Raw genomic sequence first — 114,721 nt, 5'->3', positions numbered from 1 at the left:
GCACCGCCGTAGGTTTTAGCCAGTACGGTGGTGATTGCAGCGGTCAGGGTAGTTTTACCGTGGTCAACGTGGCCGATGGTGCCGACGTTAACGTGCGGTTTTGTACGTTCAAATTTTTCTTTAGACACGGCTATATTCCTTACTATAGTGCTCTCCCCTATGGAGAGAGCACGGGACTTAGGTTTTAATCCTGTGGCTTATTTACCACGGGCTTCAATAACGGCCTGAGCAACGTTGTTCGGCGCATCGTCGTACTTCAGGAACTCCATGGAGTAAGAAGCACGGCCTTTGGTCAGAGAACGCAGCTGGGTTGCATATCCGAACATTTCAGACAGCGGAACTTCAGCATGGATAACAACGCCAGTGACGTTGGATTCCTGTCCACGAAGCATACCACGACGGCGGCTCAAGTCACCGATAACGTCACCGGTGTTCTCTTCCGGAGTCTCTACTTCAACCTTCATGATAGGCTCAAGCAGAACTGGTTTCGCTTTCTTAAAGCCATCTTTGAAGGCGATAGAAGCGGCCAGTTTAAACGCCAGCTCAGAGGAGTCAACGTCATGGTAAGAACCGAAGTGCAGACGCACGCCCAGATCAACAACCGGGTAACCAGCCAGTGGGCCGGATTTCAGCTGTTCCTGGATGCCTTTATCAACGGCCGGGATGTATTCGCCAGGAATTACACCACCTTTGATGTCGTTGATGAACTCGTAGCCTTTCGGGTTTGAACCCGGCTCCAGCGGGTACATGTCGATAACAACATGACCGTACTGACCGCGACCACCAGACTGCTTGGCGTGTTTACCTTCGATATCGGTAACTTTCGCGCGAATCGCTTCGCGGTAAGCAACCTGAGGTTTACCGACGTTCGCTTCAACGTTGAATTCACGCTTCATACGGTCAACGATGATGTCGAGGTGCAGTTCACCCATACCAGCGATAATAGTCTGGTTAGATTCTTCGTCAGTCCATACGCGGAAAGACGGGTCTTCTTTAGCCAGACGGCCCAGAGCCAGACCCATTTTTTCCTGGTCAGCTTTGGTTTTCGGTTCTACCGCGATGGAGATTACCGGCTCAGGGAATTCCATACGTTCCAGAATGATCGGGTGATCCGGGTCACACAGAGTGTCACCAGTGGTCACGTCTTTCAGACCGATTGCAGCAGCGATATCGCCCGCGCGAACTTCTTTGATCTCTTCACGTTTGTTGGCGTGCATCTGAACGATACGGCCAAAACGCTCACGTGCAGTTTTCACGGAGTTCAGGATGGTGTCACCGGAGTTAACCACACCAGAGTACACACGGAAGAAGGTCAGGTTACCCACGAACGGGTCAGTAGCGATTTTGAATGCCAGAGCAGCAAACGGCTCATCATCGCTAGCGTGACGCTCAGCCGGAGTATCTTTACCGTCGTCCAGAATACCGTTGATCGCAGGTACGTCGACTGGGGATGGCAGGTAATCAATTACCGCATCCAGCATCGCCTGAACACCTTTGTTCTTAAACGCAGAACCACAGGTTACCAGGATGATTTCGTTGTTCAGAACACGCTGACGCAGAGCTTTTTTGATCTCTTCTTCAGTCAGTTCTTCACCACCCAGGTATTTCTCCATCAGCTCTTCTGAAGCTTCTGCAGCGGACTCGATCAGGTTCTGGTGCCATTCGTCAGCCAGTTCCTGCATGTCAGCCGGGATATCTTCATAAGTGAAGGTTACGCCTGCATCTTCTTCGTTCCAGTTGATGGCTTTCATTTTCACCAGGTCAACAACACCGGTGAACGCTTCTTCAGCGCCAATCGCCAGCTGCAGCGGAACAGGGTTCGCGCCCAGACGGGTTTTGATCTGACCAACAACTTTCAGGAAGTTCGCACCCATACGGTCCATTTTGTTAACGAACGCAATGCGCGGAACTTTATATTTGTTTGCCTGACGCCATACGGTTTCAGACTGAGGCTGAACACCACCAACTGCGCAGTAAACCATTACTGCACCATCAAGCACACGCATGGAACGTTCTACTTCGATAGTGAAGTCAACGTGCCCCGGGGTGTCGATGATGTTTACGCGATGCGGTTCATACTGCTTAGCCATACCAGACCAGAATGCAGTAGTCGCTGCGGAGGTGATAGTAATACCACGCTCCTGCTCCTGCTCCATCCAGTCCATGGTGGCAGCGCCGTCATGAACTTCACCGATTTTATGGTTTACACCGGTGTAGAACAGAATACGTTCGGTAGTAGTGGTTTTACCGGCGTCGATGTGCGCACTGATACCGATGTTACGGTAGCGCGCGATGGGTGTTGTACGAGCCATTTGATTCCTCGTTTATCTTTTAGGCGTTCAATTTAAGTAGCCCAAAGCGGGCTGCTTACTAGAAGCGCCCGCCTGGTGACTAAAACTCCGAAGGGATTACCAACGGTAGTGTGCGAACGCCTTGTTGGCTTCTGCCATACGGTGAACGTCTTCACGTTTCTTAACTGCAGTACCTTTGTTTTCTGCAGCATCAGAAAGTTCGTTCGCCAGGCGCAGAGCCATGGATTTATCACCGCGTTTACGAGCAGCTTCAACGATCCAACGCATTGCCAGGGCATTACGACGGACCGGACGGACTTCAACTGGTACCTGATAAGTAGAACCACCAACGCGGCGAGACTTAACTTCGACAGTCGGGCGCACGTTTTCGAGAGCTACTTCGAAAGCTTCCAGTTCGTTTTTACCAGAACGCTGAGCCAGGGTCTCCAGCGCGCTGTATACGATAGTTTCGGCAGTAGATTTTTTACCATCTACCATCAGGATATTTACAAATTTAGCCAGCAGTTCTGATCCGAACTTCGGATCCGGCAGAATTTTACGCTGACCAATGACGCGACGACGTGGCATGGAAATACTCCGTTGTTAATTCAGGATTGTCCAAAACTCTAAGAGTTTAGTTTGACATTAATATAAAACGTTTGGCCTTACTTAACGGAGAACCATTAAGCCTTAGGACGTTTCACGCCATACTTGGAACGTGATTGCTTACGGTCTTTAACGCCGGAGCAGTCAAGCGCACCACGAACGGTGTGGTAACGAACACCCGGGAGGTCTTTTACACGACCGCCACGGATCAGGATCACGGAGTGCTCCTGCAGGTTGTGACCTTCACCACCGATGTAGGAAGTCACTTCAAAACCGTTAGTCAAACGAACACGGCAAACTTTACGCAGTGCGGAGTTCGGTTTTTTAGGGGTGGTAGTATATACACGAGTACATACGCCACGTTTCTGCGGGCATGCTTCCAGCGCAGGCACGTTGCTTTTTGCAACTTTGCGTGCACGTGGTTTGCGTACCAGCTGGTTAACTGTTGCCATTAAATAGCTCCTGGTTTTAGCTTTTGCTTCGTAAACACGTAATAAAACGACCTCATACAATATGAGGACGCAGAATTTTAGGTCGGTGTCGAAAAGGTGTCAAGAAATATACAACGATCCCGCAATTACCAGGACATCTGGTTGGGATGCTTCACCGTAAGTCTGACGAAGTCAGTATAGCTAACCCTGACGACACTGTCTGAAATTTGACCATCTAACCCGCGAGCTTTAATGTCTTCTTCCAGCACAGAGACCTTAATGGAGGCGTTTTGCAGACTTTCAAGGAAACGGCTTCCTTCTATTGCCGCCGTCACGCCATCCTGGAGCAATAAAAGTTCATCGTCTTTTTCAATCAGGCGAAGAAGAGAGGAGAAATCGGTAAGCCACGCGGAGCGGTGTAGTGTGTGCAGCATGAGAGTCTCAAAACCTTAAAATGACGTCATAGTTGCCTAGCTCACGGCGTAAATCTTCAGGTTCCAGCGCCGTGGCATCAACCACAAAATTAACACCCTGCTGAAGCCCCCGCTCACGTAATGAGGCGGCGCAAAGCCAACATTGATCGATATCGTACAACCCCAACAGCTTGAACGTTGCGATATAGTCTCGTGCCAGAACGACGTCCGGTTGTTGACCCTGGAGGATCTGGAAGACGCCATCGCCGATAAAAAACACGCCGAGATCTTCCGTGAGCGCAGATGTCGCCAGTAATGCATCTAACCCTTCACGGCCGGATGCGCTGCCGTGCGGCACGGTAGAAAAGACAAAAGCAACACGTTTCATTAAAACTGCACCACGCGATCGCAGGTCAAGGACGCCTCAGCCAGCGAACCCAGCCCGCTGAGATTAAAACCTGATTGTAAATTAGCACCTGCCAGTCCAAGCCGCTTTGCTTCAGCCTCATCAACAACACCACGACGCAACGCCGCTGCAACGCAGATATTCAGCGTCACGCCATATTGTTGATTCAGCTGTTGCCAGGCCCGTACCAGATCATACTCATCGCTGGCGGGCGAAGTCAGGAAGTTAGCGTTATACACACCTTCACGATAGAAAAAGACGCTGCATAACTCATGCCCTTCTTTAAGTAGCGCGTGGGCAAATTGCAACGCGCTACTCGCCTGCTGTGTGCCATAAGCAGGTCCCGTCACCATGATGGTAAAGCGCATTACTTGTCTTGCCCCTGGAAATCGCCGCTTTTGAACTGGCGAATATAGAGGTAGACCGTGTGCTTGGAGATATTCAACCGATCGGCGACCTGGTTAATCGCATCTTTAATATCGAAGATACCTTTCTCATACAGATTCAGGACAATCTGGCGGTTTTTCGCATTATTGGAAACATTACGATCGGCATTCACTTCTTCGATCGTGAATTCCAGCGTCTGGGTGACCAAATCTTCTACAGAAGAAGCAAAGTTCACGGCAGAACCCACTTCCGGGGTTTCCGGTGGGATAAAGGTATTCATTATCTGCGAGAATGGCACATCGAGGTTCATATTGATGCACAGCAGACCAATCACGCGATGCTCTCGGTTACGAATGGCAATCGTCACCGACTTCATCAAGACACCGCTTTTCGCGCGCGTGAAGTAACACTTCGACACGCTGCTATCCGCACCCGTCATATCATGCAGCATACGCAATGCAAGGTCGGTTATCGGTGAGCCAATTTTACGGCCCGTGTGTTCACCGTTCGCAATGCGGATAGCCGAGCATTTCAAATCCTGCAAAGAGTGCAATACGATTTCACAATGGGAACCAATGAGCATCGCCAACCCGTCCACTACCGCTTCATAGGATTTAAGGATATCGAAGTCAGTTTGATCGAAAGGACGTTGATCCAGTAAATCTAGCTCACTGGTTTCGTTGGTTAAAAGCGACCTGGACATGAAAAAAAGCACTCCTTTTCAGGAGCCTGTCGTTATGTTGTCAGGGCAGGCTCATCACTATTATAGGGGCATCTAAAGTAATACAGCGCACAAGGCGCTTTCCAGTATTAATTATATCCTGTCGATAATAAAAAACCGCCGCCCTGTGGGCGGCGGTTACTGTTCGCTTACTTTTTGCTGCTGTCTGCAGCTTTATCGGCCGGTGCAGCATCTGGCTGCGCCTCGGCTTTCGGTGCCGGTTTGATGTCTAACAGTTCAACATCAAATACCAGCGTAGAGTTGGCCGGAATACCCGGAACGCCGGTTTTGCCGTAAGCCAGATCCGGTGGGATAACCAGCTGAATTTTACCGCCTTTCTTGATATTTTTCAGGCCTTCGGTCCAGCCAGGGATAACACCATCAAGACGGAAAGAGAGCGGCTCGCCACGGGTGTAGGAGTTGTCAAACTCTTTACCATCAATCAGCGTACCTTTGTAGTTTACAACCACGGTATCGCTGTCTTTCGGCGCTGCGCCAGTACCTTCTTTCTCTACTTTGTAGATCAAGCCAGTGGAAGAGGTTTTAACGCCTTTCTCTTTAGCAAATTTCTCACGGTAAACTTTACCTTTGGCTTCATTGTCAGCCGCGTCTTTTTCCATTTTCGCCTGAGCGGAACTCTTCACACGCGCTTCAAACGCCTGCAGAGTTTGTTCGATTTCCTGGTCGGACAGTTTGCTCTTGTCAGCAAACGCATCCTGAACGCCAGCGATCAGCTGATCTTTATCCAGTTTGATGCCCAGCTTTTCCTGCTCTTTCAGGGAGTTTTCCATATAACGACCCAGGGACGCGCCCAGCGCGTAAGCGGCTTTTTGGTCGTCATTCTTGAATGCTGCTTTGCTGTCAGCAGTAGCGGCTGGTTTCGCAGCATCAGCAGCGAAGGTGATCGGGGCATGCAGAGCAACAGCCATTGTGGTCGCCAGCAGCGTTACTTTAAACAGTGATTTCATCCATCTCTCCAGGGCCGGGGCATCTCACCCCAGGGTTATCTAACATAAAAATGTACTATAAAGCGTTGCAGAACAAATCAACATACAGGCACGCCCTATTATCACCACTTTTCAGACTCTTTTTGTTTAAATTAGTTTCGTTGCTGAAGATTGAGTGCTGTGCAAACAGGCAAAGTTAAGTAGAATTCGCCGCAGTCCGCGATCTGCCGGAGAAAAAAGAAAGAGGTGAATCATGCAGGATACAACATTGGAAACTCGCCTGGCCGAGCTGGAAAGCCGCCTGGCATTTCAGGAAATCACCATTGAAGAGCTCAACGTGACGGTAACTGCGCATGAACTGGAAATGGCCAAACTACGCGATCATTTGCGTCTGCTGACTGAGAAGCTGAAAGCCACGCAGCCGTCCCACATCGCGTCTCAGTCCGAAGAGACCCCGCCGCCACATTATTAAGACGTAAAAAAAGCGGGAATATCCCGCTTTTTTTGTGCCCGATAGCGCGAACGCTTAGCAGGCCTACTCACATATACCCAAAGGATTTCAAATCACAGCAAGGCGGCAAGCTTGAGGAAGTCCCGGGAGCATAGATAACTATGTGACCGGGATTTGAAAGCGCAGCCAACACCGCTGTGGGTTGAAAGATGAAGGGTATTAGTGGCAACCGCAGCCGCCGCCGTTACCTTTACCGCCACCGCCGCAGCAGCCTTCGCCACCGTGCTCGTGACCATGGTCGTGGCCGTGACCACCGCAGCAACCATCGTGACCGTGGTCATGATCGTGGTCGTGACCGTGCGCGCCGTGAACGTGGCCATGAGCCAGTTCTTCTTCGGTCGCTTCGCGGATAGCAACAACTTCTACGTTGAATTTCAGGTTCTGGCCAGCCAGCATGTGGTTACCGTCAACCACAACGTGGTCGTCTTCCACTTCGGTAATTTCTACCGGTACTGGACCCTGGTCAGTTTCAGCCAGGAAACGCATGCCAACCTGCAGTTCGTCAACGCCCATGAAGACGTCTTTAGGAACGCGCTGCACCAGGTTTTCGTCGTACTGACCGTACGCGTCGTTTGCGCCAACAGCAACGTCGAATTTGTCGCCAACTTCATGACCGTCCAGCGCTGTTTCCAGGCCAGAAATCAGGGAACCGTGACCATGCAGGTAGTCCAGCGGTGCACTCACCGGAGACTCATCAACCAACACACCGTCTTCTGTACGTACCTGATAGGCCAGGCTGACCACCAGGTCCTTTGCTACTTTCATGATATCTCCTGAGCATGGAAAGAATAGTGGCGCAGATTGTAGCGGAATTCTGCACCCGTGTACCCTCTAGCTTAAAAAAAGCTGCGCCATATCGCTAGTCCGGATGAAAAATCCCGATCACTTGCTCTTCTTTGCGAACATGTTCGCGCGCCTCTTTATCGGCTTCCCGCATCTGATGACCACACTTAACACACTCAACAATATCGATATTATTTTCGCGCCACATCGCCAGCGAATCCTGTGCCTGGCAGGACGGACATTTTGCGCCTGCAATAAAACGTTTACGAATTGCCATGATTACCTCTACTCAAATTCATCCCAGCCATCCAGCTGACGTCGTTCTTGCTGCATCTCACGCTGGAAGATCTCCTCCAGTTCACGCCGGGCTTCCCTGGCTCGCGAGATTTGTACCGTGTCGGTATGTATGGGGATCAGTTCCCGCAACATGCGCATATCGAGCCGCCGAAAATGCAGCTGAGCACGCTGAGCCTGGTGCGGATGCATCCCCAACGTAACCAGCGTTTTACGCCCCAGCTCCAGCGCACTGGAGAACGTTTCGCGGGAAAACTGCGTCACACCAGCCTGTAATAACTCATGTGCCTCTACACGTCCGCGCGCTCGCGCAAGAATATGTAAATGCGGAAAGTACTGTTGGCAAAGTTCCACCAGTTTCATGGTGTCTTCGGGTTCATTACAAGTAATGACGATGGATTGTGCCGCTTCAGCCCCCGCGGAACGCAGCAGATCCACTTGGGTGGCATCACCGTAATAGACCTTATAGCCATATTTGCGCATCAAATTCACCGCGCTGATATCTCGCTCCAGGACGGTAATACGCATTTTATTGGCCATCAGTAAGCGACCAATGACCTGACCAAAACGCCCAAACCCCACGACAATGACCTGCGGTTTATCATCCTCCACCCAGGGTTTTTCATCTTCTTCATCCGAGCCGTTAAACTGGCGGGAGAGCCATTTATCAATCAGCTTCATCACCAGCGGCGTGGTCATCATCGACAACGTGACGGTCACCAGCAGTAGCGCCATTTGATCGCCCTGAAACAATCGTTGCGAGGATGCCGTTGAAAACAGCACGAAAGCGAATTCACCGCCCTGGCTTAACACGCCGGCAAACTGCATTCGTTCAGAGCTTCTCATGCCGTTCAGTCGTGCCAGCACATACAGCACCAGCATTTTTACGACCACCAGCACGATTACGCTCGCCGCTACCCACAGAATATGGGTATAGAGCACGCCGAGATTGAGCGACATGCCTACGGAGATGAAAAACAGTCCGAGCAACAAGCCTTTAAAAGGATCGATTGCCGTTTCCAGCTCATGGCGGTATTCGCTTTCCGCCAGCAGCACGCCCGCGATAAACGTTCCCAGCGCCATCGACAATCCCAGCGCATCCATAAATAGCGCGGAACCCAGTACCAACAGCAGCGTAGCGGCGGTGAACACTTCCCGCACGCCAGACCCCGCAATGAAGCGGAAAACAGGGCGCAGCAAATAGCGTCCGCCAATCAACATGCCGGCGAAAGCCAACACCTTCATGCCCACTTTGATCCAGTCAAAATGTTCATCGGCAGACCCCGCCAGCAATGGAACCAGCGCCAGTGCGGGGATCACTGCCAAATCCTGGAACAGCAGCACCGAAAAACCCAGTTGCCCGGATTCGCTACGGTTCATGCCTTTTTCACGCATCAACTGTAGCGCCATAGCGGTCGATGACATCGCCAGACCAATGCCGCCGACCACTGCCGCTTGCCAGGAGAACGCAGTGAGCATCAGCAAGCCAGCCAGCACCACTGCGCTCAGCATCACCTGCGCGGCACCGACACCAAAAATTGAACGCCGCAATTGCCATAACTTGGCCGGGTTAAGTTCCAGCCCAATGATGAACATCAAAAAGACGACGCCCAGTTCGGAAAAGTGCAGGATTTCATCCACATCGCTAATGAATCCTAATCCCCACGGGCCGATAGCGATCCCCGCCAGCAAGTACCCTAATACCGGGCCAATACCCAGCCGCGATGCCAGCGGCACCGCAGCTACCGCCGCGAAGAGGAACAACACTCCCGCTGTCAATAAATCAGAGCCTTCCATCAGCGGCCTCCCACAGGAATCGGATTCACCAGCCAGTCACCGTACGCTTTAGCATGACTGTCCAGCTCCTGCTTCGTTTGCCGCCTTGCCCAGTAAACAATGATTGGGCTCATCCAGTGCATGCGGCACATACCGGCCGTTAGCTCAAAAGGACGCAGTACATCGCTCATCGGATAACGGTTCAGCGCGTCATAACGGTACGCGCTTTCGGGTTCACCGGTGGTGATGACGCTTCGCCAGTACTTTCCCGCCAGTTGATTCCCTCCGGGACCGCTGGCAAATCCGCGGCTCAGTACGCGGTCAAACCACTCCTTTAATAGCGCCGGGCAGCTATAGGTGTAGAGAGGATGTTGAAAAACAATCACATCATGCTCACGCAGCAGCGCCTGCTCATGCGGAATGTCGATAAAAAAATCAGGATAGTGCGCGTAAAGATCGTGCACGGTAACATTACTGAGCTGCATGGCCGGTTTAAGCAGTACCCGGTTCGCGACCGAGTCCTGAGATTCCGGATGGGCATACAGCAGCAACACTTTCGCTGGCTGGAACATCATCCCCCTCCCGGTTTTGTCTTTTGTCTATTTTCGACGTTTTGGGCTACCATTGCGCCTCGGTGCGGCAAACGGCCCGCACATTACATTATCATAATGATAAATTAACATAGTCTGAACATACGGCGCCTTATGATTGTTTTCTCATCGTTACAAATTCGTCGCGGCGTGCGCGTCTTGCTGGACAATGCCACGGCCACCATTAATCCAGGGCAGAAAGTTGGTCTGGTGGGCAAAAATGGCTGCGGTAAATCTACTCTGCTGGCATTGCTGAAAAATGAAATCAGCGCTGACGCCGGAGGATTTACCTATCCGGGAAACTGGCAACTCGCCTGGGTGAATCAGGAAACGCCAGCATTGCCACAGCCCGCGCTGGAGTACGTGATTGACGGCGACCGCGAGTATCGTCAACTGGAAGCGCAGTTGAACGATGCCAACGAACGTAACGATGGACACGCTATTGCCACCGTCCATGGCAAGCTGGATGCCATTGACGCCTGGACCGTACGCTCACGCGCGGCAAGCCTGCTGCATGGCCTCGGCTTCTCCAATGAACAGCTTGAACGTCCGGTCAGCGATTTTTCCGGCGGCTGGCGTATGCGTCTTAACCTGGCCCAGGCGCTGATTTGCCGTTCAGACCTTCTGCTGCTTGATGAACCGACCAACCACCTCGATCTTGACGCAGTGATCTGGCTGGAAAGATGGCTGAAAAGCTATCAGGGTACGCTGATTTTGATTTCCCACGACCGCGATTTCCTCGATCCGGTAGTAGATAAAATTATTCATATCGAACAGCAAACCATGTTCGAGTACACCGGCAACTACAGCGCGTTTGAAATCCAGCGCGCCACCCGCCTCGCGCAGCAACAGGCGATGTACGAAAGTCAGCAGGAGCGCGTGGCGCATCTGCAAAGCTACATCGATCGTTTCCGCGCTAAAGCAACGAAAGCAAAACAGGCGCAGAGCCGTATCAAAATGCTGGAACGCATGGAGCTAATTGCCCCTGCGCATGTCGACAACCCGTTCCACTTCAGCTTCCGTCAACCGGAAAGCCTGCCAAACCCGCTCTTGAAGATGGAGAAGGTCAGCGCCGGCTATGGCGATCGCGTCATTCTCGATTCGATCAAACTGAATCTGGTGCCGGGTTCACGCATCGGCCTGCTCGGTCGTAACGGCGCGGGTAAATCAACCCTGATTAAGCTGCTGGCGGGCGAACTGGCCCCCATCAGCGGTGAAATCGGGCTCGCCAAGGGCATTAAACTGGGTTACTTCGCACAGCATCAGCTGGAGTTTTTACGTGCCGATGAATCGCCCATCCAGCACCTGGCGCGCATGGCGCCGCAGGAGCTGGAGCAGAAACTGCGCGACTACCTCGGCGGCTTCGGCTTCCAGGGCGATAAAGTCAGCGAACAGACCGCCCGCTTCTCCGGTGGTGAAAAAGCGCGTCTGGTGCTGGCACTGATCGTCTGGCAGCGCCCGAACCTGCTGCTGCTTGATGAACCGACTAACCACCTGGATTTGGATATGCGTCAGGCGCTGACCGAAGCGCTGATCGATTTCGAAGGCGCGCTGGTCGTGGTCTCGCACGACCGTCATCTGATTCGCTCCACGACCGACGACCTCTATCTGGTGCACGACAAGAAAGTCGAGCCGTTTGACGGCGATCTGGAAGATTATCAACAGTGGCTGAGCGATGTGCAGAAACAGGAAAACCAGAGCGACGAACCGGCGAAGGAGAGCGTGAACAGCGCCCAGGCGCGTAAGGATCAGAAGCGTCGCGAAGCTGAACTCCGCACTCTGACGCAGCCGCTGCGCAAAGAGATCGCCCGTCTGGAAAAAGAGATGGAGAAACTACAGGCACAGTTGGCGCAGGCGGAAGAAAAACTCGGTGATAGCGAACTGTACGATCAAAGTCGCAAAGCCGAACTCACGGCCTGTTTGCAGCAGCAGGCGAACGCAAAATCCGGGCTGGATGAGTGTGAAATGGCCTGGCTGGATGCGCAGGAACAGCTCGAACAGATGCTGGCCGACTAACTATAGGAAGACGATGATGAATCAGCTGACGACCAACGATATTACCTTCCGCAAGCTGAGCATCTTCATGACCTTTATGGAGAAGGGCAACATCGCCCGTACCGCCGAGGCGCTGAACATCAGCGGCGTTAGCGTTCACCGGGCGCTGCACACGCTGGAAGAGAACGTTCGTTGCCCGCTGTTCGTTCACAAAGGGCGTAATCTTATCGCCCAGCCCGCAGCGTGGACGTTGCTGGAATACTGCCAGGAAGTCACCCAACTGATGGAACGCGGGCTGGAAGAGACGCGCAAAACGGCGGGCGTAGGCCAGGGCCGCCTGCGGGTGGGCACGCTCTACTCGCTGACGCTGGAGACGGTGCCGCACCTGATTATGGGCATGAAACTGCGCCGCCCGGACCTGGAGCTGGATCTCACCATGGGATCCAACGAAGCGCTGCTGAAGATGCTGGAAGATGGCGTGCTGGACGCCATCCTCATCTCCATTTCAGAAAGCGAAATCGACCGCAACAGCCTCGAAGTGCTGCCCCTGTTCCACGACGATATCTACCTTGCCGCGCCGATGACCGCTGGGCTGGATACCACCGCGAAGGCGGACCTGCGTCACTATCGTAATGAGAAATTTGTCTCGCTGGCGGAAGGGTTTGCCACCTACGCCGGTTTTCAGGAAGCGTTTCATATCGCCGGATTTGAGCCGGAGATCGTCACGCGGGTGAACGACATCTTCTCCATGCTCAGTCTGGTACAGGCAGGAGTGGGTTTCTGTTTGATGCCGGGGCGAATGAAGAAAATGTATGAGAATACCGTGAAGCTGCAAAAGCTCGCCGAGCCGTATCAGATGCAGCAGCTTATCGCCATCGTCTTTGCCCGCAACCGCGAGCGCGACCCAAGCCTATTGGCGCTGGCCGCCGAAGGACGCATGTACGCCAGGACGCTGAACCAGAACGCCTGATTTGCCGGATGGCGACGCTCTGCGTCTTATCCGGCCTACAATCACAACGTAGCCCGAGCCGTAGGCCCGATAAGCGCAGCGCCATCGGGCCATCACATCACGCACGAAGGCGCTTTGCCAGATGCACAGCCACATCCATACCGCTGCGTTCCAGAGCGATAGACTCCCCTTCCCATGCAGCCTGACGCGTCAGGCAGGTCAGCACGCCACCGGGTGGCATTTCAATCGCCAGCCGCGCTTCACGTTCGTTAGCGGAGATAACCGCCTCCTGCCATCGCACCGTGCGCGCCATATTCATCGCCAGATCGTCGGCAATGCGTTCCGGCTGCCACAGCACGCGCCCGGTACTGCCGCTCAGATAGGCGTAGCGTGGACGGGAAAGCGTCACCTGGCTGAACGCCTCAACCAGCTTTTGCGCGGGCTCGGCCAGCAATTCACAATGCGATGGCACGCTCACCGCCAGGCGATGCGCTTTACTTGCCCCTTTTGCCATCGCGCGTTTTGCCACTTCGGCCATCGCTTCATCGGTACCGGCAATCACAATCTGTGTTTCCGCATTCAGGTTGGCGATGTAAGTACCGCTATCAGCTACCAGCGCTTCCACCTGATTGAGCGTCAGCCCCATAATGGCCGTCAGACCGTAACCATGTGGGTATGCTTGCTCCATTAAGTCACCGCGCAGCGCCACCAGCCGCAGCGCATCGCTGAATTCCAGCGCACCCGCGATAACCGCTGCCGGATAAGCGCCGATCGACAGCCCGCTGACGATATCCGGCGCTACGCCACGACGTTCCAGCTCACGCGCCCAGGCAACGCCAGCAATCAGCAGAGACAGTTGAACGGCTCGGGTATGTTTCAACGCTTCAGGGCTATCCAGCGTATCCACCTCGGCCCCCAGCACGTCACGCGCCTGGGTCAGCTCCGTCCCCGGAAGGTTTTGCAGCATCCCTGGGTGCTGCGTCCCCTGCCCCGGGAAGGTAAACAGAATTTTCATGACTCCTCCCTGCCCCACGGGTCGCGGACCAACTGCGGCCCCTGTGAGGTTTTTAACAGCGCTTTTCCATCGCGCAGCCACTCATTGAGGGCAAAGCCGCCGCGCGGGGTATCTACCTGGGTATCTGCCCGGCACAGCCCGCCCGCCAGCTGCAGCTGCCACTTCTCCAGCGCCTCACGGGAGAGCGGCTGCGGCGCGCGGATCAGCAGATCCAAATCGCTTGCCGCGTGGATAACCGGGATCCCGGTCGCCAGCGCATAGCCGGTACTCCCGGTAATACCCCACGTCCACGGCCACGCCTGCTGCGCCAATAACAAAGCCACCTGAACCGGTGGCTGAGAGATAAAGGGCGAACGCAGCAGCGACAGCGGATCCACCAGCGATTCCGGCGAGCAGACGCGAACGACCGCCTCCGCTTTTACCCAACCGGCGGCGCGCTGCTCGCGTTTCATCCCGCGGACACCCACGGGAATGCGCCCCTGCGCATCAACATCACGCCGCACCACTACCGGCAGGCCGCTATGCCAGACGGTATCCACCCAGGATTCCGTGACATCTTCAAGCGCGTCGCGCGCGTTCAGCCAGATTAAGTCGTGTGGGCGTAATGTTGTGCTCATGATTTAGATTCCTGAAGTCAGCGAGATAAACAGCGGCAGCGACAGGATACACAGTACCGAGCTCAACAGCAGCACGGCTTCTGCATCCGGCGACTGCACGCCAAAGCGGTTACCGAATACCACACCGAAGAAGCCCGCGGACAGCGCAATCATCAGGATAGCGGTAATCGCTACGGAGCCATGCAGGCCGAAAATCAGCACGATACCCCAGGCAATCGCCGGTTGAATCAACAGTTTAGCGATAGTTGAGGTGATCACCACGGTGTTGATCTGCAGTTTACGCGCAGAGAGGATCACACCAGTCAGGAACAGCGCCGCCGCAGTAGCAGACAGACCCAGCGGTTTAATGGCCGCCAGCACCAGCTCCGGCATTTTAATACCAATGGCAGAGAGGATAACCCCCAACAGCGGCCCCATCACGATCGGTTTTTTAATCGAACGCCACATCAGCACCGGCAGCATGGAGAGCGTAGAGCCGGAGTTACCGCCTTCCGCACGCGCTTTCTCACGTTCGAGGATCAGCAGGCAGAACGGCGTCATCAGCACAGAGCCGCAGGCGATGGAAACGGCAACGGACAGCGAGGTGGAAGAGGTTTCACCCAGCACGCTACCCAGAATCGGCAGACCCAGCGCGGCGTAGTTTGGCAGCGCAACGGTCAGGGTCAGCACGGCGGCATCCTGCGGTGATTTTTTGAAGAGTTTGGTCGCCATAAAGTAGATGGCGGCATAGGTAATCCACATTGCCAGCGTCAGCACCACAATCAGCGGCGACTGCGCAACGATGCCGGCCCACGGTGTTTGTACCGTGGCGCTAAACAGCGCGGCGGGTAACGCAAAGTCCATCACGAAGATATTGAGCAGGGAGACATTCTTGTTGTCCACCATTTTGGCCTTCCCGGCCCAGAATCCTAGCAGCATGATGACGAAAATCGGAGCAAGAGCATGAACAATTACGTAAGTCATATTTCACCTGTAATCTTAAAAGAAGTAGCACTGACGCGATGATTGTTATTTTTCAGATGCAGCGACCCACGCGGGTGCTGTCACTGCACCCACGGAGTCGTACATCCGGCAGGTCTCTTTTTTACTTACCAGCTTGCTCGCATGCGTTCGCGTACGAGGGCAGAGCTGCGGCGATTGTCAGCGCCCAGACGGCTTTTCAGCGTCGGGTCCTGACGCGCGTCGTTGATGGCCTGTTGCAGAGTGTTTTTCACCAGCGCCAGATCGCTAGCAGAAGGCGCGTCCGGATTGCTGATATCCAGCAGATTTTCCAGCAGCCCCAGGGTGGCGTAATTGCTGATGTCATACGCCATCGGCGGAATAGTTGCCGCCAGTTTTTCCAGCGCCTCAACGGTACGCAGGGTGATGCGCGCCGCGGACTCTTTGCCCATCGCGTGAATCAGTACGCCTTTATCGTTGAAGGCGATCAGGCGGTTTGCCTGGTAGCCGTGCGCCAGAAATGCCCCGGACATCGCTTTACCGACGATAAGGCCGATCACCGGGTGGCCTGCCAGACGCGCATTGGCATACGCCGCTGCGGCTCCGGCCAGCGCCTGGTGAATCCCAAAGCCCTCTTCACGACGACCGTAGGCCTGGCTCGGCACGTCAATCACCGCCACTATCGGGCGCTTCACGGCTTTATCGGCATCGGCGGCGATGGTTTCGCTTACCACTTTCGCCAGGGTCCAGCCTTCCAGCAGGCCCACTTCACCTTTAGTGGCGCGCGGGTAGTGGTTATGGGCATCCGGAACCACGGCGATAAAGCGCACGTTTTCACCCTTCAGCTCGCCGTCGGCAGCCTGGACGGACGGGCACAGCCCTGCAATACGTTTGGCACCTGGCGCCAGGGTTTCCAGCCATAATTCGCCACGGCTAATTACGTTACTCATCATTTCACCTCCCGGGCGAAGAGCGCATGAATCTGTTCGGTATCGGCCTGTTTACGCGTGTCGAAGTTGGTCAGGCGTTCGAGATACCAGTCGTAGTTATCGGTGCGATGTTTTGCCGGAACGCCTTTCGCCAGCGCCTCGTTCATGGCGGCTTTCACCGCGTTCACACCGTCGTTGACCAGTGCTTCTACCAGCCCACTTTGGTAGCGAACTTCACCACCGGTCATGCTCCAGATAAACGGACGGTCACGGGAGTCATACTCTTCAATCCCGGCTTCCTGTTCGATAACCTGCGGGCCGTTCAGGCCCAGACGCGCTTCACGGGTGACAATCAGATAGCTACACAGTGCGGCGGCGATAGACATCCCGCCGAAGCAGCCGACTGTCCCGGCGACAATGCCAACCACCGGGGTATAACGGCGCAGATCAACAATCGCCGCATGAATATCGGCAATCGCCGCCAGCCCCAGGTTGGCTTCCTGCAAACGCACGCCGCCGGTTTCCAGGCTCAGTACGGCCTGAGTCGGAATACCGTTGCGGTTATCTTCCGCCGCAAGCTCCAGCGCCGCCGCCATTTTGGCACCGGACACCTCGCCCATACTGCCGCCCTGGAACGCGCCTTCAATCGCTACAACAACGGCCGGTTTGCCGTTAATGGTGCCTTTCGCCACCACCATGCCGTCATCGGCCTGCGGGACGATGCCCTGCGCGCCGAGCCACGGGGACATCACGCCTTCAAACGGGTCGAGCAGTTCACGGTAGCTGCCTTCATCCAGCAGCGCATGTGCACGCTGACGTGCTTTTAATTCGATAAAACTGCGGTCATCACGCATAGCTCACCTCTTCAAAAACCTGTTCGATACGAATGCGCGCCACGCCCGGCGTCGCGCCGAAGTCATGGATGGTCAGTTGGCCTGCCGGCAGGCTGCTGACCGTCTGCAGACGGTTGAACAGCGCTTCCCAGCGGCGGGTGCTGTTATCGACAGAAGTGGTGATATCAATGGTTAACGTCTGGCCCTGGTCGGCGGTGAATAACACCTCCATATCCCCGGAGCCCACAACGCCTGCCAGCGCTTTGCCGCTTAAGGTGCGGCTGGCCGGTACGGTTAACGTAATGTGTTCCATAACATCCTCTTAATGCTTTAAATAGGGCGATTCGATGCGATCGAGAAACAGCGTGGCGGCCAGCAAATCGGCTGCCCCACCCGGCGAAGCGTTGAGCGCCAGCATCTGGCTATCGAGCGCCGCTAAGGCCGCCTGGCCTGCCGGATGAGCGCTACCCCCTGCGCTCAGCACGGCGCGGGCGCCGTCCTGCATAGCGTCCAGCCCCGCCATCCCGGCGCGCGACAGCACGCAGGTATCGGTCAGCGAGGTCATGATGGCCATCAGCGCATCAAGCCTGGCGTGCGTTTCGCTGCTGCCGTTAAGGCGGCTTAAACGAAGCTGCGGCAGCGCGCGCTGCATGATGTGCGGAAACGCCTGCTGCGCCTCTTCTCTGGCACCCGGCACCTGATAACGGTGGGTGGCGCGTAGCCCCTTGCTGAAGACCTTCGGCGCGGCGGCATCCGGCAGTTTTGCCAGCTCGGCGGCGGTCATCGCTACCTGCTGCGCACTGCCCACGCCGCCGTGCATCGCCACCGCGCTGACCAGCAGCCCCAGCGCCCAAATCGCGCCGCGGTGGGTATTCACGCCGTCGGTGGCGGCCATCATCTGTTTCTCACCTTCTCGGCCTAGTCGCCCTACGGTTTGTCTCAGCGCAATATCGGCTGGCCGCTGCCAGCTCTGTTGCGCAAGCGCCTGAAACGTGGGGGTCAGGCTGTGCGCGGAGCGCTCCATTAGCGCAAGCGATAAATCGTGGTGCGCGCCGTTCCCCCGACTGTCCACCAGACCGGGTTTCGGGCTTAATCGTGCTTCGTCAATCAGACACTGCGTGGCGGTTCGCGCCAGCCATTCGGCACCGCCTTCAACCTGAATCTGGGGCAGAAGTTTCATTACCAGCTCCGGAATTTCGCAGGTGGGTTGTAAAGACCGCCGGACCATTCCACCAGGTCAGCGACGCTACCGGCTGCCAGCAGCGAACGGGTGGCGTCAGTACGACGAATGCCCATATCTTCCGGGTAGACCACTTTGCCGCTCTGACGCAGCTCAGCAACGCGTTTCGCGTCAACGCCCAGACCGATATCGGTGATACCGGCAACCGCAGCGACCATCGCGCGGCGTTCTTCCAGATCTTTGGCGCGGTAGAGGTAGGCGATACCTTCTTCAGTCAGCACGTGGGTCACGTCGTCGCCGTAAATCATTACCGGTGCCAGCGGCATACCGGAGGCTTTCGCCACGTCTACCGCATCCAGTTTCTCAACGAAGGTTGGTTTCACACCGGCCTGGAAGGTTTCCACCATCTGCACGACCAGTTTTTTACCGCGCTGCATCGGATCTGGTTCGGTGATCATGTTCAGCCAGGCTGGGGTCGCGTGGCGACGACCGTGCGGATCGTGGCCCATGTTCGGCGCGCCGCCGAAGCCGGAGAGACGACCGCGGGTCACCGTGGAGGAGTTGGCGTAGCCATCAACCTGCAAGGTGGAGCCGATAAACATATCCACCGCGTACTGACCTGCCAGCTGGCAGAAGGCGCGGTTGGAACGCATGGAGCCGTCGGAACCGGTGAAGAAGATATCCGGACGGGCGCGGATGTACTCTTCCATCCCCAGCTCGCCGCCGAAGCAGTGCACGCTTTCTACCCAGCCGCTTTCAATCGCCGGGATCAGCGTCGGATGCGGGTTCAGGGTCCAGTGTTTACAGATTTTGCCCTTCAGCCCCAGCTGTTCGCCGTAGGTTGGCAGCAGCAGTTCAATCGCCGCGGTGTTGAAGCCGATACCGTGGTTCAGCGACTGCACCTGGTGTTCCGCGTAGATGCCTTTAATCGCCATCATCGCCATCAGGATGTGTTCCTGTTTGATCAAACGCGGGTCGCGGGTAAACAGTGGTTCGATAAAGAACGGCTTGTCGGCGACAACCACGTAGTCAATCCAGGACCCCGGAATATCCACGCGCGGGAGGTCGCATTCGTCATCCACCAGTTCGTTCACCTGCGCGATGACAATGCCATCGTGGAACGCGGCGGCTTCCACCAGCGCTGGCGTATCTTCGGTGCTCGGCCCGGTGTAGAGGTTGCCTTTACGGTCAGCCTTATAACCGGCAATCAGCGCCACGTTCGGGGCTAGGTCGACGTAAAGACGGGAGTAAAGTTCGATGTAAGTATGGATGGCGCCGATTTCCAGCTGACCATCTTCCAACAGCTGCGAGATACGCAGGCTCTGGGTGCCGGAGAAGGAGAAGTCCAGCTTGCGGGCGATGCCTTTTTCAAAGATATCCAGATGCTCGCTGCGCCCGACGCTTGGCATGATCATGTGCAGGTCATGCACAATCTGCGGGTTCACCTCAGCCAGCATACGGGACAAGAAATCTGCCTGCTTTTGGTTATTCCCTTCTAATACCACGCGGTCACCCGGCGCGATCAGTTTTTCCAGCATCGCGGTCAGGTCTGCGGTCGGTAGCACCTTACCCTGCACCGGAACGGAAGCCAGACGGCGCTGTTTTTCCGTGCGGCGGGTGTTCCAGACTCGTGCTGGCGTTTGCCCAGATAACATTATTAACCTCCTGATTCAGCTAATCATTTTGATTGCTTAACACTGGAAAGAGTGTGCACCCTGGTGAGAAAGTCATCAATTAAGCGTAGGAAAGAATCATTAGCTTGAGAGTAATAATTGAAGTAACCATTTGTGACGATGATCAATTTACGCCGGGAGGGAGGAGGAAGCGGGTAATGCTACCCGCTTGCGGGAAATTACCTGTGCGCCGCCAGACGCTGGCGGATATCGTCGAAATGCTGACGGTTAAACAGCTTGCCGTTGAGAAAACGAGTTTTCAGTTCCCCTTCCTGCTCTTGCTCCCAGGTCTGTTCGTCATGCAGGCATAAATCGCCTGCTTCATTCCTCGTCACACGCAGCAAACCACGGGCAGAGCGTTTTAAGCCATTATCGGTTTTCGGCTCTTTAAAGATCGTCCGCCCTTTACCGTCGACTTCTCCCCACGTAGCTTTCATCGCAAAACCGAAGGTGTCACGCGTGTTGTACTGATAGGTAAAAGAACCGACGCCAAACACCACATTTGAACTGGCAAAACCTTTCGCTTCCAGACGACGCAGGATCTCATTCGCCCGCTCAAGGGTGATGGAATCGCCATAAATCAGCCCCACATGTGGGTCGAGCACCTTGTAGCCTTTGGCGTTAACCGTGCCGCCAAATATCTCCCACAGCACCTCCACAGAGCCTTTCTCCTGTGCCGTACGATCGGCTCGGGTATCCTCATCCGCGCCAGTACCGCACAGGATCTCAACCGGGTTACCGCTGTCCGGGCGGAAAACCACCCGTCCCTCGCGCGCCAGAATGATGTTCTTCAGCTCGCGGGTGTACTCCGTCAGTACCTGCCAGTAATCCCACGTATCAGAGACAATCGACACAAATCCCTGCGGGTAGAGATCGGCAATCAGGCGGCGGAAGGTTTCAATCTCATGCTCACGCTCCCCCATACACATCACGCTGTGCTCGGTCGCCGGAATGCTGGCGCCGATAAAATAGGGCTCGCCGTCGGTGTAATAATCGCGGGCGTACAGCAGAGATGGAATACTGTCGGTCCCTTTAAAGCTCAACAAGTGGCCGCTGCCCGCCTGCATGGTGTCCTGCAATCCGGCCATACCGCGAAAGGAAAAGTCATGGCACTGGAAGTCCAGGTGCGTCAGGTCGCTACAGGTTTTCTGTGCCCAGCGCGCGCAGATTCTACGATAGTGATGAGCAATGGTGGCATTTGTTGACGCCTTCCACAGTTCTGCCGACAGCACGGTCTCCAGGTAATTCACCAACCAGAAAAACTCAGGTTGGGTATTGATGATAGTTAAAACGGGCACCGCCATCGGCACTTTGCTGCCTTCATCCAGCGCTTTGATGTGCAACGGCAGATAGCCCAACTGATGCAGGGCGCGGATATGATCAACCGCTACCGCATCTTTGCCGAGATAGCTGTCCATAACCTGTTTGTATTCCCTGACCACCTCGTCTTCCGAACGGGCAAAGAACGCCTCGTTAAACAGATCAACCAGAAACCACTGCAGAAAACCTTGCAGACCAAAAAACACCAGTTTGCCATCCACCAACGGCGAGGAGAAAAAGCGATCGCTGCGCGGGGTAAAGTTGGAATACACGCGGCTGGTTCCTTGCGGATACTGTACGCGGTGAGAAACTTTATAGCCGTCGATAGCCAGAATCGGGTTCATTTTCATAATCAGTATCTCCCTCAGGCGCGGTAAATCGCGTCAATGTCGATAAGCTCAAGCTGCGGATGTTCCAGCGTCGGGGCAGCGAAAGAGGTGGTGGTGTAGATGGCATCAATACCGTTCGCAAACAGCTGTTCGACGCCCTTAGAGAAAAGACCGTGGGTGACATACAGGCTGACGCTACGGGCACCTGCATCACGGAGTACCTGCGCAGAACCAATAAACGTACCGCCGGCATCACACAGGTCATCAACAATCAGCATATCCCTGCCCCTCACGTCTCCAGCCACTAAAGCAAATCCCGTCAGCTTGCCGCTTGCTACATCGCGCTTTTTGCTCAGGACGGCGTACTCCGCTACACCGACCGCTCTGGCAACGGCATCAATTTTCTTCAGTGCTCCGGCATCGGGGGCGACCAGCATTAGCGTTTTTTGCTGGAACTGGCGCTGCAAAGTCGCGCAGTGCAGCAGGCAAGTCTCTTGTGAAATCGCCACAAAATTATTGATAGCTGCCGCCGCCGCGTCGCTGTGCGGATCGAGCACCTTCACCTTATCGAATTGCAGCGTATTGAGCTGGCTGGCAAAGACTTTCAGCGCAAAGCTATCACCCGCCACCATATGGCGATCCTGACGTGCCCACGGCAACCAGGGAAGCTCGAGATGACTGACCAGTACATCCGTTTGATGGCGAACCGCCTCCACCAGTTGCGCCAACAGCATAAAGTCGTTCATGTCGCGCATTGCCGTCGCACGAATGCGCATCAGACGAGCAAAGGGAGGTAATACTTCAGTAACCTTCAACCAGACGGCGCCATCAGGAAAAACACCGTGCGTCATTCCGTAGTCCTGGTCGTCCAACGTTAGTGTCAGTTTTATGCTCATCACGCTCACCTTTAATTGTGTCCCTTAGACACAATTAATAATGTCCCTAAGACACATATTAAGCAAGCACAAAATGCATTTTTTTAGACCGCGGCATAATAGACTGATAAATAATAAGAAAAAACGAACCTTGCCCCCCGGTATTGGACTGGTACACTTGTGGGCGTTGCAAATCATCGTGAGTACTTTATGACCACCGAAGCCGACTACCTGAATCAATACGATGCCCGCCGCTTTCCCTCACCTCTGGTGACGGTCGATAGCGTGCTGTTTACCCTGCATCAACAGGCGCTGTGCGTATTACTGGTTGAACGTGCAAACCAGCCGCAAAAAGGGCGTTGGGGATTACCAGGTGGCTTCATTGATATCGAGCACGATGACTCCACTCGCGCCACAGCGCTACGCAAGCTCACTGAAAAAACAGGTGTTTTGCCTTCGTGGCTGGAACAACTGGATACCTTTTCCGGCCCGGATCGCGACCCGCGCGGCTGGAGTCTGACGGTTACCTGGTTTGCGCTAATCGCCTGGGTAGACTGTGCGCCGCACATAGCCAGCGTCAGCAATGCCTGTTGGGTCCCGGTTGATGAGCTGAAAAATTATTCACTCGCGTTCGACCACGGAGATATCATTACGGCGGCCCTGCATCGCTTACGGCAAAAAACGATGTACTCACTCCTGCCTGTATACTGCTTGCCGGAGACATTTACCCATGGGCAACTGCTCGAAGCCACCGAGGTGATCCTCGGTCAGTCGATCCAGCGTAAAAGTCTGATTCGCCGCTTTGAAGCGTCAGGAATGTTTGAAGATACCGGAGAAAGCGTAGCGACAGGGACGCGTAAAGCTCGCCTGTGGCGACGAAAGCCCGACGTCGATTTTCATCTTTTCTCGCGTAACCTGCTGACTGACTAGCGACAAAATCACATATTGGCTAACCCGCAAGCGCTGCGCGCGGTATAGTTATTCTTTCCGATTATTAATTGCTCTGGTGTTATGGTTGAAATCACGTCCACAGAAATGATCCCACCTACTGATGATTCGCGAGAATTCCGCCCGATGCGCGGTATCAGTAACCGCCATTTGCAGACAATGCTGCCGCGTTTAATTCGCCGCAAGGTGAAGTTCGACGCCCATTGGCAGCGTCTGGAATTACCCGACGGTGACTTTGTCGATCTGGCATGGAGTGAAGATCCGCAACAGGCGAAGCACAAACCGCGCCTGGTCGTTTTTCACGGTCTGGAAGGCAGTCTGAACAGCCCGTACGCACATGGCCTGATTGAAGCAGCGCAAAAGCGTGGCTGGCTGGGCGTGGTGATGCATTTTCGCGGCTGCAGCGGCGAGCCAAATCGTCTCAACCGTATTTATCATTCTGGTGAAACAGAAGATGGCACCTGGTTTTTACATTGGCTGGAGCGCGAGTTTGGTCGTGTGCCGACCGCGGCGGTAGGCTATTCACTCGGCGGGAACATGCTGGCCTGCCTGCTGGCCAAAGAAGGCAACGACATTCCCATTGATGCAGCGGTTATTGTCTCTGCGCCTTTCGTGCTGGAAGCCTGTAGCTACCATATGGAGAAGGGGTTCTCACGCGTCTACCAACGCTATCTGCTCAATCTGTTGAAAGCTAACGCCTCGCGTAAGCTACAGGCCTATCCGGGTTCGCTGCCGGTGAGTCTGACCCAGTTGAAATCCCTGCGTCGCATTCGTGATTTTGACGATCTGATCACCGCCAAAATCCACGGTTTTGCCGATGCTATAGACTATTACCGCCAGTGTAGCGCCATGCCATTGCTTAATCAGATCGCCAAACCGACGCTGATTATCCATGCCAAGGACGATCCGTTTATGGATCATCACGTGATCCCTGAACCGGAAAACCTGCCCTCACAGGTGGAGTACCAGTTAACTGAACACGGTGGACACGTCGGATTTATTGGCGGCACGGTGCGCCGCCCTGAGATGTGGCTGGAATCCAGAATTCCCGACTGGCTGACAACGTATCTGGAGGCGTCATCATGATTATCCCTTGGCAAGACATCTCCCCGGACGCGCTGGACAATCTGATTGAAAGCTTTGTCTTGCGCGAAGGCACCGATTATGGTGAACATGAACGTTCGCTCGAACAAAAAGTCGCCGACGTCAAACGCCAACTACAATCAGGTGAAGCCGTCCTGGTGTGGTCCGAACTGCATGAAACGGTCAACATCATGCCGAGGAAGCAGATTCACGAGTAATCCGTAGCCGACGGCCGACTATAATAAAAAATCAACCTATTCATGGAGTTGTTATGTCTGCCAAACATCCGGTGATTGCGGTAACAGGATCCAGCGGCGCGGGGACCACCACCACCAGCCTCGCGTTTCGTAAAATTTTCGCGCAGCTAAATCTGCGCGCCGCCGAGGTGGAAGGTGACAGTTTTCATCGCTATACCCGTCCAGAAATGGACATGGCGATTCGCAAAGCGCGCGATGCCGGGCGGCATATCAGCTATTTCGGTCCCGAAGCCAATGACTTTGGTCTGCTGGAACAAACCTTCATTGAATACGGCCAGACGGGAACAGGTCAGTCGCGTAAATATCTGCACACCTACGATGAAGCCGTACCGTGGAACCAGGTTCCGGGAACGTTTACCCCCTGGCAGCCATTGCCTGAACCGACGGATGTCCTGTTCTATGAAGGGCTACACGGCGGCGTCGTCACCCCACAGCAAAATGTGGCCCGGCATGTCGATCTTCTGGTCGGCGTGGTGCCGATCGTTAACCTGGAATGGATCCAAAAGCTGACCCGCGATACCAGCGAGCGTGGACACTCGCGTGAAGCGGTGATGGACTCGGTTGTGCGCTCAATGGACGATTACATCAATTACATCACGCCGCAGTTTTCCCGTACGCACATTAACTTTCAGCGCGTACCCACCGTCGATACCTCAAACCCCTTTGCAGCCAAGAGCATTCCGTCGCTGGACGAAAGCTTTGTGGTCATTCATTTTCGTAATCTGGAAGGGATCGACTTTCCGTGGCTTCTGGCCATGCTGCAAGGCTCATTCATTTCCCACATCAATACATTAGTCGTACCTGGCGGCAAAATGGGTCTGGCGATGGAATTGATTATGCTGCCGCTGGTCCAGCGATTGATGGAAGGTAAAAAGATAGAGTGATGTACGGGATGTGCCCGATGGCGCTACGCTTATCGGGCATCACGTATTACGCAGCAACCACTTCATAGGAGTGGGTAATATTCACCGCCTTTTCCAGCATCAATGCCACAGAACAATATTTTTCCGCCGAGAGATCAACAGCACGGGAGACCGACGCCTCTTTCAGATCGTTGCCGGTGACGATGAAATGCAGATTGATGTGGGTAAACAAACGCGGCGCTTCTTCACGGCGCTCAGAGGTGAGTTTCACTTCGCAGTTGGTCACATCCTGACGCCCTTTTTGCAGGATCGACACCACATCGATGGCGCTACAACCACCTGCAGCCATTAATACCATTTCCATCGGGCTCGGCGCTTTATCACCGGAGTTACCGTCCATCAAAATTTGGTGGCCAGAGGCGGACTCACCGAGGAAGGTTAACCCCTCAACCCACTTTACACGCGCTTGCATAATTCGTAACTCCAATGTTTCAATTTTCCTGACAGATTACGCGTACATAACAATTCTCGCAACGGAAGGCGACCTGCGTCATGCTGAAGCGAGACACCAGGAGACACACGGCGAAAGCTATGCTAAAACAGTCGGGATGCTACAGTAATACATTGACGTACTGCATGTATGCAGAGGACATCACATTACAGGCTGCAGTATATTTTTAGTAGCCCCCTTCCCAGGTAGCGGGAAGCACATTTTTGCAAACCCAGAGGCAGCGTCGTTTTCTGGCTCTGGAGACAGCTTATAACAGAGGATAACCGCGCATGGTGCTTGGCAAACCGCAAACAGACCCGACTCTCGAATGGTTCTTGTCTCATTGCCATATTCATAAGTACCCATCGAAGAGCACGCTGATTCACCAGGGTGAAAAAGCGGAAACGTTGTATTACATCGTTAAAGGCTCAGTGGCAGTGCTGATCAAAGACGAAGAAGGGAAAGAAATGATCCTTTCTTATCTGAATCAGGGCGATTTTATTGGTGAATTAGGCCTCTTCGAAGAAGGCCAGGAACGTAGCGCTTGGGTACGGGCCAAAACCGCATGTGAAGTCGCTGAAATTTCCTACAAAAAATTTCGCCAATTAATCCAGGTCAACCCGGATATTCTGATGCGCCTGTCTTCTCAGATGGCTCGTCGCCTGCAGGTCACGTCTGAAAAAGTAGGCAACCTTGCCTTCCTCGACGTCACCGGTCGTATTGCTCAGACTCTGCTGAATCTGGCAAAACAGCCTGACGCGATGACTCACCCGGACGGTATGCAGATTAAAATCACCCGCCAGGAAATCGGCCAGATCGTTGGCTGCTCCCGTGAGACCGTTGGTCGTATTCTGAAGATGCTGGAAGATCAGAACCTGATCTCCGCTCACGGTAAGACCATCGTCGTTTACGGCACACGTTAATCCCATCGAAATGGCGCGTTACCCGGTAGCGCGCCATTTTTGTTTGCTCCGATGTGGCGAAGACTGATTTATCACCCCGAGATCAACTACGCACTACGACAGACCCTGGTGCTGTGTTTACCTGTGGCCGTCGGTCTTATCATTGGTCAGCTTCATCTGGGGCTTCTGTTTTCCCTCGTCCCTGCCTGTTGCAACATTGCCGGTCTTGATACCCCGCATAAACGCTTTTTTAAACGTTTAGTTATTGGCGCATCGCTGTTTGCCGGTTGCAGCCTGATCATGCAGTTACTGCTGGCGCAAGATATACCACTGCCGCTCATCCTCACCGGCCTGACGCTAATTCTTGGCGTAACCGCCGAGCTAAGCCCGTTGCATGCGCGACTGCTGCCAGCCTCACTCATCGCGGCAATTTTCACGTTAAGCCTTGCCGGGAACATGCCCGTCTGGGAGCCATTGCTGATCTATGCACTGGGTACGTTGTGGTACGGTCTGTTCAACTGGTTCTGGTTCTGGATGTGGCGTGAGCAGCCACTGCGTGAATCGCTCAGCCTGTTGTACCGCGAATTAGCCGATTACTGTGAGGCCAAGTACAGTCTGCTGACCCAGCATGCCGATCCAGAAAAAGCGCTGCCTCCGTTGCTGGTTCGTCAACAAAAAGCGGTGGATCTGATTACCCAGTGCTACCAGCAAATGCATATGCTGTCGGCGCATCACAATAATGAATACAAGCGACTGTTGCGTGCCTTTCAGGAAGCGCTCGATTTGCAGGAACATATTTCAGTTAGCTTGCATCAGCCGGAAGAGGTGCAAAAGCTGGTCGAGCGAAGCCACGCGGAACAGGTGATTCGCTGGAACGCGCGTACCGTCGCCGCCCGCCTGCGCGTACTGGCCGATGATATCTTGTATCACCGCTTACCGACTCGTTTCTCAATGGAAAAGCAGATTGGCTCGCTGGAGAAAATCGCCAACCAGCATCCGGACAATCCGGTGGGGCAATTTTGCTACTGGCACTTCAGCCGTATTGCTCGTGTGCTGCGGACCCAGCGCCCGCTGTATGCCCGTGATTTAATGGCAGACAAACAGCGGCGGTTGCCGTTGATCCCGGCGCTGAAAAACTATCTGTCGTTGAAATCCCCGGCGCTGCGTAACGCCGGGCGCATAAGCGTCATGCTGAGTATCGCCAGCCTGATGGGTAGCGCCTTACATCTGCCTAAACCTTACTGGATTTTGATGACGATCCTGTTCGTCACGCAAAATGGCTATGGGGCGACCCGGGTGCGTATTTTGCATCGTTCGGTGGGGACGCTCGTCGGACTGGTGATTGCGGGCGTCACATTGCACTTTCATATTCAGGAAGGTTTCACGCTGGCAGGCATGTTGCTGATCACGTTAGGCAGCTATCTGATCATTCGCAAAAACTACGGCTGGGCCACCGTTGGCTTTACGGTTACGGCGGTATACACCCTGCAACTGCTGACGCTTAACGGGGAACAATTTATCGTACCGCGGTTTGTCGACACGGTGATTGGCTGCTTAATCGCCTTTGGCGGCACGCTCTGGCTGTGGCCGCAGTGGCAGAGTGGTCTGTTGCGTAAGAACGCCCACGATGCGTTAGAAGCCGATCAGGAAGCCATTCGCCTGATCCTCAGCAACGATCCGCAGGCCACGCCGCTGGCGTATCAACGCATGCGGGTCAACCAGGCGCATAACACGCTGTTTAACTCACTGAATCAGGCAATGCAGGAGCCGGGATTTAACTCGCACTATCTGGCAGATATGAAACTGTGGGTCACGCACAGCCAGTTTATTGTCGAACACATCAACGCGATGACCACGCTGGCGAGGGAACATACGATGCTGACGCCGGATTTGGCACAGCGGTATCTGGAGTCCTGCGAAATCGCGCTCCAGCGCTGTCAGCAGCGGCTGGAATATGACGGACCGGGAAGCTCGGGCGATGTGAATATTCTCGAGGCACCAGAGATGCTGTCCCACGGTCCGTTAAGCACCCTGGAACAGCATCTGCAGCGGGTTCTGGGGCATCTGAACACCATGCACACCATTTCGTCGGTCGCATGGCGTCAGCGCCCACACCACGGCATCTGGCTGAGCCGCCGACTGCGGGATATGAAAGGTTAAGATCGACTGCCGGATGCGCTACGCTTATCCGGCCTACGAATCAAACCTTACCCTGTAGGCCGGATAAGGCGCTCGCGCCGCCATCAGGCAATCAGCCCACCACCTTCGCGACAGCCTGCGCGAAACGCTGCATCCCTTCCTCGATATCCGCGTCTTCCACCACCAGCGACGGCGCGAAACGCATCACGTCCGGCCCGGCATTCAACACCATCACCCCTTCGTGCGCGGCGGCGTAGAGGAAATCGCGCGCCCGGCCTTTAAACTGCGGCTTCAGCTCGGCGCCAATCAGCAGCCCCATGCCGCGAATATCGCTGAAAATATCGAACTGCTGATTAATCTGCTGCAAATGCTGCACAAACTTCTGACGTTTGCCCTGAATACCTTCCAGCACTTCCGGGGTGTTGATGATATCAAACGCGGCATCTGCAACTGCACAGGCCAGTGGATTACCGCCGTAAGTGGAGCCGTGCGAACCCACATGGAACGCGGAGGCAATTTCCTGGGTGGTCAGCATGGCGCTCACCGGGAAGCCACCGCCGAGAGCCTTGGCGCTGGTGAGGATATCCGGCGTCACGCCGTAGTGCATATAGGCAAATAAATCGCCGGTACGCCCCATCCCACACTGCACTTCATCAAAGACCAGCAGCGCCTGGTGTTGATCGCAAAGTTCACGCAGACCGTGCAGGAATTCAGGTGTCGCCGCGGTAACGCCGCCTTCACCCTGAATAGGCTCAACCACCACCGCGCAGGTATGATCGTCCATCACCGCTTTGACCGCATGCAGATCGTTAAACGGCACATGGATGATATCCGCCGGTTTTGGTCCAAAGCCGTCGGAATATTTCGGTTGCCCACCGACAGATACGGTAAACAGCGAACGACCGTGAAACGCATTATGGAAGGCAATGATTTTGGTTTTGAACGGGCTGTGGCGCACGCAGGCATAATGACGCGCCAGCTTAAAGGCGGTTTCGTTGGCTTCGGTACCGGAGTTCATGAACAGCACGCGTTCAGCAAAGGTCGCATCAATGATTTTACGACCTAAGCGCAACGCTGGTTCGTTGGTGAAAACGTTACTGGTGTGCCACAGGGTTTCGCCCTGGGTTTTTAACGCCTCAACCAGCGCCGGATGGCAATGCCCTAACGCGGTAACTGCAATGCCGCCCGCAAAATCAACATACTCTTTGCCCTGTTGATCCCAGACTCGACTCCCTTTTCCTTTTACCGGGATAAACTCAGCCGGTGCATAAATCGGCAGAATTACTTCATCGAATGTCGCGCGCGTAATCGCAGTTTGTTCAGTTGCCATGTCATTACCACCCTGTTAAGCAGAAATGCTAGTGAAATTATAATCACAAAATATGAATAAAAAATCACTGAATAGCAACCATAAATCACCGTTGGAGGAAATTATCCAGCAGCTGATGCCCCTGTTCGCTGAGAATACTCTCCGGGTGAAACTGCACACCTTCCAGATCCCACTCGCGGTGGCGAATACCCATGATCTCCTGTGTCTCACTCCAGGCCGTCACTTCAAAGCAGTCAGGAAGCGTTTCGGGGGCAACCACCAGAGAATGGTAGCGTGTCACGGTTAATGGGTTGGCGAGTCCCTGAAAAACGCCCTGCCCGTTATGCGTAATCGGCGAGGTTTTACCGTGCATCACTTTTGCTGCCCGAACCACGGTCGCGCCAAACGCCTGCGCCATCGCCTGGTGACCGAGACACACGCCCAGCAGCGGGATGTTGCCCGCGAAATGGCGAATAACGTCCAGCGAGATACCGGCATCATCCGGCGTGCAGGGGCCCGGGGAAATCACGATTTTTTGCGGATTCAGCGCGTCAATTTGCGACAGCGTCAGCTCGTCGTTACGCCTGACGAGAACATCAGCGCCCAGTTCGCAGAAGTATTGGTACAGGTTCCAGGTAAAAGAATCATAGTTATCGATAAGCAGGATCATGGCGGCTCCGGTACATAAGACCCGCGCTATTCTACTCAGTTTCCGGGGCTTCGCTTACCACTTTACGAAATATCGCCCGCAGAGCGCTCAGGTCGCCCATTGCCCCGCTCTGGTTCGCCTGGTTCCACTCCTCAACCTGAATGTCATCCCAGCTCAGCATATACCCGGCATGAATCGCTAACTGTTCGAAGAAAATACGCTGCGCGAGACCGCTACCAATACGAAACGGATGCAGCACATTAATTTCGCAATAATAGTGCGCGAGGCGATCGACGAATTTGTCTTCCGGCAATCCCACCAGCCAGGACTCCTCTTCCAGATCCTGCATCAGCGCATTGCCCTCTTTCTCGATATAGGCAAAATGGCAAAAGCGAGTATCGCCCTGGTAGATATCAACTTCCCGCAACTGCCCCGCCCAGTCGAAAATATCCTGGTATAACTGGCGATGAATGGCGCACAGGTGTGGCAAGCCACGCTTTAAAGGCCCCAACTCAATCGTCGCGGCGCGCAGTGCTGTTAATTCGTATGCCGCTTGTGCCAGACGCTGGGCCTGATGAATCCCCAGGCGGTTACGCATCACATTCAGACCGGGGTACAGATAAGGGTCACGTCCATCACCGAATTTATCGCTCATAGTGCCTCCTCAACTCTTCCAGACGCGCCAGGGCGTCTTCCGCGTTCAGAGTAACCTGTGGAATATCCACGCCTTCCAGTCGTCGGCTTCCCTGGAAATTGACATTACGCCGTTGCTCCCAGAGTCTGGACTTTTGTTTATCGGTGAGTTTTTTCACGTGACCTCCCTGAATGTAAGCGGCACTTGCCACAAGTATAAGCAGCAATTTCGGGTTACGCAGAGAAGGGAGAGAACGCGGGCAGGAACTACCCGCGAAAAATACGATTACGGCAGAACTTTAGCTGAAAGGATAACAATCGGTTTTGACGGGACATTCTGGTAAGGACCAACATCATGGGTCTGTACCTGAGAGATCTTATCCGCGACATCCATACCTTTCACAACTTTACCGAATACAGCATAGCCAAAGTCGCGTTGGCCGTGATCGAGGAAAGCGTTGTCTGCGATGTTGATAAAGAACTGGCTGGTCGCGCTGTCTTTATCTGCTGTACGCGCCATCGCAATCGTGCCACGGGTGTTACGCAGCCCGTTATCGGCTTCATTCTTGATTGGCGGGTTAGGTTTCTTCTGCTGCATCTGCTCGGTGAAGCCGCCGCCCTGTACCATAAAGCCCGGGATCACACGGTGGAACGTGGTGTTGTTATAGAAACCACTGTTCACATAATCGACAAAGTTTTGCACTGAAACCGGGGCTTTCTGGCTGTTCAGCTCCAGCTCAATGTTACCCGCAGAGGTGGTCAGCAGGACATGTGGGTCACCTTTTGCTGCCAGTGCTGCAGGGGAGAGAGCGGAAAGAGCGAGAACAGCTGCAACAGCCGCCAGAGTCGATTTGAGCATGAGAATTCCTTAACAAGAGCAGAAATGAAGCAAGTGAATTGATTCTAAAGAGCCTTCAAGGACAAGGCCATCCCTTTACTTAATTTTACGTACTTGAAACAAATGTAACCTCACAGTCGCAATACTCATTGTGATCGAGATCACATACAAAAATGTAACGAAGCAAGTTATTGCCATTAAATATTTAAATGTGTCACTAAAGCGCCTAAAATCTGCCCGCTCACGGCGCAGTCAATGCGCCTTACACTTCTATACAGGCCAGTCATGACTAACAGCAACCGCATTAAGCTCACATGGATTAGCTTTCTCTCCTACGCCCTGACAGGCGCGTTGGTAATTGTCACCGGGATGGTGATGGGAAATATCGCAGATTACTTCCATTTGCCCGTTTCCAGTATGAGTAACACCTTCACTTTCCTGAATGCCGGCATCCTGATCTCTATCTTCCTGAATGCATGGCTGATGGAGATTGTGCCCCTGAAAACCCAGTTGCGCTTTGGCTTTATCCTGATGGTTCTGGCGGTCGCCGGACTGATGCTCAGCCATAGCCTGGCCTTGTTCTCAGCAGCAATGTTTGTCCTTGGGCTGGTGAGCGGTATCACCATGTCGATTGGTACATTCCTGGTCACGCAGATGTATGAAGGTCGCCAGCGCGGTTCCCGCCTGCTGTTTACGGACTCTTTCTTCAGCATGGCTGGCATGATTTTCCCGATGGTGGCAGCATTCCTGTTAGCGCGCAGCATTGAATGGTACTGGGTTTATGCCTGCATCGGCCTGGTCTATGTCGCTATTTTCCTGCTGACCTTCGGTTGCGAATTCCCTGCGCTGGGCAAACACGCGCAGCAGTCAGACGCACCGGTAGTAAAAGAAAAATGGGGCATTGGCGTACTGTTTCTGTCCATTGCGGCTTTATGTTACATCCTCGGCCAGCTTGGTTTTATCTCATGGGTACCGGAATATGCCAAAAGTCTGGGTATGAGCCTGGGTGATGCGGGTAAACTGGTCAGCGACTTCTGGATGTCTTACATGGTTGGCATGTGGGCGTTTAGCTTTATTCTGCGTTTCTTCGATCTGCAGCGCATCCTGACCGTACTGGCGGGTTTGGCCACCATCCTGATGTATCTGTTTATCACCGGTACGCCAGAGCATATGCCGTGGTTCATTCTGACACTGGGCTTCTTCTCCAGCGCGATTTATACCACCATTATTACCCTCGGTTCCCAACAGACGAAGGTCGCCTCACCTAAACTGGTTAACTTCGTTCTGACTTGCGGCACCATCGGTACCATGCTTACTTTCGTCGTCACTGGCCCGATCGTCGCTCATAGCGGTCCAATGGCGGCACTGCAAACGGCTAACGGCTTGTATTCCGTTGTGTTCGTAATGTGCTTTGTTCTTGGGTTTGTCACGCGCCATCGCCAGCATAACGCTCCAGCCACGCATTAATCTCACTGCCGGGGACGCTTCCGCTTACCCGGCCTGCACACTACCGGATGGTGTCCGCGCCATCCGGCATATACCTCGCATCCCCCACCTCTCCAGGTGATGCAGGCCAATTCATACAAAAACCCCTTAATTTGTACGCTATTTATACAAACACGAAAAGCCAGTCAATTCCGTAACTTATAAAAATGTAGGTAAATCAGTCATATACCTCTTAAGGAGTATATGAGAGCGAATTTGATTTGTATCAATAAGCGGGGTTGCTGAATCGTTAAGGTAGGCGGTAATAGAAAAGAAATCGAGGCAAAAATGAGCAAAGTCAGACTCGCTATTATCGGTAATGGTATGGTCGGCCATCGCTTTATTGAGGATCTTCTTGATAAATCCGACGCTGCCAATTTTGATATTACCGTCTTCTGTGAAGAACCCCGCAAAGCGTACGACCGCGTACACCTGTCTTCCTACTTCTCCCACCACACCGCCGAAGAGCTTTCTCTGGTGCGCGAAGGATTCTACGAGAAGCACGGCGTTAAGGTATTAGTGGGCGAGCGCGCAATTACCATCAACCGCCAGGAGAAGGTGATCCACTCCAGCGCGGGGCGTACGGTTTATTACGATAAGCTGATCATGGCGACTGGCTCTTATCCGTGGATCCCGCCGATTAAAGGTTCGGAAACACAGGACTGCTTCGTTTACCGCACCATTGAAGATCTCAACGCCATTGAGTCTTGTGCGCGCCGTAGCAAACGCGGTGCTGTCGTAGGCGGTGGTCTGCTGGGCCTGGAAGCCGCCGGTGCGCTGAAAAACCTCGGCGTTGAAACCCACGTGATTGAATTCGCTCCGATGCTGATGGCTGAACAGCTGGATCATATGGGTGGCGAACAGTTACGTCGCAAAATTGAAAGCATAGGCGTGCGTGTGCACACCAGCAAAAATACGAAAGAGATTGTCCAGGAAGGCGTCGAAGCGCGCAAAACCATGCGTTTTGCCGATGGTAGCGAACTGGAGGTCGATTTTATCGTTTTCTCTACCGGTATTCGTCCACGCGACAAACTGGCTACCCAGTGCGGTCTGGACGTCGCTCCGCGCGGTGGGATCGTGATTAACGACACCTGCCAGACTTCTGACCCGGACATCTATGCCATCGGCGAATGCGCCAGCTGGAACAACCGTGTGTATGGTCTGGTGGCACCCGGCTACAAAATGGCGCAGGTTGCCGTTGACCATATCCTCGAAACCGAAAACGCCTTCGAAGGCGCAGATTTAAGCGCCAAGCTGAAGCTGCTCGGCGTTGACGTTGGCGGGATTGGCGACGCACATGGCCGCACACCGGGCGCGCGCAGCTACGTTTACCTCGACGAGAGCAAAGAAGTCTACAAACGCCTCATTGTCAGCAAAGATAACAAAACGCTGCTCGGCGCGGTTCTGGTAGGCGACACCAGCGATTACGGCAATCTGCTGCAACTGGTGCTGAACGCTATCGAACTGCCGGAAAACCCGGACTCATTGATCCTGCCTGCGCACGCGGGCAGCGGCAAACCGTCTATAGGCGTCGATAAACTGCCGGACAGCGCGCAGATTTGTTCCTGCTTCGACGTCACCAAAGGCATGCTGGTTGCTGCTATCAATAAAGGTTGCCACACCGTTGCAGCGCTGAAAGCTGAAACCAAAGCCGGTACCGGTTGCGGTGGGTGTATCCCACTGGTAACGCAGGTCCTGAACGCTGAACTGGCGAAACAGGGTATTGAAGTTAACAACAACCTGTGTGAACACTTCCCATACTCGCGTCAGGAACTGTTCCATCTCATTCGCGTAGAAGGCATTAAAACCTTCGAAGAGTTGCTGGCAAAACATGGGAAAGGCTACGGCTGTGAAGTGTGTAAACCGACCGTCGGTTCCCTGCTGGCCTCGTGCTGGAATGAGTACATTCTCAAACCTCAGCACACGCCGCTACAAGACACCAACGACAACTTCCTGGCGAATATCCAGAAAGACGGCACCTACTCTGTAATCCCGCGCTCCGCTGGCGGTGAAATCACCCCTGAAGGTCTGGTGGCCGTGGGGCGTATCGCGCGTGAATTTAACCTGTATACCAAAATCACCGGCTCTCAGCGTATTGGCCTGTTCGGCGCACAGAAAGATGACCTGCCGGAAATCTGGCGCCAGTTGATTGAAGCCGGTTTCGAAACCGGTCATGCCTATGCTAAAGCGTTGCGTATGGCGAAAACCTGCGTGGGCAGCACCTGGTGCCGCTACGGCGTGGGCGATAGCGTCGGTTTCGGCGTCGAGCTGGAAAACCGCTACAAAGGCATCCGTACGCCGCACAAGATGAAGTTCGGTGTCTCCGGCTGTACCCGTGAATGCGCGGAAGCCCAGGGCAAAGATGTGGGTGTCATCGCCACGGAAAAAGGCTGGAACCTGTACGTTTGCGGTAACGGCGGGATGAAACCTCGTCATGCGGATCTGCTGGCGGCGGATATCGATCGCGAAACGCTGCTGAAGTATCTCGACCGCTTCATGATGTTCTACATCCGCACTGCCGACAAACTGACCCGTACCGCACCATGGTTAGACAACCTGGAAGGCGGCATTGAGTATCTGAAATCGGTCATCATCGACGACAAGCTGGGCCTGAACGAACATCTGGAAGAAGAGATGGCCCGTCTGCGTGAAGCGGTGGTATGCGAGTGGACAGAAACCGTTAACACCCCATCCGCGCAGGTTCGCTTCAAGCACTTCATCAACAGCGACAAACGCGACCCGAACGTCCAGGTTGTGCCTGAACGTGAACAACATCGTCCGGCAACGCCTTATGAGCGTATCCCGGTGACTCTGGTGGAGGAAAACGCATGAGCCAGTGGCAAAACATCTGCAAAATCGATGACATTCTGCCTGCAACAGGCGTCTGTGCCCTGTTAGGTACTGAACAAGTCGCGATTTTCCGCCCGTATCACAGCGACCAGGTGTTTGCGATCAGCAACATCGATCCGTTCTTTGAGTCCAGCGTGCTTTCTCGTGGTTTGATCGCTGAACATCAGGGCGAACTGTGGGTCGCCAGCCCGCTGAAGAAACAACGCTTTCGTTTAAGCGATGGACTGTGCATGGAAGACGAACAGTTCTCGGTAAAACATTACGAAGCGCGAGTAAAAGACGGCACGGTGCAGTTGCGCGGTTAATAAATTTTTGGGAGGCGCAACGCCTCCCCTTTTTTGTATTTTTTTCATTTTAATTGTTATCACAAAATCATTTGTACGGCATCGCGGCGGCAACCGAGAAAATCCCCAGGAGCATAGTTCACTATGTGACTGGGGTGAGCGAGGGCAGCCAACAAAGAGGCAGTGCAAAGGATGAAGTGAGAAAAGGATAATCAAATGTTTACTGACACTATTAATAAGTGTGCGGCTAACGCTGCGCGCATCGCACGCCTGTCGACTAATAACCCGCTCGGATTCTGGGTCAGTTCAGCAATGGCAGGGGCTTATGTCGGTCTTGGCATCATTCTTATTTTCACCCTCGGCAATCTGCTCGACCCATCCGTACGTCCTCTGGTGATGGGTGCAACCTTTGGTATCGCCTTAACGCTGGTCATCATCGCGGGTTCTGAACTGTTTACCGGTCACACCATGTTCCTGACGCTCGGCGTTAAAGCGGGCACCATCAGCCACGGTCAAATGTGGGCCATTTTGCCGCAAACCTGGCTGGGTAATCTGGTCGGATCCGTGTTTGTCGCCCTGCTTTATAGCTGGGGCGGCGGCAGCCTGTTGCCGGTCGATACCAGCATCGTGCATTCGGTTGCACTGGCGAAAACCACAGCGCCTGCAACGGTGTTGTTCTTCAAAGGCGCGCTGTGTAACTGGTTGGTTTGTCTGGCAATCTGGATGGCAATTCGTACCGAAGGCGCAGCGAAATTCCTCGCTATCTGGTGGTGTCTGCTGGCATTTATTGCTTCCGGCTACGAGCACTCAGTTGCCAACATGACGCTGTTTGCCCTCTCCTGGTTCGGTCATCATAGCGAAGCCTATACCCTGGCCGGAATTGGTCATAACCTGTTATGGGTGACACTCGGTAATACTTTGTCCGGTGTCGTATTCATGGGATTGGGTTATTGGTATGCTACGCCAAAATCGGAGCGTCCGGCTCCGGCAAAAATCAATCAGCCAGAGGCTGCTGCCAATAATTAAGGGGTAATGTCGTGGACCATTTGCCTATATTTTGTCAACTACGTGACCGCGACTGCTTGATCGTCGGCGGTGGTGATGTCGCAGAACGCAAAGCGCGGTTGCTGCTGGAAGCGGGCGCCCGTATAACGGTTAATGCGCTGGCGTTTATTCCGCAGTTCACCGTATGGGCAAATGAAGGCATGCTGACACTGGTTGAGGGGCCGTTCGATGAGTCCCTGCTCGATCCTTGCTGGCTGGTTATCGCCGCCACCGATGACGATGCCGTTAACCAAAGCGTCAGCACCGCCGCAGAATCACGGCGTATCTTCTGCAACGTGGTCGATGCGCCAAAAGCAGCCAGTTTTATCATGCCCTCCATTATCGACCGCTCGCCGCTGATGGTGGCGGTCTCCTCTGGCGGCACTTCACCGGTGCTGGCCCGTCTGCTGCGTGAAAGACTCGAATCCATGCTGCCTCAGCATCTGGGCCAGGTCGCGCAATATGCCGGCAAGTTGCGCTCTCGGGTTAAAAAACAGTTTGCCAGTATGGGTGAACGTCGCCGCTTCTGGGAAAAATTGTTCATTAATGACCGCCTGGCGCAGTCGCTGGCAAACAGTGACACAAAAGCCGTCGAAGAAACCACCGAGCAGTTGCTTAGCGAACCACTGGATCACCGTGGAGAAGTGGTGCTGGTTGGTGCCGGTCCTGGCGATGCCGGGCTGCTGACGCTGAAAGGGCTGCAGCAGATCCAGCAGGCAGACGTAGTGGTTTATGACCGTCTGGTTTCCGACGATATTATGAACCTCGTGCGCCGCGATGCCGACCGGGTGTTCGTCGGTAAACGTGCGGGTTACCACTGCGTACCGCAGGAAGAGATTAACCAGATCCTGCTGCGTGAAGCGCAACAGGGTAAACGCGTCGTGAGACTGAAAGGTGGCGACCCGTTCATCTTTGGTCGCGGTGGCGAAGAGCTGGAAACGCTTTGCCACGCCGGTATTCCATTCTCTGTCGTACCGGGTATTACCGCAGCCTCCGGTTGTTCCGCCTATTCCGGCATTCCACTGACCCATCGTGATTACGCCCAGAGCGTTCGTCTGGTTACCGGGCACCTGAAAACCGGCGGCGAGCTGGACTGGGAAAATCTGGCGGCAGAGAAACAGACGCTGGTGTTCTACATGGGGCTGAACCAGGCGGCCACGATTCAGGAAAAACTGATCGAATTTGGCATGCAGCCCGATATGCCGGTTGCACTTGTAGAAAACGGCACCTCCGTGAAACAACGCGTCGTCAACGGTGTGCTGACGCAGCTCGGGGAATTAGCGCAACAGGTTGAAAGCCCAGCGCTAATTATTGTTGGTCGTGTGGTAGGCCTTCGCGATAAGCTGAACTGGTTCTCTAACCATTAATTAAAAAAAGCCCTGTTCCCCAGGGCTTTTTTTTACAACTACTCGTAACTTCGAATTAACTTTACTTAAAATTGAATTAAGCAACCCAAATTAAATTCATGAAGTGAATTTGATTATTAATAATATTGCGTAAAAACTCTTTCATTAGCCAAATTCGCCCCACATCCATTCATACCGCAAATAGTATCGTTAAGTATTCAATTTGACCTACCCAGGTTATCGGGTGATAAAATAAACACTAAAGGATAATTTTACTCTGGCCATTTCATCATTGCCTGTATCGCTATCTGCATATATTTAGTACGCAAGGAAAATATTAATCAAGGATGAACCCTATGCAAAAGAAAAAACTTATTTCTATCGCTATAGCTCTCGCGATGCAAAGTTATTACATTCCGGCCATCGCCGCAGAGAATAACGATGATGAAAAAGAATGTCCCAGTAATATCTCCTCCCTGCCTAAAGAAAAGCGCGAAAAACTCTCACCGGCCTGCCTTGCTACATTATCTGAAAAAGATAATCACTGGGGCTGGGTTGCTGGCGGCGTTGCTGCGCTGGCCGCGGGCGTGGCTATTGGCGTTGAAAATAACAGTGGCGGAGATTCCACTCATTCTTATATGCCCCCTACGCCCGACAATGGCGGCGACGTAACCCCGCCCGACGATGGCGGCGATGACGATGTGACCCCGCCCGATGATGGCGGCGATGACAATGTAACCCCGCCTGACGATGGCGGCGATGACACCCGACAATGGCGGCGACGTAACCCCGCCCGACGATGGCGGCGATGACGATGTGACCCCGCCCGATGACGACGACACGCCCCCAGATAACTCTGTTACTACCTTCAGCAACGGCGTCACCATCGATAAAGGCAAAGACACCCTGGCCTTCGATAGCTTCAAACTGGATAGCGGCAGCGTTCTCGAGGGTGCCGTGTGGAATTATTCAGAACAGAACAACCAGTGGCAGCTCACCACCCTGGACGGCAAAACGCTGAACGTCTCCGGCTGGGACGTGACCGACGCCAATGCCGCCGTGATTGAAGGCACCCAGGAAAACGGTCTCTACTGGAAGTACGACAGCCGTGGCTATCTGATTATTGCCGACGATAAAACCGCGGTTATCAGCGGCGACGACGAATCGCATTCCACCGATCGCGGCATGGATATCAGCGGCCAGGGCAGTACCGGCGCGATTATTTCCGGCGATAGAACCGTCAACACGCTCACCGGGGACTCCAGCGTGACCGACGGTGCCACCGGTATGGTTATCTCCGGAGACGGCACCACCAACACCATTTCGGGCCACTCAACGGTGGACAACGCCACCGGCGCGCTGATTTCCGGCAACGGCACCAGCACCGATTTCTCCGGCGACATTACCGTAAGCGGCGGCGGCACCGCCATCATCATCGACGGCGACAACGCCACGATTAAGAATACCGGTACCTCCAACATCAACGGCGCAGGCTCCACCGGCACCGTCATTGACGGCAATAACGCCCGCGTCAACAACGACGGTGATATGACCATCACCGACGGCGGCACCGGCGGCCACATTACCGGCGACAACGTGGTTATCGATAACGCCGGGAGCACCACCGTCAGCGGCGCGGACTCCACGGCGCTGTATATCGACGGCGACAACGCGCTTATTATCAACGAAGGTAATCAGACTATCTCCGGCGGCGCCATCGGTACGCAAATTGATGGCGACGGCGCCCGTATCGCCAATACCGGCGATATCGCGGTGGATGGCGCAGGCTCTGCCGCCGTAGTTATCAATGGCGATAACGGCAGCCTGACCCAGGCGGGCGATCTGCTGGTGACCGATGGCGCGATGGGTATTATCACCTACGGCAGCGGCAACGAAGCCAAAAATACCGGTAACGCCACCGTGCGTGACGCAGACTCAGTGGGTTTTGTGGTCGCAGGCGAAAAAAACACTTTCAAAAACAAAGGGGATATTGACGTCAGACTTAACGGCACCGGCGCGCTGGTGAGCGGCGATACGTCGCAGGTGACGCTGGATGGCGATATTAACGTAACCTCAGTGCAGGACAGCGAAGGCATATTCCGCACCGCAACCGGGGTGAGCGTGAGCGGCGACAGCAATACCGTTGATATCACCGGCAATGTGAATATCAACGCCGACTACGGGCAGGACGCTCTGGCTCAATCCGACACGCCGATAATCGGCGTCACCGTCAGCGGCGACGGCAACGACGTGGCGCTTAATGGCGCACTGAATATCGACGATAAAGATCTGTCCGCCGTCAGCGGCCAATACCTGGACGTTATTGGCCTGAACGTCACCGGTGATGATAACAACGTTGAGATCGGCGGCGGTATTAACATCACCCACGGCGAACAACCGGATGATGGATACTCCGCAGAGGTTGTGGGCATTAACGTCAGCGGTAACAGTAACGTCACGCTAAGCGGCCATTCGACCATCGATACAAACACGATCATGGGGGGTCATGTCATTCTGGCGCAGGTCAGTAACGGCGGTTCCCTGATACTGAACGACGACTCGGTTATTGAGGTTACTTCCAGCTATATACCCACGGGTTATTACACCGATTACGCCTTATTAATGGGTAACGGAAGTGGAGCCTCTGTTGAAAACAAAGGCGATATCACAAGCTACGGCGTGTATTACATTATGCGCGCTGATAACGGCGCAGAAATCAGCAATAGCGGCAATATTCTGTCTTACACCACCGGCGATGGCAGTAATATTGAGGATCGTTCCGCCATTGTTCGCGCCGACGGTAAAGGCTCTGTTGTACGTAACAAAGCGGATGGCGACATTACCGTCATTTCTGACCAGACTCCACGGTCCAGTGGCGGTTATGGCGTATACCCAATGAAATGGTATAACCATACTTTTTACGCCATGCTGGCGTCCAATTATGGCGATGTCGTTAACGATGAGGGCGCCACGATCCATTTGCAGGGGGCGGGCGTGTATGGCGTCGCTGCCAGCAGAGGAACCGCATCAAACGCGGGCGATATCTACCTGGACGGCTTTGTTCCGACGCTGGATGATGAAAATAACATCACCGACACAAATTACTGGAAACCATCGCAGCTTTATCTCACCAGTTCGGGGATGGTCGCTGGCTCCACCGATGGTGACGGCGACGCCACCGCCATCAACACCGGCAACATTACTGTCAACAACGCCGGGTTCGGTATGATGGCGCTCAACGGTGGCACCGCGATTAACCAGGGTATGATCACCCTGACCGCCGATGAGGGCGTTGAAGGCCAGGCAAACGAGTTGGTCGGCATGGCGGCGCTCAACGGCGGCGTCGTCATCAATGACACTACCGGTGTGATTAACATCGACGCCGATTACGGCCAGGCGTTTCTGAGCGACAGTTCCAGCTACATCATCAATAACGGCTCCATCAACCTTAACGGCAGCCCGATGGATGACGCTGATTCCCATATGGGCGACGCACCAACGGATAAAATCTGGATTCAGTCCCTGCCTGGCAGCGGCGACAGCGACACCCAGACTTCTGACGCGGGTTTCTTCACCAATGGTACGCTGGCAAACTACGGTACTGAAACCCTGAACGGTGATGTGGACGTTAGCGGGGGCTGGTTGTACAACGAGGCTGGCGCTTCACTTACCGTCAACGGCACCCTGACGATTAACGGCGGGGCTAACGCGCTGGCCAACTACGGGACGCTGGACGCGGATGCTATTTCCACCTGGCACAGCCTCTTCAATGAAGAGGGCGGCAGCATCACCACTGATCTGTTAACCCTTAACGGCGACGTTACTTTCTACAATGACGGTGATTTTACCGGCTCCATCGTGGGCGGCAGCTACCAGCAAGAAATCGTCAACACCGGCGATATGACGGTGGCGGAAGATGGCAAATCGCTGGTCAGTGGTAGCTTCTACTTCTATAACCAGCAGGGCGCAACGCTTGCCAACAGCGGAAGCGCGGTGGAAGGCGGCGAGAACACCATTATCAACCTGACACGCGCCAATGATTCGCTGACCCAGGTGAACAGCGGCACCATCACCGCCACTAACGGTTACAGCGCCATCACCACGGTCAACGGCAGCAATGACCCCAAATGGATCTGGAACACCGAAACCGGCGTGATCAACGGTATTAACCCGGATGCGCCGCTGATTAACCTGGGCCGCGGCTATAACTTTGGCAACCAGGGCACTATCAACGTGCAGGGCGATAACGCCGTGGCGATTAGCGGCGGCACCAGCAGCTATGTAATCAACCTGGTCAACAGCGGCACCATCAACGTCGGTACTGAGCAGGGCAAGGAGGACGGCACCAACGGCACCGGGCTTATCGGTATCAAAGGCAACGGTAAAGCCACCACTATTAACAACGCCGCAGACGGCGTGATCAACGTTTACGCCGATGACTCGTATGCGTTTGGCGGCCAGACCAAAGCCATCATTAACAACGGTGAAATCAACCTGCTGTGCGACAGCGGCTGCGACATCTACGCACCGGGCACCACCGGTACGCTGGATGACCACAACGGTACGGCAGACATCGTTATCCCAGATGCGGCTACCGCCCCAACCGAGGGCAGCATCCCCACGCCGCCAGCGGATCCAAACGCGCCGCAGCAGATCTCCAACTATATTGTCGGCACCAACGCCGATGGCAGTTCCGGTACGCTGAAAGCCAATAATCTGGTGATTGGTGACAACGTGAAGGTGGATACCGGTTTTACCAGCGGCACGGCGGAGACCACCGTGGTGGTGGATAACGCCTTCACCGGCAGCAATATCCAGGGTGCGGACAACATCACATCCACCAGCGTAGTGTGGAACGCCCAGGGTAGCCAGGACAGCGACGGCAACGTTGATGTCACCATGACCAAAAACGCCTATGCCGACGTGGCCACCGACGCCAGCGTTTCTGGCGTGGCGAGTGCGCTGGACGCTGGTTACACCAACAACGAGCTGTACACCAGCCTTAACGTAAGCACCACTGCTGAGCTGAACAGCGCGCTGAAACAGGTAAGCGGCAGTCAGGCCACCACGGTATTCCGTGAAGCGCGTGTACTCAGCAACCGCTTTACCATGCTGGCCGACGCTGCACCGCAGATCAAAGATGGTTTAGCGTTCAACGTCGTAGCGAAAGGCGACCCACGCGCTGAGCTGGGCAACGATACCCAGTACGACATGCTGGCATTACGCCAGACGTTGGATCTCACCGCCAGCCAGAATCTGACGCTGGAGTACGGTATTGCGCGTCTGGATGGCGACGGTTCGAAAACCGCGGGCGATAACGGCCTGACCGGCGGCTACAGTCAGTTCTTTGGTCTGAAGCACAGCATGGCGTTTGATGAAGGTCTGGCGTGGAACAACAGCCTGCGTTATGACGTGCACAACCTCGACAGCAGCCGTTCTGTCTCATATGGCGACACCAACAAGGTGGCGGATTCCGACGCACGTCAGCAGTATCTTGAGCTTCGCAGCGAAGGAGCGAAAACTTTCACCATGATGGGCGATGCGCTGAAAGTGACGCCGTATGCCGGAGTGAAATTCCGTCACACCATGGAAGATGGCTACAAAGAGCGCAACGCTGGCGATTTTAACCTGTCGATGAACTCTGGCAGCGAAACAGCGGTGGATTCCATTGTGGGTATGAAGCTGGATTACGCCGGGAAAGACGGCTGGAGCGCCACCGCTACCCTGGAAGGCGGCCCGAACCTGAGCTACAGCAAGAGCCAGCGTACAGCGTCATTACAGGGTGCGGCGGGTCAATCGTTCGGCGTGGATAACGGTCAAAAAGGCGGCGGCGTTAATGGTCTGGCAACCATCGGCGTGAAATACAGCACCAAAGACGCCAGCCTGAATCTGGATGCTTACCAGTGGAAAGAGGACAACATCAGCGATAAAGGTTTTATGTTGAATTTCAGAAAAACATTCCGCTAATAAATTAAACCAGTAGCCTGGTATTACTTATTAATACCAGGCTGTTTTAATTTAAAAACAATTCACTAACTGTATGTTTTATATAAAAATTACCAAGTCCTTTTCTGGACTACTTAAGTTTTATTTTAGTTGATATCCTAACCGCCGAGAAATGGATTTCATCCATTTTAAAATAGATATCTAACAAGGATTTTTAACATGTTTAAATTTGCAAAAATCACCATTGTCGCTGGGGTTCTGGCTACACTGACTGCATGTACTGGTCATATCGAAAACAAAAAAAACAACTGCAGCTACGATTATTTCCTGCATCCGGCAATTTCAATTTCTAAAATTATTGGTGGCTGTGGCCCGGCTGCAGATCAGTAATAGACGTTATTGCGCAGATACAAAAAAACCGGGTATTTCCCGGTTTTTTGCATTTTCAGATTCTATGCCCATTCATATGCTATCGCATTCACGCTCTCACGCAAAATACGTAGTACGGTCTCTTCTCCACTCCGGTTTGGATTAATACGAATCGCATAATCGCCCAGCGACGGATTTGCTTCGCGAAACGTCCCGGAAAGACGATAAAACAGAGGAGGGATCTCATATTTCGACTCTGCCCCCACCGGGTACGGTAATGCGCCTTTCTCTTGCGCCGCTTCCAGTACGCGGGCGGCAATTGGCTGATGAAACTCAACAATTAGCACCTTCGACTGGGCATTGGCAATAACCGCCTTTTTCACCTCAGGTATCACGCCGCTATTGAGTAGCGTCAGCAATCGTTCAGAAACGCCAGCCTGTACCGCATGCATCACCGGAGCGAAAACCAAACCACGAAGCACCTCCAGGGCCTGCGCCCCCCTGAATCTGGCTGCCGCCGGAATAGAGAGTCGCACGGATTCTGGCGATAACCTCCGCCTTGCCGATAACCGCCCCAACTCCCTCCGGGCCAAAGAGCTTGAAGCAGGAAAATGTAGACAGCGTCGCCCCATGTTCACAGCCGATACCGTCTACCTTCATGACGGCGTAGTTATCATCGGTTAACGTCGGTACGCCGCAGCGCGCAATCTCCGCCAGTACCTCGGTTAAAATGTAACGATCCTGCGGCTGCTGACGCGTATGTTGCACCAGCGCGGCATCCGGGCGATGCTGCGTAATAACCCGTGTGATTTCCGGGAGGCAGTTGAAATCTGCCCTGACCAGAGTAATGCCCATCTGCTCGATGAGTACCTGTGTTGTGGGGTAAACGGGCGCATTATGAACCAGCAGTCGCTGGCCGGGTTTGAGCAGCGCCGCCAGTCCGGCGCGTATCGCACCGGTACCAGCCCCCTGAACCAACACACCGGCCTCAGCATGAAATGCCTCGGCCAGCACTTTTTCCACACGCTGCGTCACCCGAGGCTGATTCAGCCCCGGCACCAGTCCCAAGTCACCTCCGGCCAGAAAATCAGCGCCGGGAAAGTGACGGCAGAGCGTATCCACCAGCGCAAACTGCTTCTGCTGCGCTTCTGCGAGCGTCAGGCTTTGCAGAGGGAATGTTTTCATTTTTTACGCCTCCTCAAGCCGGAACAAACAGTCCAAACCAGTAGAGAATATTCAGCACAATACCGGTGATCATCACCGCCACGACCGGGGCCGCCATCTTCTGAACCGGACGCCCTATCGATTCGTTGAGGAAGTAAATCGCCACCGCAATTGAGAAGCCGGTGTAGCCAGCCATCTTGATAGCGGCAAAAATCGAGCCGACCAACAGCGCCATTTCCATCAGCATATTCATGGCATTACGAATATTGTCCGACGCGTTACGCACTGACGGATACCGTCCCAGCCATTTGCCAATCGAACGCAGCAGCAGCACTTCCGCTGAAATCACGATAGCGCCAAGGATTGCCGCAATCCACGGGTTCGGCGCCAGGTAGCCAACGGAATAGACGAACGTGAAGCCAGCTACCGCATAAACACCCGTCGCCAGCGCGGTTGTCGCAATCATTGGCACAAAACCCAGCCCGCGCATAAATTCCGCCAATGCCGCCTGGTTAACCAGTGTCTGCGATTGCTCCGGCGTAATTCCCGCCGAGTAAGCTTTTTCCAGCGTAAAAATCGAAACTTCACTGCCGGCGAAAATCTTCATACTGGCGACGGCGGCAATCAACGCGCCGACAATGGCGATGTACGGCAGGTTTTTAATAATCCGCGAAGTTCTCTCTTCAAAGACCGATAACCCGCTGGCATCTATCTCGTCATCACCACGATGGCGAATATCATGCGTAATGGCGATGGCCAACAGCATCATCATCCCGACGAAGATCTCAATGGATTCCGGGTTCAGATGCGGGAAGTAACGCACGACCACCACACGGGTCATCAGTACCACTACCGCGGCGACAATGCTGTGCTTCCAGCCAAACTGGTAAAAAATCGCCACCAGCGGGAAGAGTGCGAATGCAGAAACCACCGGAGAACTCAGCTCGCCGAGGCTACCCAGCACATCAACCGGCAACGCCGTGAGCAGATGGTTTACCGGCAGGAGGCAGGTCAGAATCAATACGCCCCAGATAGCGCCCAGACCGAACGCCAGCAGGCTGTTCATCGCCAGCACACCGAGAATGTCCGTTGGCAGGAACAGCAGCCAGGCGTTAAGCAAACCTGTTTTTAGGGTAAAAGAGATCCCCACCGACGCCACAAAACCGATACTCAGACCAAACGCGATACTTCCCGCCTCGCGGCGGTTCATGTATCCCTCGATCAGCTGCGGCAGAATCGGACGGATACCGTCATGAAAGACAGCCGCCGAGCGATGCGCCAGAAGTGACGTCATGCCGGTCAGGCAGGCCACCAGCACAATCTGAATGTACAGATCCATAGTCATGCCTTTTATTTCAGATGGTTAACCAGCATCGGTATCGCATGTTCAACATGTTCGACGGAGAGGCCAAAAGCCACTTTCCCTTCCGCAACCATTTTTGCGATATGTTCGTCTTTCGCCTTAATACCCGGCCTGGCGATAGTGCAGCTTTTGTTGTAGCCAATCACCGCAATGGCAATCGACAGTGCTGCGCCCGCGCCGGTGTTACAAGCGCCGATGTAGTAATCCAGTTGCCCGGATTTCACCTTCATCGCCGCTTCCATATCGTTATAAATGGACACCTCAAAGCAGCCAGGGGCGGCGGTTTCGATGGTCTTTTTAATCTGCTCACGTTGTAAGCCAGCAACGCCAATCTTTTTCATGATTCTGTCCTTATTGGAAAAATTGTGAGGGGTTATCACGTAACATCGTGTCCACATCGGCCTGGCTGAATCCTGACTGGCGCAACTGTGGGATAAAAGTGGTTAACAGATAGTCATAGCCATTGCCGCCATTGGCTTTTAAATGCGAGCGGCGGGTAATGTCCATAGAGAGCATCACGCGATTTAGCAGCCCACGATTGCGTAGCGCGTGCAGCATGCCAATGCGTTTCTCGTCCGGGTAATAGTTGTTTTTACCGATGGTATCGAACTGCACATACGCGCCGAGATCGATCATGCGTAAAATATTGTCGAGGTTATCTTTCAAATCGCAGTGACCAACGGTTACGCGAGAAAGGTCAACGCCGTACGTCCTCAGCAGGGTCAGTTGTTCCAGTCCCATGGTGCTAAAAGAGGTATGGGTCGAAATGGGGCGTCCGGTTTCGTTATGCGCGCGTGCTGCGGCGATAAAAACCTTCTCTTCAAGCGGCGTAATCACTCCTTCACTGGAGCCGATTTCCGCGATAATTCCAGCCTGCAACTCGGTGCCATCGATACCGATGATAATCTCATCGATCATCTCTTGCGCGAGCTGTTCCACGCTACGTGTCGCAACATGCTCGGGGAAAAAAGCATCCTGATAATAGCCTGTGCAGGCCATCACGTTGATGCCGGTATCGCGCATCAGGTCGAGCATGAATTGCGGATTACGCCCCATATAGCGGTTGGTCATCTCAATAATGTTGCTGACACCTAACGCCCGGAGATCCTTCATCTCCTGGCAAATGAGGTCGTACTGATCTAACCGGCAATCAAGGTTATTCTTGAACCCGGAGAGATCGATATGCAGATGTTCGTGAACCCAGGTGTAACCCGTCGGATCAAAACTCATAAGATGTCCTCTTTAAGCCGTAATGCCGAAAGAAAAGAGCTACCGTTTTGTGGTAACGACGCGCCGAAAAATTCGCACACCGTAGCGCCAACATCGGATAACGTCGCCCTAATACCTAATTTTGCTGGCTCCAGCCCCTGCCGATACACCAGAACCGGTACAACCTCTCGGGTATGATGACTGTGCCCAATGGTCGGATCGTTGCCGTGATCGGCCATGACCACCAGACAATCATTTGGATCCATAGCGGCCAGAAGGCGCGAAAGATTAAGGTCAACAACCTGCAACCGTTCGGCATAACGCGCCGTGTCTTCAGCGTGTCCGGCAAGATCGGTTTCCTGAATGTTGGTACAGATAAATACCGTCGGCTCCGCGTTAAATTCGTTAAGGGTGATATCCATGATCTGCTGGCTATCAACCAGGTTTTGCCAGCTGCGCCCGTGCGGATTGCCAACGATATCCGCCACCTTACCGACCAGCACGGTAGGGATTCCGGCTTCATGAAGTTTTTGCGGAACCTGCACCTGCTCATCTACGCCGTAACCCATATGCCGGACCTGAAAACCGTTGTCATAAGCGCCGGAGCGTGGGGCGCTTATACCGATAAAGCGTCCTTCTTTGGTCTCAGCGGCATCCAGAATGCGCTGACTGTCTGTAAGCAGCCCACCAAACGCGATCACGCGCCCAACCTGTACCTGCTCACGTACCACGCGGCCAATTTTCAACACCTCATCAAACGGCATAACAGCAAGATTGGCGGTAACGTTATAGACCTGTCCTAAATCCGCTTCGAGGTTATCCCCTACCGCCACCGCGTCGTTAATCCACAGAAACGACAGGTCGCTACCACGCCTTTCCACCTGCCAGCCTGCGGCTTTCAACGCTTGCTCAACACCATCGATGACGTCGTTAAACGGCATCCGCAACGGCGCCTGAGGACGCGTACCCAGGATCTCCTGATGACCCATAAAGGTATCGCCGCCTTCATGCTGCAACTGTGCAACGCCCCAGACTGCCGATGCTGAAGGTTTCATCACCCCCGGCGCAAAGCCCAGGGCGTTAATCAGTCCCAACTTTTCCAGCGTTGGCAGCTGTAGCTGCGGGAACTCGCTCAGGATATGACCACAGGTATTCGCTCCGGCATCCTGCGGCCTGACAAGCGTGACGTCTTTCATTGCGCCAACGCCAAAGCTATCAATAACCAACACCACGAATCGGGCCATTAGTCCTCCAGGATATTGCCAAGACTGTCGTAGCGGGCGACGATTTCAGCCGCGTTACGCTGAATACCGGACACCAGCACGACGTCGCTACGCGTCACGAAGATCTGTGTGCGAAAACAGAAGATCACCGCGCTGCTCACCGGAAACTCACCGGCCACAGGCAGGTAGTAGTCAATGCTGCTGTCATCCACGGGTTTCAGCGTTGCGGCGATCGGCGCGTCGCTTTCTGGCGTAAAGACCAGCGCGTTTTGCGCATGGCCGCGACGGTAATACCCCCCGCCGTAGCAATAACTGTCTCCACGAAAATTGTGCGAAACCTCGCTCAACCACAGCATCGCGATGCGTTCAGGCTGGTCGCCTTTTTGGTTGGAAGGGATAGTGCCGGTCAACGCATGGCCCGGCTCGGCGTGGGTGACACCATATTCCGCCAACAGGGGTAACGACGTGCAACTACTGGCTGACGGCGCATTAAGTTGCTCAATGGCAATTCCGGCTTCCGCCATCTGGTGTCGGGCACTCACCAGGGTATGCAGGTTAGGTGTCGGCACTGTCTGCGCTGATTTTTCATCCCATAGCAGGCAGGGAAAATGGGTTAACCCGCTCAGGCGCAGACCCGGCAGTCTGCGGATTTCATTGACCACATCCGTCAGATACGCCAACGGAAAACCACTTTCCTGCCCCGGATAGAGAAAATCATCCTTGTCATACACCTTCAACATCACGTTCTGTTCACAGCCGGCTTTCACCGCGGCAGCCGAGACTTCGCGCGCTTTTTCTAACGAGAACAGCGTGATAACCTCGGTCCCCTGCGCCACAGCCTCATTGACCAGTCGCGACGGGATCTGCACCAGATGTCCCTGATGCGCAACCGGTAACCCGGCACGGCGCATAACGCGACTCTCTTTGTAATCCACAACCACAATGCCTTCATAGCCAAGCTGCAACAGCTTGTCCGCCAGCCAGGGGTTGCGTCCAACCTGTTTGGTCATCAGATACAGCGAAATGCCATGTTGCCTGGCGACATCCAGCAGGCGTTTGCCATTCTCAATAACCTGGTCAACATCAATGACCCAACTGTCAGGTGCGATTTTTCCCTGCTGCCATAACTCGATAGCGGCCGAGATCAGCGCGGGGTTCTGGCGTTTCAATGCCTCTATAAACATTTCTCTGCCTCGTTTCTAATCCTTCAGTTAAATATTCATTTTTTTGAATATTTAGGATGCGCTAAGCTAATTCTTCATTGATTTCAGACGCCTTCGTTCGCCGCCATCCACAATCCATACAGGTTCGCCAGCATGTAACCTTCCTCATTAGCGTGCGGCGTCACCGTAAACTCTTTCAGCAGCGCCTGATGAACCAGCAAAATAGTTGGCCAGAGAGGCGATTGCGCCATCTCCACCAAAATCTCACCGTCCAGCGCTTCAATCACTTCGCCCTGGCGGCTGCGCATCAACGCGCTCGCCATATGGGTCATCGCCATAATCCCTTGCTCGCTATGAACCGGCAAACGCCACTCTTCATCCAGCCGTCTGATCACCTGCAGCATGCCGCTACAAATATCCTTGTCGATAACGCCCGCTTCACACAGCAGGTTAAGCCTGTTTTCCATGTCGTTCGCCTTTACTTAATAGCTGGGTTCCTGTTCACCGTTCGCCACACGTTGTTGGTGGGCAAGCAGTGCCTCTTTATTCACGACGGCTCGCAGAAGCTGCTGCATCGGATAATCCTCTGCCCGGGTCAGTATTACAGCCTCTGTGGCCCGAAGAAACCGCGCATCGTTGGTGAGCGGCGTGGCTTCTAACCCCAGTACAGCCAGCTCAGCCTCCGCAACCACGTTCCAGATAACCGCATCGACATCGCCTTTCGCAATGCGCTGCAAGCTCTCGTGATAAGGCATATCGATCAATTCAACGTTGCGGTCGCCAAAACAGGCCTCGGTCATGATTTTCTGATCCGCCGAGCGGTTATCGAGTCCGACTCGTTTTACCGCTGCGGATTCACCCTTGCGGCAAATCAGTTGGTGCTCGCCAACGTAGGTATGCGGTCCCAGCGCCAACGTGATGCGCAATCCATCCTGAGCGAGATAACTTTCCGCAGCCAGCCGGGAAACCACCGCCATGTCGTAGACGCCGTTCAACAGGCATTCCACACGAATATCAGCCCCGCGCATATGCGCGTAATAAAACGGGATCCCCTCGAACTGCGCCTTTAGCCCACTCGCCAGCCCTTCATATAAACGGGTATAGGGCAGCGGCATTGCGCAGACGACGTTATTAATATCCACATGCTTGAGCAGCGCACGATTATCCATCTCCACCAGATAGCTACCGTTTCGCCCACGACGCTCGATACGGATCGCCCCCGAGGATTCCAACGTTTTCAACGCAGCCTGGGTTAACCCTACCGATGAGTGACACTCAGCGGCCAGTTCATCTATCGTTTTCAGTCGGTTACCACACTTCTCACCGAGCAGGTAACGGGCCAGGGTTGTCAGCACAACCCCCTCTTTCTTAATAAATGTCCGACGCATTTTATATTTTCAGTAAATTGAATATTTATATCTTCATTAAAATGAAGATATAGCGCAATGGGGAAATATGCAAACGGCGAGACGGTTCACATTTTTTGAGATTTACCAACGAGCAGGCGAAAAAAAACCGGGCGAAACCCGGTTTCTTCAACAACGCAGAGAACATTACGGCCTGGCGACAAAACCAATCGCTTCGTAAACGGCTTTCAGCGTAACAGACGCGCGTGCGCTGGCTTTTTCCGCACCTTCTTTCATCACTTTCTGCAGGAATGCTTCATCGTTACGGAAACGGTGATAACGTTCCTGAAGCTCGGTCAGCATACCGGAAACGGCTTCTGCGACTTCGCCTTTCAGATGACCATACATTTTGCCTTCGAAGTGCTGTTCCAGCTCCGGAATACTCTGGCCAGTGACGGCAGAGAGGATATCCAGCAGGTTAGAAACGCCCGCTTTTTCTTTCACGTCGTAACGCACAACAGGCGGCTCTTCCGAGTCGGTCATCGCGCGTTTGATTTTCTTAACCACAGATTTCGGATCTTCCAGCAGGCCGATCACGTTGTTGCGGTTGTCATCCGACTTGGACATTTTCTTCGTCGGCTCCAGCAGCGACATCACGCGTGCGCCGGATTTAGGAATGAACGGCTCCGGCACTTTGAAGATGTCGCCATACAGCGCGTTGAAGCGCTGAGCGATATCGCGGCTCAGTTCCAGATGCTGTTTCTGATCTTCGCCAACCGGTACCTGGTTGGTCTGATACAGCAGAATGTCTGCCGCCATCAGTACCGGATAATCAAACAGACCGGCGTTGATGTTTTCTGCATAACGCGCAGATTTATCTTTGAACTGAGTCATACGGCTCAGCTCGCCGAAATAGGTGTAGCAGTTCAGCGCCCAGCCTAACTGTGCGTGTTCCGGTACGTGAGACTGAACGAAAATGGTGCTTTTTTCAGGATCGATCCCGCATGCCAGGTACAGCGCCAGCGTATCCAGCGTTGCTTTACGCAGTTGCTGAGCATCCTGACGAACGGTAATGGCATGTTGGTCAACGATGCAGTAGATGCAATGGTAGTCATCCTGCATGTTCACCCACTGACGCAGCGCACCCATATAGTTGCCAATGGTCAATTCACCTGAGGGCTGTGCGCCACTAAAAACGATGGGCTTAGTCATTTTTCGATTCCTGATTTTCGCTATGCGGAAGCCCGAGAGCGGGCAGTAGTTCATTAATGCGGTCGGACATGACATCGGGCTCGCTCAAGGCGATAGACTCACCATAGTTGTAACCATACGTCAGACCAACGGACGGACAACCAGCAGCCTTAGCCGCCTGAATATCATTACGAGAATCCCCTACGAAGAGCATTTGCTCGGGCTTAATGCCAAGCTTGCTTGCCACCAGCAGTAGTGGATCCGGGTGTGGTTTTTTATTCTGCACGTCGTCACCACCGATGACCACGCTGAAGTATTTGGAGATATCTAACGCCTCGAGCAATGGCGCGACAAACGGGGTTGGTTTGTTGGTCACCAGACCCAGCGGCAAACCTTTAGCATGCAACGCGCCCAGCGTATCGGCAACATCAGGGAACAGGAATGTCCCCTCTTCTGCGACATCTCCGTAGTACCTGTCGAACAGCTTACGCAAAATACGTACCTGTTCCTCGGCGGGAATATCATCATCAACGGGGGGCTTACCCATCGTTTTACGTAATGTCGCGCGCTCCTGACGAGACCACGCCAGCGCGCGCTCCATCAGTACATCTGCACCATTACCAATCCAGGTGATAACACGTTCTTCACCAGCAACCGGCAATTCCAGCGCATACAGCGCCATATCCACCGCTGCGGCTAATCCCGGCGCGCTGTCGACCAGCGTACCGTCGAGGTCAAAGGCTACGCCCCGAATATCCTGAAACTTATCCATGGCTTACCTTCGCCAGTTCATTGCGCATTTCATCAATGACTTTTTTGTAGTCTGGTTGGTCGAAAATAGCGGAGCCTGCAACAAACATATCTGCACCCGCCGCCGCGATTTCACCAATATTGTTCACCTTGACGCCACCATCAACTTCCAGGCGGATGTCATAGCCAGATTCATCAATACGACGACGCACTTCACGCAGCTTATCCAGCGTTTGCGGGATGAAAGACTGTCCACCAAAGCCTGGGTTAACGGACATCAGCAGGATCACATCCAGCTTATCCATGACGTAATCCAGGTAGCTCAAAGGTGTTGCCGGGTTAAACACCAGGCCCGCTTTACAGCCATGCTCTTTGATCAGTTGCAAGGTACGATCAACGTGCTCGGAGGCTTCCGGATGAAAAGTAATGATGCTGGCGCCAGCGGCGGCGAAGTCCGGGACAATACGATCGACCGGTTTCACCATCAGGTGAACATCAATCGGGGCGGTGATGCCATATTTACGCAGCGATTTCAGCACCATCGGTCCGATGGTCAGGTTCGGTACGTAGTGATTGTCCATAACGTCGAAGTGTACTACATCGGCACCGGCAGTCAGCGCTCTCGCGGTGTCTTCACCCAGGCGGGCAAAATCAGCCGACAGAATTGAGGGGGCGATCAAATACTGTTTCATCCGCTTCTCCTTGAGAATTATTTTTTCGCAGGCGTTGCGACTCCTGGTTTATACAGCGCCAGCAGTTCGTTCACCTTTTTACGCGTGCCGCCATTGCTGCTGATGCTGCGCCGCACTTTGACCTGAAAATGTTTCGCTGCCCGGTACCACTCACGGGTATCGGGCGTGTCATGGTTCGAAATTAACACCGGGATCTGCTTACTGACCAGCTTTTCTGCCATCTCGGCCAAATGCGCCTGCTCTTTCGGACTAAAGCTGTTGGTATGATACGCGGTGAAATTTGCCGTCGCCGAAAGCGGTGCATAAGGCGGGTCACAATAGACTACGGAGTTGGTATCCGCACGGTCCATGCACTCTTCATAGGAGAGGCAATGGAACTCCGCATTCTGCGCTTTTTCAGCAAAATGGTACAACTCGGCTTCCGGGAAGTAAGGTTTTTTATAACGACCAAACGGTACGTTAAACTCACCGCGCAGGTTATAACGGCACAACCCGTTGTAACCAAAGCGGTTCAGATACAGGAATAGCACTGCGCGGCGGAATGGATCCTGGCAGGCATTAAATTCTTCCCGAAACTGGTAGTACACCTCAGCCTGATTAGTTTCTGGCATAAACAGCTCGCGCGAAGCCTGCACGTACTCATCGGTGCGGGTCTTCACGATGTTATAGAGACTGATGAGGTCGCTGTTGATATCGGCAAGAATATAACGAGAAAAGTCGGTGTTGAGAAACACCGACCCGGCCCCTACGAAGGGTTCAATCAGACACTCACCCTGAGGTAAATACCGTTTGATATCATCAAGCAGGGGGTATTTTCCCCCTGCCCATTTCAAAAAAGCGCGATTTTTTTTCATGCTGACTAACTAATTACACCTTCTCCGGCTGTGGAGAAAGCTCCGACAGCATCCTGCGCTTTAGTCTTTGTCCCGCAATTGGGCGAAACAGCAAACCATTGCAGAACATATCCTATCTTACTTCAAATCGGCCTGAACCTGGTGCAGCGGTTTTGCCCACGGATTTTTCGCCTGAATGTCGGCGGGTAACGTAGACACTGCACGTTTTGCATCTTCTTTAGACGCATACACACCCGTCACCAGAACATACCACGGTTGACCGTTGCGCGTCGTCTGATACACCACGTAGTTCTTCAGGTTTTCTTTCTTCGCCCAACCGTTCAGGTTGTCGTAGTTAGAAGAACTGCTGAGCTGCAGCGTGTAATGACTGGACGGCGCAGATTTTAACGCGCCAACATTCCCTGTGCTTTTCGCTCCGCCAGCAACAGGCGTTGCCGTCGCGGTTGGCGCAGGAGTTGCGGTCTGTGCAGGTGTCGTCGTCGCGGTTGCTTTCGGTTCTGCTGTCGCTTTTGGCGCAGCGGTTACCACAGGCGCTTTGGTTGTGGTCGTCGGCGCAGTCGCGGTTGGTTTTGCCTGAGCAACAGGTTTTGGCTCTGTCGTCGTCGCTTTCACCGTGGTCTGCGGTTTGCTCTTCGGCTCAATGACGGCCTGTTTACGTTCCTGGTGCGTAGCAGCAGGACGTTCAACCGTTTCCGTTTTCGCAGTCTGGCGCGCAGCAGTACCATTACGAACTGGTGCGACGGTCGCAGGTTCGGTCGGCAGCGTAGAGTTCACCACAACGTTGTTAACCTGCTCCTGACCTTGCGGTTGCGTCAGCGCATTGTTCAGATCGCCCTGCACTTCAACACGCTGCTGGCCTTCAGTTGCCGCAGGCGTCTGCCCTTGAGTTGGGGTAGAGGAAATCGGCGGCAAGGAAACATCCTGCTGGGTATTGCCCGCAGTCTGCTCTGCGCCCGTTGCAGGCGTATTCGTGTTCGCCTGATCCGTCGCATTGCTGCCAGAAAGATCGATGCTCTTCTCGCCAGACGCAGTCTGTTCACTGGAAGAAGATGAGGGGGCTTTCAGCGCAGAACCAATACCGATGATCAGAAGCAGCAGCACCAGAACACCGACACCCATCATCATATACTGACGAGAGGCAGGTTTACTGACCGCTTTCTTACGCTTGCGCGGACGACGTTCTACACGCTCTTCATCCACCGCATCGTCATCAGATTCATAGTCTTCCTCGATGTCCCGCTCTTCTTCACGCTCTTTACGTGCGCGCGCAGGACGGCGATCGTCAGCATCCAGATCAACATCATCAAAATTGATTTGCGGCTCATTATCGCGTTCAGACGATTGACGAGAACGACCAGTACGACGATCGCTGGGATCGGGTTTCAGCTCGTCTTCTGGTTTGAATTCATCCATTTAACACCCCACTCAAAGGTTAATGCTTACAACTTTGCACGTAACCTGAAGCTAAAAGACCTACGTTTTGCAACGTACGTCGGACCTTTCTTGTTGTTACGCCTGCTGGCAATCAGCAATAGCGTTAAGAACCACCTCGTGCGACACTCCGCCGCGCACTTCACTCTTCCCTATTGCCCGCGGAAGCACTAAACGAATCTCTCCCGCTAACACTTTTTTATCTCGCAGCATGTGCGGCAAATAAGCCTCGGTAGACATTTCACGCGGCCCATTAACCGGTAAGCCTGCTCGCTGTAGCAGCGTAATAATGCGCTGCGTATCCGCGGAGGTAAACTGACCCAAACGTTCTGACGTACGAGCAGCCATTACCATACCTGCTGCGACGGCTTCACCATGTAACCAATTGCCATAACCCATTTCAGCTTCGATTGCATGGCCGAACGTGTGTCCCAGATTCAGTAAAGCACGTAAGCCCATTTCGCGCTCGTCTGCTGCGACAACTTCTGCTTTCAGCTCACAACAACGGCGAATACAGTACGCCATTGCCGGACCGTCCAGACGCAATAACGCGTCCAGATTGTCTTCCAGCCAGTTGAAAAACTCACCGTCAAGAATGATGCCGTATTTGATGACTTCCGCCAGCCCCGATGCCAGCTCACGCGCAGGAAGCGTTTTCAGGCAATCGAGATCCACCACCACGGAGGCTGGTTGGTAAAACGCGCCAATCATGTTTTTACCGAGGGGATGGTTTACGGCAGTTTTGCCGCCAACGGAGGAGTCGACCTGCGACAAGAGGGTTGTCGGGACTTGAATGAAACGAACACCGCGCTGATAACTGGCTGCCGCAAAACCGGTCAGATCGCCAATCACGCCGCCGCCAAGTGCGACTAACGTGGTATCACGACTGTGCGGTTTTTGCAGTAACGCGGTGAAAACCGTGTCCAGAACCGTCAGGCTTTTATACTGTTCGCCATCGGGAAGGATAACGCTATCAACGTTAACACCCGCCTGTTCAAGTACGCCGCGAACCTTATCGAGATACAGGGGAGCCAGGGTTTCGTTGGTCACCAACATAACCTGATCGCCCGATTTCAGCGGTAAGAATGAAGCTGGCTCATTGAACAAACCAGCCGCGATGGTGATAGGGTAACTACGTTCCCCGAGAGTGACTGTGATCCTCTCCATTACGCGACATCCACCTTAGTTACTTGTACCCGCAGACGAGTGTGTATTCGGCCAGAATTAGTTGCTTTCCAACATATGAATAATCTGGTTTGCTACGACTTTTGCGCTCTGATCGTCAGTGCGAATGGTCACGTCTGCAATCTCTTCGTACAGAGGATTGCGTTCGTCAGCCAACGCTTCCAGAACTTCACGAGGCGGTGATTCTACCTGCAGCAGCGGGCGTTTCTTGTCACGTTGAGTACGCGCAAGTTGTTTTTCAATTGTCGTTTCAAGATAGACCACGACGCCACGCGCGGAGAGACGGTTACGTGTTTCACGTGATTTTACAGAGCCACCGCCAGTTGCCAGCACAATACCCTGTTTTTCCGTCAACTCGTTGATGACTTTTTCTTCGCGATCACGGAAGCCGTCTTCACCTTCTACATCGAAGACCCAGCCCACATCAGCTCCGGTTCGTTTCTCAATCTCTTGATCAGAATCGTAAAATTCCATATTGAGTTGTTGAGCTAACTGCCGCCCAATAGTGCTTTTTCCGGCACCCATAGGCCCAACCAGAAAGATATTGCGTTTCTCTGCCATTTTTTCGGTACTACTAAGACTATTCGTTAATGGTAAACCCGCTTCGCAGACACCCAGCGCAGCAGGACATGAACTGAAACCTCATAAGATATTGCGAGAGTCAGACTGAAAATTATCTCAATACTCAAGCGGGTTTGGCAACTGAATAAATCACCAAACCCTACGCATTTCTGGTCGTGACAGGCATGCAGCCCTGCAAACATCAGACCTGGCGACATATCGCGCAGTCAAATGACGGCTAAATAAGCCTATGACACACCACCAGAAAGGCAAAGCGTATTCATTGCCGCACAAGTAAAGAAAAGTACCGACGCTCAAATCGGTACTCCTTGTATGCTAAATACACCCCCACGTCAAATCCCTGAAACGTGTTCAGTGCAAAAACAACGGTTTTTCATGCATAAGTTATTCCGTTGACACCAGTCTGGGCGTAATAAAGACCACTAACTCCCGACGTTCATCTTCTTTTCCATCGTGACGAAAAAGAGAGCCAAGCCAGGGGATGTCGCCTAACAACGGCACGCTGTCAGCCGCAGATTTATTTTTATGTGAAAAAATGCCGCCCAGCGCGATCGTCTCTCCACTTTTTACCTCAACCTGTGTTTCAATTTCCTGCTTATCGATAGCCAGAACTTCACCATCAGCTTGTTGTAGCACCTGCCCGGGAACATTCTGGCTAATATGCAGTTTCAACCTGATTCGACCTTTCTGCAAAACAGTGGGCGTAACCTCCATCCCCAGGACCGCTTCTTTAAACTCGACGGATGTCGCCCCGCTTTCTCCGCTGGAGACCTGATACGGGATCTCGCTGCCCTGCTTAATACTGGCAGGTTGCAGATGAGAAGCCAGTAATCGCGGGCTGGCGATGATATCAAGCTGCTGTTTTTGCTCCAGTGCCGACAACTCCAGTTCCAGTAACCGACCGTTAATACGACCAATATTAAATCCCACACGGGATGTCGCCGCGGGCACCGAAAGATCGCTGGCAAGCGTGGTGACATTCCCCACCGCCCCCGGTTGTTGCGCGTCAGCCAGCGACCATTTAACCCCCAGCTCGCGCAAACTTTTTTCATTAATCGTGACGATATGCGCCGCCAGTTCGACCTGTTCAACGGGTAGATCCATTTGCGCCACCCATTTTTCCAGCGCGTTAAGCACCACGCTATTATCACGCAGCAGTAAGCGGTTGGTTCGTTTATCAACCGTCATGCTGCCTTTGCCGCTCAGCAGCTTCTCTCCAGCTTTTGCCAACTCGGCGGCGTCAGCGTATTGCAAAATGATGTTGCGTTGTTCCAAAGGCAGGCTGGCCTGAATCCGCGCCTGTTCATTTTCCTGGCGGGCCGCATTTTCACTCTGCCATTGCACAGAATGCACATGCAGAATGTTGCCCTCCTGACGTAGCACCAATCCGGCGCTTTTCACGACCGTTTGCAATGCCTGCTTCCAGGGCACATCGGTCAGATGAAGTGACAGCACCCCGCCAACATCCGGTGAAACCACCAGGTTTTTCTTTTCTTGTTCCGCCAGGGCCTGCAAAACCTGCACAACAGGCACATCATCCACCACCAGCGTTACGTTTTGCGGTTTTCCCGCCAGCTCGCCGGGCACCACGACCAGCAGCATCATGGCTATCCATCTCATCCATCGATTCATTTATCGCTCCCTGTCGTTGCCACTGCCATTGAGCAGGCTCGCAGCTTTTCTCTGTGTTGAGAGTTAAGCTTTCAGCCGTTATCTGCGAAATCGTCCAACCGTTTTTCAGGACGTCGTTTCGCTCAACTCGCCGCCATTTGTGCAGCCCATCCTGCACGATGCCGATCGGTCGCTCACCCACGCTCACCATGCCCTGATAGCGCCACGTCGACAGCTCGGCTATCTGGCAAGGGTCTTCCGGCGGTAAGAAGGGATTGCGCATACCGGTCAGGATCAGCACGCTAATGCACGCCAACAGCCAGCGTTCAACCGTCATTCAGATGTTCCAGCTGTAGCGTTAACAGCAGTTCAGCGCCTTCTACACTGAGAGAAAACCGGCTGACGTTCATCCCTTGTTCCGCCAGTTGGGCAAACATCGGCGGGATAGCATCCCACGCTGGCCTCAGCGTCATCTCCCCGCCCTTAATGGTGGGTTGCCAGTGAACAAGACGTGCAAGGGGGGTCTGAAACAGCAGCGGGGAAAACGGAGTAAACGTTTCTTCAGACTCTCCTGGCGATGATGCCAGCAAATACACGTTTCGCCATTGCGTCTGAATGGCGGCACGCTGCTGGTTCAGCGCCTGTTGTTGCATACCCCGCTGCCTGGCGGCGGGGTAAAGACATAGCGCTACCATCATAAGCAGCCCTAAAATCCAGCCGCATGCGCACATAAATCGAAAGCGCGGCGACTGCGCCAGCCAGGCATCACAGAGCGTTATCATGCGTGTCACTCCGCGTCAGACGATAGTGGAATTGCCAGCGCCCTTGGGCATCCTGCTGCGTTTCGCCGGGGCGATTTAACGCAAACCACGGCTGCTGGCGTAATTGAGTTTCCAGTGACTTAAGGGCGGCAAAGCTCAACGTATTTCCGGTCAGCTCCAGCGTCCCTTGCTGCCAGGTCATTTTGGTTAACCACGCCTGTTCCGGGAGTAATTCCGCCAGCTGTTGCAGAATCTGTTGCCAGCTTTGGGTCTGGTCACGCTGTTTGTTTCGCGCTTGTACCTGTTGCCATTGTTGCAGACGCTGCTGCAAACGAGGCTTTAGCGCCGTCAGCGCCGCTATGCGTTCATTTTCAGCCTCTACCAGCAGGAGTTCGACCCGGTTTTCCATGCTAAAAACACTGTAATAGATTAACGTCACGCCAATGCTCAGCAGCAGCGAAGCGCTAAAGAAGACACCCCAGAAGCGCAAACAGGCATACCGCCGTGTCTGACGCCAGGGCAGAAGATTGATGGTCGCTATCATCAATACGTTCCTCCCATGGCCAGCCCCAATGCAATGGCAAAGCGGTGACTTTGCGGTGGAATTGGCGGCTGGCGAACGGACACGACATTTAAAGGATCGAATCCGCTGGGGTCGCATAGCGCAATGGCTGCCGGGGAAAGAGATAACGTCGCGGCGAGTTCGTCGAGACGGCTAATATCGCTCGTCAATTTTCGCCCCCATGACGAGCGGGTCGCCCATAGCCACTGGGTATCATCACGCCATACCAGACACTGTTGATCTTCGGGTAAATAAGGAATAAATCGTTGTAAGGCGCTGGCGTCCGGCGTAATCGCTTTAACCTGTACTTTCAGCGTTTGTATTAACGTCAGCAGCGTTGAAATCTCTTTGCTTTGCGCGGCGGTGACGTTAAACGCCGGGCTCAACGTGTCTTCGCTATAATCAAAATGCAGCGCATCCGGCGACATATCCAGTTCACGCGCCATCGAACCGGACAACCATGCGGTTTGCTCTGGTTCGCGCAAGGCCATTGCCGGACGAGGGAACTTTTTTTGTAACGTCCTGTTGGCGGGAAAGGAGAGGTGAATATGATGTCGGCGAGGAAGCTCACGGCTCCACGGCAGTAGCGTTGCGACAAGCTGTTCAGGCTCGCGAATGTGGCCATCAACGATAACCTTAGGTGCCAGCGGCATACGCCACCAGCGCTGTAGAAACCAACCGGTCGCGTCGCGAACGACAGCGGCAGCCAGCGCTTCATGTTGCTGAATATGCAGACCAATTTTCCAGATATTGAAAGCCATTGCTGATGATCTCCGTATCACCCGTTGCTTTAACGGGTATATCAATGCGTCTGGCTTGCCTTTATACTACCGCGCGTTTGTTTATAAACTGCCCAAATGCCACTAAATGGGAAATCTCCAGTGAAGTTCGTAAAGTATTTATTAATCCTTGCAGTATGTTGCATCCTGCTGGGAGCAGGCTCGATTTATGGCCTCTATCGCTATATTGAGCCGCAATTACCTGACGTCGCGACGCTCAAAGATGTGCGTTTACAGATCCCGATGCAGGTTTACAGCGCTGACGGCGAGCTGATCGCGCAATATGGCGAGAAACGTCGAATCCCGGTCACGCTGGATCAGATGCCGCCAGTGATGGTCAAAGCTTTTATCGCCACAGAAGACAGCCGCTTTTATGAGCACCACGGGGTAGACCCGGTGGGGATCTTCCGTGCGGCCAGCGTCGCATTGTTCTCCGGTCACGCTTCACAAGGGGCGAGTACTATTACCCAGCAGTTGGCGAGAAACTTCTTCCTGAGCCCGGAACGTACGCTGATGCGTAAGATCAAAGAAGTGTTTCTGGCGATCCGCATTGAACAATTGTTGAGTAAAGATGAGATCCTCGAGCTGTATCTGAACAAGATCTACCTGGGGTATCGCGCCTATGGCGTGGGTGCTGCCGCACAGGTCTATTTCGGTAAGACGGTCGATCAGCTCAGCTTAAGTGAGATTGCAGTGATTGCCGGTCTGCCAAAAGCGCCGTCAACCTTCAACCCCCTCTATTCGATGGACCGGGCCACCGCGCGACGTAACGTCGTGCTGTCGCGTATGCTGAGTGAAAACTACATTACGCAGGCCCAGTACGATCAGGCGCGTAATGAAGCCATTGACGCCAACTACCACGCGCCGGAAATCGCCTTCTCTGCGCCGTATCTGTCTGAGATGGTGCGCCAGGAGATGTATAACCGCTATGGCGAGAAAGCCTATGAAGACGGGTATCGCATCACCACCACCATTACGCGCAAAGTGCAGCAGGCGGCTCAGCAGGCAGTACGTAACAACGTGATGGATTACGACATGCGCCACGGCTACCGCGGCCCGTCAAACGTGCTGTGGAAAGTGGGCGAAGGCAGTTGGGACAGCAAAAAAATTACCGATACGCTGAAAGCGCTGCCAACATATGGGCCACTGTTGCCGGCGGTTGTCACCAGCGCCAATCCGCAGGAAGCCATTGCCGCGCTGGCGGATGGTACGTCAGTGTCATTACGGATGGATGGCATGCGCTGGGCGCGTCCTTACCGCTCGGATACCCAGCAAGGTCCGACGCCGCGTAAAGTGACAGATGTGGTACAGGCCGGTCAGCAAATCTGGGTACGCCAGGTTGGCGATGCCTGGTGGCTGGCGCAAGTGCCGGACGTTAACTCCGCTCTGGTTTCTATTAATCCGCAAAACGGCGCGGTGCTGGCGTTGGTGGGTGGTTTTGACTTCAACCAGAGCAAGTTTAACCGTGCAACCCAGGCGCTACGCCAGGTGGGTTCCAACATCAAACCATTCCTCTATACCGCCGCGATGGATAAAGGTCTGACGCTGGCGAGTATGCTCAACGACGTGCCGATCTCCCGCTGGGATGCCGGTGCCGGTTCCGACTGGCAGCCGAAGAACTCACCGCCGCAGTATGCTGGTCCTATCCGTTTACGTCAGGGTCTGGGCCAGTCGAAAAACGTGGTGATGGTCCGTGCCATGCGCGCCATGGGCGTGGATTACGCGGCAGAGTATCTGCAACGTTTCGGCTTCCCGGCACAGAACATTGTGCACACCGAGTCGCTGGCGCTGGGTTCCGCCTCGTTCACGCCAATGCAGGTGGCGCGCGGTTACGCGGTGATGGCGAACGGAGGTTTCCTGGTCGATCCGTATTTCATCAGTAAGATCGAAAGCGATATGGGCGGCGTTATCTTCGAAGCGAAGCCAAAAATTGCCTGCCCGGATTGTGATATCCCGGTGATTTATGGCGATACCCAGAAATCTAACGTGCTGGAAAACAGCAATGTAGAAGATGTCGCTGTCTCGCAGGAACAGCAGAATGCCGCCGTGCCTATGCCGCAGCTTGAGCAGGCGAATCAGGCGTTGGTCGCGCAAAGTGGAACGCAGGAGTACGCTCCGCACGTGATCAACACGCCGCTGGCCTTCCTGATTAAAAGCGCGCTGAACACCAATATCTTTGGTGAACCAGGCTGGATGGGAACTGGTTGGCGTGCCGGTCGCGATTTACAGCGTCATGATATCGGCGGGAAAACCGGGACCACCAACAGTTCGAAAGATGCATGGTTCTCCGGTTACGGGCCAGGCGTAGTGACGTCAGTATGGATCGGCTTTGATGATCATCGCCGCAATCTGGGTCACACGACAGCTTCCGGGGCGATCAAAGATCAAATCTCCGGCTATGAAGGCGGCGCGAAGAGCGCACAGCCTGCGTGGGATGCTTACATGAAATCCGTGCTGGAAGGAGTGCCTGAGCAGCCGTTGACGCCGCCGCCGGGTATTGTGACAGTCAATATCGATCGCAGTACCGGTCAACTGGCGAGCGGCGGTAACAGCCGTGCAGAGTATTTCATTGAAGGTACTCAGCCAACGCAGCAGGCGGTACACGAGGTAGGGACAACCATTATCGATAATGGTGAGACACACGAACTGTTCTGATCAAAAAAGGCGCTTCGGCGCCTTTTTTATTGTTTGTGTATTTAGTGGGATAGATATTAAAGCCGGCCCTGCCCTTTCAGCCATTCGCGTACGAGGAACAACGCGCTCACATTGCGCGCTTCGTGGAAATCAGGATCCTCCAGCAAATCCATCATATGCGCGAGTGGCCAGCGTACCTGCGGTAATGGCTCAGGTTCATCCCCTTCCAGCGATTCAGGATAAAGATCCTCTGCCACCACAATGTTCATCTTGCTGGAGAAATAAGACGGCGCCATGCTGAGTTTCTTCAAAAACGTCAGATCTTTCGCGCCAAATCCCACCTCTTCTTTCAGTTCCCGATTCGCCGCCTCAAATACGCTTTCACCGGGATCAATTAATCCTTTGGAAAAACCCAGTTCGTATGACTCGGTCCCGACCGCGTATTCGCGAATAAGGATCAGGTGGTCATCCACAATCGGCACAATCATTACCGCTTCACGCGTGGAGGGCCGCATACGTTCATAAACGCGGCGTACGCCATTGCTGAACTCAAGGTCCACGCTTTCGACCTTAAACAGCCGGGATTGGGCGACGGTTTCCACTTTCAAAATCGTGGGTTTTTGTAATGATTTGCTCATTGTGAGGATCTTTGCTGTGAAATCTGGGGTCATTGTGCGATATACCGCACGGTTTCGGCAACGTGAATTGCCGTTTATTTACATTTATGTAACGTACTAAAAGTTAATCCCTATTTCAAATTAAAAGTCAATAGGTTGAAATAACTCCAGGAATTTGCTGATATTCCATTTTTAGTGATTTTGCTATGATTCGCATTTACTGGGCTGCGCTTTAAGATGCTCAAGTTCAACTCCACACTTGCCGATAGCCAACTAAAGAATCACGAATATTGAACAGGGTGCGACTGACCACGCCTGACAGACTAAGTAAGATGGGGAAAGCATGAGCACCATTCTGATTTTTTTAGCTGCTTTGCTGGCCTGCTCATTGCTCGCAGGGTGGCGACTCAGAACGAAATCCAGACGGAAAAATTTACCCTTGAGCAACGTCTTTTCAGACGCCGCGAAGCGTAAACTTACGCCTGAAGAACGCAGCGCTGTCGAAAACTATCTCGAAAACCTGAGTCAAATTCAGCAAGTACCAGGTCCAACGGGCGCCAGCTCTGCGCCGGTATCGTTAACGCTGAATGCCCAAAGTAACAGCGTCATTGTGCTTACGCACGCGATTACACGTTACGGCATTACCACCGACGATCCTAACAAATGGCGCTATTATCTTGATTCCGTTGAGGTGCATTTGCCGCCTTTTTGGGAACAATACATCAATGACGAAAACAGCGTTGAGCTGATCCACACCAATACGTTGCCGCTGGTTATTTCGCTAAACGGCCACACGCTGCAGGAATATATGCAGGAAGCGCGTGGCTATGCGTTGCAGCATACCGCCTCTACCCAGGCGTCCATTCGCGGTGAAGAAAGCGAACAAATCGAACTACTGAATATTCGTCAGGAAACCCATGAAGAATATGCGCTCAGCCGCCCTTCTGGATTACGCGAAGCGTTACTGATCGCCGCATCATTCCTGCTGTTCTTTTTATGTTTAATCATCCCGGATACGTTTGTGCCGTGGGCAGTCGGTGGCGCGGTGCTGTTGCTGGGTGCAGGTCTGTGGGGGCTGTTCGCTCCGCCATCTAAAACTGCCCTGCGAGAAATTCATTGTCTGCGCGGGACGCCGCGTCGCTGGGGATTGTTTGGCGAGAACGACCAGGAGCAAATTAACAATATCTCTCTGGGTATTATTGATCTGATCTATCCCCCTCACTGGCAGCCATACATTGCGCAGGATCTCGGTCAGCAAACGGATATCGATATTTATCTCGATCGCCACGTTGTTCGCCAGGGGCGTTTTTTATCCCTGCACGACGAAGTTAAAAATTTCCCGTTGCAACACTGGCTACGCAATGCCGTTATCGCAGGCGGTTCGCTGCTGGTGCTGCTGATGCTACTGTTCTGGATCCCGTTAGATATGCCGATAAAATTCACGCTTTCGTGGATGAAAGGTGCACAGACTATCGAAGCCAACAGCGTGAAACAGCTTGAGAACGCGGGCGTCCGCGTGGGGGACACGCTACACCTGAGCGGCACAGGTATGTGTAACATTCATACCCAAGGGAGCTGGAATACACAGCCCGCCACGCCGTTCATGCCTTTTGATTGCACGCAAATTATCTGGAATGACGCGCGCGCGCTACCGCTTCCTGAATCCGATCTGGTGAATAAAGCCACCGCGCTCACGCAGGCCGTAAACCGCCAGTTGCACCCCAAACCGGATGATGATTCCCGCGTCAGCGCGTCGTTACGTTCGGCAATCCAAAAGTCCGGCATGGTGTTACTGGACGATTTTGGTGAAATTGTCCTGAAAACAGCCGATTTGTGCGCAGCCAAAGATGAATGCGTACGCTTAAAAAATGCGCTGGTTAACCTCGGTAACAGTAAAGACTGGGCTGCGCTGGTGAAACGCGCTAACGCCGGAAAACTGGATGGCGTAAACGTGTTGTTGCGTCCAGTAAGCGCAGAGTCGCTAGATAATCTGGTGAATACCTCTACGGCGCCGTTTATTGCTCGCGAGACAGCGCGTGCGGCCCAGGCGCTGAATAGCCCTGCCCCTGGCGGTTTTTTGATTATCAGCGACGAAGGCAGCGATCTGGTGGATCAGCCCTGGCCGTCGACCTCTCTGTATGACTACCCGCCGCAAGAACAATGGAACGCCTTCCAGCGTCTGGCTCAGATGCTAATGCAAACACCATTTCGCGCGGAGGGGATTGTCACCAATATCTCTACCGACGCTAACGGTACTCAGCACATTGGCCTGCACCGAATCCCGGATCGTTCAGGATTATGGCGCTACCTTGGCACGACGCTGCTGATGCTCTCCATGCTCGGATGCACTATCTATAACAGCGTTCAGGCATTCAGACGCTACCAGCGCCATCGTTCGCGCATCGCGGAAATTCAGAGCTACTACGAAAGTTGCCTCAACCCAACGCTGATTGACGACCCGGAAAGCCTGATTCGATAACACGCTCGCGCGCCAGGATATGCTACCCTGTCGCGCATCATGTTTTCTTCTGGGGAGTTTCCATGCATATCAATATTGCCTGGCAGGATGTCGACACCGTGTTGCTGGATATGGACGGCACGCTACTCGATCTGGCATTCGACAATTATTTCTGGCAAAAACTGGTGCCGGAAACCTACGGCGCGAAGCAGGGCATCTCTCCCCAGGAAGCCCAGGACTATATTCGCCAGCAGTATCATGCCGTGCAGCATACGCTAAACTGGTACTGCCTGGATTACTGGAGCGAGTGCCTGGATCTGGATATTTGCGCCATGACAACGGAACAAGGACCACGCGCCGTTTTGCGTGAAGATACCGTACCGTTTCTTGATGCTTTGAAAGCCAGCGGCAAACGCCGTATTTTGCTTACCAACGCACATCCGCATAATCTCGCGGTAAAACTAGAGCATACCGGTCTGGCCTCGCACCTTGATTTATTACTTTCCACCCACACATTTGGTTATCCCAAAGAGGATCAGCGGTTATGGCACGCTGTGGCTGAAGAAACGGGAATGAGTGCAGAGAAGACGCTGTTTATTGACGATAGCGAACCCATTCTCGACGCCGCTGCTCTGTTCGGCATTCGTTACTGCCTCGGCGTAACCAATCCCGACTCAGGTATTGCGGAAAAACAGTACGCACGCCATCCGTCATTGAATGACTACCGCCGACTGATCCCCTCACTGATGTGAAGGAGACGCCATGAAAGAAAAGCCCTCTGCTGAAGTCAGGCTGGATAAATGGCTATGGGCTGCGCGCTTTTATAAAACGCGTGCGCTGGCCCGCGAAATGGTTGAAGGCGGTAAGGTGCATTACAACGGCCAGCGCAGTAAGCCGAGCAAAATTGTCGAGCTGAACGCCACCCTCACCCTGCGCCAGGGAAATGACGAGCGAACGGTCATTATCAAGGCCATTACCGAGCAGCGTCGCCCGGCCACGGAAGCCGTTACGCTGTATGAAGAAACCGCGGAAAGCGTGGAAAAACGCGAAAAAATGGCGCTGGCGCGTAAACTTAACGCGTTAACCATGCCGCACCCGGACAGACGACCGGACAAGAAAGAACGCCGCGACCTGTTACGATTTAAACACGGCGACAGCGAGTGACTGTCACCTGCAAGAGAGATGATTATGCCGCAACATGACCAATTACATCGTTATCTGTTTGAAAACTTTGCCGTGCGCGGCGAGCTGGTGACCGTTTCGGAAACCCTGCAACAGATCCTCGAAAACCATACTTACCCGCAGCCGGTCAAAAACGTGCTGGCTGAACTACTGGTTGCCACCAGCCTGCTCACCGCTACGCTGAAGTTTGCTGGTGATATCACCGTTCAGTTGCAGGGCGATGGTCCGCTGAGCCTGGCCGTCATCAACGGCAATAACAACCAGCAGATGCGTGGCGTGGCCCGCATGCAGGGTGATATTCCTGAAGGCGCGGATCTGAAAACGCTGGTAGGCAACGGCTACCTGGTGATCACCATTACGCCGGAAGAAGGCGAGCGTTATCAGGGTGTGGTCGGTCTGGAAGGCGACACGCTGGCCGCCTGTCTGGAAGATTACTTCATGCGTTCTGAACAGCTACCGACTCGTCTGTTTATCCGAACTGGCGACGTCGATGGCAAACCCGCCGCTGGTGGGATGCTGCTGCAGGTGATGCCGGCGCAAAACGCGCAGGCAGATGATTTCGATCACCTCACCGCCCTGACCGAAACCATCAAAACCGAAGAGCTGTTGACGCTGCCAGCTAACGAAGTACTGTGGCGTTTGTACCACGAAGAGGAAGTCACTCTCTACGATCCGCAGGACGTTGAGTTCAAATGTACCTGCTCACGCGAACGCTGCGCAGGCGCACTGAAAACGCTGCCGGACGAAGAAGTGGACAGCATTCTGGCGGAAGAAGGCGAGATCGATATGCACTGCGATTACTGCGGTAGCCACTATCTGTTTAACGCTATGGATATTGCTGAGATCCGCAGCAACGCTTCTCCAGCAGACCCACAGGTCCATTAATCACCGTCTTGCGTGATGGCGCTTATCTGGCCTACGGAAAACTATTGTAGGCCGGATAAGGCGTTCGCGTCGCCATCCGGCAAAACGCTATCGGCAAGAAGATCACTCGTTGTAATAATTCATCTGCAATCGGGTGCCATCAATAGTGATATCCCGCCAGATTCTGGGGGCTGAAGCCAGTTGATGGTTCGCCACCGCCTGCAGTAATTTATCCTTATTGAATCCTTCAGGAAGCTCGGCAACCGCTAACAGATCCCATTTATTTTCCTGCAAACCGAAAACCAGACTCACCCCATCGCCAAAGGCATACAGCACCTGTTCAGGCTTACCATCCGCATTGAGGTCCTGATCGACCAGCACGCATGTGTTCTCCTCAACGCAGGAGGTAATACGGTAGCTCTGCCCTTTGACATACGTCCAGAAGCTCTCATCAGGTTGCTTGCTACCCGGTGCGATCGTCACTTTCGGCGCTAACTGAGTGGCACTCAGATCCTGAATGGGATCGCGACTTCCTTGCAGCAGAGAATTCAAGTCGCGTCGGCGCTTACTGTCCTGATTAAACGCCACATCTTTTTGTAATGCTTCCAACGCGGCACGTCCCGGTTTTCCGCTGCGATCCAACATATACAGGCTGACCTGATCCGGCTTAATTTTCCCGCTGTGATACCGCCCCATATGGCTGTTGACGCTGATGCGCCAGGCATCAATAACCGGCGACGACAGCAGAATCAACAGCCCCAACGCCAGTAACGAAACACAAAGAATCACCTGCCCCTGAAACGCAAGCGGATTCCGCCCACGGCGTAAAATGCTCGCCAGATAACCAAACGCCCAGACCAGCAGCACGCAGACCACCAGCACACCATGTAAACGCTCGGGCGTCCAACCGTACTGCTGAATTCGCACCCACAATGCCCAACCGGCGATCAGCATATAGATGGGCGCGACAACCAGAGAACATTTGATCAGGTAGCGCAACGCGCCAGGATAAGGAAGCGCCTCTTTTTGCGGCTCACGCACGATAGCCATCAACAACAGCAGGAGCAGCGTCAGCGTTGACATCAACCCAGCCGCAGACACCCGCTGCGAGATAGCCTCCAGTCCAGTGAAAGGCAAGGTCAGCATAAACATCAGCGCCAGCAAAGCGACCAGGGGCAGCAGGCCAGTGGCGATAAACGTCAGCAGCTTTTGTACTGCGACGACCAGACGCGACTGCGTGCGGGCTAACACGACCGCCAGAGCCGTGATCAATCCTACCGCGACATACACAAACCAGTCGGTTTCAAAGAACAGCGTTTTAAAAAAGGTAATCCCGACCAGCTCAAACATCTCACTCCACAGCAGGAGCACCAGCCAGAACAAGCCATTAGAAATAAAGACGATCAGTAACGTCAGCGCGTTAAGCCACAAGCTCGTATAAAACTGCGCATAGCGCGTCTGCTGACGGGATGCCTGGAGCGAGTACTGAATCCACGGCAAAGCCAGCATCGCCATCAGCAGTAATCGCCAGCCGTAGAGCATAAAAATATCATTTTGCCGCCACCTGTCGCTGCCCTCGATTTGCCACTTTAGCCAGACGCTCATCGCCAGCACGACAACAAAGATCAGCGCCATCCAGAACCACAGCACACGCTGTTTGAAAGAGACCACGGTGAGTAGAAGCGCCGAAGAGAGGGCAATTGTCGCGGGCATGCCGTAGAACAGCCAGCCGTCGTTATGCGGCACAAGATACGTCATTAGCAGGTAGCACAATATCCCCTGAAGCAGGCCGATGGATATCATGCCCCAGCGAGTTGTGCGTGAAAGTTTAACACTATCCATGTCGTCATCCAGAATGAAGAGAAAAGGTAATTATCGCATCAACTTCACAATTTTGAGCATTGATGGACCGGATTCAGACCACCGCCACGGGAAGTGAATCGATATTGTTTATGTATGAGTTACGTATTTTTCTTACGTGAATGCGATTACACTCACAAGATTCCCGCCAAAAACACTCTCTATTAACGTTTTAAGAACATTTTCCACAACAAAAAAGGGTTTCCTGCCATAATATCTGCCTCTTTGTGACAGGAGTCGCAGCGCATTCGGTCGCCCGTGGTTTTGCCGGATGCGTAAATCTATGAGCCTTGTCGCGGTTAGCAATCCCAAAAAAACCTTACTATTCCAGGTAATACATATTGGCTAAGGAGCAGTGAAATGCGTGTGAACAACAGTTTAACCCCGCAAGATCTCAAGGCTTATGGTATCAATGACGTTCAGGATATCGTTTACAATCCCAGCTACGACCTATTGTATCAGGAAGAACTTGATCCAAATCTGGAAGGTTATGAGCGTGGCGTGTTAACGGATCTGGGCGCCGTTGCTGTTGATACCGGTATCTTTACCGGGCGTTCGCCGAAGGATAAGTACATTGTCCGCGACGACACCACGCGAGATACGCTGTGGTGGTCAGACAAAGGTAAAGGCAAGAACGACAACAAACCGCTCTCCCCGGAAACCTGGCAACATCTGAAAGGGTTAGTCACCCAGCAACTCTCTGGCAAACGCCTGTTTATCGTTGACGCGTTCTGCGGCGCTAACGCCGATACCCGTCTTTCCGTGCGCTTTATTACCGAAGTGGCCTGGCAGGCGCATTTTGTCAAAAATATGTTCATCCGCCCAAGCGACGAAGAACTGGTTGATTTTAAACCTGATTTTATCGTAATGAACGGCGCTAAATGCACCAACCCGCAATGGAAAGAGCAGGGTCTGAACTCAGAAAACTTCGTGGCATTCAACCTGACTGAACGCATTCAGTTGATTGGTGGTACCTGGTACGGCGGCGAGATGAAAAAAGGGATGTTCTCCGTCATGAACTACCTGCTGCCGCTGAAGGGCATCGCCTCTATGCACTGCTCGGCAAACGTCGGGGAAAAAGGTGATGTGGCGGTCTTCTTTGGCCTGTCCGGCACCGGTAAAACCACGCTGTCCACCGACCCCAAACGCCGCCTGATCGGCGATGATGAACACGGTTGGGATGACGATGGCGTGTTTAACTTCGAAGGCGGTTGCTACGCCAAGACCATCAAACTCTCTAAAGAGGCCGAGCCGGAAATCTACAACGCGATCCGTCGTGACGCGCTGTTGGAAAACGTCACTGTGCGCGGAGATGGTTCCATCGATTTCGACGACGGTTCCAAAACCGAGAACACCCGTGTTTCCTACCCGATTTATCACATCGAGAATATTGTTAAGCCGGTGTCAAAAGCGGGTCATGCCACTAAGGTTATCTTCCTGACCGCCGACGCGTTTGGCGTGCTGCCGCCGGTTTCTCGCCTGACCGCCGATCAAACGCAGTACCACTTCCTGTCTGGCTTTACCGCTAAACTGGCCGGTACCGAGCGTGGCGTCACTGAACCGACCCCAACCTTCTCTGCTTGCTTTGGCGCAGCATTTCTGACGCTGCACCCAACGCAGTACGCAGAGGTGCTGGTGAAACGTATGCAGGCGGCAGGTGCGCAGGCGTATCTGGTTAACACCGGCTGGAACGGTACCGGTAAGCGTATCTCCATCAAAGATACTCGCGCGATTATCGACGCCATTCTGAACGGTTCACTGGACGACGCAGAAACATTCCGTCTGCCAATGTTTGACCTGGCTATCCCAACCGAACTGCCGGGTGTGGATACTCGTATTCTCGATCCGCGTAATACCTACGCGTCACCGGAGCAGTGGCAGGAAAAAGCCAATGCACTGGCGAAACTGTTTATCGAGAACTTCGAGAAGTACACCGACACCCCAGCAGGTGAAGCGCTGGTTAGCGCCGGGCCGAAGCTGTAATTGACGTTGCCGGATGGCGGTTTCGCCTTATCCGGCCTACAACAACAAAAAGGGAGGCATTTCGCCTCCCTTTTTTATGCGTCTTTCGTGGTGCCCTGCGCACGAGTGAAGGGCACCGGAAGCCAGGCGCGAATCGACAACCCACCCCGCTCGCTGGTGCCAATTTCCAGCATACCGTTATGGTTATCGATAATACGCTGCACAATCGCCAGCCCCAGACCCGTACCGCTGGTACTACGCGCGCTGTCCCCGCGGACAAACGGCTGGAACAGATGTTTACGCTGCTCCGGCTTGATACCTGGACCATCATCTTCCACCTGGAACCAGGCGCGATGCGGCTCCATACCGCTACTGACCTTAATCCAGCCGTTACCATAGCGGGCGGCATTAACCACCATATTGGCAACCGCACGCTTGATCGACAGCGGATGCATCTTCACCTGAATGTTGCCCGGCAGCAGCGCAGTCTCAATTTCACGCTCATAGCCGCTTTCCGCCGCGACCACTTCGCCTAACACCGAGTTCAGATCTGCCATCTCCATCGGCATCTCCTGACCGGTACGCAGATAATCGATAAACTGCTCGATAATAGCGTTACACTCTTCGATGTCCTTATTGATGGATTCTGCGAGATAACCGTCTTCCTCGCCCATCATTTCCGTCGCCAGACGGATACGCGTCAGTGGAGTACGTAGATCGTGGCTCACCCCTGCCATCAGCAATGTACGGTCATCGGCCAGTTGCTTCACGCCTGCCGCCATATGGTTAAAGGCACGGGTAACAGAACGCACCTCAGAAGCGCCATACTCACGCAACGGCGGCGGAATAATACCTTTCCCTACCTGCAACGCCGCATGTTCAAGATCCACCAGCGGTCGGTTCTGAATACGAATAAATAGCCATGCGCCGCCAATGGCCAGCAGCATGATCGCCAACGTATAGCGGAACAGCGGCGAGAAATCACCCTGATGGATTTCAGTGAGCGGCACACGTACCCAGATATTGGGCGACAGCCAGGTTTTCAGCCACACGACCGGCGAGCTTTTGTTGACCTCAACGCGGACTTCTGTCGGGCCACCCAACTGCTGCGCCATCTGATGACTTAAGAATTCATAGTGTTGCGCCCAACGCAGTCCGGCCTCTTCAGCGGCCTCGTTGGAATAGAGGGAAATACCCAACTCACGATAAATTTCCCGACGAAACGCGGGAGGCACCACCAGTTGTGTACCGTCCTCCAGCTGCAGTTTATCGGTCATCAGCATACGAACTTCGTAGGCCAGGACCTTATTAAACTGCTGGAGGCTCGGCAAAATCGCGAAGTTCAGCACGACCAGATAAGTCGTCACCAGGCTGGCAAACAGCAAGGTGACGATGAGCAATAATGTGCGGGCAAACGAACTTCGTGGCGAGAAGCGCATTCGCCTCATGCTTTAGAACCGTCCGGAACAAAAACGTAGCCCAGGCCCCATACGGTCTGAATATAACGCGGATGCGCCGGATCTTCTTCCACCATACGGCGCAGACGAGAAATCTGTACGTCGATAGAACGTTCCATCGCCGAGTATTCACGACCACGGGCCAGGTTCATCAGCTTGTCGCGAGACAGCGGCTCACGCGGGTGGCTTACCAGCGCTTTCAGTACCGCAAACTCCCCGCTGCTGAGCGGCATCGGCTCATCTTCGCGGAACATTTCACGCGTACCGAGGTTCAGTTTGAACTTACCAAAGGCAATAACCGCTTCTTCCTGAGAAGGTGCGCCCGGCAGTTCGTTCGCCTGACGACGCAGTACGGCACGAATACGCGCCAGCAGTTCACGCGGGTTAAACGGTTTCGGAATGTAATCGTCAGCGCCGATTTCCAGCCCTACGATACGATCAACTTCTTCACCCTTCGCAGTCACCATAATGATCGGCATCGGGTTGCTTTGGCTGCGCAGGCGACGGCAAATAGACAGGCCGTCTTCACCCGGCAGCATTAAATCCAGCACCATCAGGTGGAAGGACTCACGGGTCAGCAGACGATCCATCTGCTCAGCGTTTGCGACGCTTCGAACCTGGAAGCCCTGCTCGGTCAGATAACGTTCCAGAAGCGCACGTAAGCGCATGTCGTCATCGACCACCAGAATCTTATAGTTCTCTTGCATTGTTATTACTCCCAAAGGTTCGCAACAATTAAGTGTATATTCTTAAGAAAGCTCACGTGAGTCACCAGCGAATTCTGGTATGAATTCCAGGCTAAATTGTTACAAAGCATATTAAACAGCAGCTTAAGTATACAATGTTTCTCGCAATACATTATTTATTCTGTTGATATGCTCACGTAATACTAATTGTGCGCATCATCACAGAGTCGAAGGTAAAACAATAAGATGAAAACGCCCCTGATAACCCGTGAAGGGTATGAAAAACTCAAACAAGAGCTGAATTATCTCTGGCGTGAAGAGCGCCCGGAAGTCACCAAAAAGGTCACCTGGGCCGCAAGTCTGGGCGACCGCAGCGAAAATGCCGACTACCAGTATAATAAAAAGCGCCTGCGCGAAATCGACCGCCGCGTCCGTTATTTGACCAAGTGCATGGAAAATCTGAAAATCGTCGATTACTCCCCGCAACAGGAAGGCAAAGTCTTCTTCGGCGCATGGGTCGAGATTGAAAATGACGATGGCGACATCCGCAAATTCCGCATTGTCGGCTACGATGAGATCTTCGGTCGTAAAGATTACATCTCTATCGATTCGCCAATGGCGCGGGCGCTGCTGAAAAAAGAGGTCGGCGATCTCGCGGTAGTAAACACCCCTGGCGGCGAAGCCAGTTGGTACGTAAACGAGATCGAATACGTGAAGTGAGACCGGAACAATCCGAAGCCCCCGTAGATGACTGGCATTTTTGCCAGTCAATCCGTATAACTATCCCCTGATTTTTTATCCTATAGACGAAGCTATCCATGATGAATGATTCTTTCTGCCGCATTATCGCAGGTGAAATTCAGGCTCGTGCTGAACAGGTAGAAGCTGCCGTTCGCCTGCTTGATGAAGGGAACACCGTGCCGTTTATCGCACGTTATCGTAAGGAAATCACCGGCGGTCTGGACGATACGCAATTGCGTAATCTGGAGACCCGTCTGGGATATCTGCGTGAACTGGAAGACCGCCGTCAGGCGATACTGAAATCTATCGGCGAGCAAGGCAAATTGACCGATGATCTGGCGAATGCGATCAACGGTACGTTAAGTAAGACCGAACTCGAAGATCTCTATCTGCCGTACAAACCCAAGCGCCGCACCCGTGGGCAAATCGCCATTGAAGCCGGGCTGGAGCCGCTGGCTGATCTGCTGTGGAACGACCCCTCCCACGACCCGGAAACGGAAGCCGCAAAATACCTCAACGCCGAAAACGGCGTGGCGGACACCAAAGCCGCTCTCGACGGCGCGCGCTACATCCTGATGGAGCGTTTCGCAGAAGACGCCGCGCTGCTGGCAAAAGTTCGTGATTACCTGTGGAAAAACGCGCATTTGGTTTCTACCGTGGTCAGCGGTAAAGAAGAGGAAGGGGCGAAGTTCCGTGACTATTTCGACCACCATGAACCGATTTCTACCGTGCCATCCCACCGTGCGCTGGCCATGTTTCGTGGTCGTAACGAAGGCGTGTTACAGCTTTCTCTGAATGCCGACCCGCAATTCGATGAGCCGCCAAAAGAGAGCCACGGCGAGCAGATTATCCAGGATCATCTGGGACTGCGCCTGAATAACGCACCTGCCGACAGCTGGCGTAAAGGCGTTGTGAGCTGGACGTGGCGCATCAAAGTGCTGATGCACCTTGAAACCGAGCTGATGGGTACCGTGCGCGAACGTGCGGAAGATGAAGCGATTAACGTCTTTGCCCGCAACCTGCATGACCTGCTGATGGCCGCTCCAGCCGGACTGCGCGCCACAATGGGCCTCGATCCGGGTCTGCGTACCGGGGTAAAAGTGGCTGTGGTTGACGGTACCGGCAAACTGGTCGCTACCGATACCATTTATCCGCATACCGGTCAGGCCGCCAAAGCCGCCGTCGCCGTTGCGGCGTTATGTGAAAAATACAACGTTGAGCTGGTGGCGATTGGTAACGGTACGGCGTCGCGCGAAACCGAGCGTTTCTTCCTCGATGTACAGAAACAGTTCCCGCAAGTCACTGCGCAGAAAGTAATCGTCAGCGAAGCCGGCGCATCAGTGTACTCCGCTTCCGAGCTGGCGGCGCTGGAGTTCCCAGACCTTGATGTTTCGCTGCGTGGGGCGGTGTCTATCGCCCGTCGTCTGCAGGATCCGCTGGCTGAGCTGGTGAAAATCGATCCGAAATCTATCGGTGTGGGCCAGTATCAACACGACGTCAGCCAGACGCAGCTGGCGCGTAAGCTGGATGCGGTAGTGGAAGACTGCGTAAACGCCGTCGGCGTTGATCTGAACACCGCCTCCGTACCGCTGCTGACCCGCGTGGCGGGCCTGACACGCATGATGGCGCAAAACATCGTGGCCTGGCGTGACGAGAACGGCCAGTTCCAGAACCGCCAACAACTGCTCAAAGTCAGCCGTCTGGGGCCTAAAGCCTTTGAGCAGTGTGCGGGATTCCTGCGTATCAACCACGGCGATAACCCGCTGGATGCCTCTACCGTTCACCCGGAAGCGTATCCGATTGTGGAACGCATTCTGGCCGCCACCGAGCAATCGCTGCGCGATCTGATGGGCAACAGCACAGAACTGCGTAATCTGAAAGCGTCCGACTTTACCGACGAACGTTTCGGGGTACCAACCGTCACCGACATTATCAGAGAGCTGGAAAAACCGGGCCGCGACCCGCGTCCTGAATTCAAAACCGCACAGTTTGCTGACGGCGTAGAAACCATGAACGATCTGCTGCCAGGAATGATTCTGGAAGGGGCTGTCACCAACGTCACCAACTTCGGCGCGTTTGTCGATATCGGCGTACACCAGGACGGTCTGGTGCACATTTCTTCACTGTCAAATAAGTTCGTCGAAGATCCACACACCGTGGTGAAAGCGGGTGATATTGTGAAGGTAAAAGTGCTGGAAGTAGACCTGCAGCGTAAGCGTATCGCGCTGACTATGCGTCTGGACGAGCAGCCAGGTGAAACCAACGCGCGCCGCAGCGGCGGAAATAGCGATCGTACTCAGGGCAATCGTCCGGCACCAAAAGCCGCGAAACCTCGTGGCCGTGACGCTCAGCCTGCGGGCAACAGCGCGATGATGGATGCGCTGGCAGCGGCAATGGGTAAAAAGCGCTAAGTTTGGATCATGTGCCGGATAGCGGTGTAAATACCGTATCCGGCATATTTACTATATTATCTTCTCTCTTCCTCATTATATTTATCACTTCATTAACAGATGAAACCTTAATTAAACATTAAGGATTTCAATAATTGCTAGCGCGAATCATTCGTCCCCAACCAGAATAAATATTGAGGAATATCAAAATTGGCTCAAATTATTATCTAATTGTACATTCCGTCACACTTATTCTATTGATGATAGAAACCATTCTCATTATCATTGGTTTGTTGATTATTTACTCTTTCCTTACGTTGGCTAATCATCTGGTCTCATGCCGCCCTGTCGCCCCATGAGGTAATCACCCAGTTAGCGAGATATAAGTAGGTCCCTATGCAATTCACTCCTGACAGTGCGTGGAAAATTACCGGTTTTGCCCGTGAAATCAGCCCAGCTTATCGTCAGAAACTGTTGTCACTTGGCATGCTACCCGGCTCATCCTTCAACGTGGTACGCGTCGCCCCGCTCGGCGATCCCATCCATATTGAAACGCGTCGCGTAAGTCTGGTATTGCGTAAAAAGGATTTGGCGTTATTAGAAGTGGAAGCGGTATCCTGTTAATACAGTGAGTCTATAAAAATGAAAAAACTAACCATTGGTTTAATTGGTAATCCTAATTCCGGCAAGACAACCTTATTCAACCAGCTCACCGGCGCGCGTCAGCGTGTAGGCAACTGGGCTGGCGTTACCGTTGAACGTAAAGAAGGTCATTTCGCCACGACGGACCATCAGGTCACGCTGGTCGACTTACCCGGCACCTATTCACTGACGACAATCTCATCGCAGACCTCTCTTGATGAGCAAATCGCCTGCCACTACATTTTAAGCGGCGACGCGGATCTGTTGATCAACGTGGTCGATGCCTCAAACCTTGAGCGCAACCTCTACCTGACGTTGCAACTGCTTGAGCTGGGCATTCCCTGTATCGTCGCGCTGAACATGCTGGATATTGCTGAGAAACAGCAAATCCGTATCGATATCGACGCCCTCTCCGCCCGTCTTGGCTGCCCGGTGGTTCCGCTGGTCTCCACCCGCGCCCGCGGCATTGAAGCGTTGAAGCTGGCGATCGATCGCTACAAGGAAAACGACACCGTCGAACTGGTGCATTATGCCCAGCCGCTGCTGCAGGAAGCCGATTCCCTCGCTGACGCGATGGCCAAAGATATGCCGCTAAAACAGCGCCGCTGGCTGGGCCTGCAAATGCTGGAAGGCGATATCTACAGCCGTGCCTACGCCGGTGACGCCGCGCAAAACCTCGATGCCGCCATTGCGCGTCTGAGCGAAACAATGGACGATCCGGCGCTGCATATCGCCGATGCGCGTTACCAATGCATCGCCGCAATCTGCGATACCGTCAGTAATACCCTGACGGCAGAGCCGAGCCGTTTCACTACCGCGGTGGATAAAATTGTCCTCAACCGTTTCCTTGGGCTGCCAATTTTCCTGTTCGTGATGTACCTGATGTTCCTGCTCGCCATTAACATTGGCGGCGCGCTGCAGCCGTTATTCGATGTGGGTTCCGTGGCGCTATTTATTCATGGTATTCAATGGATTGGCTATACGCTGCACTTCCCGGACTGGCTGACCATCTTCCTGGCGCAAGGTCTTGGCGGCGGGATTAACACCGTGCTACCGTTGGTACCGCAAATCGGCATGATGTACCTGTTCCTCTCCTTCCTTGAAGACTCCGGTTACATGGCGCGCGCTGCGTTTGTGATGGACCGCCTGATGCAGGCGCTGGGACTGCCGGGCAAATCGTTTGTCCCGCTGATAGTCGGTTTTGGCTGCAACGTACCGTCGGTGATGGGTGCCCGTACGCTGGATGCCCCACGTGAACGTCTGATGACCATCATGATGGCGCCGTTTATGTCCTGCGGCGCACGTCTGGCGATTTTCGCCGTCTTTGCCGCGGCTTTCTTTGGTCAGAACGGCGCGCTGGCAGTCTTCTCGTTGTATGTACTGGGTATCATTATGGCGGTACTGACCGGTCTGATGCTCAAACACACCATCATGCGTGGCGAAGCAACACCGTTCGTGATGGAGCTTCCGGTGTACCATGTGCCGCACATCAAGAGCCTGATTATTCAGACCTGGCAACGCCTGAAAGGCTTCGTGCTGCGTGCCGGTAAAGTCATCATCATCGTCAGCATTTTCCTCAGCGCGTTTAACAGCTTCTCGCTGAGCGGAAAAATCGTCGACAACATCAACGACTCTGCTCTGGCCTCCGTTAGCCGCGTTATTACCCCAGTCTTTAAGCCGATTGGCGTTCACGAAGATAACTGGCAGGCAACCGTAGGTCTGTTTACCGGCGCGATGGCGAAAGAAGTGGTTGTCGGTACGCTGAACACGCTCTATACCGCAGAAAACATTCAGGAAGAAGAGTTCAATCCGGCAGATTTCCACCTCGGTGAAGAGCTGTTCAGTGCGGTGGATGAAACCTGGCAAAGCCTGAAAGATACCTTTAGCCTGAGCGTTCTGGCCAACCCTATCGAAGCCAGCAAAGGCGACGGCGAGATGGCTACAGGCGCAATGGGCGTGATGGGCGAGAAATTTGGCAGCGCCGCCGCCGCGTACAGCTACCTGATTTTCGTGCTGCTGTATGTCCCGTGCATTTCAGTGATGGGTGCTATCGCACGTGAATCAAGCCGTGGTTGGATGGGCTTCTCGATCCTGTGGGGCCTGAACATCGCCTATTCACTGTCGACGCTGTTTTATCAGACCGTCAGTTACAAAGAGCATCCGACTTACAGTCTGGTGTGCATCTTAGCCGTCATCCTGTTTAACATCGTATTGCTGGGTCTGCTGCGCCGTGCCCGCAGCCGGGTGGATCTCTCACTGCTGTCAACCAACAGAACGGCTAGCTCCTGCTGTTCCAGTACCACTGGCGATTGCCACTAAGGTCGTCAACAATGGCATCGCTTATTCAGGTTCGTGATTTACTGGCGCTGCGGGGGCGTATGGAGGCAAAGCAAATTAGCCACACGCTGCATACCCCGCAGCCAATGATTGACGCCATGCTGAATCAGTTAGAAAAGATGGGCAAAGCGGTGCGGATTCAGGAAGATGCCGATGGGTGTCTGTCCGGAAGCTGCAAGAGTTGCCCGGAAGGTAAAGCCTGCCTGCGCGAGTGGTGGGCTTTGCGCTAGTGTGCCGCTCCTGCCGGATTCAGCGTTTATGCTGATATCCGGCTTTTTGCGTAACGGCTCCCACAACGATTTCACTGTTTCAGCAAAACAGATCTATCCCTCTGCCTTCCGCGCAGAACTATCAACTCGTGGATGATTACTGTCGATCGGGCAAGTAGAGTCTCGTCATCTTATTTCCCAGGTGACGGTTCGCCATGAATACTGACACGACAGCTACGCCGCATGACGCGATTTTCAAAACGTTTTTGAACCACCCAGCGACCGCCCGCGATTTTCTGCAACTTCATCTACCCGACTCTTTACGTGCACTTTGCGATCTGAACACACTACAACTGGAATCGGGCAGCTTTATTGAGATGATTTGCGCGCGTACTATTCAGACGTGTTGTGGTCGCTGAAAACTCGTGAAGGCGATGGCTACATTTACACCATCATTGAACATCAGAGTACCGCGGATGCTCATATGGCATTTCGCCTCATGCGCTATGCCATTGCCGTAATGCAGAGGCATCTGGACGCGGGCCATAAGAAACTACTGTTGGTGATCCCCATACTTTTTTATCATGGTACCGTCAGCCCATATCCATATTCACTCTGCTGGCTGGACGAATTTGACAACCCGGAGGCAGCCAGACCACTTTATGCCACAGCATTTCCATTGGTCGATATCACCGTTGTGCCAGATGACGAGATCATGCAGCACCGCCGGATGGCGCTGCTGGAGCTCATCCAAAAACATATTCGTAAACGAGATTTGATGGGGTTAGTAGAAAAACTCGCCATCCTGCTTGTTAAAGGACACGCTAATGACAACCAGTTGAAAGCCCTGTTTAATTACCTGATGCAGGCCGGGGACACCGCGCGTTTTAGCGAATTTATTCACCAGGTCGCCGAACGTTTACCTCAACACAAGGAAAAGTTGATGACAATTGCCGAAAGATTACGTCAGGAAGGGCACCTTAATGGTCTTCAGGAAGGTCACAGGAAAGGGTTACGAGAGGGTTTGCAACAAGGCAAACGTGAGGAAGCTCTGCGCATTGCAACAACCATGCAGGCTGATGGCATAGACCCGCTGACTATCTGCAGAATCACCGGCCTGACTGCTGAGGATCTGGCTACGTTCAGCCATTAATTCCCAGCCCGGCAGCATGATTCTACCGGGCAAAACAGCGGATTTATAGCCGCTGTTTTAACGCCACCAGCGCTGAGCAGAACTCCGTTGGATGTGAGATAAACGGCGCATGCGCGGCTTTGGCAAACACCAACGACTCGCTCAGTGGCCACAGGGTATCCAGCATCGGGACGACTTTGCGCGGAACCAAACCATCAAGATAACCGTACATCCGCAGGAAAGGCTTATCCACCGAGCATAACGGCTCACGCAGATCGACTGTTTTCAGGATCTCCAGTCCGCCATTAAGCACCTCGACTTTCGGCATGGGTAAAGCCAGCACCGTTTTCTTCAGCGCCCGCGCATCCTGACGCGCGGTTTCCGTGCCCATCGTTTGCAATGCCAGAAAACGCTCCACTGTACGCTGAAAATCTTCGCTCAGTTGCTGCTGGAAACCTGCCAGCACTTCCGGCTTAATGCCCGGCCATTCATCGCGCGCGCTAAAGCAAGGTGAAGACGCGACGGTCACCAACGCCTGAACACGCTCAGGGTGCGTTAACGCCACCTGACTTGCGACCAGCCCGCCAAGACTCCAGCCGAGCCAGATAGCGTTCTCCGGCGCCTGTCTTAATACCCGTTCAGCCATCTCTTCCAGCGACATTGCGCCGAAACCCTGACTGCGACCAAATCCCGGCAAGTCGACAAGGTGCAGCGTAAAATGCGAGCTCAGTTCCTCACTTATGCAATGCCATACTTCCGCATTCAGTCCCCATCCGTGCAGCAGCACAAGATGGCAATTTCCCGAACCCTGGGTCTGCCACCAAATGTCATTCATCAGTTATTGTTCTCTTTTAGCCTGAAAGGATGCATCTATGCTAACAGTACCAGGATTGTGCTGGCTATGCCGAATGCCGTTGACGTTGGGGCACTGGGGGATCTGTTCGGTTTGCTCGCGGGCAACGCGTCAACCTCTCAGCCGATGTCCTCAATGCGGACTACCTGCCGCACATCCTTCGCTTCCCTGCGGCCGTTGCCTGCAAAAATCCCCGCCGTGGCAGCGTCTGATCGCCGTCAGCGACTATATTCCTCCGCTGAGCGGACTTATCCACCAGTTTAAGTTTTCACGCCGCAGCGAAATGGCCATTGCCCTTTCACGTTTACTGTTGCTGGAGGTATTACAGGCCCGGCGCGTCAGCGGTCTTCCTCTGCCGGACAGGATCGTTAGCGTCCCACTCTGGCAACGCCGACACTGGCGCAGAGGATTTAATCAGAGCGACTTACTATGTCGCCCTTTGGCGCACTGGCTTGGCTGCGACTGGGACAGGCAGGCCATCACACGGGTTCGGGCCACCGCTACACAACACCATCTCAGCGCCAGATTACGCAAACGTAACCTGAAAAATGCCTTTCGCCTTGAATTGCCAGTGCAGGGACTCCATATGGTTATTGTGGATGATGTCGTCACTACCGGAAGTACCGTCGCGGAAATCGCGCAGCTGCTTTTGCGCAACGGCGCGGCGACTGTCCAGGTATGGTGCCTGTGTCGAACCTTGTAGAGCCTCGATGATGGGCGTATTATAACCAAGTAAAATAGTCAACTATTAGGCCATTACTATGATCCATATTTCCGATGCTGCACAAGCGCACTTTGCCAAACTGCTGGCAAATCAGGAAGAAGGGACACAAATTCGCGTATTTGTGATTAATCCCGGCACGCCTAACGCTGAATGCGGCGTTTCTTATTGTCCGCCAGACGCCGTGGAAGCAACCGACACCGCCATTAAATTTGACCTGCTGACCGCATATGTTGATGAACTGAGCACACCGTATCTGGAAGATGCAGAAATCGATTTCGTTACCGACCAGTTAGGCTCCCAGCTGACGCTGAAAGCGCCAAACGCCAAAATGCGTAAAGTTGCCGATGATGCGCCGCTGATGGAACGCGTAGAGTACATGCTGCAATCGCAGATCAACCCACAGCTGGCAGGCCATGGCGGCCGCGTCTCTCTGATGGAGATCACCGATGAAGGCTACGCCATTCTGCAATTTGGCGGCGGCTGTAACGGCTGTTCAATGGTAGATGTAACGCTGAAAGAAGGTATCGAGAAACAGCTGCTGGCTGAATTCCCTGAACTGAAAGGCGTTCGCGATTTAACCGAACACCAGCGCGGTGAGCACTCTTACTACTAAGTCCTAAGCTGTAGAGTTGCCGTAGGCCCGATAAGACGCATCCGCGTCGCTATCGGGCATTGCTGCCGAATGGCAGCGTAACGGCCTACAACCCTGCATTTCTCTGCCTGTGCCCTGCAACAATCCCCTGCATAATTTGACCAGCCTCTCATAATTTAAATTTTGCCTGCCCAGGTGATTTTCAAGCGCTGCATGTTACCCGTATCATTCGTATCAGCACCTAACACACACATAATAGCCAGCTAAACTGATTAGTTTTGAAGGTAATCAGCATTGGTGCTGTAAATACTCTGTTCCCGGTCGGGACAATCGGAATTTGTCATCTAAACACTGACGTTACCCATAACAAAGTAAAGGCCAGGTAAATCATGCCATTAGTCATCGTTGCTATCGGTGTAATCTTGTTACTCCTCCTGATGATCCGTTTCAAAATGAACGGCTTCATCGCTCTCGTCCTGGTGGCGCTTGCTGTCGGATTGATGCAAGGGATGCCACTGGATAAAGTCATCGGTTCTATTAAAGCCGGCGTCGGCGGAACTCTTGGCAGCCTCGCCCTGATTATGGGTTTTGGCGCCATGCTGGGCAAAATGTTGGCGGACTGTGGCGGCGCACAGCGCATTGCCACCACGCTGATTGCTAAATTCGGTAAAAAACACATTCAGTGGGCGGTGGTATTAACCGGTTTCACCGTCGGTTTCGCCCTGTTCTATGAAGTCGGCTTCGTTCTGATGCTGCCGCTGGTGTTCACAATTGCCGCGGCGGCAAATATCCCTCTGCTGTACGTTGGTGTACCAATGGCTGCTGCGCTGTCCGTCACACACGGATTCCTGCCGCCGCACCCGGGTCCAACCGCTATTGCCACCATTTTCCACGCAGATATGGGTAAAACCCTGCTGTTTGGTACGATTCTGGCCATCCCGACCGTGATTCTCGCCGGTCCGGTGTACGCACGTTTCCTGAAAGGCATCGATAAGCCAATCCCGGAAGGTCTGTACAGCGCGAAAACCTTTACTGAAGAAGAGATGCCTGGCTTTGGCGTCAGCGTCTGGACCTCTCTGGTTCCGGTTATCCTGATGGCGATGCGCGCCGTCGCGGAGATGATTCTGCCAAAAGGTCATGCTTTCCTGACTGTTGCAGAATTCCTTGGCGACCCGGTCATGGCTACGCTTATCGCGGTGCTGATTGCGATGTTCACTTTTGGTCTGAACCGTGGACGTTCGATGGATCAGATTAACGACACGCTGGTGTCCTCAATCAAAATCATCGCGATGATGCTGTTGATCATCGGTGGTGGCGGTGCCTTCAAACAGGTTCTGGTTGATAGCGGCGTGGACAAATACATCGCTTCAATGATGCACGGTTCAAGTGTTTCCCCGCTGCTGATGGCATGGTCTATCGCTGCGGTACTGCGTATCGCGCTGGGTTCCGCGACCGTTGCTGCGATTACTGCAGGTGGGATCGTGGCGCCGCTGATTGCGACGACCGGCGTAAGCCCTGAGCTGATGGTTATTGCAGTCGGTTCCGGTTCCGTCATTTTCTCCCACGTGAACGATCCAGGCTTCTGGCTGTTCAAGGAGTATTTCAACCTGACCATCGGTGAGACCATCAAGTCATGGTCAATGCTGGAAACCATTATCTCAGTCTGCGGTCTGGTGGGTTGTCTGCTACTGGGTATGGTGGTTTAACCCCTACATATCCCAGACAAAAAAGCCGGGGAAATCCCCGGCTTTTTTACTTCTTCTTCGCAGCGGCTTTGCGGCGCTTATCCAAATCCTTAATCAGCTTGTTCACCCCGTCATCGGCAAACATCTGCTCCAACGTGACGGTGAGCTTACGCCGCCAGTTTTTGTACTGGTCGCTGGTCCCCGGGATATTGACCGGATCCGCCATTCCTAACCAGTCCTCCGGTTGCAGGCCCAGCAGCGCACTATTGCTGTCAGCGATGTAGCGTTGCATGCCACGATTAAGAATCGGCGTCATCGACATCAATGAGGCCTTGTGACCCGCACGTTTTGGCAGACAACCATATTTGTGCAGCGCGTCCAGCAGCCCCTGTTTGGCCAGTTCTCTGTCCTGATACAAGCCACGCAGTACGACTTCGTCCGGATAGAGCCCCAACGCTTTACCCAGCGTCAGATCGCCGCTATCCCAATAACCTTTAAGCGTAGGAAGGTCATGCGTCGCCGCGACTGCCATTGATTGTTCCGGATACGCTTTCGGCGCACGGAAGTTTTTCTCATGGTCATTCTCAAAATAAAGCACTTTGTAGGAGTACACGCCGCTATCGCGCAGCTTGCTGACGATCTCCACCGGCACCGTACCCAAATCTTCACCAATCACCATGCAGTGATGACGTTTACTTTCCAGCGCCAGAATTGAAAGCAGGTCGTCGACCGGATAATGCACGTAGGCACCGTGATCGGCCGTTTCACCGTAAGGGATCCACCACAGACGCAGCATCGACATAACATGGTCGATACGCAGCGCACCGCAGTTCTGCATATTGGCGCGCAGCAGTTCGATAAACGGTTCGTAAGCGCGTGCCGTGATGATGTGCGGATCCATCGGTGGCAACCCCCAGTTTTGCCCCAGCGGACCGAGAATATCCGGCGGCGCGCCAACCGAGGCTTTCAGGCAGTACAGCTCGCGGTCGCACCAGGTTTCCGCCCCGCCTTCAGCCACGCCAACCGCCAGGTCGCGATACAGCCCGACAGGCATCGCAAAGCCCTGGCTGGTTTTCCAGCAGTCAGCGAACTGGGTATACGCCAGCCACTGCAACCACAGGTAGAAGTCCACGTCATCACGATGATCTGTGCAGAACTGTTTCACCTCTGGCGAGTCCACCGACTGGAATGCCTCTGGCCATACCGGCCAGCCCCAGCGCAAGGCGTCTTCTTTCACCTGATGCGCATGCAGGGCGTCAAAGGCCGCCTGCCAGTACAGGCTATCCCCTTCCTGAGCCACAAACTGGCGAAATGCCGCCATCTGCTCATCATCGCGCGCAGAGAAGCTTTTCCACGCCATACGTAGCGCGGTCATTTTTAAGGCAGTAACGGTAGAGTAATCAACCCATACGGCGTCGCGCGCGCGTTGCAGGGCTTGCTGAGTCGCCGGCTTCTGCCACCAGGCCTGCGCCTCTTTGCTGTGGTGGAAATCGTCTACTGCGTTGACATCAATATAAATAATATTCAGCCAGCGACGTGAGGACGGACTGTACGGGCTGGCGCTTTCCGGGTTCGCCGGATACAGCGCATGAATCGGATTCAAACCAATAAACGCGCCGCCACGCTGTGCCACATCCACCAACATGGCACGGAGATCGCCAAAGTCGCCAATCCCCCAGTTTTTTTCTGAACGTAGGGTGTAAAGCTGAACGCATGCCCCCCACAGCTTCTGCCCGGCCAACAACGCCTGCGGTTCATAACAGCGTTTCGGCGCCACGATGATGCGGCAATGGGCACGCAACTCCCCCTGAGTCAGGGTAAACGTGTGATACCCCTCCGGCAGCTTCGCCGGAAGGTTGAAAGATTTACCGCCGACGGCATGCCCTTTGTGCTGCACACCCTCTTCGGTAGTTAGCAGCCAGTTAAACTCTCCACTTCCCTCAACCGCCAACGGCATTTTTTTACCCGCGGTATAAACCATGACGTTCGGCACCGGGGTCACCGCCACCTTCGTGGCGGCGGTGGTGCGATGCATGGCGTCAAGCAAACGCCGCTTGGTTTCGGCGCCAATAGACTGCGGTTTACCGTGGGCATTAATGTAATTAGGGCTGATCCCCGCCGCCAGCGCGGCATTATCCAGACGTTTGCTTTCCATCGCGATTCCTTAACGTTTCGCCTGCCAGATACGAGCCTGATAATCGCGAATAGAGCGATCTGAACTGAACATGCCGCAACGCGCGGTATTCAGAATCGCCGCACGGGTCCAGGCTTCCTGGTCACGGTACAACACGTCAACCTGCTTCTGGGCTTCAACGTAGGCCGCGAAGTCCGCCATGACCAGATACGGATCACCGCCTTGCTTGCCAATACTGTGCAGCATCTGGTCAAAGGCATGTTTATCGCCGTCGCTGTATTTCCCGCTTTCCAACTCTTTCAGAACAGCATCCAGCACCTTATCTTTCTTACGCCATTTCACCGGGTCATAGCCTTTCGCTTTCAGCGCTTTCACCTCTTCCACGGTATGACCAAAGATAAAGATATTCTCGTCACCCACCTTCTCGGCGATTTCGACGTTGGCACCATCCAGCGTACCAACAGTTAACGCGCCGTTCAGCGCCAGTTTCATATTACCGGTGCCGGAAGCTTCTTTCCCGGCGGTTGAGATCTGCTCAGAGATATCCGCCGCCGGAATCAGCATTTCCGCCGCCGAGACACAATAATCCGGCAGGAAGACAACTTTCAGCTTGTCGCCAACTTTCGGGTCGTTATTGATGGTTTCCGCCACCTTGTTGATAGCGAAGATAATATTTTTCGCCAGGTAGTAACCCGGAGCGGCTTTTGCGCCAAACAGGAATACGCGCGGCACGCGTTCCGCCTGCGGGTTTTCACGAATTTCTTTATACAGCGCCAGAATATGCAGCAAGTTCAGATGCTGACGCTTGTACTCATGCAGGCGTTTGATCTGAATATCAAAGATTGCCTGCGGATTGATTTCGATACCAGTCCGTACCTTCACAAACTCTGCCAGGCGCTTTTTATTCGCCAGCTTAATGTCACGATAAGTCTGACGGAACTTCGCGTCGTCGGCGTATTTTTCCAGGTTAATCAACTGGTCGAGATCGTTGGCCCACTCTTTTTTCAGCGATTTATCCAGCAGTGCGGCAAGCGCCGGGTTGCACTGCTTAATCCAGCGACGCGGAGTAATCCCGTTGGTGACGTTATGAAATTTGTTCGGCCAGAGCTGGTGATATTCCGGGAATAGATCTTTCACCACCAGATCAGAGTGCAGCGCCGCCACGCCGTTAACCGCAAAACCGCTGACCACACACATATTGGCCATACGTACCTGTTTATTATGCACCACCGCCAGTTTCGCCCACACTTCAGCATTACCCGGCCAGGTTTTATCGACCAGTTTCTTAAAGCGGTCATTAATCTCTTTGATGATTTGCATGTGGCGCGGCAGTAGCGCTTTCACCAACTTCTCATCCCAGCACTCTAACGCTTCCGGCATCAGGGTATGGTTGGTGTAAGCGAAGGTTTTGCTGGTAATGGCCCACGCATCGTCCCAGCTCATCTGGTGCTCATCAATCAGCACACGCAACAGCTCAGGGATCGCGATAGTCGGGTGAGTATCATTAAGCTGAATCACTTCGTAATCAGCCAGTTCGTGCAGCTTACGCCCGGCCAGATGATGACGACGCAAAATGTCGGCTACGGAGCAGGCGCACTGGAAGTACTGCTGCATCAGGCGCAGCTTTTTACCCGCGGTGTGGTTATCGTTCGGGTACAGCACTTTGGTCAGTTTTTCGGCGTCGATGCCCTGCTGCTCAGCACGCAGGAAATCGCCGTCATTAAATTTGGTCAGGTTAAACGGATGCGCGTGGCTGGCCTGCCACAGACGCAGCGGTTGCGCCACGCCGTTACGGTAGCCGAGAACCGGCAGATCCCAGGCCTGGCCGGTGATGGTAAACCCAGGCTCCCAACGTCCCTCTTTGGTGACTTTACCGCCAATGCCGACCTGCACGTCCAACGCCTCGTTGTGACGGAACCACGGGTAGCTACCGCGATGCCAGTCATCCGGGGCTTCCATCTGCTGACCGTCGGCAAAAGACTGGCGGAACAGGCCGTACTGGTAGTTGAGACCATAGCCCGTCGCCGACTGGCCGACCGTCGCCATCGAATCAAGGAAGCAGGCCGCCAGGCGCCCCAACCCACCGTTACCTAACGCCGGATCGATCTCTTCTTCCAGCAGATCGGTCAGGTTGATGTCGTGCGCTTTCAGCTCATCGCTCACCCCCTGATACCAGCCCAGATTGAGTAAGTTGTTGCCGGTCAGACGACCAATCAAAAACTCCATCGAGATGTAGTTAACATGGCGCTGATTTTTTGCCGGTTTCACCGCTGGCTGGGCGCTGAGTAACTCAGCCAACGCCCCACTCACTGCCTGCCACCACTGGCGCGACGTCATTTCGTGAGCCGACAGTAAACCGAAATGCTGCCACTGACGCGTCAGGGCTGCCTGAAATTGATCTTTGTTGAAGGTTGGCTGTGACATAGGGATTCCAGGTCCTTAGGTAATAAAACAACGTTATCGCTAGTTTGCCAGGCTCGTTGTTGACCTTCCTCATCCTGGCACGGATTAGGGAGGGAGGAGGGGCGGGGATGAGCATAAAAGTGTGATCGCCGCCACTTAAAGAAGAGAGGCATTGCCGGTCAATACGTAGGTTTCCCCCGCATCCCCCTGAAATGCATCACGGTTTTCGCATTAACCTAAAGAGATTAGCCAGACAATATCAAACAGTAAGATGATATTTAGAAAAAATATGTAAACAGAGAAATAGTTTCTCACCTGAAATACGCATTCTGCTTGAGTTATTTCACATGAAAGTTTTAAGTCGAGCACAAAACTCATCGTCTTTTTATTAAACGATACAGTAACAACATAAAAAAGTGGAATCTTTCCGCTGGGTGAAAGTCACGCTGGATCCAGTCACCACGCCTGTTGCGACTCTTTAAAGAAATTATTGCAATAGATGTATAGATTTGTGACATAGTGCAAAATCAGACACACAAAAAGCCCGCTTAGCTTGCATAAAATACCAATCTGGCCGACCTTATATCTATTAATTACGAAGCGCAAAAAAAATCATTCTTCCCCATTTTCACACAGTGAAGTGACTAACTTATGTTGATTCCGTCTAAATTAAGTCGTCCGGTTCGTCTCGACCATACGGTGGTTCGTGAGCGCCTGTTGGCTAAACTTTCCGGCGCGAACAATTTCAGGCTCGCCCTGATCACAAGTCCTGCTGGTTATGGAAAAACAACGCTTGTTTCACAATGGGCGGCGGGGAAGACCGAGTTAGGTTGGTACTCTCTGGATGAAGGCGATAACCAGCAGGAGCGCTTTGCCAGCTATCTGATTGCCGCGATCCAGCAGGCGACCGGTGGGCATTGCACCACCAGCGAAGCGATGGTGCAAAAACGCCAGTATGCCAGCCTGACGTCACTGTTTGCGCAGCTATTTATTGAACTGGCCGAGTGGCATCGTCCACTTTATCTGGTGGTGGATGATTATCACCTGATCTCCAATCCGGCCATTCACGAGGCAATGCGCTTTTTCCTGCGTCACCAGCCTGAAAATCTCACACTGGTCGTTCTGTCGCGTAATCTGCCGCAGTTGGGCATTGCCAACCTGCGGGTGCGCGATCAGTTGCTGGAAATAGGCAGCCAACAGCTGGCCTTTAACCATCAGGAAGCGAAACAATTTTTCGATCGTCGTTTATCCTCCCCTATTGAAGCAGCTGAAAGCAGCCGGATGTGCGATGACGTTGCTGGCTGGGCTACTGCGTTACAACTGATTGCTCTTTCCGCTCGCCAGAACAATAACTCTGCGCACCAGTCGGCACGACGCATCGCCGGAATCAACGCCAGCCATTTATCCGACTACCTGGTGGATGAAGTGCTGGACAGCGTTGACCTCGGCACCCGTCACTTTCTGCTAAAAAGCGCCATCCTGCGTTCGATGAACGATGCGCTGATCGTTCGGGTCACCGGCGAAGAAAACGGGCAAATGCGACTTGAGGAAATTGAGCGTCAGGGGTTATTTCTGCAGCGGATGGATGACGTCGGCGAGTGGTTCAGTTATCACCCACTGTTTGGCAGCTTTTTACGCCAGCGTTGCCAGTGGGAACTGGCGAGCGAGCTGCCTGAAATACACCGCGCCGCCGCAGAAAGCTGGATGGCGCAGGGTTTCCCTAGCGAAGCTATCCACCACGCGTTGGCGGCAGGCGATGCCCACATGCTACGCGATATCCTGCTTAACCATGCGTGGGGCCTGTTTAACCACAGCGAACTGGCGCTATTGGAAGAGTCGCTGAAAGCCCTGCCGTGGGAAAGCCTACTGGAAAATCCGCGTCTGGTTCTGCTGCAAGCCTGGCTGATGCAAAGCCAGCACCGCTACAGCGAGGTTAATACCCTGCTGGCCCGTGCAGAACAAGAGATGAAAGGCGACATGGAGCCGACGCTGTACGCTGAATTTAACGCGCTGCGGGCACAGGTAGCGATTAACGACGGAAACCCTGACGAAGCAGAACGTCTGGCAAAACTGGCGCTGGATGAATTACCCATCGCCTGGTTCTATAGCCGTATCGTCGCCACCTCGGTGCATGGTGAAGTCCTGCATTGTAAGGGCGATCTCACGCGTTCACTGGCGTTGATGCAGCAAACCGAGCAAATGGCGCGCCATCATGATGTCTGGCATTACGCGCTGTGGAGTCTGATCCAGCAAAGCGAAATTTTATTTGCCCAGGGTTTTTTACAGGCGGCCTGGGAGACGCAGGAAAAGGCGTTCCAGCTGATCAAAGAGCAGCACCTGGAACAGTTGCCGATGCACGAGTTCCTGGTGCGCATTCGCGCGCAACTCCTGTGGGCATGGGCACGTCTGGACGAAGCCGAAGCGTCTGCCCGCGCGGGCATTGAGTTACTTTCCACATTCCAGCCACAGCAACAGCTACAGTGCCTGGCGCTGCTGATTCAGTGTTCGCTGGCCCGGGGCGATTTAGACAACGCGCGTAGCCTGCTCAACCGTTTGGAAAACTTATTGGGCAATGGTCGTTATCATAGCGACTGGATCTCGAACGCCGATAAGGTACGGGTGATTTACTGGCAAATGGTAGGCGATAAAAAATCAGCCGCCAACTGGCTGCGCCACACGCCAAAGCCTGAGTTCGCTAATAACCACTTCCTGCAAAGTCAGTGGCGCAACATCGCCCGCGCGCAGATCCTGCTGGGTGAGTTTGAACCGGCGGAAATCGTGCTGGAAGAGTTAAATGAAAATGCGCGTAACCTGCGCCTGATGAGCGATCTGAATCGTAACCTGTTGCTGCTTAATCAGCTGTACTGGCAGGCCGGACGCAAAAATGACGCGCAGCGCGTCTTACTGGAAGCACTGCAACTGGCGAACCGTACCGGATTTATCAGCCACTTTGTTATCGAAGGTGAGGCGATGGCGCAGCAGTTGCGCCAACTGATTCAGCTCAATACGCTGCCAGAACTCGACCAGCACCGCGCCCAGCGCGTTTTGCGGGAGATTAACCAGCACCACCGCCATAAATTCGCCCACTTTGATGAAGGATTCGTTGAGCGTCTGCTTACCCATCCGGAAGTGCCGGAGCTTATCCGCACCAGCCCGCTGACCCAGCGCGAATGGCAGGTTCTGGGACTGATTTATTCAGGTTACAGCAACGAGCAGATCGCCGGTGAGCTGGCCGTTGCAGCCACGACCATTAAGACGCACATCCGCAATTTGTACCAAAAGCTCGGCGTCGCCCACCGCCAGGATGCGGTGCAACATGCGCAGAAACTGCTGAAGATGATGGGCTATGGGGTATAGTTAATGCCTGATGCGCTACGCTTATCAGGCCTGGAATTAACTTAACACAGCTCTAACTGAATATGGTGGTCGGCAATAACCTGCATCACACTGGCTGGCGGTAGCGTGTCGGTATACACCGCATCCACCATGCTGATACTGCCCATATTCACCATCGCGTTACGTCCGAACTTCGAGTGATCCACCACCAGCATGACGTGACGTGAATTCTCAATGATCGCGCGTTTGGTGCGCACTTCGTGATAATCAAACTCCAGCAGAGAACCATCGCTGTCGATGCCGCTGATCCCCAGGATGCCGAAGTCCAGACGGAACTGGGAAATAAAGTCGAGAGTCGCTTCGCCCATAATGCCGCCGTCACGGCTACGCAGTTCGCCCCCGGCCAGAATAATGCGGAAATCCTCTTTCGCCATCAGCGTGTTTGCCACATTGAGGTTATTGGTCACGATGCGTAAGTTGCTGTGATTAAGCAGCGCATGCGCCACCGCTTCCGGTGTGGTGCCAATATCAATAAACAGCGTTGAACCGTTAGGGATCTGCGTGGCAACTTTGCGCGCAATGCGCTCTTTTTCCGCCGTCTGCGTCGCTTTACGATCATGCCATGGGGTATTGACCGAGCTGGATGGCAACGCCGCGCCACCGTGGTGACGCAAAATCATGTTTTGATCGGCCAGGTCATTCAGATCCCGGCGAATCGTCTGCGGACTGACGGAGAAATGCTCCACCAGCTCCTCGGTACTGACGTATCCCTGTTTTTTTACCAGCTCAATGATCGCGTCATGTCGTTGTGTTTGCTTCATTATTGTTCCCTGGAATTTTGCCGGATGCGCTAACGCTTATCCGGCCTACAAAGTTCGTTTCCGCACATTCATCGTATCGGCAAACGCCATTGCCAGACCCACGGCCAGCCCGGCGATATGTGCGCCGTTCGCCATCGACATGCCGAACAGATCAAACCAGCCGGCAACAATCCAGATCAAGGCAAAGATAATCAAACCACGCTGCAGGAAAATACCGCTTTGCGGATCGCGCTCGCCGCGCAACCACACGTAGCCCATCAGCGCATATACCACGCCAGACAGCCCGCCAAACCACGGGCCGCTAAATTTCTGCTGAACATAACCGCTCAGCAAGGCGCTGATCACAGTAATGACAATCAGCTTTCCGCTGCCCAGGCGCTTTTCAACCGCACCGCCGAGATACCACCACCACAGCAGGTTGAACAAAATGTGCATCAGCGAGAAGTGCATAAAAGCGTGGGTGAAATAACGCCAAAACTCAAATTTCAGCGAAGGATCGAACGGCCAGGCCAGCCAGAGCATTACCGCCTGATCGCCCAGCACATTCATAGCGATAAACACCAACACACACGCCGCCATTACCGCCCAGGTCACCGGGCCGGCACGTTCGCGCAATGTGGCCAGAAACGGATAACGTTGATAGCGCAGACCGCTGTCGGTATGACCTGACTGCCAACTGGCCGCGAGGTAACGCGGATCGCCCGGGTTATCGAGAAATCGCGCCAGTTCAGCACGCACGCGTTCAGCCTGGGACTCATCCGCCAGCCAGACATCCGTTTGCTGATGTTGTTGAATCGTCAGGATAACGCCCTGTGTCGCCATATAATCAACAAATGCCTGCGCCACGCGGGGGTTAGCAAAAGAGGTAATCATCAACATTATTGCTGTCGCTTATTCCACACAAAAGAGGACAGTATATATATCCTGTCCGTTTCAGGCTGCATCTTTGTTAGCTTACGAACCGTATGTCACTTCTGCAGGAAAATGTCGATGCCAGGCGTCGAAGCCGCCGTCAACGCTGTAAACCGCGTCATAGCCCTGCTGGAGGAGATACTGCGCCGCGCCTTTACTGCTGTTGCCGTGGTAACACATCACCATTACGGCAGTATCAAAATCATGGTCACGCATAAACGTCCCCAACGTGTCGTTCGTCAGATGAAAGGCCTGCGGCGCGTGGCCCATCGCATAGCTTTGCGGATCGCGGATGTCCACCAGCACCGCCATTCCGTGCAGTAGTTTCTGATGGGCTTCTTCGACATTAATACACTCAAACTGATCCATGGCGTTCTCTTGTTAAGTTCTACTTATATTCTGGCAGGTAACCAATATTACCCTCCAGTGTACGTTGCCTGAGCAGGTAAACGCCATAATGTTATATGTATCACTGTAAATTGTTTATCCGATGTTACCAATGGCGCGATTCTTTGCTATTATGTTCGATAACGAACATTAATGAGCTATAACGAAAGTGCGAGAGGCCAGCATGGAAACCAAAGATCTGATTGTGATAGGTGGAGGCATTAACGGTGCCGGTATCGCGGCAGATGCCGCTGGACGCGGTTTATCCGTGCTGATGCTGGAAGCTCAGGATTTAGCCTGCGCCACCTCCTCCGCCAGCTCCAAACTCATCCACGGTGGCCTGCGCTACCTGGAACACTACGAATTCCGCCTGGTGAGCGAGGCGCTGGCAGAACGTGAAGTGCTGTTGAAAATGGCACCGCATATCGCCTTCCCGATGCGCTTCCGTCTGCCCCATCGCCCGCACCTGCGTCCGGCATGGATGATCCGTATTGGTTTGTTTATGTACGATCATCTGGGCAAACGCACCAGTTTGCCGGGTTCTACCGGTTTGCGTTTTGGCGCGGATTCCGTAATGAAACCTGAGATTGTGCGCGGTTTCGAATATTCTGACTGCTGGGTAGACGATGCGCGTCTGGTTTTGGCAAACGCCCAAATGGTCGTACGCAAAGGCGGTGAAGTATTAACCCGCACCCGTGCCACCTCCGCTCGCCGTGAAAACGGCTTGTGGATTGTTGAAGCCGAAGATATCGATACCGGTAAAAAGCACACCTGGCAGGCGCGTGGTCTGGTCAACGCCACCGGACCGTGGGTGAAAGAGTTCTTCGACGATGGCATGCATCTACCGTCACCGTACGGTATTCGCCTGATTAAAGGTAGCCACATCGTGGTGCCGCGCGTACATACCCAGAAGCAAGCGTATATTCTGCAAAACGAAGATAAACGTATTGTGTTTGTCATCCCATGGATGGACGAATTCTCGATTATCGGGACGACTGACGTCGAATACAAAGGCGACCCGAAAGCAGTGAAAATTGATGAGAGCGAAATCAATTACCTGCTGAAGGTCTACAACGCGCACTTTAAGAAACAACTGGGCCGTGACGATATCGTCTGGACCTACTCGGGCGTGCGTCCGCTGTGCGATGACGAGTCCGACTCGCCGCAGGCTATCACCCGTGATTACACGCTGGATATCCACGACGAAAACGGCAAAGCGCCGCTGTTGTCGGTCTTTGGCGGTAAGCTGACAACCTATCGTAAGCTGGCCGAGCACGCGATGGAAAAACTGTCGTCGTACTATCAGGGCATTGGCCCGGCATGGACCAAAGAGTGCATCCTGCCTGGCGGCGATATTGGCGGCGATCGCGAAGATTACGCGGCAAAACTGCGCCGTCGCTATCCGTTCCTGACCGAATCGCTGGCACGCCATTATTCACGTACCTACGGCAGCAATACTGAATGGATTATCGGCGACGCCACGTCAATTGCCGAGTTAGGCGAAGACTTCGGCCATGAGTTCTATGAGGCCGAGCTGAAGTATCTGGTTGAGCACGAGTGGGTGCGTCGCGCGGAAGATGCGCTGTGGCGTCGTACGAAAGAAGGCATGTGGCTGAATGCTGAACAGCAGTCCCGCATGACCCAGTGGCTGACGGAGTATGTCGAGAAGCACCAGCTGTCGCTGGCCTCCTGAGAAAAAATGCCGGGTAAAATATTGCCCGGCATGACTATCAAATCTTATCAACGATCTGCATAGTTGCTTATGGACGAGCGCCATTCCCGCTTAGCTATAGCATTCATTGCCCCATCATTAAGCGCAACGTATTGGTCGCGTCAGTGTCATAACCGGGGATAATCTGGTCGTAAGCCACCGCCAGGATCTCTTCGGCCTCAATCCAGCGCGTTTTCTTGCCTTCCTGCTGAATACGCCCGTCAACAATACTTTGCCTGAGCATATCGTATATCGTAGCGGATGCCGAGGTCTGGGTCGTTTTCTTCATCAATCAGCTCTTCAAGGTCTAAACCCATCCCTTCCAGCGCGCCTTTGACATTCCCCACAAGTTACTTCCCTAAATATATTCCGAATTTACAATAAATTGACAACACATCACTACTTACCTTCGTTTTCCAGGCGTATGTTGCTTCATCGTTATGTCACGGAGATACACCTATGTCATTGCAGGGACTGCGTTTTATCCTGTAAGTGGATGGTCAGAAACCAGATACGAGACGGGAACGACCGATGCCTAGGGTAAGGCAGCGTGGCATTTTGCCAATGAAGCTGAAAACACTTATCTGCATATGCTAATAGACTAACTATGGCTGTTTACCAACTCAGTACCCGTATCAAATCAAACGTTCCTGCATCCTCGCTACTTTACGATCTGGTCATTTACCGGATGGATGGCCAACGCAATAAGAAACTCATCGTGGACGTGCAGCAGCAGTCCCTGAACGCGGATTACAGCACGAAGCAACATAGCACCAGCGACATCGATGACCCGCTGACAACGATCTACATCATGGAAGTCACGCTCTATCGCCAGCTAATGCTCAAGATGATATGCGTCACGCTCACGCCCTTCACTAAGATGTACACCCTGAAGGAATTTGCGTCTGGCAAAGCCTTCTCACCGGTTAAGCGTGAAAACCCGTGTTACTTTGAGTCGCAGGGTACGATGAAGCCAGAAAGTCAGGGCGGAGAAATCAAGCGACTGCAAATATCCCGCCCTGAACGCCCTTTTATTGCAAAAGAATATCCGATTGGTAACCCTCAAGACCCATTCGAAAAAACAAGGATTTATAGAGATATTGAGGATAGATTTTATCGTAGATCTTTCCCTAATCAGAATCAGACTAGCGTGTGTGGCCCTGCTGCATTTTTTTATTGTTTACAGAAAGATCGTCCCGATGTTTACAAGCAAGCCGCTCTTGATTTGTGGAGTTATGGAAAAACGGCAATTGCCGGATTAGAAATAGCACCAAGCAATGGTTGCCGACACCCTGGTGGGGATTTTTATGGTGTATACGGCGAGACTGTTTCAGGTCTCGATTGGATGACCCTCGCAGGTTTAAGAGACTCAGAAAATGCGATTTTTAGTTTTGATGCGATTGACTCTCCTGTCGCCGGAATCACGATGTGGCAAACCTTGTCCGACTGGTTTGAAAAAACCGGATATGAAAAAGTGTTTAGTAACGTTGGAATAGCTCAGGCCGATCTTCAAGGGCTTCGAGACTTAAACAGTTATGTCGAGAAAGGATATAAAGTTGTGACCCTAATCGATGACAGTCTTTTAAGAAGAAGTAATTCTGAGAGGTCAACAATTCCAAAACACTGGATCGTATGGGAAGGTCCTGTAACCCAAGGAGAGGATGGTTCTGTACATTTAAATCTTTTTTCTTGGGGGGATGTTACTGATCGTATAAAAATCGGCAAGGATCTGACATTTTTCATTAAACGCTTTTTTGGAGGTATGGTTTTCAAGCCATTAAAATGAATATGCCATTTATTAGATTTTTTTGGGCCTTGTGTATTTTTTCGTTAGTTGCGTGTTCGCCATTAAGCCCAAAAGCTGAATATATACCTGATAATGCTGTATTGCCTAATGCAACGATCGGTAAGCCTTATTTTTTTAAGATTTTCATCCTTGGAGGAGCAGTTATAGGTGGAAAACAAATTAGAGCAGGCTTCGTTCATCCAGATGATTCGGGTATATCACTGAGAAACTGTAAGCTCCCTGCCTCAGTGATCACCGCAGACACGGTGGATACGAACGATCACAACTGTGTAGAAATCTACGGTACACCTACAAAAGCTGGAGTTATAAAAATTAACATCGGCGGTGGGATGTACGGCGACATGCTGGCCCCAGCAAGTAATTTTAGCAAAGACTACACGCTGAATGTTGATGCTTCTTAATCTCAAGAGGGGGGCTCGCCCATACTTTTTGGAAATCGCTAAAATCGAGGTTATTGGTGGCCGTGTCATGGGAGGTTGGTATCATCAGAACCCTGATTATAAAGCTGGCGTGGTAAACCCGTTGAATGCAGGCATTGCTATGCGTAACTGTTTACTTTCTATTCCAACCCGCAAGAACCTCTCTATGACGGCAATTGTGTTGAAGTTTTCGAAACACCAACTCAAACGGGAATTATAAAAATTACGATCGAAGGAGGCATGTACGAAAGCACGGCTATCCCTGCAAGCGAGTACAAGAAGGACTACACATTGAATGTCTGAGGTGTAGTGATATTAAGTACGACAATCCAGAAAACCGCTCAACTTCCGAAAGATGTTAGCAATAAAAAAGGCAGCGACATTATCTGCTGCTGCCCGATTCCTGACACATGGATATCAAGTCACGTCAACCCGCGCCTACAACCGCACCGAATCAATATGCCAGATGTTTTCGGCATACTCTTTGATCGTCCTGTCCGATGAGAAGTACCCCATATTGGCGATGTTTATCATCGACTTCGTGGTCCACTCTTCCGGATGGCGATACAGCTCATCAACCTTATCCTGGCAATCGACATAGCTGCGATAATCCGCCAGCACCTGATAGTGGTCGCCAAAGTTGATCAATGAATCGACCAGATCACGGTAGCGTCCCGGCTCCTCAGGGCTGAACACGCCGCTGCCGATCTGCGTCAATACCTGATGCAGCTCTTCGTCTTTCTCGTAATACTCACGCGGCTTGTAGCCCTGGCTACGTAAAGCCTCGACCTCTTCTGCCGTATTACCAAAGATAAAGATATTCTCTGCTCCCACATGCTCCAGCATCTCAACGTTGGCACCATCCAGCGTCCCGATGGTCAGCGCACCGTTGAGCGCAAATTTCATATTACTGGTCCCAGAAGCTTCGGTCCCGGCCAGCGAAATCTGCTCAGACAGATCGGCGGCAGGAATAATCACCTGCGCCAGACTGACGCTGTAGTTGGGGATAAACACGACCTTCAATTTATCGCCAATCTGCGGATCGTTGTTGATCACCTTCGCGACATCGTTGATCAAATGAATGATGTGCTTCGCCATGTAATAGGCTGAAGCCGCTTTACCCGCGAAGATATTCACGCGCGGCACCCACTCGGCGTCCGGATCGGCCTTAATGCGGTTGTAGCGGGTGATCACATGCAGCACATTCATTAGCTGACGTTTGTACTCGTGAATACGCTTGATCTGCACATCAAACAGCGATTTCGGGTTCACTACCACGTTCAGCTGCTGGGCGATGAGCGTTGCCAGTCGCTTTTTGTTCTCCAGCTTCGCACGACGCACAGCCTGATTCACTAACGGGAAATCACAGTGCTGCTCAAGCTCGCTGAGCTGGCTGAGATCGGTTCGCCAGGTGCGGCCAATGTTCTCATCAAGTACGTCAGAAAGCGATGGGTTCGCCAGCGCCAGCCAGCGACGCGGCGTCACGCCGTTGGTCACGTTACAAAAGCGGGTCGGGAAAATCTTCGCAAAGTCAGCAAACAGCGACTGCACCATCAGGTTGGAGTGCAGTTCAGACACACCATTAACCTTATGGCTCACCACGACCGCCAGCCATGCCATACGCACACGACGACCGTTAGATTCATCGATAATCGACGTCCGTCCCAGTAGACCGGTATCGTTCGGATACTGCTCCTGCAGCGTCTTCAGGAAGTAGTCGTTAATCTCAAAAATGATTTGCAGATGGCGCGGCAGGATTTTGCCCAGCATATCCACCGGCCAGGTCTCCAGCGCTTCGCTCATCAAAGTGTGGTTGGTATACGAGAAAACCTGACAGCACACCTCAAACGCATCGTCCCAACTGAATTTGTGTTCATCGATCAGCAGGCGCATCAGCTCTGGGATCGACAGCACCGGGTGGGTGTCGTTAAGGTGAATGGCGATTTTATCGGCCAGGTTGTCGTAGGTTTTATGCAGTTGATAATGACGGTTCAGGATGTCCTGCACCGTTGACGAGACGAGGAAATACTCCTGGCGCAACCGCAGCTCGCGTCCCGAATAGGTAGAATCATCCGGATACAGTACGCGGGAGACGTTCTCGGAGTGGTTTTTATCTTCCACCGCCGCAAAATAGTCGCCCTGGTTAAATTTACCGAGGTTGATTTCGCTACTGGCCTGGGCATTCCACAGGCGCAGCGTATTCGTAGCGTCAGTGTCATAACCGGGGATAATCTGGTCGTAGGCCACTGCGAGGATCTCTTCGGTCTCAATCCAACGCGTTTTCTTGCCTTCCATCTGCACGCGGCCGCCAAAGCGCACTTTGTAGCGCGTGTTGTGGCGTTTGAATTCCCACGGGTTACCGTATTCCAGCCAATAGTCCGGGGACTCTTTTTGTCGACCATCGACAATGTTCTGTTTAAACATGCCATAGTCATAACGGATACCGTAGCCACGTCCCGGCAGACCCAGCGTTGCCAGTGAGTCGAGGAAGCAGGCTGCCAGGCGTCCGAGGCCACCGTTACCGAGACCGGGGTCATTCTCTTCGTCGATCAGATCTTCCAGATCTAATCCCATACCTTCCAGCGCACTTTTAACATCGTCGTAAATCCCCAACGATAACAGCGCATTGGAAAGCGTGCGCCCAATCAGAAACTCCATTGACAGATAATAAACCTGACGGGTTTCCTGGGATAATTGCGCACGGTTAGAACGCAGCCAGCGCTCCACGAGACGATCGCGCACCGCGAATAACGTGGCGTTCAGCCACTCATGTTTGTTGGCAATGACCGGGTCCTTACCAATCGTGAACATCAGTTTGTAGGCAATAGAATGCTTAAGTGCCTCGACGCTGAGTGTGGGCGATGCATAAGTAAATGGAGCGTTCATATAGGTGATTCCTGGATATCTATTTCAAGCGGTAGTAAAGCTCGCGGTAAGACTTCGCCGCGACTTGCCAGCTAAAATCCATGGTCATGGCCTGGCGTTGTACAAACCGCCAAAGCGAAGGCCGGGACCACAATACGAAAGCACGCCGGATCGCGCGTAGCAGCGACCAGGCATTACTGTCTTCAAAGACAAACCCACTGGCGATACCGTCCGCCAGGTTTTCCAGCGAACTGTCAGAGACCGTATCCGCCAGCCCACCGGTACGCCGCACCAGCGGCAGCGTGCCATACTTCAGTCCATACAACTGCGTTAAGCCGCACGGTTCAAAGCGGCTGGGTACCAGAATGACGTCAGCCCCGCCCATGATGCGGTGCGAGAAGGCTTCGTGATAACCAATTTGTACCCCTACCTGTCCTGGATGTTCCGCCGCAGCGGCCAGGAAGCCTTCCTGTAATACTGGGTCGCCCGCGCCAAGCAGCGCCAGTTGCCCCCCCTGTTCTAACAGACCCGGCAAAGCCTCCAACACCAGATCTAACCCTTTCTGACTGGTCAGACGGCTCACGACAGCAAACAGCGGCACTTTATCGTTAACCTTAAGTCCCATCGCAATTTGTAGCTGACGTTTGTTCTCCGCCTTCTCGTCCAGCGTGTCGCGCGTATAGCGCGAGGCCAGTAGCAGATCGGTTTCCGGGCTCCAGATTTTTTCATCCACGCCGTTCAGCACGCCGGAAAGCCGTCCTTCCCGATGACGCTGCTGCAACAGACCTTCCATGCCGTAGGCAAACTGCGGCTCGGTAATCTCCCGAGCGTAAGTCGGACTCACCGCCGTAATGTGGTCTGCGTAGTACAACCCGGCCTTCAGGAACGAAATCTGCCCATTAAACTCCAGCCCGTGCACATTAAAGAACGACCATGGCAATTGGATGTCATCCATATGCTTTGCATAAAACATGCCTTGATACGCCAGATTGTGTACGGTGAACACCGATTTCGCCGGATGGCCGCGCGCCGCCAGATACGCCGGAGCCAGACCGGCATGCCAGTCGTGCGCATGCACCACATCCGGGCGCCAGAATGGGTCAAGCCCGCAGGCCATTTCACATCCGGCCCAGCCGAGTAACGCAAAACGCAGGACGTTATCGGTATAAGCGAACAGGTTGGTGTCGTGATACGGGCTACCAGGACGGTCGTAGAGATGCGGCGCGTCAACGAGGTAAATGCCTACACCGTTGTAATGCCCGAACAGCAGCGTGATTCTGCCTGCAAAGGTATCGCGACGCGTCACTACCTGAGCATCAGGAATGCCGCGACGGATATCCGGAAACGCCGGGAGCAGCACGCGGGCATCTACACCGTCGGCAATTTGCGCGGCCGGTAACGCCCCAAGCACATCCGCCAGTCCCCCGGTTTTTAGCAGGGGGAACATCTCTGAACATACGTGTAAAACCTGCATTATCGCTCCTGTTTGATTTGCAGTTTGCGCAGCATTTCACGCGTGACCAGCACAATGCCTTCTTCTGAGCGGTAGAAGCGACGTGCATCCTCTTCCGCATTTTCACCAATCACCATGCCTTCAGGGATAACGCAGGCGCGGTCAATGATACAACGACGTAAACGGCATGAACGTCCTACCCATACTTCAGGCAACAACACTGCCGAATCAATGTTACAGAATGAATTCACCCGCACTCGCGGGAACAGAACGGACTGCACTACCACCGAACCAGAAATGATACAGCCGCCGGAAACCAGCGAGTTCAGCGTCATTCCGTGGCTACCGGAACGATCCTGCACAAATTTCGCCGGCGGCAGAGATTCCATATGCGTACGGATTGGCCAGTCCTGGTCGTACATATCCAGTTCAGGCGTCACCGAGGCCAGATCGAGGTTGGCCTTCCAGTAAGCTTCCAGCGTTCCCACATCGCGCCAGTACGGCTCGGATTCCGGGTCAGACTGTACGCAGGACAACGGGAAGGGATGGGCATACGCCATGCCAGCTTCAGTGATTTTTGGAATGATGTCTTTACCAAAATCGTGACTGGAGCTTTCATCGAGATCATCTTCCGCCAGCAATTCATACAGGTAGTCGGCGTTAAAAACGTAGATCCCCATACTGGCAAGAGATTTGGTCGGATCGCCTGGCATGGCTGGCGGGTTAGCGGGTTTTTCAACAAACTCGATAATTTTGTCGCTGTCGTCCACGTCCATTACGCCAAACGCGCTGGCCTCTTCGATAGGCACCGGCATACAAGCCACGGTGCAACGCGCGCCCTTCTCGACGTGGTCGATCAGCATACGCGAGTAGTCCTGCTTATAAATATGATCGCCTGCGAGGATCACCACATATTCCGCTTTGTAACGGCGAATGATGTCCAGGTTTTGAGTTACCGCATCCGCCGTGCCGCGATACCAGTTTTCACCCTGCATTCTCTGCTGGGCAGGCAGCAGGTCGACAAACTCGTTCATCTCTTCGCTAAAGAACGACCAGCCGCGCTGAATATGCTGTACCAGCGTGTGCGACTGGTATTGCGTGATCACGCCGATACGGCGGATGCCGGAGTTAATACAGTTGGATAAAGCAAAATCGATAATGCGGAATTTACCGCCAAAGTGCACGGCCGGCTTGGCACGTTTGTTGGTCAAATCTTTCAGGCGGGTACCGCGGCCACCGGCCAGGATCAGGGCAACAGATTTTAATGGCAGCTGGCGCGCCAACATAACACGATCGTTCTTCTCTAAACTCACCATGACTAACTCCTTTTTTATCCTCTATGGAACACACACAGTCCGTGCGCAGGTCCCTGCCAGACAGCCGTAAGCACCGGATTGTCCTCTCCGGCAAATGGGGGAATAGCTCGCCATTCCCCTTCAGGTAAAACGATATCTGTCACCTCAAGCGTGGCGTTAATTGCAATCAGGAAACGGCCAGAAAGCAGGATTTGCATCTGCCTCGGGCCGTTTTGCCACTCATCCGCACTTAAGGGTTGTGCGTACTTATTCAGCCAATGAACATTGCCATCGCCTTCTTCCCACCAGCAATCGCCTGTTAATGCCGGAATTTGCTGACGAAGATGAATCAACGCGGCGGTAAATGTGGTTAGCCCACCGTTTGCCTGCTGCCAGTCCAGCCAGGTCAGGGCATTATCCTGACAGTAAGCGTTATTGTTGCCGTGCTGGCTATGACCATGCTCGTCACCGGCCAGCAGCATCGGCGTTCCCTGTGAGAGCAACAGCGTGGTCAACAGCGCATGAATGCTGTCGCGCCGCCGTTCAATCAGGTCCAGCGTGCCGCCTAACCCTTCTTTACCATGATTATCACTGTAGTTATTGCTAGTGCCGTCGCGATTTTCCTCACCATTCGCTTCATTGTGCTTATTTGTGAAGCACACACAGTCACGTAGGGTAAAACCGTCATGCGCTGTCACCAGATTGACCGTGGCGCTGGGTTTGCGGCCATTGCGTTTAAACACGTCGCTGGATGCGGCAAAACGCCCGGCAAATTCTCCCAAAGAGAGATTACGCTGGAGCCAGAAACGTCGCGTCGCATCGCGAAAATGGTCATTCCACTCGGCAAACGGCGGTGGAAAATTCCCCACCTGATACCCGCCTTCACCGATATCCCACGGTTCCGCAATCAGTTTGACGCGTGAGAGCAGCGGACAGTTTTTAATTGCAGTAAACAACGGCGCATCCTGACGAAACGTAGGCGTACGCCCCATAACGGACGCTAAATCAAAACGAAAACCATCCACGTGGCAAGTTTCAACCCAGTAACGCAGGCATTCACACGCGTACTCCACAACGCCGGGATGGCTCAGATTGAGGGTGTTCCCACAACCGGTCCAGTTGTAGTAATCGCCATCATCCCTGATCCAATAATAGCTACGGTTATCAATTCCGCGCAGCGAGAAGACGGGGCCTTCGAGATCCAGCTCGGCGCTGTGGTTCAAAACGATGTCGAGAATGACCTCAATCCCCGCTTTGTGTAACGCTTTCACCGCATCACGGAACTCATCCAACGCGCTCTCCGGCGAGCAGGCGTAAGCCGGATGCAACGCGAACATAGCGACCGGGTTGTAGCCCCAGTAGTTCGACAAACCCAGCCGCTGAAGACGCGGTTCGCTGGCGAAATGCGCCACCGGTAGCAGCTCAAGCGCAGTAATACCAAGGCGCTTGAAATAGTCGATCATTACCGGATGACCCAGCGCTTTATAGGTCCCGCGAAGTTCTTCCGGCAGCTCAGGATGCAGATACGTCAGTCCTTTCACATGCGCTTCGTAAATCACGGTATTGCCCCACGGCGTGCGCGGCGCGGCATCGTCTTCCCAGTCATAATGGTCAGACACCACCACGCCCTTCAGCGCGATGGCGGCATTATCATGATGATCAGGTTCATTTAGCCCGCCGTGCAGCAGCGGGTTATCTTTTAACTCGCCATCCACCCGGCGCGCATAAGGATCGAGCAGCAGTTTCGCCGGGTTAAACCGGTGGCCCTGCTCTGGTTGCCACGGACCATGTACGCGATAGCCATAGCGCAGGCCCGGACGGGCGTTGGCCAGATAACCGTGCCAGACATCGCCGCTACGTCCCGGCAGGTCGTAGCGGAGTTCACAGCCTTGCTCATCGAATACACATAATTCAACGCGCTCGGCGTGGGCCGAGAAAAGCGTGAAATTAACGCCATGGCCGTCATACGTTGCACCATGCGGGGTGGCGTTGCCGGTTGCCAGATGCGTCATTACCCCTCCCGAACCAGCCAGATCGTCGCCAACGGCGGCAACGTCAGGCTCAGTGAGTGCTGGCGGCCATGACTGGCGATTTCATCGCTATGTACCGCGCCGCCGTTGCCGGTATTGCTACCGTGGTAATGCATCGAATCGGTATTGAGGATTTCACGCCATTTGCCCGGCTGATTGATACCGAAGCGATAGCCGTGGCGAGGTACTGGCGTAAAATTGCTGATAACGATAATTTCGTTTCCGGCCTTGTCACGACGAACAAAAATCAGCACCGAACGTTCTTTATCGTCAACCACCAGCCATTCAAAACCATAGGTGTCAAAGTCGAGTTCATGCAGCGCCTTGTGATGGCGGTAGGTATGGTTCAGGTCACGTACCAGACGTTGCACCCCGTGGTGCCAGTTATCGCCGCCTTCCAGTAAGTGCCAGTCCAGACTGACGTCGTGATTCCATTCACGTCCCTGAGCAAACTCGTTGCCCATAAACAGCAGTTTCTTACCCGGGAAGGCCCACATCCAGCCGTAGTAAGCGCGCAGGTTGGCAAACTTCTGCCATGCGTCTCCCGGCATGCGGTCGAGAATGGATTTTTTACCGTGCACCACTTCATCGTGCGACAGCGGCAGAACAAAGTTTTCGGTGTAGTTGTACAGCATGCCGAAGGTCAGCTTGTCGTGATGATACTGACGATAGACCGGATCCAGTTTCATGTAGTCCAGCGTGTCGTGCATCCAGCCGAGGTTCCACTTATACCAGAACCCTAAACCGCCCATGTCCTGCGGTCTTGATACGCCGGCAAAGTCGGTTGACTCTTCCGCCATGCTCACGGCGCCAGGCACCTGCTCGCCAAGAATACGGTTGGTATTGCGTAAAAATTCAATCGCTTCGAGGTTCTCACGACCACCAAATTCGTTCGGGACCCATTCCCCTTCTTTACGGCTGTAGTCGCGATAAATCATCGATGCCACGGCATCCACGCGCAGCGCGTCAATACCAAAACGTTCTATCCAGTACAGGGCGTTACCCACCAGATAGTTGCTGACCTCACGGCGGCCGTAGTTGTAGATCAGCGTATTCCAGTCCTGGTGATACCCTTCACGCGGGTCACTGTGCTCATACAACCTGGTGCCATCAAACTCTGCCAGACCAAAATCATCTGACGGGAAATGGCCCGGAACCCAGTCCAGAATGACGTTCAGCCCCGCCTGATGCGCGGCATTCACAAAATAGCGGAAATCATCACGCGTCCCGAAACGACGGGTCGGCGCATACATGCCGGTTGGCTGGTAGCCCCAACTGCCGTCGAACGGATGCTCGTTAATCGGCAACAGCTCGAGATGAGTAAAGCCCATCCACTTGGCGTAAGGAATCAGTTGATCCGCCAGTTCGCGGTAGCTCAGCCAGAAGTTGTTATCAGTATGACGACGCCATGAACCCAGGTGCACCTCGTAGATAGAGATCGGCGCATCAAACTGGTTGGCTTTTTTGCGCTCCTCGCTTTGCACCACTTTTTCGGGCAGGCCGCAGATAAGCGACGCGGTTTCCGGGCGCATCTGCGCTTCGAAGGCGTAAGGGTCAGCTTTAATGCGCAACTTACCGTTAGCATCGATCATCTCGTACTTATACAGCTGACCATGCTGTGCGCCGGGGATAAACAGCTCCCAGATACCGCTCTCTTTACGCAGACGCATCGGATGACGACGGCCATCCCAGTAGTTGAACTGCCCGACCACTGAAACACGTTGGGCGTTGGGCGCCCAGACTGAGAAACGCGTACCGGTTACGCCATCCATGGTATCCGCATGCGCGCCCAGCGTTTCGTAAGGACGCAGGTGCGTACCTTCAGATAACAGCCAGGCATCCATATCCTGGATTAGCGGACCGAAACGATAAGGGTCATCAATCAGATTCTGCTGGCCATGCCAGACAACGGCTAACTGATAACGAAAGAAATTTTTACGGCGGGGAAGTACAGCACAGAAAAAACCGCGAGAGTCGAGGCAGTCCAGCTTGCCGACTTTACGTCCGGTTTTGGGTTCGATCACCCACACTTCTGTGGCGTCTGGAAGTAAGGCGCGGACTTCAAGTCCCGCGTCAGTTTGATGCATACCGAGTACGGAAAAAGGATCCGCAAAATGGCCTGCAATTAGCGCATTAATCACGTCTCTATCGATACGAACGGACATGGTTGTCATCCTGTTTTATGGTGTCACGCCTTCCAACTGATTTTCGACATCAGGTAGTGACACTTTTTTTGACCTGAACGGCGCAGCACAATTGTGCATCCTCTCTGCGTCGTCCCACCTTCAGGCAACAACTTAATACCTCCGGTACTAAGTCACCCTTAAAGAATAGCCAATGCTTTATCTTACTCCTGGTAAAAAATGAAACATCTGCGCTTACTCCTGTATTACGCAAAAAAAGGGGTGATTCCTCACCCCTTGATCGTTAACAAATTATTACGCCAACTGGCGCAGCATACGGCGCAATGGCTCCGCAGCTCCCCACAGCAACTGATCGCCCACGGTAAAGGCTGACAGGAACTCCGGTCCCATATTCAGCTTACGCAGACGGCCTACTGGCGTGGTCAGCGTACCGGTAACGGCCGCCGGGGTTAACTCACGCATGGTGATCTCCCGATCGTTTGGCACCACTTTGGCCCACGGATTGTGCGCCGCCAGCAGTTCTTCCACGGTCGGAATAGACACATCTTTTTTCAGTTTAATGGTGAACGCCTGGCTGTGGCAGCGCAGCGCGCCGACGCGCACGCACAGACCATCGACCGGGATCACAGCAGAGGTGTTGAGGATTTTGTTGGTTTCCGCCTGTCCCTTCCACTCTTCACGGCTCTGACCGTTATCGAGCTGTTTGTCGATCCACGGAATCAGGCTCCCGGCCAGCGGTACGCCAAAGTTATCAACCGGCAGTTCACCGCTGCGGGACAGGGTCGTCACTTTACGTTCGATATCGAGAATAGCAGAAGAAGGGGTCGCCAGTTCATCGGCCACATGGCCATACAAATGGCCCATCTGGGATAGCAGTTCACGCATATGACGTGCGCCGCCGCCGGAAGCCGCCTGATAGGTCGCCACGGAAACCCAGTCGACCAGGTCATTGGCAAACAGGCCACCGAGAGACATCAGCATCAGGCTAACGGTACAGTTACCGCCGACAAAAGTCTTAATACCTTTGTTCAGACCGTCGGTAATCACATCCTGGTTAACCGGATCGAGAATGATGATGGCATCGTCTTTCATGCGCAGCGAAGAGGCCGCGTCAATCCAGTAACCCTGCCAACCGCTTTCACGAAGCTTTGGATAGATTTCGTTGGTATAATCGCCGCCCTGACAGGTCACGATGATATCGAGCGCCTTCAGCGCGTCCAGATCAAAAGCGTCCTGAAGCGTGCCGGCCGCGGTTCCACCAAACGTCGGTGCCGCCTGCCCGAGCTGGGAAGTAGAAAAGAAAACAGGGCGAATGGCGTCGAAGTCACGCTCCTCAACCATGCGTTGCATGAGAACAGAGCCGACCATACCGCGCCAGCCGATAAAACCAACATTTTTCATAGCGTTTTTTCCTGCGAAGATGTGTGCTGTGTATGTATGCCAGCGTCCTGGTGGCATATCCTTCACCATACAAAATGCAGCCAAAGTCGCAAGTGAAATTAATCAATGATAGCGAAGCCATCAGTAATGCGACTTATCCCGCTGCGCAAGCAAGCAGAAAGTCCGCGGTAATTATCAGGGAATTTGAGTTATGAATGAAATCATTTCAGCGGCAGTTTTATTGATCCTGATTATGGATCCGCTCGGAAACCTGCCCATTTTCATGTCCGTATTGAAACATACCGAACCAAAACGCCGCCGCGCGATTATGATTCGCGAGCTGTTCATTGCGTTGTTGGTGATGCTGATATTCCTGTTTGCGGGCGAGAAAATTCTGGCATTTCTTAACCTGCGCGCAGAAACCGTCTCGATCTCCGGGGGCATCATTTTATTCCTGATTGCCATTAAGATGATTTTCCCCAGCGCCA

100 protein-coding genes and 3 pseudogenes (1 of these 103 running past the window's edge) are annotated in these 114,721 nt (G+C 53.6%); 37 read left to right on the top strand and 66 right to left on the bottom strand.

Features of this window, described 5'->3' with window-relative positions; all coding sequences use genetic code 11:
- The 9 genes from FDW92_RS22285 to fkpA form a co-directional block, all read right to left on the bottom strand.
- The coding region (locus FDW92_RS22285) for a GTP-binding protein (protein WP_000031651.1) at positions 1–128 on the bottom strand (128 nt) is incomplete at its 3' end.
- Positions 129–197: 69 nt separating this feature from the next.
- Entirely contained in the window at positions 198–2,312 is a 2,115-nt protein-coding gene (gene fusA, locus FDW92_RS22280; protein WP_038634754.1) for an elongation factor G, read from the bottom strand.
- A 96-nt stretch (positions 2,313–2,408) separates the two neighbouring features.
- On the bottom strand, positions 2,409–2,879 hold the full coding sequence (rpsG, locus tag FDW92_RS22275; RefSeq protein ID WP_003023657.1) for a 30S ribosomal protein S7: 471 nt from the start codon (positions 2,877–2,879) through the stop codon (positions 2,409–2,411).
- 95 nt (positions 2,880–2,974) lie between these two features.
- Positions 2,975–3,349 carry a 30S ribosomal protein S12 gene (gene rpsL, locus FDW92_RS22270; RefSeq protein WP_003023654.1) on the bottom strand — a complete coding sequence of 125 codons (375 nt, stop codon included), beginning with the start codon at positions 3,347–3,349 and terminating at the stop codon, positions 2,975–2,977.
- 125 nt (positions 3,350–3,474) lie between these two features.
- On the bottom strand, positions 3,475–3,762 hold the full coding sequence (gene tusB, locus FDW92_RS22265) for a sulfurtransferase complex subunit TusB (RefSeq protein WP_038634759.1): 288 nt from the start codon (positions 3,760–3,762) through the stop codon (positions 3,475–3,477).
- A 7-nt stretch (positions 3,763–3,769) separates the two neighbouring features.
- Positions 3,770–4,129, bottom strand: a complete 360-nt coding sequence (gene tusC, locus FDW92_RS22260; protein ID WP_042312086.1) for a sulfurtransferase complex subunit TusC — start codon at positions 4,127–4,129, stop codon at positions 3,770–3,772.
- Entirely contained in the window at positions 4,129–4,515 is a 387-nt protein-coding gene (gene tusD, locus FDW92_RS22255; protein ID WP_042312083.1) for a sulfurtransferase complex subunit TusD, read from the bottom strand. Before tusD ends, tusC begins: the two co-directional genes overlap by 1 nt.
- Entirely contained in the window at positions 4,515–5,237 is a 723-nt protein-coding gene (locus tag FDW92_RS22250; RefSeq protein WP_003023643.1) for a transcriptional regulator, read from the bottom strand. The genes tusD and FDW92_RS22250 overlap by 1 nt, the downstream gene beginning before the upstream one ends.
- 167 nt (positions 5,238–5,404) lie before the next feature.
- Entirely contained in the window at positions 5,405–6,223 is an 819-nt protein-coding gene (fkpA, locus tag FDW92_RS22245; RefSeq protein ID WP_042312080.1) for an FKBP-type peptidyl-prolyl cis-trans isomerase, read from the bottom strand.
- A gap of 232 nt (positions 6,224–6,455) precedes the next feature.
- Here fkpA and FDW92_RS22240 point away from each other — a divergent pair, with 232 nt between their 5' ends.
- Positions 6,456–6,674, top strand: coding sequence for a protein SlyX (locus FDW92_RS22240; RefSeq protein WP_038634770.1), 219 nt, complete (start codon positions 6,456–6,458; stop codon positions 6,672–6,674).
- Between the two features lie 198 nt (positions 6,675–6,872).
- On the opposite strand, the gene slyD is transcribed toward FDW92_RS22240, so the two are convergent.
- The 4 genes from slyD to kefG all read right to left on the bottom strand — a co-directional run bounded on the left by slyD (position 6,873) and on the right by kefG (position 10,138).
- Positions 6,873–7,478: a peptidylprolyl isomerase gene (slyD, locus tag FDW92_RS22235; RefSeq protein ID WP_003023634.1), complete on the bottom strand. Its 606-nt coding sequence runs from the start codon at positions 7,476–7,478 to the stop codon at positions 6,873–6,875.
- Between the two features lie 94 nt (positions 7,479–7,572).
- Positions 7,573–7,773, bottom strand: coding sequence for a YheV family putative zinc ribbon protein (locus FDW92_RS22230; RefSeq protein WP_005121675.1), 201 nt, complete (start codon positions 7,771–7,773; stop codon positions 7,573–7,575).
- Between the two features lie 8 nt (positions 7,774–7,781).
- Positions 7,782–9,587 (bottom strand): glutathione-regulated potassium-efflux system protein KefB, encoded by a 1,806-nt coding sequence (kefB, locus tag FDW92_RS22225; RefSeq protein ID WP_042312077.1) that lies wholly within the window; start codon positions 9,585–9,587, stop codon positions 7,782–7,784.
- A complete protein-coding gene (gene kefG, locus FDW92_RS22220) occupies positions 9,587–10,138 on the bottom strand; it encodes a glutathione-regulated potassium-efflux system ancillary protein KefG (protein WP_024136663.1) in 552 nt (183 codons plus the stop codon). Before kefG ends, kefB begins: the two co-directional genes overlap by 1 nt.
- Before the next feature lie 132 nt (positions 10,139–10,270).
- Here kefG and FDW92_RS22215 point away from each other — a divergent pair, with 132 nt between their 5' ends.
- Entirely contained in the window at positions 10,271–12,172 is a 1,902-nt protein-coding gene (locus FDW92_RS22215; RefSeq protein WP_042312075.1) for an ABC transporter ATP-binding protein, read from the top strand.
- Between the two features lie 16 nt (positions 12,173–12,188).
- Positions 12,189–13,121 (top strand): LysR family transcriptional regulator, encoded by a 933-nt coding sequence (locus FDW92_RS22210; protein ID WP_042312072.1) that lies wholly within the window; start codon positions 12,189–12,191, stop codon positions 13,119–13,121.
- Positions 13,122–13,218: 97 nt separating this feature from the next.
- On the opposite strand, the gene mdcH is transcribed toward FDW92_RS22210, so the two are convergent.
- From mdcH to prs, 10 genes are all read right to left on the bottom strand, one after another.
- Positions 13,219–14,115: a malonate decarboxylase subunit epsilon gene (mdcH, locus tag FDW92_RS22205; protein ID WP_042312069.1), complete on the bottom strand. Its 897-nt coding sequence runs from the start codon at positions 14,113–14,115 to the stop codon at positions 13,219–13,221.
- On the bottom strand, positions 14,112–14,732 hold the full coding sequence (locus FDW92_RS22200; RefSeq protein ID WP_042312067.1) for a malonate decarboxylase holo-ACP synthase: 621 nt from the start codon (positions 14,730–14,732) through the stop codon (positions 14,112–14,114). The genes mdcH and FDW92_RS22200 overlap by 4 nt, the downstream gene beginning before the upstream one ends.
- Before the next feature lie 3 nt (positions 14,733–14,735).
- On the bottom strand, positions 14,736–15,695 hold the full coding sequence (locus FDW92_RS22195) for an AEC family transporter (RefSeq protein WP_042312064.1): 960 nt from the start codon (positions 15,693–15,695) through the stop codon (positions 14,736–14,738).
- 125 nt (positions 15,696–15,820) lie between these two features.
- On the bottom strand, positions 15,821–16,621 hold the full coding sequence (gene mdcE / locus FDW92_RS22190) for a biotin-independent malonate decarboxylase subunit gamma (protein WP_042312061.1): 801 nt from the start codon (positions 16,619–16,621) through the stop codon (positions 15,821–15,823).
- Positions 16,621–17,454: a biotin-independent malonate decarboxylase subunit beta gene (locus tag FDW92_RS22185; RefSeq protein WP_042312059.1), complete on the bottom strand. Its 834-nt coding sequence runs from the start codon at positions 17,452–17,454 to the stop codon at positions 16,621–16,623. Before FDW92_RS22185 ends, mdcE begins: the two co-directional genes overlap by 1 nt.
- On the bottom strand, positions 17,447–17,746 hold the full coding sequence (gene mdcC / locus FDW92_RS22180) for a malonate decarboxylase acyl carrier protein (RefSeq protein WP_042312056.1): 300 nt from the start codon (positions 17,744–17,746) through the stop codon (positions 17,447–17,449). The genes FDW92_RS22185 and mdcC overlap by 8 nt, the downstream gene beginning before the upstream one ends.
- Positions 17,747–17,755: 9 nt before the next feature.
- Positions 17,756–18,613, bottom strand: a complete 858-nt coding sequence (locus FDW92_RS22175) for a triphosphoribosyl-dephospho-CoA synthase (protein ID WP_042312054.1) — start codon at positions 18,611–18,613, stop codon at positions 17,756–17,758.
- Positions 18,613–20,268, bottom strand: coding sequence for a malonate decarboxylase subunit alpha (gene mdcA / locus FDW92_RS22170; RefSeq protein ID WP_038634792.1), 1,656 nt, complete (start codon positions 20,266–20,268; stop codon positions 18,613–18,615). Before mdcA ends, FDW92_RS22175 begins: the two co-directional genes overlap by 1 nt.
- Positions 20,269–20,465: 197 nt before the next feature.
- Positions 20,466–21,956, bottom strand: a complete 1,491-nt coding sequence (locus FDW92_RS22165) for a nicotinate phosphoribosyltransferase (protein WP_137400702.1) — start codon at positions 21,954–21,956, stop codon at positions 20,466–20,468.
- 14 nt (positions 21,957–21,970) lie between these two features.
- Positions 21,971–22,831: a ribose-phosphate diphosphokinase gene (gene prs / locus FDW92_RS22160; protein ID WP_042312049.1), complete on the bottom strand. Its 861-nt coding sequence runs from the start codon at positions 22,829–22,831 to the stop codon at positions 21,971–21,973.
- A 189-nt stretch (positions 22,832–23,020) separates the two neighbouring features.
- On the opposite strand from prs, the gene FDW92_RS22155 reads away from it, so the two are divergent.
- The 4 genes from FDW92_RS22155 (at position 23,021) to FDW92_RS22140 (ending at position 25,982) form a co-directional block, all read left to right on the top strand.
- Positions 23,021–23,740: an NUDIX domain-containing protein gene (locus FDW92_RS22155; RefSeq protein ID WP_042312119.1), complete on the top strand. Its 720-nt coding sequence runs from the start codon at positions 23,021–23,023 to the stop codon at positions 23,738–23,740.
- 81 nt (positions 23,741–23,821) lie between these two features.
- Positions 23,822–24,844 carry a hydrolase gene (locus FDW92_RS22150; RefSeq protein ID WP_042312047.1) on the top strand — a complete coding sequence of 341 codons (1,023 nt, stop codon included), beginning with the start codon at positions 23,822–23,824 and terminating at the stop codon, positions 24,842–24,844.
- Entirely contained in the window at positions 24,841–25,059 is a 219-nt protein-coding gene (locus FDW92_RS22145; RefSeq protein WP_003023615.1) for a YheU family protein, read from the top strand. Before FDW92_RS22150 ends, FDW92_RS22145 begins: the two co-directional genes overlap by 4 nt.
- Before the next feature lie 53 nt (positions 25,060–25,112).
- Positions 25,113–25,982, top strand: a complete 870-nt coding sequence (locus FDW92_RS22140) for a phosphoribulokinase (protein WP_042312044.1) — start codon at positions 25,113–25,115, stop codon at positions 25,980–25,982.
- A 46-nt stretch (positions 25,983–26,028) separates the two neighbouring features.
- Here FDW92_RS22140 and FDW92_RS22135 read toward each other — a convergent pair whose 3' ends face one another.
- Positions 26,029–26,433 (bottom strand): OsmC family protein, encoded by a 405-nt coding sequence (locus FDW92_RS22135; RefSeq protein ID WP_006687378.1) that lies wholly within the window; start codon positions 26,431–26,433, stop codon positions 26,029–26,031.
- A 308-nt stretch (positions 26,434–26,741) separates the two neighbouring features.
- Here FDW92_RS22135 and crp point away from each other — a divergent pair, with 308 nt between their 5' ends.
- Together crp and FDW92_RS22125 are read left to right on the top strand one after the other, a co-directional pair.
- A complete protein-coding gene (gene crp, locus FDW92_RS22130) occupies positions 26,742–27,374 on the top strand; it encodes a cAMP-activated global transcriptional regulator CRP (protein ID WP_000242758.1) in 633 nt (210 codons plus the stop codon).
- Positions 27,375–27,425: 51 nt separating this feature from the next.
- The gene (locus FDW92_RS22125; RefSeq protein ID WP_042312042.1) at positions 27,426–29,513 is read left to right on the top strand and encodes a YccS/YhfK family putative transporter; all 2,088 of its coding nucleotides are present in this window, start codon (positions 27,426–27,428) and stop codon (positions 29,511–29,513) included.
- 91 nt (positions 29,514–29,604) lie between these two features.
- On the opposite strand, the gene FDW92_RS22120 is transcribed toward FDW92_RS22125, so the two are convergent.
- The 5 genes from FDW92_RS22120 to ppiA all read right to left on the bottom strand — a co-directional run bounded on the left by FDW92_RS22120 (position 29,605) and on the right by ppiA (position 32,942).
- Positions 29,605–30,822 (bottom strand): aspartate aminotransferase family protein, encoded by a 1,218-nt coding sequence (locus FDW92_RS22120; protein WP_042312039.1) that lies wholly within the window; start codon positions 30,820–30,822, stop codon positions 29,605–29,607.
- A gap of 85 nt (positions 30,823–30,907) precedes the next feature.
- Complete coding sequence (gene pabA, locus FDW92_RS22115) at positions 30,908–31,471, bottom strand: aminodeoxychorismate synthase component 2 (RefSeq protein WP_042312037.1); 564 nt, start codon at positions 31,469–31,471, stop codon at positions 30,908–30,910.
- A gap of 31 nt (positions 31,472–31,502) precedes the next feature.
- Positions 31,503–32,105 carry a putative adenosine monophosphate-protein transferase Fic gene (locus FDW92_RS22110; protein ID WP_042312036.1) on the bottom strand — a complete coding sequence of 201 codons (603 nt, stop codon included), beginning with the start codon at positions 32,103–32,105 and terminating at the stop codon, positions 31,503–31,505.
- Positions 32,095–32,262: a YhfG family protein gene (locus tag FDW92_RS22105; protein ID WP_064507016.1), complete on the bottom strand. Its 168-nt coding sequence runs from the start codon at positions 32,260–32,262 to the stop codon at positions 32,095–32,097. The genes FDW92_RS22110 and FDW92_RS22105 overlap by 11 nt, the downstream gene beginning before the upstream one ends.
- A gap of 107 nt (positions 32,263–32,369) precedes the next feature.
- Positions 32,370–32,942, bottom strand: coding sequence for a peptidylprolyl isomerase A (gene ppiA / locus FDW92_RS22100; protein ID WP_003023595.1), 573 nt, complete (start codon positions 32,940–32,942; stop codon positions 32,370–32,372).
- A 264-nt stretch (positions 32,943–33,206) separates the two neighbouring features.
- On the opposite strand from ppiA, the gene tsgA reads away from it, so the two are divergent.
- The 7 genes and pseudogenes from tsgA to FDW92_RS22065 all read left to right on the top strand — a co-directional run bounded on the left by tsgA (position 33,207) and on the right by FDW92_RS22065 (position 46,266).
- The gene (gene tsgA, locus FDW92_RS22095) at positions 33,207–34,388 is read left to right on the top strand and encodes an MFS transporter TsgA (protein ID WP_042312034.1); all 1,182 of its coding nucleotides are present in this window, start codon (positions 33,207–33,209) and stop codon (positions 34,386–34,388) included.
- A 306-nt stretch (positions 34,389–34,694) separates the two neighbouring features.
- A complete protein-coding gene (gene nirB, locus FDW92_RS22090) occupies positions 34,695–37,238 on the top strand; it encodes an NADPH-nitrite reductase large subunit (RefSeq protein ID WP_042312031.1) in 2,544 nt (847 codons plus the stop codon).
- On the top strand, positions 37,235–37,561 hold the full coding sequence (gene nirD / locus FDW92_RS22085; protein ID WP_042312029.1) for a nitrite reductase small subunit NirD: 327 nt from the start codon (positions 37,235–37,237) through the stop codon (positions 37,559–37,561). Before nirB ends, nirD begins: the two co-directional genes overlap by 4 nt.
- Positions 37,562–37,756: 195 nt before the next feature.
- Positions 37,757–38,566, top strand: a complete 810-nt coding sequence (gene nirC, locus FDW92_RS22080; RefSeq protein ID WP_042312026.1) for a nitrite transporter NirC — start codon at positions 37,757–37,759, stop codon at positions 38,564–38,566.
- 11 nt (positions 38,567–38,577) lie between these two features.
- Complete coding sequence (cysG, locus tag FDW92_RS22075) at positions 38,578–39,951, top strand: siroheme synthase CysG (protein WP_042312024.1); 1,374 nt, start codon at positions 38,578–38,580, stop codon at positions 39,949–39,951.
- 326 nt (positions 39,952–40,277) lie between these two features.
- Positions 40,278–45,897 (top strand): annotated as a pseudogene (bigA, locus tag FDW92_RS22070) (autotransporter adhesin BigA).
- 198 nt (positions 45,898–46,095) lie between these two features.
- Positions 46,096–46,266, top strand: coding sequence for a YhfL family protein (locus FDW92_RS22065; protein ID WP_042311973.1), 171 nt, complete (start codon positions 46,096–46,098; stop codon positions 46,264–46,266).
- 62 nt (positions 46,267–46,328) lie between these two features.
- Here FDW92_RS22065 and FDW92_RS22060 read toward each other — a convergent pair.
- The 20 genes and pseudogenes from FDW92_RS22060 to FDW92_RS21965 all read right to left on the bottom strand — a co-directional run bounded on the left by FDW92_RS22060 (position 46,329) and on the right by FDW92_RS21965 (position 64,093).
- Positions 46,329–47,430 (bottom strand): annotated as a pseudogene (locus FDW92_RS22060) (aminotransferase class I/II-fold pyridoxal phosphate-dependent enzyme).
- A gap of 13 nt (positions 47,431–47,443) precedes the next feature.
- Positions 47,444–48,748 carry a YhfT family protein gene (locus FDW92_RS22055; protein ID WP_042311968.1) on the bottom strand — a complete coding sequence of 435 codons (1,305 nt, stop codon included), beginning with the start codon at positions 48,746–48,748 and terminating at the stop codon, positions 47,444–47,446.
- A gap of 11 nt (positions 48,749–48,759) precedes the next feature.
- Positions 48,760–49,113, bottom strand: coding sequence for a DUF2620 domain-containing protein (locus FDW92_RS22050; RefSeq protein WP_042311965.1), 354 nt, complete (start codon positions 49,111–49,113; stop codon positions 48,760–48,762).
- Positions 49,114–49,123: 10 nt separating this feature from the next.
- Positions 49,124–50,002 carry a phosphotriesterase-related protein gene (locus FDW92_RS22045; protein ID WP_042311962.1) on the bottom strand — a complete coding sequence of 293 codons (879 nt, stop codon included), beginning with the start codon at positions 50,000–50,002 and terminating at the stop codon, positions 49,124–49,126.
- Positions 49,999–51,225: a phosphopentomutase gene (locus FDW92_RS22040; RefSeq protein ID WP_042311961.1), complete on the bottom strand. Its 1,227-nt coding sequence runs from the start codon at positions 51,223–51,225 to the stop codon at positions 49,999–50,001. The genes FDW92_RS22045 and FDW92_RS22040 overlap by 4 nt, the downstream gene beginning before the upstream one ends.
- Positions 51,225–52,388 (bottom strand): YhfX family PLP-dependent enzyme, encoded by a 1,164-nt coding sequence (locus FDW92_RS22035; protein WP_042311958.1) that lies wholly within the window; start codon positions 52,386–52,388, stop codon positions 51,225–51,227. The genes FDW92_RS22040 and FDW92_RS22035 overlap by 1 nt, the downstream gene beginning before the upstream one ends.
- Before the next feature lie 83 nt (positions 52,389–52,471).
- Positions 52,472–52,834: a hypothetical protein gene (locus tag FDW92_RS22030; protein ID WP_042311955.1), complete on the bottom strand. Its 363-nt coding sequence runs from the start codon at positions 52,832–52,834 to the stop codon at positions 52,472–52,474.
- A gap of 15 nt (positions 52,835–52,849) precedes the next feature.
- Entirely contained in the window at positions 52,850–53,755 is a 906-nt protein-coding gene (gene yhfZ / locus FDW92_RS22025; protein ID WP_042311951.1) for a GntR family transcriptional regulator YhfZ, read from the bottom strand.
- 165 nt (positions 53,756–53,920) lie between these two features.
- Positions 53,921–54,925, bottom strand: coding sequence for a tryptophan--tRNA ligase (gene trpS, locus FDW92_RS22020; RefSeq protein WP_042311949.1), 1,005 nt, complete (start codon positions 54,923–54,925; stop codon positions 53,921–53,923).
- On the bottom strand, positions 54,918–55,676 hold the full coding sequence (gene gph / locus FDW92_RS22015) for a phosphoglycolate phosphatase (protein WP_042311946.1): 759 nt from the start codon (positions 55,674–55,676) through the stop codon (positions 54,918–54,920). Before gph ends, trpS begins: the two co-directional genes overlap by 8 nt.
- Positions 55,669–56,346: a ribulose-phosphate 3-epimerase gene (rpe, locus tag FDW92_RS22010; protein ID WP_003023561.1), complete on the bottom strand. Its 678-nt coding sequence runs from the start codon at positions 56,344–56,346 to the stop codon at positions 55,669–55,671. The genes gph and rpe overlap by 8 nt, the downstream gene beginning before the upstream one ends.
- Positions 56,347–56,363: 17 nt before the next feature.
- Positions 56,364–57,200: an adenine-specific DNA-methyltransferase gene (dam, locus tag FDW92_RS22005; RefSeq protein ID WP_042311945.1), complete on the bottom strand. Its 837-nt coding sequence runs from the start codon at positions 57,198–57,200 to the stop codon at positions 56,364–56,366.
- A gap of 117 nt (positions 57,201–57,317) precedes the next feature.
- On the bottom strand, positions 57,318–58,613 hold the full coding sequence (gene damX, locus FDW92_RS22000) for a cell division protein DamX (protein ID WP_042311943.1): 1,296 nt from the start codon (positions 58,611–58,613) through the stop codon (positions 57,318–57,320).
- A gap of 96 nt (positions 58,614–58,709) precedes the next feature.
- On the bottom strand, positions 58,710–59,798 hold the full coding sequence (gene aroB, locus FDW92_RS21995; RefSeq protein ID WP_042311940.1) for a 3-dehydroquinate synthase: 1,089 nt from the start codon (positions 59,796–59,798) through the stop codon (positions 58,710–58,712).
- A gap of 57 nt (positions 59,799–59,855) precedes the next feature.
- Positions 59,856–60,377 carry a shikimate kinase AroK gene (gene aroK / locus FDW92_RS21990; protein ID WP_003023552.1) on the bottom strand — a complete coding sequence of 174 codons (522 nt, stop codon included), beginning with the start codon at positions 60,375–60,377 and terminating at the stop codon, positions 59,856–59,858.
- 405 nt (positions 60,378–60,782) lie between these two features.
- Positions 60,783–62,018: a DNA uptake porin HofQ gene (hofQ, locus tag FDW92_RS21985; protein ID WP_170972956.1), complete on the bottom strand. Its 1,236-nt coding sequence runs from the start codon at positions 62,016–62,018 to the stop codon at positions 60,783–60,785.
- Positions 61,933–62,346, bottom strand: coding sequence for a HofP DNA utilization family protein (locus FDW92_RS21980; RefSeq protein WP_042311937.1), 414 nt, complete (start codon positions 62,344–62,346; stop codon positions 61,933–61,935). The genes hofQ and FDW92_RS21980 overlap by 86 nt, the downstream gene beginning before the upstream one ends.
- Positions 62,336–62,791 (bottom strand): hypothetical protein, encoded by a 456-nt coding sequence (locus FDW92_RS21975; RefSeq protein ID WP_042311934.1) that lies wholly within the window; start codon positions 62,789–62,791, stop codon positions 62,336–62,338. The genes FDW92_RS21980 and FDW92_RS21975 overlap by 11 nt, the downstream gene beginning before the upstream one ends.
- Positions 62,775–63,314, bottom strand: a complete 540-nt coding sequence (locus FDW92_RS21970) for a PilN domain-containing protein (RefSeq protein ID WP_042311933.1) — start codon at positions 63,312–63,314, stop codon at positions 62,775–62,777. The genes FDW92_RS21975 and FDW92_RS21970 overlap by 17 nt, the downstream gene beginning before the upstream one ends.
- On the bottom strand, positions 63,314–64,093 hold the full coding sequence (locus tag FDW92_RS21965) for a type II secretion system protein GspL (RefSeq protein ID WP_042311930.1): 780 nt from the start codon (positions 64,091–64,093) through the stop codon (positions 63,314–63,316). The genes FDW92_RS21970 and FDW92_RS21965 overlap by 1 nt, the downstream gene beginning before the upstream one ends.
- Before the next feature lie 120 nt (positions 64,094–64,213).
- Here FDW92_RS21965 and mrcA point away from each other — a divergent pair, with 120 nt between their 5' ends.
- Positions 64,214–66,766 (top strand): peptidoglycan glycosyltransferase/peptidoglycan DD-transpeptidase MrcA, encoded by a 2,553-nt coding sequence (gene mrcA, locus FDW92_RS21960; protein ID WP_042311928.1) that lies wholly within the window; start codon positions 64,214–64,216, stop codon positions 66,764–66,766.
- Between the two features lie 56 nt (positions 66,767–66,822).
- On the opposite strand, the gene nudE is transcribed toward mrcA, so the two are convergent.
- Positions 66,823–67,383 (bottom strand): ADP compounds hydrolase NudE, encoded by a 561-nt coding sequence (gene nudE / locus FDW92_RS21955; RefSeq protein ID WP_038634868.1) that lies wholly within the window; start codon positions 67,381–67,383, stop codon positions 66,823–66,825.
- 322 nt (positions 67,384–67,705) lie between these two features.
- Between nudE and igaA the strand changes: the two genes are divergently transcribed.
- The 4 genes from igaA (at position 67,706) to hslO (ending at position 71,887) form a co-directional block, all read left to right on the top strand.
- Positions 67,706–69,841, top strand: a complete 2,136-nt coding sequence (igaA, locus tag FDW92_RS21950) for an intracellular growth attenuator protein IgaA (protein ID WP_042311926.1) — start codon at positions 67,706–67,708, stop codon at positions 69,839–69,841.
- A 62-nt stretch (positions 69,842–69,903) separates the two neighbouring features.
- On the top strand, positions 69,904–70,572 hold the full coding sequence (gene yrfG, locus FDW92_RS21945; protein WP_042311923.1) for a GMP/IMP nucleotidase: 669 nt from the start codon (positions 69,904–69,906) through the stop codon (positions 70,570–70,572).
- A gap of 10 nt (positions 70,573–70,582) precedes the next feature.
- Positions 70,583–70,984 carry a ribosome-associated heat shock protein Hsp15 gene (hslR, locus tag FDW92_RS21940; protein ID WP_003837900.1) on the top strand — a complete coding sequence of 134 codons (402 nt, stop codon included), beginning with the start codon at positions 70,583–70,585 and terminating at the stop codon, positions 70,982–70,984.
- A 24-nt stretch (positions 70,985–71,008) separates the two neighbouring features.
- Positions 71,009–71,887, top strand: coding sequence for an Hsp33 family molecular chaperone HslO (gene hslO / locus FDW92_RS21935; RefSeq protein ID WP_016157640.1), 879 nt, complete (start codon positions 71,009–71,011; stop codon positions 71,885–71,887).
- Positions 71,888–71,989: 102 nt separating this feature from the next.
- Here hslO and FDW92_RS21930 read toward each other — a convergent pair whose 3' ends face one another.
- Positions 71,990–73,708, bottom strand: a complete 1,719-nt coding sequence (locus FDW92_RS21930) for a DUF4153 domain-containing protein (protein ID WP_042311921.1) — start codon at positions 73,706–73,708, stop codon at positions 71,990–71,992.
- A 378-nt stretch (positions 73,709–74,086) separates the two neighbouring features.
- Here FDW92_RS21930 and pckA point away from each other — a divergent pair, with 378 nt between their 5' ends.
- Positions 74,087–75,709, top strand: coding sequence for a phosphoenolpyruvate carboxykinase (ATP) (gene pckA, locus FDW92_RS21925; protein ID WP_042311919.1), 1,623 nt, complete (start codon positions 74,087–74,089; stop codon positions 75,707–75,709).
- 74 nt (positions 75,710–75,783) lie between these two features.
- Here pckA and envZ read toward each other — a convergent pair whose 3' ends face one another.
- Positions 75,784–77,136, bottom strand: a complete 1,353-nt coding sequence (gene envZ, locus FDW92_RS21920; protein ID WP_042311918.1) for a two-component system sensor histidine kinase EnvZ — start codon at positions 77,134–77,136, stop codon at positions 75,784–75,786.
- Positions 77,133–77,852: a two-component system response regulator OmpR gene (gene ompR, locus FDW92_RS21915; protein ID WP_096845086.1), complete on the bottom strand. Its 720-nt coding sequence runs from the start codon at positions 77,850–77,852 to the stop codon at positions 77,133–77,135. Before ompR ends, envZ begins: the two co-directional genes overlap by 4 nt.
- Positions 77,853–78,077: 225 nt before the next feature.
- Between ompR and greB the strand changes: the two genes are divergently transcribed.
- The 6 genes and pseudogenes from greB to FDW92_RS21885 all read left to right on the top strand — a co-directional run bounded on the left by greB (position 78,078) and on the right by FDW92_RS21885 (position 85,303).
- On the top strand, positions 78,078–78,551 hold the full coding sequence (gene greB, locus FDW92_RS21910) for a transcription elongation factor GreB (protein ID WP_003023524.1): 474 nt from the start codon (positions 78,078–78,080) through the stop codon (positions 78,549–78,551).
- A gap of 98 nt (positions 78,552–78,649) precedes the next feature.
- Positions 78,650–80,983: a Tex family protein gene (locus FDW92_RS21905; protein WP_042311915.1), complete on the top strand. Its 2,334-nt coding sequence runs from the start codon at positions 78,650–78,652 to the stop codon at positions 80,981–80,983.
- Positions 80,984–81,358: 375 nt separating this feature from the next.
- Positions 81,359–81,586 (top strand): ferrous iron transporter A, encoded by a 228-nt coding sequence (gene feoA, locus FDW92_RS21900; RefSeq protein ID WP_003023519.1) that lies wholly within the window; start codon positions 81,359–81,361, stop codon positions 81,584–81,586.
- Positions 81,587–81,604: 18 nt separating this feature from the next.
- A complete protein-coding gene (gene feoB / locus FDW92_RS21895) occupies positions 81,605–83,923 on the top strand; it encodes a Fe(2+) transporter permease subunit FeoB (protein WP_042311913.1) in 2,319 nt (772 codons plus the stop codon).
- 11 nt (positions 83,924–83,934) lie between these two features.
- The gene (feoC, locus tag FDW92_RS21890; RefSeq protein WP_038634895.1) at positions 83,935–84,171 is read left to right on the top strand and encodes a [Fe-S]-dependent transcriptional repressor FeoC; all 237 of its coding nucleotides are present in this window, start codon (positions 83,935–83,937) and stop codon (positions 84,169–84,171) included.
- Positions 84,172–84,365: 194 nt separating this feature from the next.
- Positions 84,366–85,303: pseudogene (locus FDW92_RS21885) on the top strand (Rpn family recombination-promoting nuclease/putative transposase).
- Positions 85,304–85,346: 43 nt separating this feature from the next.
- Here FDW92_RS21885 and bioH read toward each other — a convergent pair.
- Entirely contained in the window at positions 85,347–86,117 is a 771-nt protein-coding gene (gene bioH / locus FDW92_RS21880; protein ID WP_042311907.1) for a pimeloyl-ACP methyl ester esterase BioH, read from the bottom strand.
- Between the two features lie 37 nt (positions 86,118–86,154).
- Between bioH and gntX the strand changes: the two genes are divergently transcribed.
- From gntX to gntT, 3 genes are all read left to right on the top strand, one after another.
- Entirely contained in the window at positions 86,155–86,838 is a 684-nt protein-coding gene (gene gntX, locus FDW92_RS21875) for a DNA utilization protein GntX (protein WP_042311904.1), read from the top strand.
- A gap of 58 nt (positions 86,839–86,896) precedes the next feature.
- Positions 86,897–87,472 (top strand): Fe-S biogenesis protein NfuA, encoded by a 576-nt coding sequence (nfuA, locus tag FDW92_RS21870; RefSeq protein ID WP_042311902.1) that lies wholly within the window; start codon positions 86,897–86,899, stop codon positions 87,470–87,472.
- A gap of 368 nt (positions 87,473–87,840) precedes the next feature.
- Positions 87,841–89,157, top strand: coding sequence for a gluconate transporter (gntT, locus tag FDW92_RS21865; protein ID WP_042311900.1), 1,317 nt, complete (start codon positions 87,841–87,843; stop codon positions 89,155–89,157).
- A 46-nt stretch (positions 89,158–89,203) separates the two neighbouring features.
- Here gntT and malQ read toward each other — a convergent pair whose 3' ends face one another.
- Both malQ and malP read right to left on the bottom strand, forming a co-directional pair.
- Positions 89,204–91,291, bottom strand: a complete 2,088-nt coding sequence (gene malQ / locus FDW92_RS21860; protein ID WP_042311898.1) for a 4-alpha-glucanotransferase — start codon at positions 91,289–91,291, stop codon at positions 89,204–89,206.
- A gap of 9 nt (positions 91,292–91,300) precedes the next feature.
- Positions 91,301–93,694, bottom strand: a complete 2,394-nt coding sequence (gene malP / locus FDW92_RS21855) for a maltodextrin phosphorylase (protein WP_042311896.1) — start codon at positions 93,692–93,694, stop codon at positions 91,301–91,303.
- Positions 93,695–94,324: 630 nt separating this feature from the next.
- Between malP and malT the strand changes: the two genes are divergently transcribed.
- Positions 94,325–97,030, top strand: coding sequence for an HTH-type transcriptional regulator MalT (gene malT / locus FDW92_RS21850; RefSeq protein WP_137400701.1), 2,706 nt, complete (start codon positions 94,325–94,327; stop codon positions 97,028–97,030).
- Positions 97,031–97,071: 41 nt separating this feature from the next.
- On the opposite strand, the gene FDW92_RS21845 is transcribed toward malT, so the two are convergent.
- The 3 genes from FDW92_RS21845 to glpE all read right to left on the bottom strand — a co-directional run bounded on the left by FDW92_RS21845 (position 97,072) and on the right by glpE (position 99,111).
- Entirely contained in the window at positions 97,072–97,830 is a 759-nt protein-coding gene (locus FDW92_RS21845; RefSeq protein ID WP_042311893.1) for a DeoR/GlpR family transcriptional regulator, read from the bottom strand.
- A 45-nt stretch (positions 97,831–97,875) separates the two neighbouring features.
- Positions 97,876–98,709: a rhomboid family intramembrane serine protease GlpG gene (gene glpG, locus FDW92_RS21840; protein ID WP_042311892.1), complete on the bottom strand. Its 834-nt coding sequence runs from the start codon at positions 98,707–98,709 to the stop codon at positions 97,876–97,878.
- Positions 98,710–98,784: 75 nt separating this feature from the next.
- On the bottom strand, positions 98,785–99,111 hold the full coding sequence (gene glpE, locus FDW92_RS21835; protein WP_042311890.1) for a thiosulfate sulfurtransferase GlpE: 327 nt from the start codon (positions 99,109–99,111) through the stop codon (positions 98,785–98,787).
- Between the two features lie 202 nt (positions 99,112–99,313).
- On the opposite strand from glpE, the gene glpD reads away from it, so the two are divergent.
- Positions 99,314–100,822 (top strand): glycerol-3-phosphate dehydrogenase, encoded by a 1,509-nt coding sequence (glpD, locus tag FDW92_RS21830; protein WP_038634920.1) that lies wholly within the window; start codon positions 99,314–99,316, stop codon positions 100,820–100,822.
- Positions 100,823–100,925: 103 nt separating this feature from the next.
- Here glpD and FDW92_RS21825 read toward each other — a convergent pair whose 3' ends face one another.
- Positions 100,926–101,129 carry a glycogen/starch/alpha-glucan phosphorylase gene (locus FDW92_RS21825; RefSeq protein WP_042311887.1) on the bottom strand — a complete coding sequence of 68 codons (204 nt, stop codon included), beginning with the start codon at positions 101,127–101,129 and terminating at the stop codon, positions 100,926–100,928.
- A gap of 318 nt (positions 101,130–101,447) precedes the next feature.
- Between FDW92_RS21825 and FDW92_RS21820 the strand changes: the two genes are divergently transcribed.
- The 3 genes from FDW92_RS21820 to FDW92_RS21810 are packed head-to-tail and all read left to right on the top strand — an operon-like array spanning position 101,448 to position 103,286.
- Positions 101,448–102,626, top strand: coding sequence for a hypothetical protein (locus tag FDW92_RS21820; protein WP_042311886.1), 1,179 nt, complete (start codon positions 101,448–101,450; stop codon positions 102,624–102,626).
- Positions 102,623–103,048 carry a hypothetical protein gene (locus FDW92_RS21815; protein WP_042311884.1) on the top strand — a complete coding sequence of 142 codons (426 nt, stop codon included), beginning with the start codon at positions 102,623–102,625 and terminating at the stop codon, positions 103,046–103,048. The genes FDW92_RS21820 and FDW92_RS21815 overlap by 4 nt, the downstream gene beginning before the upstream one ends.
- Positions 103,038–103,286: a hypothetical protein gene (locus FDW92_RS21810; protein WP_042311881.1), complete on the top strand. Its 249-nt coding sequence runs from the start codon at positions 103,038–103,040 to the stop codon at positions 103,284–103,286. The genes FDW92_RS21815 and FDW92_RS21810 overlap by 11 nt, the downstream gene beginning before the upstream one ends.
- A 218-nt stretch (positions 103,287–103,504) precedes the next feature.
- Here FDW92_RS21810 and glgP read toward each other — a convergent pair whose 3' ends face one another.
- The 6 genes from glgP to asd all read right to left on the bottom strand — a co-directional run bounded on the left by glgP (position 103,505) and on the right by asd (position 114,254).
- Positions 103,505–105,952 carry a glycogen phosphorylase gene (glgP, locus tag FDW92_RS21805; RefSeq protein ID WP_042311879.1) on the bottom strand — a complete coding sequence of 816 codons (2,448 nt, stop codon included), beginning with the start codon at positions 105,950–105,952 and terminating at the stop codon, positions 103,505–103,507.
- Between the two features lie 19 nt (positions 105,953–105,971).
- The gene (glgA, locus tag FDW92_RS21800) at positions 105,972–107,405 is read right to left on the bottom strand and encodes a glycogen synthase GlgA (RefSeq protein WP_038634926.1); all 1,434 of its coding nucleotides are present in this window, start codon (positions 107,403–107,405) and stop codon (positions 105,972–105,974) included.
- Entirely contained in the window at positions 107,405–108,700 is a 1,296-nt protein-coding gene (gene glgC / locus FDW92_RS21795; protein ID WP_042311877.1) for a glucose-1-phosphate adenylyltransferase, read from the bottom strand. Before glgC ends, glgA begins: the two co-directional genes overlap by 1 nt.
- Before the next feature lie 14 nt (positions 108,701–108,714).
- Positions 108,715–110,691, bottom strand: a complete 1,977-nt coding sequence (gene glgX, locus FDW92_RS21790) for a glycogen debranching protein GlgX (protein ID WP_042311875.1) — start codon at positions 110,689–110,691, stop codon at positions 108,715–108,717.
- Positions 110,691–112,874 carry a 1,4-alpha-glucan branching enzyme gene (gene glgB, locus FDW92_RS21785; protein ID WP_042311874.1) on the bottom strand — a complete coding sequence of 728 codons (2,184 nt, stop codon included), beginning with the start codon at positions 112,872–112,874 and terminating at the stop codon, positions 110,691–110,693. The genes glgX and glgB overlap by 1 nt, the downstream gene beginning before the upstream one ends.
- Before the next feature lie 273 nt (positions 112,875–113,147).
- Positions 113,148–114,254 (bottom strand): aspartate-semialdehyde dehydrogenase, encoded by a 1,107-nt coding sequence (gene asd / locus FDW92_RS21780; RefSeq protein WP_042311872.1) that lies wholly within the window; start codon positions 114,252–114,254, stop codon positions 113,148–113,150.
- A gap of 190 nt (positions 114,255–114,444) precedes the next feature.
- Here asd and yhgN point away from each other — a divergent pair, with 190 nt between their 5' ends.
- Positions 114,445–114,721, top strand: partial view of an NAAT family transporter YhgN gene (gene yhgN, locus FDW92_RS21775; protein ID WP_003023480.1) — the beginning only. It continues 317 nt past the right edge of the window; the window shows 277 of its 594 coding nt (coding positions 1–277); it begins with the start codon at positions 114,445–114,447; its stop codon lies beyond the right edge, outside the window.

Source organism: Citrobacter sp. wls706 (assembly GCF_005281305.1).
Classification (GTDB): Bacteria; Pseudomonadota; Gammaproteobacteria; order Enterobacterales; family Enterobacteriaceae; genus Citrobacter; species Citrobacter werkmanii.
The sequence above is the reverse complement of the archived record's forward strand: the minus strand, read 5'-3'. Positions and strand labels throughout refer to the sequence as shown.

Bases quoted from the DNA above. Each gene is read 5' to 3' on its own strand.
- hslR (WP_003837900.1), top strand. From the start codon at position 70,583: ATGAAAGAAAAGCCCTCTGCTGAAGTCAGGCTGGATAAATGGCTATGG.
- FDW92_RS22250 (WP_003023643.1), bottom strand. From the start codon at position 5,237: ATGTCCAGGTCGCTTTTAACCAACGAAACCAGTGAGCTAGATTTACTG.
- FDW92_RS22045 (WP_042311962.1), bottom strand. From the start codon at position 50,002: ATGAGTTTTGATCCGACGGGTTACACCTGGGTTCACGAACATCTGCAT.
- malT (WP_137400701.1), top strand. From the start codon at position 94,325: ATGTTGATTCCGTCTAAATTAAGTCGTCCGGTTCGTCTCGACCATACG.
- gntT (WP_042311900.1), top strand. From the start codon at position 87,841: ATGCCATTAGTCATCGTTGCTATCGGTGTAATCTTGTTACTCCTCCTG.
- kefG (WP_024136663.1), bottom strand. From the start codon at position 10,138: ATGTTCCAGCCAGCGAAAGTGTTGCTGCTGTATGCCCATCCGGAATCT.
- mdcH (WP_042312069.1), bottom strand. From the start codon at position 14,115: ATGAAAATTCTGTTTACCTTCCCGGGGCAGGGGACGCAGCACCCAGGG.
- tusB (WP_038634759.1), bottom strand. From the start codon at position 3,762: ATGCTGCACACACTACACCGCTCCGCGTGGCTTACCGATTTCTCCTCT.
- glgP (WP_042311879.1), bottom strand. From the start codon at position 105,952: ATGAACGCTCCATTTACTTATGCATCGCCCACACTCAGCGTCGAGGCA.
- FDW92_RS22165 (WP_137400702.1), bottom strand. From the start codon at position 21,956: ATGAAAATGAACCCGATTCTGGCTATCGACGGCTATAAAGTTTCTCAC.
- pckA (WP_042311919.1), top strand. From the start codon at position 74,087: ATGCGTGTGAACAACAGTTTAACCCCGCAAGATCTCAAGGCTTATGGT.
- hslO (WP_016157640.1), top strand. From the start codon at position 71,009: ATGCCGCAACATGACCAATTACATCGTTATCTGTTTGAAAACTTTGCC.
- FDW92_RS22135 (WP_006687378.1), bottom strand. From the start codon at position 26,433: ATGCAAGCGCGTGTAAAGTGGGTTGAGGGGTTAACCTTCCTCGGTGAG.
- gph (WP_042311946.1), bottom strand. From the start codon at position 55,676: ATGGATAAGTTTCAGGATATTCGGGGCGTAGCCTTTGACCTCGACGGT.
- FDW92_RS22040 (WP_042311961.1), bottom strand. From the start codon at position 51,225: ATGGCCCGATTCGTGGTGTTGGTTATTGATAGCTTTGGCGTTGGCGCA.
- feoB (WP_042311913.1), top strand. From the start codon at position 81,605: ATGAAAAAACTAACCATTGGTTTAATTGGTAATCCTAATTCCGGCAAG.
- hofQ (WP_170972956.1), bottom strand. From the start codon at position 62,018: ATGAGATGGATAGCCATGATGCTGCTGGTCGTGGTGCCCGGCGAGCTG.
- FDW92_RS21810 (WP_042311881.1), top strand. From the start codon at position 103,038: ATGCTTCTTAATCTCAAGAGGGGGGCTCGCCCATACTTTTTGGAAATC.
- aroB (WP_042311940.1), bottom strand. From the start codon at position 59,798: ATGGAGAGGATCACAGTCACTCTCGGGGAACGTAGTTACCCTATCACC.
- FDW92_RS22110 (WP_042312036.1), bottom strand. From the start codon at position 32,105: ATGAGCGATAAATTCGGTGATGGACGTGACCCTTATCTGTACCCCGGT.
- FDW92_RS22120 (WP_042312039.1), bottom strand. From the start codon at position 30,822: ATGGCAACTGAACAAACTGCGATTACGCGCGCGACATTCGATGAAGTA.
- glgA (WP_038634926.1), bottom strand. From the start codon at position 107,405: ATGCAGGTTTTACACGTATGTTCAGAGATGTTCCCCCTGCTAAAAACC.
- igaA (WP_042311926.1), top strand. From the start codon at position 67,706: ATGAGCACCATTCTGATTTTTTTAGCTGCTTTGCTGGCCTGCTCATTG.
- FDW92_RS21975 (WP_042311934.1), bottom strand. From the start codon at position 62,791: ATGATAACGCTCTGTGATGCCTGGCTGGCGCAGTCGCCGCGCTTTCGA.
- FDW92_RS21825 (WP_042311887.1), bottom strand. From the start codon at position 101,129: ATGAAGAAAACGACCCAGACCTCGGCATCCGCTACGATATACGATATG.
- FDW92_RS22240 (WP_038634770.1), top strand. From the start codon at position 6,456: ATGCAGGATACAACATTGGAAACTCGCCTGGCCGAGCTGGAAAGCCGC.
- glgC (WP_042311877.1), bottom strand. From the start codon at position 108,700: ATGGTGAGTTTAGAGAAGAACGATCGTGTTATGTTGGCGCGCCAGCTG.
- FDW92_RS22140 (WP_042312044.1), top strand. From the start codon at position 25,113: ATGTCTGCCAAACATCCGGTGATTGCGGTAACAGGATCCAGCGGCGCG.
- FDW92_RS21820 (WP_042311886.1), top strand. From the start codon at position 101,448: ATGGCTGTTTACCAACTCAGTACCCGTATCAAATCAAACGTTCCTGCA.
- FDW92_RS22030 (WP_042311955.1), bottom strand. From the start codon at position 52,834: ATGGAAAACAGGCTTAACCTGCTGTGTGAAGCGGGCGTTATCGACAAG.
- greB (WP_003023524.1), top strand. From the start codon at position 78,078: ATGAAAACGCCCCTGATAACCCGTGAAGGGTATGAAAAACTCAAACAA.
- fusA (WP_038634754.1), bottom strand. From the start codon at position 2,312: ATGGCTCGTACAACACCCATCGCGCGCTACCGTAACATCGGTATCAGT.
- rpsL (WP_003023654.1), bottom strand. From the start codon at position 3,349: ATGGCAACAGTTAACCAGCTGGTACGCAAACCACGTGCACGCAAAGTT.
- yhfZ (WP_042311951.1), bottom strand. From the start codon at position 53,755: ATGCGTCGGACATTTATTAAGAAAGAGGGGGTTGTGCTGACAACCCTG.
- nudE (WP_038634868.1), bottom strand. From the start codon at position 67,383: ATGAGCAAATCATTACAAAAACCCACGATTTTGAAAGTGGAAACCGTC.
- FDW92_RS22055 (WP_042311968.1), bottom strand. From the start codon at position 48,748: ATGGATCTGTACATTCAGATTGTGCTGGTGGCCTGCCTGACCGGCATG.
- envZ (WP_042311918.1), bottom strand. From the start codon at position 77,136: ATGAGGCGAATGCGCTTCTCGCCACGAAGTTCGTTTGCCCGCACATTA.
- FDW92_RS21970 (WP_042311933.1), bottom strand. From the start codon at position 63,314: ATGATAGCGACCATCAATCTTCTGCCCTGGCGTCAGACACGGCGGTAT.
- crp (WP_000242758.1), top strand. From the start codon at position 26,742: ATGGTGCTTGGCAAACCGCAAACAGACCCGACTCTCGAATGGTTCTTG.
- FDW92_RS22195 (WP_042312064.1), bottom strand. From the start codon at position 15,695: ATGACTTACGTAATTGTTCATGCTCTTGCTCCGATTTTCGTCATCATG.
- pabA (WP_042312037.1), bottom strand. From the start codon at position 31,471: ATGATCCTGCTTATCGATAACTATGATTCTTTTACCTGGAACCTGTAC.
- rpsG (WP_003023657.1), bottom strand. From the start codon at position 2,879: ATGCCACGTCGTCGCGTCATTGGTCAGCGTAAAATTCTGCCGGATCCG.
- malP (WP_042311896.1), bottom strand. From the start codon at position 93,694: ATGTCACAGCCAACCTTCAACAAAGATCAATTTCAGGCAGCCCTGACG.
- FDW92_RS22200 (WP_042312067.1), bottom strand. From the start codon at position 14,732: ATGAGCACAACATTACGCCCACACGACTTAATCTGGCTGAACGCGCGC.
- aroK (WP_003023552.1), bottom strand. From the start codon at position 60,377: ATGGCAGAGAAACGCAATATCTTTCTGGTTGGGCCTATGGGTGCCGGA.
- bioH (WP_042311907.1), bottom strand. From the start codon at position 86,117: ATGAATGACATTTGGTGGCAGACCCAGGGTTCGGGAAATTGCCATCTT.
- glpE (WP_042311890.1), bottom strand. From the start codon at position 99,111: ATGGATCAGTTTGAGTGTATTAATGTCGAAGAAGCCCATCAGAAACTA.
- FDW92_RS21815 (WP_042311884.1), top strand. From the start codon at position 102,623: ATGAATATGCCATTTATTAGATTTTTTTGGGCCTTGTGTATTTTTTCG.
- feoC (WP_038634895.1), top strand. From the start codon at position 83,935: ATGGCATCGCTTATTCAGGTTCGTGATTTACTGGCGCTGCGGGGGCGT.
- nirB (WP_042312031.1), top strand. From the start codon at position 34,695: ATGAGCAAAGTCAGACTCGCTATTATCGGTAATGGTATGGTCGGCCAT.
- kefB (WP_042312077.1), bottom strand. From the start codon at position 9,587: ATGGAAGGCTCTGATTTATTGACAGCGGGAGTGTTGTTCCTCTTCGCG.
- asd (WP_042311872.1), bottom strand. From the start codon at position 114,254: ATGAAAAATGTTGGTTTTATCGGCTGGCGCGGTATGGTCGGCTCTGTT.
- FDW92_RS22035 (WP_042311958.1), bottom strand. From the start codon at position 52,388: ATGTTTATAGAGGCATTGAAACGCCAGAACCCCGCGCTGATCTCGGCC.
- mdcE (WP_042312061.1), bottom strand. From the start codon at position 16,621: ATGAGTAACGTAATTAGCCGTGGCGAATTATGGCTGGAAACCCTGGCG.
- FDW92_RS22210 (WP_042312072.1), top strand. From the start codon at position 12,189: ATGAATCAGCTGACGACCAACGATATTACCTTCCGCAAGCTGAGCATC.
- nfuA (WP_042311902.1), top strand. From the start codon at position 86,897: ATGATCCATATTTCCGATGCTGCACAAGCGCACTTTGCCAAACTGCTG.
- glgB (WP_042311874.1), bottom strand. From the start codon at position 112,874: ATGTCCGTTCGTATCGATAGAGACGTGATTAATGCGCTAATTGCAGGC.
- ompR (WP_096845086.1), bottom strand. From the start codon at position 77,852: ATGCAAGAGAACTATAAGATTCTGGTGGTCGATGACGACATGCGCTTA.
- nirD (WP_042312029.1), top strand. From the start codon at position 37,235: ATGAGCCAGTGGCAAAACATCTGCAAAATCGATGACATTCTGCCTGCA.
- gntX (WP_042311904.1), top strand. From the start codon at position 86,155: ATGCTAACAGTACCAGGATTGTGCTGGCTATGCCGAATGCCGTTGACG.
- mdcC (WP_042312056.1), bottom strand. From the start codon at position 17,746: ATGGAACACATTACGTTAACCGTACCGGCCAGCCGCACCTTAAGCGGC.
- feoA (WP_003023519.1), top strand. From the start codon at position 81,359: ATGCAATTCACTCCTGACAGTGCGTGGAAAATTACCGGTTTTGCCCGT.
- prs (WP_042312049.1), bottom strand. From the start codon at position 22,831: ATGAGCATAAAACTGACACTAACGTTGGACGACCAGGACTACGGAATG.
- FDW92_RS22155 (WP_042312119.1), top strand. From the start codon at position 23,021: ATGACCACCGAAGCCGACTACCTGAATCAATACGATGCCCGCCGCTTT.
- FDW92_RS21905 (WP_042311915.1), top strand. From the start codon at position 78,650: ATGATGAATGATTCTTTCTGCCGCATTATCGCAGGTGAAATTCAGGCT.
- ppiA (WP_003023595.1), bottom strand. From the start codon at position 32,942: ATGCTCAAATCGACTCTGGCGGCTGTTGCAGCTGTTCTCGCTCTTTCC.
- FDW92_RS21930 (WP_042311921.1), bottom strand. From the start codon at position 73,708: ATGGATAGTGTTAAACTTTCACGCACAACTCGCTGGGGCATGATATCC.
- glpD (WP_038634920.1), top strand. From the start codon at position 99,314: ATGGAAACCAAAGATCTGATTGTGATAGGTGGAGGCATTAACGGTGCC.
- mdcA (WP_038634792.1), bottom strand. From the start codon at position 20,268: ATGTTATCTGGGCAAACGCCAGCACGAGTCTGGAACACCCGCCGCACG.
- FDW92_RS21980 (WP_042311937.1), bottom strand. From the start codon at position 62,346: ATGACGGTTGAACGCTGGCTGTTGGCGTGCATTAGCGTGCTGATCCTG.
- FDW92_RS22050 (WP_042311965.1), bottom strand. From the start codon at position 49,113: ATGAAAAAGATTGGCGTTGCTGGCTTACAACGTGAGCAGATTAAAAAG.
- glpG (WP_042311892.1), bottom strand. From the start codon at position 98,709: ATGTTGATGATTACCTCTTTTGCTAACCCCCGCGTGGCGCAGGCATTT.
- FDW92_RS22125 (WP_042312042.1), top strand. From the start codon at position 27,426: ATGTGGCGAAGACTGATTTATCACCCCGAGATCAACTACGCACTACGA.
- nirC (WP_042312026.1), top strand. From the start codon at position 37,757: ATGTTTACTGACACTATTAATAAGTGTGCGGCTAACGCTGCGCGCATC.
- slyD (WP_003023634.1), bottom strand. From the start codon at position 7,478: ATGAAAGTAGCAAAGGACCTGGTGGTCAGCCTGGCCTATCAGGTACGT.
- FDW92_RS22175 (WP_042312054.1), bottom strand. From the start codon at position 18,613: ATGAAACTTCTGCCCCAGATTCAGGTTGAAGGCGGTGCCGAATGGCTG.
- fkpA (WP_042312080.1), bottom strand. From the start codon at position 6,223: ATGAAATCACTGTTTAAAGTAACGCTGCTGGCGACCACAATGGCTGTT.
- trpS (WP_042311949.1), bottom strand. From the start codon at position 54,925: ATGACTAAGCCCATCGTTTTTAGTGGCGCACAGCCCTCAGGTGAATTG.
- FDW92_RS21965 (WP_042311930.1), bottom strand. From the start codon at position 64,093: ATGGCTTTCAATATCTGGAAAATTGGTCTGCATATTCAGCAACATGAA.
- FDW92_RS22230 (WP_005121675.1), bottom strand. From the start codon at position 7,773: ATGGCAATTCGTAAACGTTTTATTGCAGGCGCAAAATGTCCGTCCTGC.
- tusD (WP_042312083.1), bottom strand. From the start codon at position 4,515: ATGCGCTTTACCATCATGGTGACGGGACCTGCTTATGGCACACAGCAG.
- yrfG (WP_042311923.1), top strand. From the start codon at position 69,904: ATGCATATCAATATTGCCTGGCAGGATGTCGACACCGTGTTGCTGGAT.
- glgX (WP_042311875.1), bottom strand. From the start codon at position 110,691: ATGACGCATCTGGCAACCGGCAACGCCACCCCGCATGGTGCAACGTAT.
- damX (WP_042311943.1), bottom strand. From the start codon at position 58,613: ATGGATGAATTCAAACCAGAAGACGAGCTGAAACCCGATCCCAGCGAT.
- FDW92_RS22065 (WP_042311973.1), top strand. From the start codon at position 46,096: ATGTTTAAATTTGCAAAAATCACCATTGTCGCTGGGGTTCTGGCTACA.
- tsgA (WP_042312034.1), top strand. From the start codon at position 33,207: ATGACTAACAGCAACCGCATTAAGCTCACATGGATTAGCTTTCTCTCC.
- dam (WP_042311945.1), bottom strand. From the start codon at position 57,200: ATGAAAAAAAATCGCGCTTTTTTGAAATGGGCAGGGGGAAAATACCCC.
- FDW92_RS22215 (WP_042312075.1), top strand. From the start codon at position 10,271: ATGATTGTTTTCTCATCGTTACAAATTCGTCGCGGCGTGCGCGTCTTG.
- rpe (WP_003023561.1), bottom strand. From the start codon at position 56,346: ATGAAACAGTATTTGATCGCCCCCTCAATTCTGTCGGCTGATTTTGCC.
- FDW92_RS21845 (WP_042311893.1), bottom strand. From the start codon at position 97,830: ATGAAGCAAACACAACGACATGACGCGATCATTGAGCTGGTAAAAAAA.
- FDW92_RS22145 (WP_003023615.1), top strand. From the start codon at position 24,841: ATGATTATCCCTTGGCAAGACATCTCCCCGGACGCGCTGGACAATCTG.
- FDW92_RS22150 (WP_042312047.1), top strand. From the start codon at position 23,822: ATGGTTGAAATCACGTCCACAGAAATGATCCCACCTACTGATGATTCG.
- tusC (WP_042312086.1), bottom strand. From the start codon at position 4,129: ATGAAACGTGTTGCTTTTGTCTTTTCTACCGTGCCGCACGGCAGCGCA.
- malQ (WP_042311898.1), bottom strand. From the start codon at position 91,291: ATGGAAAGCAAACGTCTGGATAATGCCGCGCTGGCGGCGGGGATCAGC.
- FDW92_RS22185 (WP_042312059.1), bottom strand. From the start codon at position 17,454: ATGCGTGATGACCGCAGTTTTATCGAATTAAAAGCACGTCAGCGTGCA.